Source organism: Actinoplanes sp. NPDC048796 (genome assembly GCF_040650035.1).
In the GTDB taxonomy this organism is placed as follows: domain Bacteria; phylum Actinomycetota; class Actinomycetes; order Mycobacteriales; family Micromonosporaceae; genus Actinoplanes.
Map to the genome: position 1 here is coordinate 1 of NZ_JBEZGO010000013.1, position 114347 is coordinate 114347.

Consider the following 114347-nt stretch of genomic DNA (forward strand, 5'->3'; position numbering starts at 1 on the left):
GAGCCAGGCCAGGCGGTGCAGGCCGTGACGGGTCAGCACAGCGTGCACCGTGGAGGCGGGCATGTTCAGCAGCGGGGCGAGCCGTCGTGGTCCGCATTTGAGCCGGGTCCGCAGGGCACAGATCTGCGCTTCGCGTTCCGCGCTGGTTTTGCCCGGCAGCCGGTGGGCGGTGCTGGGCCGGTCGATCAGGCCGGCGTCGCCCTCGGCACGCCAGCGAGCCAGCCACTTGTAACCGGTCGCCCGGGACACGCCGAGGTCTTTGACCACGTGCGCGACGGGGCGCCGGTCAGTGATGACACGCTGGATGAGCAGGCGTCGGCCATGCACGGTAAGCCGGGCATTACGGTGGGCCATGAAGACCTCCGGTCTAGGTGAAGCGTCGTAACTTCCACCTCGCCGGAGGTCTTCTCATTGATCAAGGCGCCACGCCGCGTCAACAACCCTCATGGTCACTACACCTAGAGCCGAGCGAGCTGTGAGGGCCGCGCCAAGCCCGAAGCCGAGTGAAGCCTGAAGCGGGTGTCAGCCCTCAGCGCCTTGCCACGCCCGGGTGCGGCAAGCCGGAGAGCCGCAAGCCCAAGGTGCGGCAAGCCGGAGGTGAGGCAAGCCCGCGGTCCGGCAACCCGCGGTCCGGCAACCCGCGCTCCGGCAAGCCGGCGGTACGGCAAGCCCGGGGTACGGCAAGCCCAAGGTGCGGTATGGCCGAAGGCGGGACGCGCGGAGGCGGCACGCGCGGAGGCGGCACGCGCGGAGGCGGTCAGGTGCTGGGGCCGGTCATGGTCCAGCCGGGGGTCAGCATTGTTCTTGTGAGGTCGGCTGGGGTGGGGCGTTCGCCGCAGGTTGCGCAGACTGTGGCTGGGTGGAACTCGTGGTCGTGGTGGTGGTCGACGCGGACCGGGGGTTCGGTCACGGCCCAGCGGTCGCCCCAGGCCAGTAGCGACCAGATCACCGGGAACAGGTCGCGGCCGGCCTCGGTCAGGCGGTAGCCGTCGTCCTTCTGGACTATGCCGGCCTCGGTCAGGTCCTTCAGGCGGGCGGCCAGGCGGTCGCGCGGGGCTCCGGTGTTCCGGACGATCTGGTTGAAGCGATTGTTGCCGAACGAGATCTCGCGGACGGCCAGCAGCGCCCAGCGGTCGCCCACCAACTCCAGGGCGGCGGCGACGGAACATGGGCGCCCGGGCAGGGTGCTGGGGTCGCGGCGGAGATCGGTCACACCTCGAGCATTGCACGGTTTGATTTTCGAACCAAACCGGCTAGCGTGCTCGCCGTGGTTGGAAAATCAAACCGAGGCCTTGCCGTCGTCGTGGTGTCGCTCGCGGTCTTCATGACGAACCTGGACCTGTGGATCGTCAACGTGGCCCTGCCCGCCATGGGCGCCGACTTCCATGCGTCACTGAGCGATTTGAGCTGGGTGCTCAACGCGTACGCGATAACGCTCGCCGCTCTTCTGGTCGTCGCCGGGCGGCTCGGTGACCGGATCGGGCAACGGCCGGTCTTCCTCGCCGGCGTCGTCGTCTTCACCGTCGCCTCGGTTGCCTGCGCCGTCGCGCCGACCCTCGGCTGGCTGGTCGCGGCCCGGGTGCTCCAGGCGGTCGGCGCCGCCGCCCAGCTGCCCACTTCTCTCGGGTTGCTGCTGGCCGCCGTACCGGAAAATCGCCGGACCGCCGCGACCAGGTCCTGGGCCGCCGTGGGCGGACTCGCCGCCGCGGCCGGACCGGTGGCCGGAGGGCTGCTGGTCGAGCTGGACTGGCGCTGGATCTTCCTGGTGAACCTGCCGATCGGCGCCCTCACCCTGATCGCCGGCCTGGTCGTGCTGCCCCGCCCGGCCGCCCGCGAGACCGGCCCACTGCCCGACCTGCTCGGCGCCGTCCTGGTCACCGCGGCCGTGGCGTCGCTGTCCGGCGCCCTGGTCGAGGCCCCGGACTGGGGCTGGCTGTCGCCGGGAACACTCGCGCTGGCCGCGCTGGCCCTGGTCACCGGGGCGTGGTTCGGGATCCGGTCGGTACGCCATCACACTCCACTGCTGGAGCTGCACCTGCTCCGCCTGCCGCGCTTCGGCTCGTCCGGCCTGGGCACCATCACGTTCGGCGTGGCCTTCGCCATCATGCTGCTGTCCAACGTGCTGTGGTGCCAGGAGGTGTGGAACTGGAGCGCCCTGCGCACGGGCGTCGCCCTGGTCCCCGGCCCGGCCCTGGTTCCGATCGTGACCATCCTGACGGCCCGGGCCGTGCACCGCTTCGGCCACGGCCGCCTGGTGGTCCTGGGTGCGCTGCTCTTCGCGGGCGGCATGCTGTGGCGGGTCGCGCTCATCTCCACCGAGCCCGATTATGTACGGGACCTGCTGCCCAGCCTCGTACTGACCGGCACCGGCATCGGCCTGGCCCTGGGCACCCTGATCGCCGCCGGCGTCCAGTCCCTGCCGGCCGACCGCGCGGCGACGGGGTCCGCCCTGGTCAACGCCCTGCGCCAGATCTCCGCCTCGATCGGCGTGGCCCTGCTGGTCACCATCGTCGGCTCCAGCATCACCGCGGGCTCGGTCACCGACTTCCGCTGGGCGTGGTCCCTGGCCGCCGCACTGGCCGTCGTCACGGCCGCGATCGGCCTGACCCTGGGTCGTCCGGCGCCGGCCCTGTCCCCCGCCCCAGCCCGATAGAGCTCCCCCGTCCCCCCGAGCCGCCCATCCCCCGCGCGGCCCGGTAGAGCTCCCCGTCCCCGGGCCGCCCATCCTCCGCGCGGCCCGCTTGAGCTCCCGTCTTCCCGGCCGCCCATCCCCCCGCGCGGCCGGGGAGACGGGTCCCGGCATGATGTCGGTGTGGGGTCGGACTGGACATGGGAACTGCACTTGTCCGCCGCGACGGAATCCTCTCTTCGCGAGTTCTTCGCCCTGGCCGCCGAACGGAATCTGCACCCCCAGCGCCCCGACGGCCTGATCAACCTGTTCTCCGATCGGGACGGCGACCCGCCTACGGCCGGCGATCCGGCTGTCATGCTCCGAGCCCTGACGACCGGCGACGAGGACGGTCAGTTGTGGACCTGCGACGAGACGGACGTCCATCTGAGCTGGCGGAACGAAACGCTCACGTGGTCTTTGGACAGCGTCTTCTGCTACCGCCTCCCGAGTCCCGAGGCCGACGGCTTCCGCGACCTGCACGGGCGCCTGACCAGCCTGTGGCTGGATGTCGCCCAGCGCTTCAACGCCCGCTCCGGCCGCGTCCTCGACGAATGGTCGAGCGACCAGATCTGGCATCTGGGCCTCCATGACGCCGTCCACCCGGCTGGTCATTGGCCGGCGGAACTGGGCTGGTGGACGTACCTGGCGCCGTCCAGCGCCCGTCCGGCGCCGCCGCTACCGGACGTGGCAGACCGAACCCGGCTCCTCCCGAACCGCGCCCACCTGATCAATCTCCTCGACGACCCGGCCGCGGTCGACTGTGGCCGTTATCAAGACGTTCATGAGAGGTGGACAGCGGCCTTACCCTGATGGCATGCAGTGGTATCTGTTGATGGCCGGGGTGGGGCTCGTCGCGGTTACCGCGGCCCTGCTTCTCCGACGCGGGCGGCGTCGTCCACAGACCGCTGACGAGAAGGCGGCGGCCGCGCGGAACGCCATCCGTTCGATGCGCCGGAGTTCGCCGCGCTCCAGCAACGACGTCTTCACGCGAGGCTGGGGTGTCCCGGACCGGCACTCGGGCGCCGTCGCCGAGAACGCCACCTACGGTGACGCCGCCAACTTCGACTCGGGCGGCGGCGGTGCAGCGGGCTCGGACTGAGCCGAGCTCCGTGCGTAAGGTCGCTAAGCTCCTGCGGTATGACGGTGCGGGGTTCCGGCGATGTGACTCCGCCCCCGCTGGCCGAGTCTTTGGCCGTCAACGACGCGGCCAGCGCCGACGACCATCTGGGGTTCGCCCGGTTCGCGGTGCCCCTGGCCGAGTACATCGCCGGCATGCGTCCCAGTCAGACGCCGTGGACCGTCGGTGTCTACGGGGAATGGGGCAGCGGAAAGACGAGCTTCCTCAAACAGGTGAGCGCCGAGCTGACCGACCGCGGTATCGAGCCGGTGTGGTTCAACGCCTGGAAGTACGCCCGCGAGCAGGACCTGTGGAAGGCCCTGATCCAGACGGTTCTCGACCGCGTACGGGTGACCGGCCCGTGGCCGCGCCGCGTCTGGGTGAAATCGCGCATCTGGTTCCGTTCGCTCGATGTCCGCTCCGGTCTGCTCGACCTTTCCCGGAAGCTGCTGGTTCTGCTCTTCCGCGTCGGGCTCATCGCGCTGGGCATCTATATGGCGGCCAGCGTTTTCGGGCCGTCGACCAACCCCGCCGTCAGTAAAGCCTTGCAGGGTCTGCCCTGGCTGCAGGACATTCTCAGCGCGCCCTGGGCCCGGGCGGCCGTCGCGGTCGGCGCGACTTTGGCGGCGAAGCCGGAGTCGTTGTTCAAGCTGTTCGACATCCGTCTCGGCTTCGACCTGGCCGCCTTTCAGAAGCGCCGCAGCTACCGGGAGCAGGTGGCTTTCCTCGAGGAGTTCAGCGCCGACTTCCGCGACATCATCCGGATCGTCTGCCGCGATCGGCCCCTGGTGGTCGTCATCGACGACCTGGACCGGTGCCTGCCGGAGCAGACACTGCAGATCGTCGAGACGATGAAACTTTTTCTCGATGTCGAGGGCTGCGTCTTTCTGGTGGCGGTCGACCGGGACATCATCGAGAACGCGGTCTCCGTCAAATACAAGGACCTGGCCGCGTACGAGGGATTGCTGCGCCGGGTCTCGGAAACGTACTTCGAGAAGATCGTTCAGCTTCCTTTCTCCCTGCCGCCGGTGACGGCGCAGGCGCTGGACAACCTCGTGCGTGCCGTCTCGAACGACGAGGACGTGCACCGTTGCCTGCCTATTCTGCGGGGCAGCCCGCCGTACAACCCGCGGCGGATCAAGCGGGTGGTGCAGACCTTCACCCTGATCAAGAGCCTCGCCGCCGGCGTGTGGCGGGATTCCTCGCCGGTGCCGTCGCTGCTCGCCAAGATCGTGGTCATCCAGGCGCGGTACCGCGACGTCTACGGTGCGGTCGTCGACGACCCGGAGCTGCTGCCCACGTTGGAGCGGATCTACCGTGCGGCCGGTGACGCGGGCGCCGGGGCGCCGGCCGACGCGCGGCAGGCACTGGATCTCGAGCGGGCCCGGGTGTTCCAGACGAGATACCCGGACCTGCCCGCCCTGTTCCGGCAGGAGCTGACCGCCGACGACTCGTTCGCCGGTGTCTCGGCCGGTGACTACCTGTCGTTCGTCCGGGCGGTCGTCCCGGGCGACCCCGCGGCCGACACCCAGGCCGACAGCGGCGTGCCGAGCTTCGCGATCTGGCACGTGCGGGACGACATCGCCTGGGCCGAGTGGATCGCCCGGCAGCTCTCCGACGCGGGCTATCCCGCCCAGTTCGCCGGGCCGGGCCAGCCGCCGCCCAGCGCCGAACCCGCATACGTCATCGTGGTGTTGTCGCGGCTGGCCGCCGAGACCATCCCGGCCCAGGAGTGGGCGACCATCCGAGCCGGCGGCAGCCAGGTGATCGTGGCCAAGGTGGGGCCGCTGTCCGTACCGCAACTCCTGGCCGGCCAGCGGGTCGTGGCTGTCGAAGGCCTCGCGGAGCGGGAGGCGCGAGCCTTGCTGTTGAGCGCGCTCGAGCCGCGCCATCGCCGGCCGGCCGACCTGGCCGGCGGCGCCCGGGCCGACACCGGGGACTCGCCGTCCTACCCCGGCCACGGGCTGCGCCTCACCAACGTCTGGCAACCCGCTGTCGGCCGCCTCGTCGAGCGCGGGCAGGTGCACGCCGAGCTGGAGCACCGCCTGCTGGAGATGCGGCGGGAGGATGTGCCGACGGTGTGCGCGCTGATCGGCATGCCCGGGGCCGGCAAGACGGAGGTCGTCCGCGAGTACGCCCGGCGCCACGGCGACGAGTACCAGGTCGTGTGGTGGATCGACGGCACGTCGGCCGCCACCGTGGAGCAGGGCCTGCGCGATCTGGCGGCCGAGCTCGGCGCGCCGTCACGGACCGGCGCGGACACGGTGGCGCTGATCACCGACCACCTGTCGCGGTACCGCCGGTGGTTGCTGATCATCGACGACGCCACCGATCCGGACACGATCCGGCAGTACCTGCCGCTCTCCGGCCGCGGCGACGTGCTCGTCACCTCGCGGCGTCGTGGCTGGTCCGGGTCGGCCCCGTACGTCGGTGTCGAACCGCTCACCCCGGACGAGGCCGTGGAGTTCCTGGCGACCCGGCTGCCGTCCGAGCCGGCCGGCGAACTGGCCGGGCTGGCCGCCCTGCTCGGCCACCTGCCGTCGGCTCTCGACGCGGCGGTGGACTACCTGCGGTTCACCTCGGTGAGCGTCGGCGAGTTCCGGGCCCGGCTCGACTCCGACGAGCGGTGGTTCATCCAGCGCGGCGACCTGGCCCGCAACCTCACGCTGGACACCGCGGGAATCGGCGAGCTGGCTTTCGTGGCGCCGCGCCCCTTCCCCCGCTCGCTGGTCGCCCTGTCCGAGGAATCGCTCGGCACGCTGCAGGAGCACTCCCTCGCCGTCCTGCGGACCGGCACCGTCGAGGTGCACGCCCTGGTCCAATCGGCCGCCCGGTCCGGTCTTTCGCCCGAGCGGGCCCACGGCTTGGTCTCGGCCGCCCTGACCGCCGTCGCCGGCCGGCTGGAGGAGTTCGGCGTGGACCCGGACGAGGGCACCGTGACCGACCATCTGCACGCGCTGACCACGCACGCGGCCCGGCTGGGGACGCCCGGGGACGAGCTCCACGCCGTGCTCGTGGGCGCCGCCCGGCAGCTGGTCGCGCTGGGCAGCCCCGTGCACGCCGGCCGTGTCGCCCGGTCGGCCGCCGACCGGCCGGGCGCGTCCCCGGCGCAACGCCAGGAGGGCCGGGTCGTTCTCGCCGAGGCCCTGATGGAGCTGGGCCGGGCGGACGCGGCCATACCGCTGCTGGACAACCTCGACCTCGACCGGGATCTGCTGGTTCGCGCGTACATCTCGGTCGGCAACCTCAAGGCGGCGCGGACTCTGCAGAATCGCCCGGGCGGCCGTACGGATCTGGCCGGCATGGTGAATGTGGCCGGCATCAACCGCGTCGGATCGCCCCGGGTGGCCCGGCAGGTGCTCGCGCCGACACTCGCGCAGTACCGGGCCGGCCACCCGGACGACGCGCTGGTGGGCCGGGCTCTCGGCACGCTGGCCGGGGTGGCGCTTCAACTGGACGACCGGGACGAGGCACGCCGGCTGTACGAGGAGGCGCTCGCCGTCCAGCGCCTGGTGCTGCGGCCGGGGCACCCCGACATCGCCGAGACACTGCGGGCGTACGCCGCGGTGCTCGCCTCGCTGAGCGAGCTGGAACCGGCCCGGGACAGCCTGCGCGAGGCGGCCGACATCTGGCGCTCCATCGTGGGACCGCACGATCTGCTGGTGACCTCGGTGCGGAATCAGCTGGCCGGCGTGCTCAGCGAGCTCGGCGAGGATCACCAACAAATACCACACCAGTACGTGAACGACACGGGAGTCACATCGGTGTCGCCAGTGGATCGGCTGATCGTCACAAGTCAGCCTTAAGTTGACGTGGTTGCCACGACAGGCGCGGCGGCGCGGACTAGGGTGTGGCCGATGCACGCTACGGATTTGGTCGCCAGCGCGGCCTCGACCTGGGTGAACGGCCGGTTCCCGCATGTGTCCGGGGCCGACCGGTCCCGCCTGCGCGAGCTGTACCGCGCGGACCTGTCCGCTCCGGACTACGACGACGTGCACGCCGCGTTCGCGACGGAATTCCTTCTCGTCAACTTCTTCAAGTGCGCGGCCGTGCTGGATGACGCCCGCCCCGCGGTGTCACCGGTCGTGGTCGACATCGGATGCGGCAGCGGCGCGGCCGCCGCGGCGGCCCTGGCCTACCTGTTCGACGCCGGGGTGCCGGAGGTCGAGGTCCACCTGCTCGACCGTTCGAAGCCGCAGCTCGGCCTGGCGGAGGAGTTCCTGCGCGCGGTGGCGGACCGCCTCGGCGGCGAGCGCCCCTTTCAGGTGAAGATCTCTCCGACCCACGGCGAGTGGCCGACCGACCGGCTACCCTCGATCGTCTCGCCCGCCATGGTGCTGGCCAGCCATGTCCTCACCGAGAACCAGATGCACACGGCGGACTTCCTCGACCGGGCCGTCGACCTGGCCGGCCCTTCGGGGACGGTGACCGTGGTGGAGCGCGCCACCGACCAGCTGTGGTCCATGCTGGACGGCCATCTGGCCGAGAGTGTCCTGGTGCGCCGGACCGGCCGGCGCGACGTCCCGGCGGAAACGGCCAACGGCGATCAGCGGAGCTGGGCCACCCGATGGCTCACCCTGGAACGCAGCGCCCATCCGCAATGCGAGGGCGCCGTACGCGGTTACCTGACGGCCTGGCGCAAGCAGGATCCCGACCGTCTGGCGGCCATCTTCACCGAGGACGCGCTCTACTGGGACAAGCCCTTCCAACCGGCGATTGAAGGTTTGACCGGGATTCGGGAATACTGGCGGACGGAGGTCACCTCCCGGCGGGCCGTGACCGTGGCCGTCGAGTCCGTCGCCTATCGGCTCGACGGGGCACACCTGGAGTGGCGGGCGGTGCTCGATCACGGGAGCGACACCAGCAAGGTGGTGTACGGCTTCATGGTGCTCGAGGTCGATCAGGCCGGAATGATCCGGGAACTTCGCGAGTGTTACCGCTCGCGGGAGGAGTCGCGTGACCCAGCTAGAACTCGACCGGGAGATCGCTGAGAGCCTCGACCGCATTCTGGCCGCGGGGCGCGCTCTTCTCACCTTCTACGAGCCGGCCCGGAAGGCGTTCATCCGCGACACGGTCGCCGTCGACGGTGACGACGCTCCGGTCCTCGGTAAGACGTCCACCTGCCGCGCCTTCATCGCCCTCGTCGAGCTGAACCGTCTGCTGGCCGAGGAGGAGCGGCCGACGCCGCACGGGGTCGGCGCCACGGCGGCCCTGCGTGACGAGATCGGCCCGGTGATCCGGTCGCTCGCCGACGACCACTTCGGGGCCCTGGCCGGCAACCCGTCCCGGGTCCGCGAGTCGCAGAGCAACGGCTACAACATGTTCACCGACGCCCAGGTGCTGCTGTCCACCGTTCTGATCGGGAACGCGCGGCCCCCGGTCCACACCAGCGCCGACCTGCGGGAGCCGATGCTGGAGATCTGGCGGGAGACCGAGGAACGCCTCCGGGAGTGGGAAGGCGGCAAGATCACCGGGCGGGACCCGACGCACGACTTCATCACCCTGCACGCGGTCCGCGCGGGTGACGCGGTCGGACTGGCCCGCGACGCGCCGCAGCAGTGGTGGCCGGAGCTGAGCACCCGGGTCCGCCGATCCATCCTGGTCCAGCTGGGCCGCCACTCCGCGGGCATCACCTCCCAGTTCGACCCGGCCGAGCTCGCCTTCAGCGTGGCGCTCCTGCACCGCTTCGAGTCACCCGACTACCGGCCGATCGTGGACCGGAGCCTGGCGGTGATCGCCGGGCAGCAGACCGAGGACGGTTCCTGGCCGTCGTCGCGCATGATCTCCGCCGGGGGCGGCCCGCAACTGCTGTTCGTGGCCAGCTTCGAGGTCGCGCTCACCCTGGCCGAGTTGCTGATCGGCAAACTCGACCGGGGCGACCTCGGCGGGATCGACGTGCTGTTGTCAGTGCTGCGCAAAGCGTTGCAGCTGGTGGAGAACACGTTCATGCGGTCGGGGTCCCGGTCCGGCTGGTGCAACGATCGGGCGCGCTCGCCGGGACGGCTCGAGTCGTGGGCGACGGCGGTCGTACTCCAATTCCTGATCCGCTACCGCGACGCCCTTGTCCGGCTGCGCCAGGAACGCGTCCTGTCCCGATACAACGTCGCGTTCGGTCACCACACCGATTTCCCGTGGCCCGATCTGGCCTTGACGCTCGGTGTGCTGACCCGTCCCGACGAGCAGATCCTGGAACGCGTCTCCGACCCGACCGACGCCGGCAACCTGGCCCGGTCGCTGCGGCGGCACTTCATCGAACCGGTCAACGCCAACCCGGTGCAACGTCCGGCGGCCACGTCGCTGCTCCTGCCCGGGCCACCCGGCACGCGCAAGACCAGCCTGGTCCAGCTCGTCGCCCGCACCCTGGACTGGCCGCTGCTGACCCTCACGCCGGCCGACTTCCTCCGGCAGTCCCAGCGCGACCTCGACGTGCTGGCCACCGACTCGCTCTTCAGCGATCTGATGCGGCTGCGCCGCGTCGTCGTGCACATCGCCCAATGTGAGGACGCCCTGCGCCGGCCGTCCGGACCCGAATCGCTCAGCCGGCGCAGCCTCGGCAACGGGCTGTTCAACCGCCTGCATCAACTGCGGCAGAACCGGTGGGTGCTGGTCTTCACGAGCCCCAACGAGCTGCGCGAGAAGCTCGATCCCCGGGTGGCCAATTCCAACCACTTCGACTTCGTGCAGGAGATGCACAACCCGCCGCTCGTCGCCCAGCGCCGGTACTACAAGTCGCGTACGCCCGATCCGGCCGTGCAGACCGCGCTCGAGCGGGCGTTGTCCGATTACGCGGGCCGCGGCCGGAACAACAACGAGCCGGACCGGACCGAAGTGACCTTCGCGCTGCTCGACGACCTCATGGGCCGGATCAAGGAGGACTCCCGCCTGCGCGACAGCCGGGTCCTGCTGCGGCTGATCCAGCAACTAGCCGTCTCGGGACCGCCCGACCTGCCGCTGGACGAATGAGCCGCGGTCTGGTCGCCGACGTGCCGGGCACCGTCACCGTCGGCTGCGGGCTCGAAGTGCCGCCGGCGTCCACCTCGGCCTGGCCGAGCCGATCGAGCGGCTCGGCGGCATGCCGGGCAGCGTGGTGACGCCGGACAAGGTGGCCGCGGCGGCCTCGCCGCACCGGGACTGGCCGCGCGCCACGTCGATTGATTGCCATCGATTGGGTTAGCTATTACGGTATTCGCACAGGCGCGGTGCCGACGGCACTGAGTGGGCGCGCTCTTCCCTTCCGAGGTAGGTCATGAAGAGACTCGCCGCCGCGCTGGTGGCTGCCGCCGTGTCCGTGCTGTTCTTCGTCGCTCCCGCGTACGCCGCGGCCGGCCTGCACATCGTGGGCCGCGACATCGTCGAGGCCAACGGGCAGACGTTCGTCATGCGGGGCGTCAACCACGCGCACGCCTGGTACGCCAACCGCACGAACTCCATCGCCGACATCAAGGCCGCCGGCGCCAACACCGTACGGGTGGTGCTCAGCGGCGGCCGGTGGACCGCCAACACGGCCGCCGACGTCGCCGGCGTCATCGCGCTGTGCAAGGCGAACAAGCTGATCTGTGTGCTCGAGGACCACGACACCACCGGGTACGGGGAGGACGCCGCCGCGTACACCCTGGACCAGGCCGTCGACTACTGGATCAGCCTGAAGAGCGTCCTGCAGGGTCAGGAGGACTACGTCGTCATCAACATCGGCAACGAGCCGATCGGCAACACCAACCCGGGCCAGTGGACGGCCGCCACCGTGGCCGCGGTGCAGAAGATGCGCAGCAACGGCTTCCAGCATCTGCTCATGGTGGACGCGCCCAACTGGGGTCAGGACTGGCAGTACGTCATGCGGGACAACGCCCAGACCGTCCTCAACGCCGACACGCAGAAGAACACCGTGCTGTCGATCCACATGTACGCGGTCTTCAACCAGCCCTCGTCCATCACGAGCTACCTCGACCTGTTCGAAAGCAAGGGCTGGCCGCTGGTGATCGGCGAGTTCGGCTGGCAGTTCGCCGGCGGCGAGGTCAGCGACGAGACCGTGCTGGCCGAGGCGGTCAAGCGCAACCTGGGCTATCTGGGCTGGTCGTGGTCGGGCAACACCGATCCGATCCTCGACATGACGACGAACTTCGACGCGAACCAGCTCACCACCTGGGGCCAGCGCATCGTGAACGGCCCGAACGGGCTCAAGGCCACCGCGAAGCAGGCCACCATCTTCGGCGGCACGACGCCGACCACACCGCCGACCACACCGCCGACCACACCGCCGACCACACCGCCGACCACTCCCCCCACGACGCCGCCGGCCTCTGTGGGCTGCTCGGCCGCGTACTCGATAACCGGTCAATGGCAGAACGGCTTCCAAGGTGAGGTCAAGGTGACGGCGGGCAGCGCCGCCGTGAAGAGCTGGACCGTCACCTGGACGTACGGCAACGGCCAGACCGTCACCCAGGCCTGGAACGCCACCGTCTCCAGCAGCGGCCCGACCGTGACCGCCCGCAACGTCAGCTACAACGGCGCTCTCCCCGCCGGCGGCAGCGCGACGTTCGGCTTCCTCGGCTCCTGGTCGAGCTCCAACACCGTACCCACGCCGACCTGCTCCGCCACCTGACGCGTCGACCCGGGGACGGGCGCCGCGCCCGTCCCCGCGGGTCAGCGACCGGACCACCCGCGGTGACACCGTCGCCGGCGGCGCTCAGGTCGCCGGCGACGGCTCGCCCGGCTGTACGGGGTCGTCGGGCAGCTCGGGCTCGGGTTCGGGTTCCGTGGACGGCGTGGGTGGATGGTCGCTCAGCTGTTCGCGGATGTACGCCCAGACGACCGCGATCACCGCCGCCACCGGCACCGCCAGCAGGCTGCCGACGATGCCGGCCAGGCTGCCGCCCAGGGTCACGACCAGCAGGATCACCGCCGCGTGCAGGCCCAGGCCCCGGCTCTGCACGATCGGCTGGAAGACGTTGCCCTCCAGCTGCTGCACGGCCAGGATGATGGCGAGCACGATCAGCGCGTCGGTCAGCCCGTTCGACACCAGCGCGATCAGCACCGCGACGAAGCCCGCGAAGACGGCGCCGACGATCGGCACGAACGCCGACACGAATGTCAGCACGGCCAGCGGCAGCACCAGCGGCACGCCGACCGCCCACAGGCCGAGGCCGATGAAGACGGCGTCGAGCAGGCCCACGAACGCCTGCGACCGGACGAAGGCGCCGAGCGTGTCCCATCCGCGCTGGGCGACCACCGGGACGTCCACCGACAGGCGGCCCGGCAGCTGACGCGACAGCCACGGCAGGAACTTCGGGCCGTCCTTGAGGAAGAAGAACATCAGGAACAGCGCCAGCACCGTGGTGACCACGCCGTTGACGACAGTGGTGACCGTGCCCAGGGTGACGTTGACGATGCTGCCGGCCCGGCTCTGGATCTGCGCGATGGCCGCGTCGAAGGCCTGGGTGATGTCGTCGTCGCCGATGTTCAGCGGCGGGCCCGAGGCCCAGTCGCGCAGCCGCTGGATGCCGTCGACCACGCCGTCGGCCAGCTGACCGGACTGGCTGGCCACCGGCACCGCGATCAGCACGATGATCCCGGCCGCGACGGCCAGGAACAGCACCGTGACCACGGCCGCGGCCAGCGCCGGCGGGAAGCGGAGGCGGTTGCGCAGCAGACGGGTGACGGGCCAGGTCAGTGTGGTCAGCAGCAGCGCCACGACGATCGGCCAGATCACCGACCAGGCCTTGCCGAGCAGCCACAGGGCGACGTACGACGCCGCCAGCACGAGCAACGTCTGCGCCGACAGCAGCGCGCTCGTCCGCAGCGCGGACCGGGCTTTGTCGGCATTCAGCTTGGCAGGCATGCCGATCACCTTAGAGACACCCGGTCCCCGCCGCCCGCCGCCCGGGCGAATGTCGCCCGGGCACGGCGGCCCGGATCGTTCAGTCCAGGTCGCGGCCCGCGCCGTTGGAGACGCTGTCGAGCTCCTGGAGCTGCTGCTGGACGTGCTGGCCGAGGGCCTGCTGGTAGGTGCGGGCCAGCTGGCCCAGCCGGTCGATCTCGTCGAGCAGGGCGTCGCGCTTCTCGTCGATGCTGGCCAGGGCGTCGCTGTGGTTGCGCCGGGCGTCGGCCTCGATGTTGTCGGCGGCCAGCAGGGCGTCGCCGGTGATCTGCTCGGACTGGGTGCGGGCGTTGCCGAGCAGCGAGTCCGCCTCCTGCTGGGCGTCGCGCATGTGGTCGTCGGCGGTGCGCTGGGCCATCATCAGCACGGCCGAGAGCCGGTCGTCCTTTTCGGCCGGCGGCGGGGTGGCCGGGCGCTCGGTGCGGGCGCGCTCGAGCTGCGACTGCACGCTGCGCGCGTTCTGCTCGGCGCGGGCCCGGGCCTCCTGCATGCGGCCGAGCTGGGTGGTCAGGGCCTGAAGCTCCGCTTCCAGGGCGCGGTTGCCGGCCGGCGGGCCGGACGGGCCGGGGCCGAGGCCGCCGCCGTTGCGCTGCACCTGGTCCGACAGGGCGCGGTTCTCCTCGATGAGGCGGATGAGCTCCTGCTCGACCTCGTCGAGGAACGCGTCGACGTCCTCCTCGTCGTACCCCCGCTTGCCGATCGCAGGCTTCTTGAACGCCATGTTGTGAATGTCGGCTGGAGTGAGTGGCATCGTTTCCCTCGGATCCCTGCGGCAAGACCGTGCGGGGACGAATCCTACGCATGAACTTTGGGAGACTGTCGGCGGTGGCACGTTGTTGTGTCATCTCGGAGGAGAAAGGAATCCCCGTCGTGGCGACCGCCGACGATATCCGCCGCCTGGCGCTCTCCCTGCCGCACGTCGTCGAGATCGACAGCGACGGCTTCGACTTCCGCGTGGCGAACAGGGGCTTCGTCTGGTCGTACCCGGAGCGGGAACCGGGAAAGTCACGCGTGATCCGCACGGATGTGGCAGTCCTCTACGTGGGTGACGAGGCCGAGAAACAGGCCCTGCTGCTGGGTGAGCCCGACCTGTTCTTCACGACCCCGGGCTACGACGGCCTTCCATTGGTGATGCTCCGGTTACCGATTGTTGATGTGGCGCGGCTCACTGAACTCGTCACCGACGCTTGGCGGATGCGCGCGCCGTCCGAGATCGAATCCGAGCTGGGTTAGGCCCGGGCGTGCAGGGCCGTCACGGCGGCCCGGGCCGACACGAAGGCGCCGTGTTGCCACGCGACCGTCTGGCTGAGCCAGTCCCCCGCGAAGTGCACTCGGCCAGCGGGCTCGCGCAGCAGGGCGAAGGCCGGGCTGCCGTACGGCGGCGCGGCCCAGGCGCCCTCCAGGTGGGGGACGCGGCTCCAGCTCACCGAGAAAGACGACATCGCTTCCGTACGGTACTTGGCGCCGTGAATCCGCTCACCGAGCGACAGCGCCCGTTCGGTGCGGTCGTGCGGGGCCAGTCGGGCGTACGCCTCCGCGTCCGTCCCGAAGTTGTAGTAGCCGACCAGGACGCCGCGCGCGGCGTGGAAGCCGGACGACGGGTACCAGATCTGCCGCAGGTCGAGATCGGTGTCGGTGGCGCCGCCGTAGACGCCCAGATCGGACTCCCACCAGCGGCTGCGGTACTCCAGCCCGATCTTGCCGGCGGGGAACGGGGTGAACGCCCTCAGCGCCGTGGTCACGTCGTCGCCGAGGTTGTGCGGCAGCCGGGCCATGAGGTGCGGCGGCATCGTGGCCACGCAGTAGTCAGCGGTGATCATCCGCTCGCGGCCGTCCTGCCGGTAGCGGACCTCGACCCCGCCGGGCCGGTCGGCGACCGAGGTGACCACGGCGCCGAGCCGGATCCGGTCCGCGCCGACCGCCCGGGCGAGCGCCATCGGGATCCGGTCCATGCCGCCGACCGGCTGGAACATCGGCATGGCCTGGTCAAAAGCGAGATCGAAGCCGAGGTACGCCCCGACGCCGCTCCGCAGGACGTCGGACAGCGACGCCGGCCCGTCGAGCGGGACCCCGCCGTCCACGCCCGGATAGGTGGCGAAGCCGCGGTCGGGTCCGCCCTGGTACTCGCCGTCGTCGGTGAGCCGCCCGAAGTCGCGGAGGAACTCCAGCAGCTCGTCGCGCCCGCCGCCGGCCAGCTCGGCGTCGAGACCGCCGGAACGCGTGACCCGGGTGAGCAGCTGCGAGACGTACCCGAAAAGATCGGCCCGGGCCGTGCGGAAGCGGACTCCGGGGCCGCCGGCGCCGGTGTGGATGAAGGCGTCCGCGTTGGAGTTGACGAAGACCTCGATGGGCACGCCCAGCTCACGGCAGTAGTCGAGGGTGACCATCCAGGGCGCGATGCGCGCCGCGCCGGCGTTGAAGTACGTGCCGTACGCGAAAGAAGCTCGTTGGGTGTGCCCGTCGAGATCGGTCTCGGTGTCGCCGCCGCGGATGGTCAGCACCCGTCCGCCGGGTTTGTGCCGAGCCTCCAGCACGGTGCAGTGGTAGCCGGCTTTGCCCAGCTCGTAGGCGCTGGTGAGCCCGGCCACGCCACCACCGAGGACGACCACCGACCGGCCGGCGCCGGTCCGCGACGGCGGCGTGAAGGCGGCGCCCTCCGAGGCGGCCAGCGCGGCCAGCAGCGCGCCGCCCGCGCCGGCCTGGAGGAGACGGCGTCTGGTCAGTCCGTCCACCCGGCCAGTGTGTCGGGCCCTCGCCACCGGCTCAAGCGCCGGCCAGGGACTCCTGGAGGCGGCGCCACTCCCGCTCCCGGCCGATGTCGGCGCGGTGGCCACTATTCCGGCTGTAGGACTCGATCGCCCTTCCGAGGAACGCGGCGTCGACCCCGGTGACCGGAATGCTGTGCGCGCCGAGGGGCCACAGCCCACGCCGGCGTACCAGCTCGGGCCGGCCGAAGGTGAGAGTGAGCCGGCTGCGCCGCACCTCGGCCAGGGCGGGCAGCGCGTCCCACGGCACGACGAGGCTCCCGAACGGCCGGCGGGCCTCGATCCCGCCGGGCCGCAGCCGGACCATCGGCGACCGCCAGGCCACCACCGCCAACAGCAGCAGTGCGAGCACCCCGAACGACCAGGCCCCGGCATGCGCGTGGACCTCACCTCCGACCCAGGCGCTGCCCAGAGCGATCAAGCCGGGCAGCAGGACGACGGCGGAGACGTCGGCACCGGTCTCGAAAGCCGGCACCCCCGGGCGCGTCAGCAGCACTCGCGGCTGCGGCGAGGCATAGGCGACGACGCTGACCACGACCGACACCAGTAACACGGCGAGAATCACGGGGAAAACCGCAAATACGAAATCGTCCCCGAAACTCACCAAGCCACAGCCGACGGCGACGGTGGCCCCCATGAACAGACGTCGCCGGCGGTCGAACAGCAGCATGATCCTGAGCAGCACCCGGGCAGGCTACACGCCACCGGCTTCAGCGCATTTCCACAGCGTAGGCCGCCTCCCGCACCTCCGGAGACGGGTGGCCGCGGAGTGTGAACAGCACCTGCTGCCACGGCTCGGTCCAGCGGCGAACCCGGTCGCGCACCAACGCCACCGCGAACAGCCCGGCGGCCAGGTCGGCCCGGCCGGCCAGGTGCCCGGCCGCCGCGCGAACCACCTCGGGATCGGGAGCGGCCAGTCCCCGCTCGTTGAGCACCTCGGCCACGGCGACGGCCGCCACCGGCCGGGCGGCGCACCGATCGGCGAGCTCGTCCAGCTCGGTCCAGGGCAGCAGGGCGGCCAGCAGGGTGAGACCGACGGTGGCGAAGCCCGGCTGGGCGGTCAGCCACCGGGCCACCCCGGCCAGCGGCACACGGTCCGCTCCGGCGGGCGCGTTCCGCGACCATCCCGCAGCCGCCTGGGCCAGCATTTGCACGCGGCGGCGGGCGGGCCGGTCCGCGCCCGGCCGGCCCGGGTGCTGGTCGTCCGCGTCCTGGCCGATCAGGTTCACCAGAACCGCACGGGCCGCCCGCTCATCAAGCAACGGCAACAACCCGGAGGCGTCCGTGACGGCGACCCGCTGCCCAAGGTCGCCGAGACGGTCCATGACCAGGTCCCGTACGCCGTCGGCCCACCGAGCCCACGAGGGCAGCGCGAGAAACGCCTCCCGCTCGCCGCCCCGGCACATGGCAACGATCAGTTCTGCGTAGCGACGCCGATACCGCTCGGCAACCGTCGCCGGATCCGCCGCCAGCACGGCCCGGCGCTCCTCCCGGCTCCCGCCGCCCGCCAGAGCTCCCACACGGCCGGAGACCTCGGTCGAGACCCCGCCCCCGGCGGCAGCAGCCCCGACTCCCGCAACGCTGGATTCGGCAACCCCAGGTTCCGCAGTCCTAGGTTCCGCGGCTCCAAGCTCGTCCGTCCCAGGTTCAGCGAACCTGGGTTCGGCAGTTCCGGCGGCGGTGGCAGAGGTGGGCGTCGCGGAACCGGTGGCGGTAGCAGAGGTGGCGGAACCGGTGGCGGTGGCGGTGGCGGTGGCGGTGGCGGTGGCGGTGGCGGTGGCGGTGGCGGTGGTGAGGATCGTCCAGCTCTCGGGGGCTTCCAGGCGCTGGCGGGCGGCGGCCACGATGGCTGCCCGCACGTCGCGGTGGGTGCCGGGGTGGGTGTAGGTGTCCAGAAGCGCCGCCATCACGCTCGGCGGGCCGTACCGGGCGAGGACCCGGGCCGCCTCCTTGCGGCTGGTGACCCTGGTCTCGGCTGTCAGCACGCCGCCGAGCAGGGCCGGTAACCGGGACGGCTCGACGGTGGCGGCGGCCCGCGCGACGGCGTACATGGCCACCCGGGCCCGATCGCCGTTCGCGTGCTCCAGCAGCTCCGACAATGCCTCATCGGGGCGGTCGGTCCAGATGAGAGCGCCCAGCGCCGCCTCCGCGACCACCACCTCGGACGCGCCTGTGTGCCGGCGCACCAGGTCGCGGCCGGGGCCGGGGACCCGGGCGGCGACCCGCACGGCGTACGCGCGGGTCTGCACGTTCTCGGCGCCGTCGTCGATGACGGCTTCCAGGAGCTCGGTGAAGCGGGCGCGCTGACGGGGCAGCCACCGGTCGGCGTGCCGGGGCGGCGCGGGCACCCAATGCCGCCCGGCCTCGATCAGGCGGCCTTGAACGGGAGCGCGCAGCGCACGGTCGATCAGGTCGGTGCGGGAGGTGGCGATGACGTCCCACACGACGGGCACCGCGACCATCGAAGGGTCGGCGTCGAGCACCGCCGGCACCCGGGCGGCGCGGTGCCTGGGGTCGGCCAGCCACGATGAGGCGGCCTGTCGCGCGACCCACTCCGAGGTGCCGGGGGCTGTCGCCCGGAACAGCAGCTCCTGCAGCCCTGGAACGTTTCGGGCGCGCCGGCCGAGGGCGGCGGTGAGCCCGAACAGCGGCCCGAAGTCGCCGCGGTCCATGGACGTGACGACCCAGTTCCGGAGGCGGTCGAAGACCATCGTCTCCTGACCACGCCGCAGCGCCTGGTCGAAGCGCCGCAGCACCGGCACGGGCGACACCCGGCCGGCCTGGTCGATGGCGTGCAGGGCCCAGTCGCGCAGTTCCGGTACGCCGACGTGGTGCTGGAGGACGTCCGCGGCGAGTGAGGCGAGCGCGCTCGTCGTCTCCCGGGAAGCGTCGCGCGCCTCGACCGCGTCGGTGGTCAGCCGGGTCAGTCCGGCCGCGGTGGCGGGGGTGAGCAGCCGGGCCACGCCGGCCAGGGCGCTCAGTGCGGCCGCCCGCACCGGGTCCTGCTCGTTGCGGAGACGCCCGAGCCGGTGGACGAGCTCGGCCACCACCCGCGGGTCCCGCGTGCGGCGCGCGGCCGAGACGAGCAGGTGGTACGCCCGGGCCCGCTCGGCGGCCAGCCCGGAGCGCAGACCCGCCTCCAGGGCCGCCGACGCCTCCGGCCAGTTCAGGTAGGCGCTCCAGGTGAGCACGTGGGTCTCGTTGTCACGGATCTTGGGCAGGCTCAGCACCCGGACCGCCTCGCGGACCCGGGGACCGGCCGGCAGCACCGCCATGATCGAGTGGGCGACCAGGCCCCCGGATCCGGCCCCGGACCGCTCGAAGAGGCCGCCGCGCCGGGCCGGGGGAAGCGCGCGAAGCAGCGCGGCGAAACCTCGCGGGTTGTCGCGCATGGCCACTGCCACGGGCAGGAGGTCGTCGTCGGGCAGGACGGCCAGCGCGCGGAACAGCCGGGGGGTCAGCTGCTGCCCGGCCCGAGCCGAGAGCCGGCCGGGCGTGGCCAGCAGCCGGGCGACACGCGCGGGATCGTGCACGGCGAGCGCGCCCGAGCCCGGCGTCCAGGACGCCGGCGCGTACCGCTCGGCCAGATCGAGGAACGCCGCCGGGTCGCACCGGCTCTCGAGCGCCGCGACCTCGTGGTTCCACAGGTCGTCCCGGTGCTCGGGCGCGGCCGCCGCGAGCCGCTGTCCCGCGCGGTCCAGAGCCGGCCCGGGGTGCCGCCGGGCCAGGGCGGCCAGGGTGATCGTGTGTTCCACTTCGGGCAGCAGATCGCGGACCACCGACGCACTGCACGCGGGCAGGATCGCCGCTACCTCCCGGTCGCCCCAGTAGGGGCGCACCTCGGCGATCAGCGCGTCAGCGGTGGCGCTCAGGCGCCGCTGCCGGAGTGTGCGGTAGACCCGCCGCCGCTCGACCGCCGGCAGGTCCACCACGCTGTCGAGGCGCCCTGCCCGCAGCGCCGCGTCGATCGCCTCGGACCGGATCGACGGCCGCGGGTCGCGCGTCGCGGCCACGATGGCGTCGTCGTCCCGTACGACCATGGCCGCGACCAGCGCGAGACGCCGCTCGTAGTCGTCGCCGCCGCGCAGCTCGGCGCCGACCGCGGCCCGGTCCGGAGCGGACTGGGCCCAGGCGGCCAGGCGCTTCATCCGTACCCCGTACGGCAAAGGTTCGAGCGACGTCAGCAGTTCCCGGGTGGCGGCCAGCATGTCGATCATTGTGCCCGCCCGGCCATCACATGACGTTATGTGGCAAGTGAGGGGTGACACAGGCGTCCGGGGCGCACGTACATTACTTCGACAGCCGTCTATCGATGGAAGGAGTCCGGCGTGCGCATCCGCATCGTCGTCGCTTCGCTTGCCACCGCCCTCACCGGTGCCCTGGCCGTTCCGTCCGCCGCCGCCGCCGCGGCCGAGGATCCCTCCACCAACATCATCGGCGGCGGGACGGTCTCGTCCGCGCCGTGGGCCGCCGCCGTGCTCAGCAACGGCAGCTTCACCTGCTCCGGCACGATCATCTCGGCCAACTACGTACTCACCGCGCGGCACTGCATCAGCGGCACGATGTCGGTGCGGGTCGGCAGCGTCAACCGGACCTCCGGCGGCACCACCCGGGCCGTGACCAGCACGGCCACCCGGTACGACCTGGCCCTGATGCGGCTGGCCAGCCCGATCACGACGTCGTACATGCCGCTGTCCGGCGCGTACCCGCCGGTCGGCTCGACGAACAACATCTACGGCTGGGGCATGACCTGCTACAGCGGGTGCAGCGCGTCGACCACGCTCAAGACGGCGACGGTCCAGGTCACCTCGACCAACCAGACCGACGCGTACGGCGGTCGCGCCATCGCAAGCACGCGGATCAACGGCAACGCCTGGCGCGGCGACTCGGGCGGCCCGCAGGTCTACAACGGCGCCCAGGTCGGCGTGGCCTCCACCGCCGACGGCACGAGCCGCCAGTACTACGGCAGCGTGGCGTACAACCGCGCCTGGATCCAGTCCACGGCCGGCGTCTGATCAGAACGCCGTCGGGCGAGCCCCGGGTGGGGCTCGCCCGTTCCGATCGCTCGCTCTGCGCCCTGGCCAGACTACGAATCGTCGATATTATGAATCCGAAAGTCGTCGCGGAATCACGCGGCGTCATTCGGCTTGACTAACGGTTCGGGACCATATATCTGTTCTGACGGCGATCAGCGCGGCCTCACGGAGGCTATAGCCAAACAGTGAGGAGCTCGGCGTCCATGGCGGCAAAGGCCACGTTGGGGGAACGCGGGCAGGGTCCGAAAAAGACGCCGAAACGCCGCAAGTTGCCGTTATGGACCAAACTGCTCACCGCGTTCGGTGCGGTTCTCCTGGTCGTCGGCGCCGGCGGTCTGATCTCGGTGAAGTACTTTCTCAACCAGCTCACCAGTAACATCCAGACGACGTCGACCGTGCTGGGCTCGGCCGGCCTGAGCAACCAGGCCGTCGCGGCGGGCAAGATGCCCGAGGGCGCGATGAACATCCTCATGCTGGGCCTGGACACGCGGACCGGCTGGGAGGAGAAGGGCGAGCTGTCCCGCTCCGACACGATGATCATCCTGCACGTGACGAAGAATCACGACCAGGCGTACATGATCTCGATCCCGCGCGACGCGGTCGTCGACATCCCGGCCGACAGCGAGCTCGGCTTCCGCGGTTCGACCGAGAGGATCAACAGCGCCTACGCGTACGGGTCCAGGGACGGCAAGGGCTGGCAGGGCGGCGCGAAACTCGCCACCAAGACGGTCAACAAGCTGACCGGCATCGAGTTCGACGGGATCGTCGTCATCGACTTCGGCGGCTTCAAGGGCATCCTCGAGGCCATGGGCGGCGTGCACATGTGCGTCGACAAGCGGATGTGGTCCAGCCACTACATCGTCGTCGACGGCAAGGTGAAGTACGCCGAGGGCGCAGACCCCAAGAGCCCGCCGAGGAACGCGCTGTGGTTCGAGAAGGGCTGCCGCAACATGCAGCCGTGGGAGGCGCTGGAGTTCTCCCGCCTGCGGCACTCGACGAACGGTGACTACGACCGTCAGCGTCACCAGCAGCAACTGCTGCGGGCCATGATGAAGAAGGCGACCAGCGGCGGCATCATCAGCAACCCGAACAAGGTCTCCAAGATCCTGGCCGCGGCCGGCACCTCGCTGCGGATGGACACCCACGGCGTACCGGTCACCGACTTCATCTTCGGCATGAAGGGCCTGGCCGCCGGCGACCTGATTCCGATCAAGACCAACGGCGGCACGTTCGCCCCGGCGACCTCCAGCGGCGGCGAGGGCATCAGCCAGGCCACCAAGGACCTGTTCAAGGCGACCGCCGACGACAAGCTCCCGGCCTTCCTGGGCCGCCACCCCGAGATGCTGATCAACGATCCAGCCACGTCCTGAGAAAAAAGAGGGCCCGGCGTGAACGCCGGGCCCTCTTCCTATGTCCAGACGGGTTTCCGGGGCGCGGGCAGGCCCGTCTCCTCCTCGCAGCGGGCCAGGATCTCGTCGAGCGGCGGCCCCATGTCGAAGACCGGCAGCTCACCCCGGTCCGCCTGCCGCAGCTTCGCCGTCTCGGCGGCCACCACCCGCCCGGCCTCGTCGACCACGACGCCGTAGCGGCGGGCGCCCTCGCGGGTGACCAGGCCGCGCCGCACCTCCTTGGCCACCAGCTCCGGGTCGCGGGCCAGCGGGTCGCCCCAGCCGCCGCCACCCCACGTGACGAAGTGCAGCACGTCGCCCGGGGACACCGGCACGTCGTGGCACTTGCTGGGCAGCACCTCGCGGCCGCCGGCGGCCCGATCGATCCACTTGCGGCCGCGGGCGCCCGGCTCACCACCGTTGACACCCCACGGATAGGTCAGCCACCGGTCGTCGTGGATCGCGATCGTCCCCGGCTCGAGGAAGCGGTAGGCGACGTCGACGCCGTTGCCGCCGCGGTGCAGTCCGGCACCGCCGGTGTCGGCCACCGTCTCCCATTTCTCGATGCGCAGCGGATAGTACGACTCGAGGAACTCGCACGGAATGTTGACGAAACTCGGCCACAGCGAATGCCCGTCCGGCCCGTCGCCCAGCGGCCGGCCCGGAATGCCGCCGAACCCGATCGAATAGAGCTGGAACCACTCGCCTTTACGGTCGCCCCCGGAATAGTTACCGGAATACATGAAATGCGGCGACGAGGAGAATCCGGCCGCGTTCAACAGGGCCGGATTGGTCTGCCCCAGCAGGCCACCGAACAGGTCGAACACCCGCCCGATGCCGTGGTTGCGGGCGTTCAGGGCGGCCGGGTGCTTCGGTTTCCAGTACGACCCGTCGGGAATCGTCACGTCGACCAAGGGGTAGAAGCCGTCGTTCCACAGGATCTGCGGATCGGCCACCGTGATCATGTAGATGCCGAAGAACATCCGAGCCAGATTCTCGTTCAGGTAATAGTTCACCGGGCCGATCGCCTGCGGTGACGACCCCCGGAAATCGAGGTGCACCCGGTCGCCGGTGCGAGTCAGGGACAATGTCAGCTCGTACGGGCCGAAGCCCACCCCGTCGTCGCAGATGTAGTCGGTGAACGAGAGGGTCCGGCCCTCCTCGAACACGACGTGCAGCAGCGTCTTCATGGCGTCGTAGTTGCGCTGGAGCAGGGCGTCCAGGGCCGAGAGGTACGTGGCCACGCCGAACCGGGCACACATCTCGCTCACCCGCCGCGCCGCCGTCCGGCAGGCCGCGACCAGCCCGTTGAGGTCGGCCCGGTTCCAGTCCGGCACCCGGACCTGGTTGAGGATGATGCGCAGCGCGTCCTCGTTGAGCCGGCCGCCGTCGTACAGCTTGAAGGGCGGAATGACCACGCCCTCCTCGTAGATCGTCCGGGCGTCGGTCGGCATCGAGGACGGCGTCTTGCCGCCGACGTCGGACATGTGCCCGAACATCGACGCCCAGCCGACGACCCGGCCCTCGACGTAGATCGGCAGGACGACGAGCCAGTCGTTGGCGTGGCTGATCGCCGCCCCGCACGCGTACGGGTCGGACGTGAGCAGGACGTCGCCCTCGCGGATGTCACCGGCGAAGCCGGCCAGGAAGTCGGGGATGGAGAGCCCGAACTGGCCGACCACCATCCGCCCGGCCGGGTCGGCGATCAGCGGGAACTCGTCGTGCTGCTCCCGGATGCCGGGCGAGAGCGCCGTACGGAAAAGGACCTCGTCCATCTCGTAGCGGGCGTTGCGCAGCCCGTTCTCGACCAGGTCGAGGGTGACCGGGTCGACGTCGGTGGTTGCGAGGGGCCCGGTGGAGGTCTCGACGATGCGTGCCATTCAGCCCTCCGGGCTCTCGGTGGGACGGATCAGCAGGCTGCCGCTGGGGTCGGTGACCGCGGCGTGGCCGGGAAGAATCAGGGTGGTCGAGTCCATCTCGGTGACGATCGCCGGTCCCGGTACGACGTCGCCGGCCTTGAGCTTGAGACGGTCGTAGAGGGCGGCGTCGACGAAGTGGCCGTCGACGTAGATCCGGGTCTCGCCGGTCCGCGCACCGGCCGGGTCGCCGTCGCCCTTCTCCAGGTGGATCGGCGTCACGCGCGGGCGCTCACCGGTGACCGTCGCCCGGGCGTTCACCAGCTCGTGGCCGACGTCGAGGGTGAAGGAGAACAGCCGCTCGTGCTCGGCGTCGAAGCGCGCGGCCAGCCCGGCCGGTCCCTCGCCGAGCTCCACGGTCACCGGCAGCTCGTTGCCCTGGCCGACGAACCGGACGTCGGCCGAATAGGTCACCCGGGTCGTCGTGATGCGCCGGGAAGCCGCTTGAGCCAGCTCCTCGAAGATCCCGGCGAATTCCGAAGGGGTCAGGTCGCCGAGGCGGCGCAGGACGGTCCGGGCGGCCTCGTCGCGGGCCGAGGTGGTGGCGTCGCCCAGCGCGCAGAGCACGCCCGGCGAGGGCGGCACGATCACCGGCCAGGCCCCGGTGAGCCGGCCGATCGCGTTGGCGTGCAGTGGCCCGGCGCCGCCGAAGGCGACCAGCGCGAAGTCCCGCGGGTCGTAGCCCTGCTGCACGCTGACCAGGCGCAGGCCGCCGAGCATGTTCTCGTTGACGATGTCGACGATGCCGGCCGCGGCCGCCTCCACGCTGGGCAGGCCCATGGCGTCGGCGATCGATTGCACAGCCGTGCGGGCCGCCTCGCGGTCGAGCGTGATCTCGCCGCCGGCCAGTGCCGTCGGCAGGTAGCCGAGCACCACGTTGGCGTCGGTCACGGTGGGTGCGTTTCCGCCCTTGCCGTACGCGGCGGGGCCCGGCTCCGCCCCGGCCGACTGCGGTCCGACCCGCAGCGCGCGGGTCAGCTCGGGCACGTGGGCGATCGAGCCGCCACCGGCGCCGACCGTACGGACGTCGACCGCCGACGCCCGTACCGTCAGGTCCCCGACCTTCGTCTCCCGCCCGATCCGCGCCTGGCCCTCGCGGACCAGGGCCACGTCCGTCGAGGTGCCGCCCATGTCGAAGGTCAGCAGCTCCTTGTGGCCGGACTGCTCGGCCACCCACACCGCTCCGGTGACGCCGCCGGCCGGGCCCGAGAGCAACATCGTCACCGGCGCCGCCGTGGCCGCCTCGGCCGCGGTGAGACCGCCGTCGCTGCGCAGGATGGACAGATCGGTGTTGATCTTGGATGAGAGGTTCGCGACATATCGGGCCACCTGCGGCTGGACGTAGCCGTTGGCGACAGTGGTCAGCGCCCGTTCGTACTCGCGCATTTCGGGCAGAACGACGCTGGAGAGCGAAACTTGGACGCCGGGGATCTCCTCAGCCGCCAATGCGGCGAGCCGGCGCTCGTGCGTGTCGTTGGCGAAGGCGTTGATCAGCGCGATCGCCAGAGCCTCGATGCCCTGATCCTTCAGCTTTCGGAGGGCGATTCGGGCCTTCTGCTCGTCCAGTTCGGTGACGACGGTGCCATCGCTGGCGATGCGGCCCGGGACCTCGACCGTGTTCTCCAGCTCCGCGAGGGGCTCGGGCTTGGGCCAGATGATCCAGCCGGCCAGTCCGCCCGGCACGAACGAGCGGGCGATCTGCAGAACCTGACGGAAGCCCTCGGTGGTGACCAGCCCGACGGTGGCGCCCTTGCGCTCCAGGATCGCGTTGGTGGCCACCGTCGTGCCGTGCAGGACGTGCCGGATGACCGCCCGGTCCACGCCCGCCTCGGCGCAGACCTTGGCGATGCCGTTCAGCACGCCCGCTGATTGATCGCTCGGCGTCGAAGCGGTCTTCGCCCGCCACGTCGAACCTGATTCCTCGTCGACCAGCAGCACATCGGTGAAGGTGCCGCCCACATCTACGCCGAGCCGATAGGACATGGTCCTCCTTAAATGATCTTTTCTTGGCGCAGGTTCGCGCGCTCCGTTTCCTCGAGGCCGAGAAGGCCGCCGTAGATCTCGTCGTTGTGCTCGCCGAGCGCCGGGCCGGCCGAGCGCACCCGGCCCGGCGTCTCGGACAGGCGCGGGGTGGCGTTCTGCATCGGCAGCTCGCCGAAGTCGGGGTGGGGCACGGTCACGATCGCCTCGCGCGCGGCGAAGTGCGGGTCGGCGAACATGTCCTTGGCCCGGAAGATGCGCCCGGCCGGCACCCCGGCCGCGTGCAGGGCGGTCAGCAGCTCCTCGGCCTTGCGGGTGGAGGTCCACTCGGCGATGAGCGTGTCGAGCTCGGCCATCGCGGCGCCCCGGGCCCCGTGGGTCGCGTAGCGCGGATCGGTGGCCAGGCCGGGTTGCTCCATGACGGTGACCAGCCGGCCGAACACGCTGTCCTGGTTGGCCGCGATCAGGATGAGGTCGCCGTCGCCGGTCGGGTAGACGTTGCTGGGCGACACATTGGGCAGGGTGGCGCCGGTGCGCTCGCGCTGATAGCCGGCGATCGCCCACTCCGGCAGCAGCGACTCCATCATGGCCAGCACGGCCTCGTAGATGGCGGAGTCGACGACCTGGCCGCGCCCGGTCCTCGTGCGGTGGTGGATCGCGGTCAGGGTCCCGAGGCAGGCGTACGTGGCGGCGAGCGAGTCGCCGAGCGAGATGCCGGCCCGCACGGGCGGGCGCTCGGGCTCACCCATGACGTACCGGATGCCGCCCATGGCCTCGCCGATCGAGCCGAAACCGGCCCGGCCGGCGTAGGGGCCGGTCTGGCCGTAGCCGGTGACCCGGGTGACGACCAGGCCCGGGTTGGTCTTCCAGAGCGTGTCGGGGGCGAGGCCCCAGCGCTCCAGGGTGCCGGGCCGGAAGTTCTCGACCACGATGTCGGCGGTGTCGATCAGCCGCCTGATCAGGGCCTGCCCCTCGGGCCGGCGCAGGTCGCAGGTCACCGACTTCTTGTTGCGGGCCACCACCGGCCACCACAGCGACTTGCCGTGCGGCTTCTCCCGGCCCCACTCGCGCATCGGATCGCCCTTGGCCGGGTCCTCCACCTTGATCACTTCGGCCCCGAAGTCGCCGAGCAACTGACCGCAGAACGGACCGGCGAGCAACTGACCGAACTCGACGACGCGCAGATCGTCCAGCGGCAACGTCATCGCACACCCACCATGGTCGCCCGGGCGTTGTACAGGTGGGACCGCATCACGGCCTCGGCCCAGTCGCCGTCGCCGGCGCGGGCGGCGGCCACCATCTCGACGTGGTGGTGCAGGCTGCGGTGCAGCGCCTCGGGCGTGTAGTTGTGGAAGTTCTGGTGGACGACCGGCGCGTGGGTGACGCCGCGCAGCGCGTCGGCCAGCGGGCGGGAACCGGCGGCCTCGATGAAGATGCTGTGGAAGCGGCGGTTCAGCTCGACCAGCGCGTCCCGGTCGCCGGCCTCGATCATCTCGGTGGCGAGCGCGTCGAGTTCGTCGAGCTGCTCGGGGCTGAGCGCCGGGACGGCCTGCTGGACGGCGTACGGCTCAAGCCGCAGTCGAAGTTCGAAGATCTCGCGCAGCTCCTCGTCGGAGCGGCTCACGACGCGGGCGCCGCGGTGGGGCTGGATCTCGACGAGGCCCTCGGCCGCCAGCCGGGTCAGCGCCTCACGGATCGGCGTGCGGCTCACCGACAAGCGGCCGGCGAGCTCCACCTCCCCCAGCCGCGCTCCGGACGGGATGGTCCCCGCCAGGATCTCCTGCCGCAACGTCTGTGCCGCCTGCTCCGCCGCCGCCCGCACCGAACCCCCCTCGCCGTGAATGTATGCAATCTTGGCGAGGGGGGCGGGTGTTACGCAAGAGGCGGCCAGGGTTTGTATACAACTCAGCGGAGCGCGGGCAACACCTTGCTGCCGAAGGCATCGATGAACGGCGTCAGGTTCTGCCCGACGTGGTGCAGGTAGATCCGGTCGAAGCCGAGCTCGGCGTACCGGCGCAGCAGCTCGGTGTGCTCCTCCAGGTCGGCCGAGATGTTGACGACCTTCGCGACCTGCTCGACCGTGACGTTCGCGGAGATGACGTCGAAATGCTCCACGGTCTCGGCGTCCCAGCAGACCGGCGGCGGGAAGATGTTGCTGCGCCACTGGTCGTAGGCGATCTGCTCGGCCTCCTCCCGGGTGGGCGCCCAGCTCAGGTGCACCTGAAGGCAGACCGGCCCGGTGCCGCCGGCGCCCCGGTAGGCGTCGATCATCGCGCGCAGCTGCTCCTCGGGCGCGTTGACGGTGACCAGCCCGTCGGCCCACTTGGCACACCACGCGGCCGTCTTGGTGCTGACCGCGGCCCCGATCAGCGGCGGCGCCTGCTCCGGCCGCGTCCACAGCCGCGCCCGGTCCACGGTGATGATCCCGTCGCGGGTGACCTCCTTGCCGGCCAGCAGGTCACGGATGACGTCGACGCAGGCCAGCAGCCGCGCCTCCCGCACATCCTTGCGGGGCCACTCGCCACCGACGACGTGCTCGTTGCTGTATTCACCGCTGCCGAGGGCCGCCCAGAACCGCCCCGGGTACATCGAGGCGAGCGTCCCCATGGCCTGCGCGATGATCGCCGGGTGGTAGCGCTGCCCCGGCGCGTTCACCACACCGAACGACAGGTTGGTCGCCTGCAGCGCCGCCCCGAGCCACGACCAGGCGAACCCGGACTGACCCTGCCGCGCGCTCCACGGCGAGAAGTGATCAGAACACATGGCTGCCTCGAACCCCGCTTGCTCCGCAGCGACCACGGCGGCCAGCAGCTCGGCGGGCGGGATCTGCTCATGAGAGGCATGGATTCCGTAGACCGTCATGCCCCTCGAGTACCCAGTGTCCCTGGATAAGAATCGGTCAAGACTCGGGCGATCCGGTGGTGATCGTGGGGCGGCGGCGGAAATCATCGGAGCATGACTGACTTTCTGCTCACGCGGCGCCGGCTGCTCGTCAGTGCGGGCGCGGGAGTGCTCGGTCTGACGATTGTGAACACGGTGACCGGATGTTCGGACGCTGAGACGCCGGCCGCCGCCACCGCGTCCAGCGCCGCCGCCGGCACCACCTCCGCCGGCGGCTCCTCGTTCGGCGGCTGGGAGCGGGTCAATCTGTCGTACGTGTCGGCCTACCTGCTGATCCGCGGTGACGAGGCGGCGGTGGTCGACCTCGGCACGCCCGGGTCCGGGGACGCGATCGGGTCGGCGCTGACCGCCGCCGGGAGCGGGTGGAACCAGGTCCGGCACGTCATCCTGACCCACCAGCACCAGGACCACGTGGGCGGGGTGCCGGACGTGGAACCGCGTACGAAGGCGGTCTTCTACGCCGGCCTGAACGATGTCGGCTCGATCGTCAACGCGCAGCGGACGCTGAAGCCCCTGGGCGACGGCGACGAGGTCTTCGGCCTCCAGATCGTCGACACACCGGGCCACACGCTCGGCCACATCTCGGTCTTCGACCCGTCCACGGGCACCCTGGTGGCGGGCGACGCCCTCCGTACGACCGAAGGTCTCGCCGGCTCCGACCCCAAGTACACCGCCGACCTCGACAAGGCCGCCGCCTCGGTGAAGAAGCTGGCCGCCCTCGACGTCAAGACCATCCTTCCCGGCCACGGCGAACCCCTCACCGACGGCGCCGCCGACGCGCTCCGCAAGCTCGCCGGCTCCTGACGCACGGATATTCGTCCCTTCTGGCCGGTCCCTAAGCGGGCGGAGATCGGGTACCGTTCGCCCGGCGCAAGTGCGCCCCCGAACTCTCCTGGAGCGGACCCATGCGCCGGATCCTCGCCGCCGCCGTTGTCGTTCTGATGCTGGGCGCCGCCGCCTGCTCGGCGGACGACAAGGGTGACACCGGCGGTGGCACCAAGGTCACCGTCGGCGTCGTGCCCATCGTCGACGTGGCGCCGATCTATCTGGGCAAGGCCAAGGGGTTCTTCGCCAGCCGCGGCATCGACCTGACGCTCGTGCCCGAGCAGGGCGGTTCGGCCATCGTGAAGAACGTGGTCGCCGGCAAGTACCCGTTCGGCTTCAGCAATGTGACCTCGCTGATGGCCGCGCAGGCGGGCGGGGCCCAGCTCAAGGGTGTGGCCGGCGGCGTCTCCTCGACCGGCCGGGCCGGGCGTGACTTCTCGGCCATCGTGGTCCACGACGGCAGCCCGATCCGTACGGCCAAGGACCTGACCGGCAAGACGATCGCGGTCAACACCTTGAAGAACCTGGGCGACACGACCGTACGGCAGTCGGTGCGCACCGCCGGCGGCGATCCGGCGAACCTGAAGTTCGAGGCCATGCCGTTCGGTGACATGCCGGCCGCCCTGCAGGGTGGCCGGGTCGACGCCGCCTGGGTCGTCGAGCCGCAACTGTCGCAGGTGCTGACGCAGGGCGGTCAGATCGTCGCCTCCAATTTCGTGGACACCGCGGCCGACCTGACCGTCGCGCTCTACTTCACCAGCGAGGCCGAGATCGCCCGGAGCCCTGATCTGGTCACCCAGTTCACCGGCGCGATCAAGGACTCGATGGCGTACGCCGCGACCCACCCGGACGAGGTTCGCGACATCGTCGGCACCTACACCACGATCAACGAGACGGTCCGGATCGCGATGATCCTGCCGAGCTGGCCGGGTGAGATCAACCGCCCGTCGATCGAGCGGATGGCCCAGCTGGGCCGCAGCGACGGGATACTGCCCAAGGCGCCCGCCCTGGATCAGCTGCTGCCCTGACGGCTTTCCGGCAGCAGCAGGTGGACGTCGCCGAACTCGTGCCATCGGTACCGTTCCCGCAGCGCCTCGTCGTAGGCCGTGCGCAGCGCGGGCAGGCCGGTCACGGCCGACAGCATCCGCAGGTGTGAGGCGCGCGGCTCGTGCAGCCCGGTGAGCAGCCCGTCCACCGACCGCACCGGGCGCTCGGGGCCGATGACCAGGTCGGTCCAGCCCGACGGCGGCCCGTCCCACGCCGTTTCGAGGGCCCGCACGACCGTCGTGCCGACCGCTATCACCCGCCCGCCCCGGCCCCGCACGTGCTTGATCAGGCCGGCCGTGGGGCCCGGCACCGCATACCACTCCGGGTACGGCGGTTCGTCCACCTCGGCCGACGCCACCCCCGTGTGCAGGGTGACCGGCGCGACCAGGATCCCCCGCCCGGCCAGCGCGGCCAGCACCGCGCCGGTCAGCGGCCGCCCGGCGCTCGGCATCTCGGCGCTGCCGGGCTCCGTCGCGTAGGCGTTCTGATAGGTCGCCAACGGCCAGTCCCGGTCGGTGTAGTCGTACCGGATCGGCCGCCCGTGCCGCGCCAGATAGTCGACCCTCGTTCCCGGCACGTCGGCTTTCGCGGTCCAGAGCCGGGCGGTGTACGGGTGGAGCAGGGTGACCGTCCCCTCGGGTACCTCCAGCCGCAGCCCCGCCCGCGCCGGCCCCGTGCCCGGCGCGAACGGGGCCGTGCTGCCTCCGGCCGGCCGGCGCAGCTCGACCAGCCACGACCCGTCGGCGTGCTCGGTCGAGACGTGCACGACCAGCCCGCCGCCGGTGTCGAGGGCGGCCGGCAGGGTGGCCGAGTTGTTCACCACCAGCAGGTCGCCGGCCCGCAGGATCGACGGCAGTTCCGGGAACCGGTGGTGGCTGACTTTCGCACCGCGGCTCACCAGCAGCCGCACGTCCGCACGCTGTCGTCCCCGGGTCTCGGCCGGCTCCCGCGCCTCGAGGCCGGCCGGCAGCTCGAAGTCGAGGGTGTCCGTGGTCATCGCGCCCCTTCGACGGCCGGCAGCTCGGCCGCCGCGTACCGCCCGGAGGCCGGGCGCGACCGCAGCAGGCCCAGCAGGTGCGGCACCACGGTCTCGGGCGGCGGCAGATGGGAGATGTCCTCGTCCGGGGCGGCCTGCTGGTAGAGCCGGGTGCGCATCTCGCCCGGGTCGACGCTCCACACCCGTACCGAGGGCTCCTCCAGCGCCAGCACCCGGCCCGCGTGGTCCAGGGCCGCCTTGGCGGCCCCATAGCCGCCCCATCCTTCGTACGCCTCGACGGCCGCGTCCGAGCTGATGTTGAGGATGGCGCCGCCCGCCGGGGACCGGCGCAGCTGCGGCAGCAGGAGCTGGGTGAGCGCGATCGGCGCGAGCGCGTTCACCTCGAAGGTCTCCAGCAGCGCGGGCAGCGGGAAGGCGGCCAGCGCCGGCAGCGGCGAGCCGCCCAGCACCGACGCGTTGTTGACGAGCAGGTCGGCCCCGCCGAGCTGCTCGGCCGCGACGGCCAGGACGGCCCGGTGGTCGTCGTCGACCACGTCGCCGGGCCGGGCGACGACTGTGGTGCGCTGGCCGAGCTCGGCCGCGACGGTCTGCAGATCCTCGGCCGTACGGGCGTCGAGCACGAGCCGCCACCCGGCCGCGGCCAGTCCGCGGGCCAGTGCCGCGCCCAGACCGCGGGAGGCGCCGGTGATGACGGCGACCGGTGTCGTGTTGTCGTTGGTCATGCCGTCGACCCTGCCGCCGATCGATCACCGCCGAATCGGGCCCGGGACGGCTTCCGTACGGGACCTTGGTCCTAGGACCATCGGCGCAGGTGCTCGGTCGATGGCCGCCGCTAGGGTGGCCGTATGAGCGACGAGCTGAGCGTCGCGCGGCGACTGTCGGCCGCGGTGCTGGCGGTCAGTGACCGGCTGACCGTTCCCGAGGTGCTGCAGACCATCGTCGACACGGCCCGCGAGCTGGCCGGCGCGCGCTACGCGGCGCTGGGCGTGCCCGACGACGCCGGCTCGTTCGCGCAGTTCGTGGTGTCCGGGGTCAGCGACGAGGTGCAGGCCGCGATCGGCCCGCTCCCCCGTCAGCACGGTTTCCTGGCCGTCATGCTGCACGACCCGGCGACTCAGCGGGTGGCCGACATCCGGGCCGACCCGCGCTTCCACTGGTGGCCGGACGCCCATCCGGTGCTCGAGGCGTTCCTCGGCGTCCCGATCATCAGCGGCGACGAGATCCTGGGCGCGCTCTACCTGGCCAACAAGCCCGGTGGCTTCACCGACGCCGACGAGGAGCTGGTCGGCGTCCTGGCCACCCATGCCGCCATCGCGCTGACCCACGCCCGGCTCTACGCGCGCAACCGTGAGCTCACCATCGCCGAGGAACGCGCCCGCATCGCGCACGACCTGCACGACGCGGTCGCCCAGCGGCTGTTCGGGCTGCGCCTGACCGCCCAGGCGGCCGATGTCCTGCTCGACCGGGACCCGGCCGCCGCCCGCCGGCATCTGGCCGAGGTGACCACGCTGGCCCGCGAGGCGGCCGAGGAGTTGCAGGCCGCGGTCCAGGAGCTGCGCCCGGCCGACCTGGCCACCGACGGCCTTCCGGCGGCCCTGCGCAAACAGGTCGGTGTCCTCGACCGCGCCTACAACGGCGCCCCGCACCTCACCTACGGCGACGACGACCCGCCCGAGCTGCCGATGCCGGTGCGCACAGTGGTCTTCCGCGTGGCCCAGGAGGCCCTGCACAACGCGGTCCGCCACGCCAAGGCGTCCACGGTCCGGGTTCGCCTGCGCACCCTCGGCCCCGATGCCGTACGCCTGGAGGTCGCCGACGACGGCCGGGGCTTCGACGTCGCGGCGACGCTGAAGGCCGGCCGCAGCCTGGGCCTGCGTTCCATGCGCGAGCGGGCCTGCGCCGTCCGGGCCACCCTGACCGTCGATTCGGCTCCGGGCGAGGGCACCACGGTCGGTCTGGAGGTCCGCCATGGCTGACATCCGCGTGCTGATAGTGGACGACCATCCGGCCGTACGGCGGGGATTGCGCACTTTTCTCGAACTCGCCGCCGATCTGGAAGTGGTCGGTGAGGCCGCCGACGGGCCGGCCGCGCTGGAGCTGATCGCCGAGACCGGGCCGGAGGTCGTGCTGCTCGACATGGTCCTGCCCGGCATGGACGGTGTCGAGGTGCTGCGCGAGCTGCGCCGGCGCGAGCTGACCGCCCGCGTCCTGGTCGTCACCAGCTTCACCGACCGGGCCCGCCTGATCCCCGCGGTCCGGGCCGGCGCCCGCGGCTATCTCTCCAAGGACGTCGACCCGAACGCCCTGGTCGCCGCCGTCCGCTCGGTCGCGGCCGGCCATCTGCTGCTCGAACCGGATGTCGCGGCCGGCCTGCTCGGCGCCCCGCCCGAGGAACCGGCCCTGACCGCCCGCGAACGCGACGTCCTGGCCCTGCTGGCCGAGGGCCGCTCCAACCGCGAGATCGCCCGGGCCCTGGTGGTGGCCGAGAAGACGGTGAAGACCCACGTCTCGAGCATCCTGCTCAAGCTCGGCCTGGCCGACCGCACCCAGGCCGCCCTGCACGCGGTGCGGACCGGACTGGCCCCGGGGGAACGATAGACACGCGTAGTTATAGTGACCGGCGATGCCCAGTTCCTCTGTAGACGACCCGGCGGCGGTGCGGACGGCCGACGACTTCGTGGCCGAGCTCCGCCAGCTCCGCGTGCGCGCCGGCAACCCGTCGCTGCGGCAGTTGAGCCGTCTCGCCGACCAGCGCATCGCGGCCGCCCAGGGCGACGCCCGGCCCGACCCGTTGCCGCCGAGCACGACCTCGGAGGTGCTGGCGGGCAAGCGGCTGCCGCGGCTGCCCCGGTACGAGTTCGTCGAGTCGTTCGTGACGGCCTGCCTGCGGGCGGGCGGCCAGGACGAGCCCGCCATCGCCGCCGAGCTGACCCGCTGGCGGGCCGCCTGGTGCGCGCTGTCCGAGCCGGAGACCCCGGCCGAGCCCGCTCCCCGGCCGCCGCGCCGTGGGCTGGCCCCGCCCTTGGTCGCCGTGGTCTTCCTGGCCGGCATCGGCGCCGGCGTGGCCGGCACCCTGGCCTGGCCCGACTGGCGGCGGCCCACCGTCACCCCGGTGGCCGAGTCGGCCGACGCCTGCCTGCCGTCCGGCCGGCCGGCTCCGGCCGGTTCCGACGTGCTGGGCCGCGCGGCCCCGAAGTGGTGGGTCAACAACGACACCGCCGCGCTGACCGAGCAGGGTCACCGCTTCCGCGCCGACGTGGCCGCCGGTACCAAGGCTCCCGGCGACGTCGTCATCGTGAAGAGCGACGTCGACCTGGTGCAGGGCCGCCCGTACACCCTGGCCTTCACCGCCATCACCGACCGGGCCACCACCATCCGGGTCCGGGTGCAGGACAGCCCGCCCACCTACCAGGAGTCGTACACCCGCGACCTGCCGTCCGACGCCACCGCCTGCCGCCACGAGTACCGTTTCGTGGCCGCCAAGACCAGCGCCCACTCCGAGTTGACCTTCCAGGTCGGCGGCCACCCCGAGGACTTCCACCTCGAGGTCGCCGACATCGCACTGGTCGAGACCGGCTAGCTTTCGGCGTCGTGCTTGGCCATCGTCTCCTGACGGTCGGGCTCCTCGCGCAGGATCGCCGCGTCGAGCCACGTGTCGGGCAGGCCGAAGCCGTCGACCAGGGTGCGCATGTGCGGTCGCAGCTCGCGCAGCAGGTCGTTGACGGCGCCGGTCACGGCCTTGGCGCGGGCCGGGGTCAGCCGCTGGTGTTCCAGGAACCAGCCGCGGTCGGCCTCGATGGTGGTCAGCGCGTACAGGTCGCAGACCTTGGACAGCAGCGCCTTCACGTCCGGGTCGCCGGTGCGCTCGATACCGGCCACGAACGCCTCCAGCACCACCCGGTCGATGTGGGCGGTGGCGGTCTGCAGCACGTGGTCCTGCACGTCGTTGAAGATGTCGAACGGCCGGTCCTTCTTGGTGGCCGCGCCCTTGCGCAGGCGGCGGATCACGCCCTCGAGCACGTGCTTCTCGCGGTCCTCGAGCATCTTGAGCTGCCAGCCCCGGTCGGTCAGCGCCACCTCGTCGCCGCGGCCGGGCACCGCGTCGACCAGCCGCTGGATGAGCGAGCGGGCCGCCGTGCGCTCCAGCATCATCTCGCGCACCTGGTCGGCCACGAACGCCGTACGCCCCCAGCCGTCGAGCGAGCCGAAGGCGTCCCGATATCCGGTGAGCAGGCCCTTCGCGACCAGCTGGAGCAGGACGGTGTTGTCGCCCTCGAAGGTGGTGAACACGTCGGTGTCGGCCTTGAGGCCGGGCAGCCGGTTCTCCGAGAGGTAGCCGGCGCCGCCACACGCCTCCCGGCACATCTGGATGGTGTGGGTGGCATGCCAGGTCTGCGCGGCCTTGAGCCCGGCCGCTCGCGACTCGAGTTCGCGCTGGTCGTGGTCGGCCGCGCCGGCCCCGGCCACCTGCACGGCGTGCATCCTGGTGACCAGCTCCTCCTGGCCGAAGTGCAGCGCGTACGACTTGGCCAGGGCGACCAGCAGCTTGCGCTGGTGGGCCAGGTAGTCGTTGAGGACGACCTCGCGCTCGTGGCCGGGCGCGCTGAACTGGCGGCGGACCTCGCCGTAGCGGACCGCGATGGTCAGCGCGACCTTGGTGGCGGCCGAGGAGGCGCCGCCGACGCTGACCCGGCCGCGGACGAGGGTGCCGAGCATGGTGAAGAAGCGCCGGGTGTCGTTCTCGATCGGGCTCGAGTACGTGCCGTCCTCGGCGACCTGGCCGTACCGGTCGAGGAGCATGTCGCGGGGCACGCTGACGTGATCGAAGCTGAGCCGGCCGTTGTCGACGCCGAGCAGGCCGGCCTTGTGCCGGTCGTCGCCGATGGTGACGCCGGGCATCGGCTCGCCGTTGCCGTCCCGGATCGGGACCAGGAACGCGTGCACGCCCTTCGACTCGCCCTGCGTGATCAGCTGGGCGAAGACGACGGCCATGCGGCCGTCGCGGGCGGCGTTGCCGATGTAGTCCTTACGGGCGGCCTCGTGCGGCGTGTGCAGGTCGAACGTTTGCGACGAGGGGTCATAGGTGCACGTGGTGCGCAACCGGTGGACGTCGGAGCCGTGCCCGGTCTCGGTCATCGCGAAGCAGCCCATGAGCTCGGCCGACATGATGTCGCGCACGTAGGCCTCGTGGTGGCGGTGGGTGCCGAGGGCCGAGACGGCCCCGCCGAACAGGCCCCACTGCACGCCCGCCTTGACCATCAGCGAGAGGTCGACGTGCCCGAGCATCTCGGCCGCGACCACGGCCGCGCCCGGATCGAAGCTGCCGCCGTACTCGGAAGGGAACGCGGCAGTCACCCCGAGGTCACCGGGCAGCTCGGAGAGCAGGCCGGTGATGCGCGACCGGGCCTGTTCGATGCTCTCGCCCGGCACCGGCGTGAACCGGCTGTCGTCGAGCCTCTCCCGGGCGGCCCGGCGGATGTGCGCCCAGCGCCCGTCGAGCACGTCACGCAGTGCGGCAGCCTCAACCATGTCCAACCCCCTTGGTACACCCTGTACCCGACCGTGGGTACAGACTGTACCAGTTAGGGTGTGGCCATGAGCTCAGCCGCCGTCAGGAAGGACACCGTCGCCGCGCGGCGAGCCGGCGGCGTCAACCACCGGGAGCGGATCGTCGCGGCGGCCGTCCAGGCCATCGAGGAACACGGCAGCGACCCCGGCCTGGCCGTCATCGCCGACCTCGCGGGCCTGCCCCGCCCGCACGTCTACCGGCACTTCACCGGCAAGGACGAGCTCGACCGGGCCGTGGCCCGGCAGGCGGCCAAGATGCTCGGCGCCTGGATCCGCCCATCCCTCACCGTCCGCGGCACCCCGCCACAGGTCATCGACGGCCTGGTCGCCCGCGTGCTGCAGTGGGCCGCCGTCCACCCCAATCTCTACCGCTTCCGGGTACGCCTGAGCCCCGGCGAGGCCGTACCGCAGCTGACCCGCGCCCTCGCCGCCTACGTCCGGACGGGCCCGCCGGAGCACGTCGTGGCCGGCATCATCGGCCTGGTCGACGCGGGCGTGCTGTGGTGGTTCGACCACCGCGACGAGATCGACCAGGACACCCTGAGCGCGTCCCTCGCGGCCCAGGTCTGGCTGCTGCTGGCCGCCGCCCTGACCACCCTCGACCCGAGCGCGCCGCTGACCCCGTCCTACCCGGAGGCGTGAGGTGCGCGCACGCCCCTCCCTCAGCCCCGAGCTGATCATCGACGCCGCCAGCCGCCTGGCCGCCACGTCCGGGGCCGAGGCGCTGACCGTGCGCCGCCTCGGCAAGGAGCTCGGCGCCGACCCGACGGCCGTCTACCGCCACTTCCGCGACCGCGACGAGATCGTGCTCGAGGTCGCCGACCGCCTGATCGGCCAGATCATCGAGGAGCTGCCGCCCGGCCTGCCCTGGCGCGCCCGCCTGGAATGGCTCGGCCGGCAGCTGGTGCGCACCTTCGTCGACCATCCGGCGATCGCCCCGACGGTGGCGGTGCGCACGACCCGGCGTCCCGGCGAGTTCCGCACGGTCGAGGTCATCCTGGGCGCGCTGCGCGAGGCCGGCCTGTCGGGCGAGCAGGCGGCGGTGCACCACCGGGTCTTCGCCGACACCCTGCTGTCGTACGCCGGCATGTGCGGCGGCTACGCCGCGCTGGAGGAGTCGAGCCGCCGCGGCGACGAGTCGGCATGGACCCGCGAATATCAGTCCCTGCCCGCGGCCGACTTCCCCAACATCGCCGCCGTCGCTCCGCACTTCGCCACGGTCGACGACGACACGGTCCTCACCGGCCTGCTGACGGCCCTGCTGGACAGCATCGAGCGGCGCGCCTAGCCGATTCGGGAGTTCGTGCCGTTCTTCGCAACTCGCCCGCAGCGTGGCCGTGACTCATCTGCCCGGCATGTCCGCCGAAGGTGGGTACATGACTCGCAGATGGCGTGAGGCCACCTATCGCCCGGGCCGCCGCTGGACGGCCGGGCGGCTGCCGGCCGTCGGGTACGTGGCGAGTGTCGGCGTGCTGGCGCTGGCCGGTACCGCCGCCGGCGTGGGCATCGGTGCCGTACTGACCGAAAGTACGTCGGTCGACTGCACCTATCAGACGCTGGCCGCCCTGTCGGATCTGCGCCGTCAGCTGGCTGACGCTCAGCGCGGGGAGCAGGCCTTCGTGCTCACCGCCGACGAGCACTACCTGGAGCCGTACACGACGGCGGCGGCTCAGGTTCCGCCGACTCTGGGTGAGCTGCGTGTGCTGATCGGCGCCGCACACCGGCGGACGATCGACGATCTGCAGGCCTCCCCGACGCCACCATCGAGTACTACGGCCAGGCGGTCACCCTGCTGCGCACGGACGGTTTCACCACCGCTCGTCCCGCCGCCTACGGCACCGTCGGCACCGAGACAGCGGCTCGCGCCCAGCAACTGATCAGCGACCTGCACCGGGACCAGACGGCACTTCTGCACGCTCAGCGCCAGCGGGTGGCCGACCGGGCGGCGCACGCGGTGTTCTTCGTTGTCGCCGCCGTCGTCGCCGCGGCCGCGCTGGTCACGCTGTCGGCCCGGCGGGCGCGGGCCGTGGCCGCCCCCGCGAGCTCCGAACGACCGGATGCCACCTGGCACGAGCCGCTGCGGGTGCTGCTGGCCGAGGACGACGAGGTCAACCAGCAGGTGGCTCAGTTCATGCTCGGCAAGCTCGGCCACCACGTCGACACCGTCGCCAACGGCCGGGACGCTGTTCAGGCGATGCGCGCGGCCGACTACGACGTCGTGCTCATGGACGTACGGATGCCGGTGCTCGACGGGCTCGAGGCCACCCGGCTGATCCGGTCGGAGTTGCCGCCCGGCCGGCAACCACACATCATCGCCATGACCGCCGGCGTCCTGGCCGAGGACCGTGCCGCCTGCCGCGCCGCCGGCATGAACGACTACCTGGCCAAGCCGGTCCGGCTGGCCGAGCTGACCAGCGCTCTGACGCCGCTGCTGCGTACCAGCCCGGGCGGGCCGGCCCGCGACGGCGCCGGCGACCGGGACGCGGCCGTCCGCGCCCGCATGGCCGAGATCAGCGACGGCGAGCCGCGCGGTCCGGAGCGGACCCTGATCGGCGCGATGCTGACCTCGTTCACCGCCCGTACCCCGGCCGGCCTCGACCGGCTAGCCCGGCTCATCACCGCGGGTGACGTCAGCGGCGTCAGGTCTCAGGCGCAAGCTCTCACCGGCTCGGCCACCGATGTCGGCGCCACCCGCCTGGCCCGGCTGCTCGCCGGGGTGGAGGCGGACGCCCGCACCGGTCGTCTGCCTCGGAGCCCGGCCACCATGGCGGCGATCCGCGCCGAGTACGACACGACGGCACCGGGCTTCGAACGCCTCGCCGGCGAGCTGACCGCGGTGTCCCGATGAACGAGGGCGCCGCCGCGGGATATGACCAGCCGGCCCGGATCATTCCGTCAGTAACCGAACTACACCTGGCCGGCGACCCGTCCGGTGAACCCGCGGTCGATAGCTTCGGTACATCCCGAGGTGAGAAGGTCACATGAAGCTTGTTTCCCCCACGGTCGCCGAGCACGACGCGCTGACCGACCTTGACCGGCTCGAAGCGGTGGCCGAACTGCTGCCCGGCGCGGCGGGCTCTCCGGCCGCCCTGCAACAGTTCATCGACCACGTCGCCCACGTGCTGCAAGCGCCCTGCGCCGGAATCTCGCTGATCCTCAACGACGCCGGCGTCCTGCTCGCCACCCACGGAGTCGGCGGATGGCTCGCCGAGGCCGGTGGCATGCCCGCCGAATGGGCGCCGTGCGCCCAGGTGGTACGCCACAACACGCCTCTGCTGATCGCCGACACGCACGACGATCCCGCGCACACCGCCAACCCACTCGTGATGGTCACCGGAGTGCGCAGCTACGCCGGAGTTCCGCTGCACTCCGACGGGCAGCCGGTCGGCTCGCTGTGTGTGCTGGCCGGTGAGCCCGGCGCGTTCACCGCGGCCCATCTGGACGCGCTGGCCGAGCTGGCCCCGCGGGCCGTTCAGCTGCTCCAGAACGTCGACGGCTGATCTCGAGTCAACGGCGTTGACAACGGGCCGGGAGTGACGAGGATGGTCGGATGACCACCGCCCTCGCGACGATGATCGCCGCCCAGCCGGACGTCATCTCCGCCCTCGCCGAGCCCGTCACCGCGGCCGACCGCCTGGCCGGCGCCCGGCGCGTCTGGCTGATCGGCACCGGCACCAGCCTGCATGCCGCCGAGCTCGGCGCGTCCGCCCTGGAGACGGCCGGGATCGACGCCCGCGCGATCGCCGCCAACCGCTTCACCGCAGCCCGCCCGGGCGACGCCGCCATCGTCATCACCCACACCGGCCAGACCGCTCACGCCCGGCGCGCCCGCCGGCTCGTGCTGGACGCCGGCCTCCCCCTCGTGTCGATCACCGGCCCGGACGTCGACTGGCCGGACGCCGTACGCACGCCCGTGGCCGAGAAGTCGGAGACCTACACGGTCAGCTACACCGCCGCGCTCACCGTCCTCGCCGGCATCGCCCACCACCTCGGCGCTCCCGGCCTCGACCCGCCGAAGATCCAGGACACGGCCGATGCCGTACAGCGGGTGCTGGCCGACCCGGGCGTCGACGCCGTCGGAATCCCCGCGCGGGCCATGGCCATCGTCGGCCCCGGCGACTGGTCGGTGACCGCCCGCGAGGGCGCCCTGAAGATCCGCGAAGGCGCCCGCCTGCTCTGCGAGGGCTTCGACCCCGACCGTCTCCTGCACGGCGCCGCCGTCCCCTACGGCCCCGCCGACACGCTGCTCGCCCTGGCCCCGTCCGACGACCTCACCGCCGCCCTGGCCCACGCCGCCCGCGTCACCGGCCTCGGCGTCCACCTGATGCCCGCCACCGGTGACGGGCTGCTGGCCCAGATCCCGACGACCGTGCGCCTGCAGTTGCTGGCCCTGCGCTTCGCCCGCCAGCGGGCCCAGAACGCCGACATCGCCATCACCGGCGCCTGGGCCGACCACACCCTCTGGGAGACCCTGTGACTCAGGCGGCTACATAGACCCACGCGCTTTCGCCCGTGGCCAGCGGCGCCGCCACGCGCTGGTAGTCGTCCACTTCGTAGTCGTCGGACCGTTGCAGCTCGGCCTCGGTCACCTCGAACACCGCACCGTCCACGCCGTCGGCCGGATCGCCGGTGGCCACCAGGATCGGGTGGTGGGTCTCGCCGCTGACCTTCAGGACATGCGGGTCGGTGATCTCGACCGACTCCAGGCGGAAGCCGGTGACGCGGGCGCCGCGGCCGTTCAGCTCGCGCCCGAACGTGGAGCGCTGCACGGCCGGGTCGCGCAGGGTCCCGTACGAGAAGAGAAGTGGCATCTAACCATGATCCTCGATGAGCCGGCCGCCGGCCAGGCGTAGCCGGCGGTTGACGCCGATCTCGGCCAGGAAACGCTCGTCGTGGCTGACGACCACGAAGGCGCCCTGGTACGCGGTCAGCGCGCTCTCGAGCTGGCCCACGCTGACCAGGTCGAGGTTGTTCGTCGGCTCGTCCAGGAGCAGCAGCCGCGGCGCCGGCTCGGCGAACAGGACGCAGGCCAGGGTGGCGCGCAGGCGTTCGCCGCCGGAGAGCACGCCGACCGGCAGGTGGGCCCGGGCGCCGCGGAAGAGGAACCGGGCCAGCAGGTTCATCCGCTCGGCGTCGGTCAGCGCGGGAGCGAACCGGCCCAGGTTCTCGGCGACCGTGCCGTTCTCGTCGAGCAGGTCGAGCCGCTGGGAGAGATAGGCCGTGGTCACCGCCGCGTGCTGCCGGATCTCGCGCATCAGCGTCGACTTGCCGGCGCCGTTGTCGCCGGTCAGCGCGATCCGCTCGGGCCCCCGGATCGTGAGGTCGGCACCGTCGAAAATCACCTTGTCGCCGTACCCGGCCCGCATGCCGTCCGCCTCGAAGACCGTCTTACCGGCCGGGACGTTGGTGCCGGGCAGTTCCAGGGCGATCCGATCCTCCTGCCGGGCGGCCCGGCTGGCCTGGTCGAGCCGGGCCTGCGCGTCACCGACCCGGCTGGCGTGCGTCTCGGCCTGCTTGGCCGCCGAGACCTGCGCGTCCCGTTTCAGGTTGCCGGCCACGATCCGGGCCAGGCCGGCGTCGGCCAGGTTGCGGCTGGCGTTCGAGGCCCGGCGCTGGGCCCGCTCGCGCGCCTGCTGCATCTCGCGTTTCTGCCGTTTGAGGTCGGCCTCGGCGTTGCGGACCTGCCGCTCGGCGACCTCGCGCTCGTTGCGTACGGCCTGTTCGTACTCGGTGAAGGTACCGCCGTACCAGCGGATCTCGCCGTGCGGTTCGAGCGCGGCGATGCGGTCCATCTCGTCGAGCAGTTCCCGGTCGTGGCTGACCACGAGCAGGCACCCGGACCAGGAGCGCAGCACCTCGATGAGGCGGTCCCGGCCGGTCCGGTCGAGGTTGTTGGTCGGCTCGTCGAGAAGCAGCACGTCGGGGCGTTTCAGCAGCTGGGCGGCGAGCCCGAGGGAGATGACCTGGCCGCCGCTGAGCGTGGCCAGGCTCCGGTCGAGCGTGACGTCGCCGAGTCCGAGCCGGTCGAGCTCGGCGCGGGTGCGCTCCTCGACGTCCCAGTCGTTGCCGACGACGGCGAAGTTCTCCTCGTCGGCGTCGCCGCTCTCGATGGCCAGCAGCGCCGCGATGATCCGGTCGACACCGAGCGCCTGCCCGACGGTCTGCTCCCGCGCGAACGGCAGGTCCTGGGGCAGGTAGCCCAGCACGCCGTCGACGTGCACGCCGCCGCCGGCCGGTTTCAGATCTCCGGCGATGAGCTTGAGCAGCGTCGACTTGCCGGCGCCGTTGGAGGCGACGAGTCCGGTGCGCCCGCCCGGCACCGAGAAGGAGAGGTCGTCGAAGACGGGGGTGTCATCCGGCCAGGAAAAGGACAGCGACGAACAAACGATGTATCCATCGGACATTTGCGAATCCCAAAGATCGCGGGCTCTCGTACGGAGTCCCGGAGGCGAACAAAGGCACGACAACAGAGGCCGCGGCGACGGCGCGTGGTGTCACGCGCGCCTGCGGCCCGCCGGGGAACTCACCCGGAGATGTCGTCCTCGCCTGCCATGCCAACTCCCGATCTCAGGCAACTCGCTTCAGGCAACGCGACGAGCTTAGCGCGCGCCGCCGTCCGCGCGCCGTTGCAAAACACACATGAACCGGGCCAGGATCGAGCGCCGTGGAACTCTTCGAGGCGAGCCGCTACCGCTACGTCCACCCGCCGGACGGCGACGGCTACTTCTGCGTCGGCAACGCCGGGGAATGCGACGGCGAGGCCCGCATTCCGTGGAACGGCGCGCCCACCGACCCGGCGAAAGTGCGGGCGCTCGACGTCGCGCCCAGCGCCGCCCAATTGCGGCGACCCAGGCTGCCCGGGTTCCTCGGCGATCTGCCGCATCTGGAATCGCTGACCGTTCCGGCCGCTCTGGCCGGGCTGCTCGGCGACCGCGTGCCGCGGACGCTGGTCATTCACGGCGAGGGAGAGACGCCGGTCGACGTGCTCGCCGACATCCGGTCACCCCTCGAAGTGCTCGAGATCGCCGGCACCGGGCGCCGTTTCCCGATGACCGGCCTTCCCACCGGCCTGCGGGCGCTGCGCCTCAACGGCGTCCGGGCCGAAATCGACTGCGCGCTCCTGGCCGGGCTCCAGGAACTCGACGTGCTCAACAGCCGCACGTTCGTCAACCTCGACGCGATCCTCGACATCCCGCGGGTGCGCTTCGTCAACTGCGGCAACCCGTTCCGGGTGCGGCCCGAGTTCGCCGCCCGGGGATTCGACGTCGCCTACGCCTGAACCCGTTCGTACTGGTGGAAGTTGACCGGTCGCCGCACGCTGAAGCCCAGCTTCTCGTACAGCCGGATCGCCGTGGCGTTGCCGATCGCGGCGTGCAGGAACGGCGTCTCGCCGCGAGCGACGATGCCGGCGGTGACGGCGCCGACCAGGCGGCCGGCGAAGCCGTGGCCCCGGTACGCGGGATCGGTGCAGACGGCGCTGACCTCGGTGAAACCGGTGAGGTGCATGCGCTCGCCGGCCATCGCGACCAGCTTGCCGTCACGGCGCAGGCCCAGGTAGCGGCCGAGCTCGACGGTGCGCGGCCCGAACGGCCCGGGCCGGGTGCGCTCCACCAGGTCGAGCATCTCCGGCACGTCGTCGCCGGTCAGCAGTGTCGCCTCCGGGTCCTCCACAGGCCGTACGGCGAATCCCACCAGCTGCACACCCCGGTTGATCGACGTGACCGCCCAGCCCGCCGGCGGATCGTCCGGGCCGGCCGGAACGAGGACCGGGCCGGCCGGCTTCAGCGCGGCGAGATCGTCCCAGACGGCCGGATCGGCGGCGTCGGCCAGCCCGTGAAAAGGCGAAATGCCCGCCGCGAACCGCGCCGCGCGGCCGTGCACCTCCGCGAAACCGGCCTGCGCGCCCGACAGCGCGCCCCACACCGGATTGTCCAGCGGCGTCACGTCCAAGATCGTCATGCGTTCTGGATTAGCACAACCCCGGCCACAAACAGAAAGTGAGGTCGGACACGACCGGCCGGTGAGCAGTCAGTCGACCGATGCCAGGAGTTGCCTGCCGCGCGCATTCTCGAATCGGCAACCGGCCGTGCGCACAGGTGGGGGCACCGATGTCGTACATCCCTGAGTTCGACGACGACTCCGACAAGTCCGACCTGGACATTTTGGCGGAGGCGATTCTCGACGCCCTTCGCTCAGGGGTGCTCAGCGACCACTCGCCGGGCATTCACCGGCCCGGATCCACCGTCGCGTTCGAACCCGGTCTGCCGCCCACGAAGTCACTCCTCAACTAGGTCGGTGTATGAAGCTCTCCAAGAACCTGGCCACCGGATTCGCTTTCGCCTCGCTGCTGGCGTCCGGCATCGCCGTCTCCCCCGCCACCGCGGCTTCCGCGGCGCCCGTCACGTCTCTTGACATAGTCCAGGTGGCGGCGGCCAAGAAGACGGTCGCGCTCACCTTCGACGACGGCCCGTCGAAGTACACGCCGCAGGTCCTCGACATTTTGAAGCGCAACAACGTCAAGGCGACGTTCTGCATGCTCGGCAACAACGTCGGCTCGTACGCGGCAACCGCCCGCCGCGTCGTCCGCGAAGGCCACCGCCTCTGCAACCACAGCCGCAACCACCCCAACTTCACGAAGTTGTCGGCTTCGGCCGCCCGCAGCCAGGTCGTCTGGACCCAGAACAAGATCTACACCGTGACGAAGGTCAAGCCCAAGGTCTTCCGATTCCCGTACGGCGCGAGCAACGCCCGCACCCGCACGGTGGTCCGCGACCAGCACCTGCGCATCCTCGGCTGGACCGTCGACACCCGCGACTGGTCCCGCCCCGGCACGGCCACCATCACGAGCCGCGCCGTGAAGGGCACCCGCCCCGGCGCCGTCATCCTCATGCACGACGGCGGCGGCAACCGCAGCCAGACGGTGGCCTCGCTGAACGCCACCATCAAGCAGCTCAAGGCCAAGGGCTACACGTTCGTCCTGGCCTGAGCCCCCGCAAGGGTGGCCGCCGACCCCAGCCCGGCCGGCGGCCACCCCCGGGATACTGTGCCCTGTGCGATTCGCCCGTTTTCTGGCCGCAACCCTCACCGCGCCGCTGCTCGTGACCGGGTGCACTTCGCGTTCCCCCTCTCCGCCCCCTCCGCCCTCCCCTTCCTCCTCCCCCACGCCCTCCTCCTCGCCTTCCGCCGATGGCCGCCCGACCGCCGCCGACTACGCCTGGTTCGAGCGGAACGACGAGCTCACCGTGGCGTTCTGCTTCATCTGGGTGGAGTCGCTCTCCCCGGCCGAGGTGCTCAAGCGCCTGGCCGCCCGCCCCATCGGCAAGTCCGGCTGGCGAAACGACGACTACTGGTCCGATTCCCCCGGCCTCCGCGACCGGGAGGTGGTCACCGCCGTCACCAAGGTCGGCAACTGGTCCCTGATCGTGGAGGACAACGGCACCACAGCGATCGAGGACGACAGCCTGAAGCGCCTCTCCCGGGCCACCCGGGTCATCGCCAACTACCGCAACGTGGAGGGGGACGGCCGCTTCGCCCTGGTCGAGAACGGCACCATCCAGGTCGACTTCGACCCCCAGGACCCCACCGACCGCCAGGGCGCCACCCCCGACCGCCTGCTCCCCGACATGGCCCCCGCCGGCCTGGACATGAGCGAGTCCCCGGGCCTGGACCCAGCCGACCCGGCCTACGTGGACGTCCCGTACACGGAGGCGGCGTTCGCCTTGACCGAACGCCAAACCCACATCCCGTTCACTCCCACCCTGCTGCACTCCGCCACATACCATCTGGGCGCCTTACCAGACCCCCTCACCGGCAACGACGTCATCGACGAGGTAGACCCGCCGGCCCCCAGCTAGAGCACGTCTGTGAACGTGCGCGGCCGCCCGTGTCCCCGATACCTAGGACAGCCCTTCTTCGGTATCGACCCCTGTCTTCGTCGAACTCCCGGAATCGCGCCGCAGCGCCAGTGTGCGTTCGCCGCCCTCGGCGCAATCGCTGATGGCCCCTGAGAGGCCAGGTCGCATCTGTTCGGGCTTTAGGCTGCCGTTGCGTGGACGTGCACGGCCCGGAGTATCAGGAACCTGACGTAGCGGCAGATCTGTCGATGTGGTCGGGCCAGGGTGCGGAGCGCGGACAACTCCTCGCCGCTCGACTGGGCATGTCCGGCGGGTGGCTATCTGGTCATCACTTGACCAGCCGGAATCCCGGTGCGGCCGCCCACGCCCGGAGGAACACGGCCGTCCCGAAAGCGCTTGCGCCCCATGGTTGCGGCGCCACGGACACGACTCCGGGGAGCACCTGCACCGTCTCGATCTGCTCCCGGTGAAGCTCGGCGTTGACCAGTCCGCCAACAAGCTCCTGAATCCTCGCGGTCAGTTCCGCGAGCATCAGATGCTCGGGCCGACCGTTTGTCATGGCGAGCACCGCGACCTCGTGGGTCGGGATGAAGCCAATCAAGTCACACCAGTCCGGCCCATCGGCATGCTCAGCTTCGAAAGTGTCTTCATCGCCGAAGCCCGGGCCGTTCACCCTGACCAAGATCGGCCGGTCTGCGCGGGCGTCAGTGTCGACGACTCCAAGCGACGCGGCATCAACATTCAAGTCGAATGCCCCACGTCGTTCCTGGCGGAAGCGACTGGAAATCCCCGCAAGCATCCCGCCAAGCAGTGCGAGCGCCTGATCCGGCACTGGACCAAGAAGCTCGATACTCAACACCGGACCCGCCACATCGGAACCATACGGGTGGCGCCCCTGAACCCCGATGACGCCCAGTCGAAGACAACGTTCACGATACGACGACGCAGGTCACCCACAGACTTCGAAGCTCGGAGCCGAGATGACGGCTCGTGGAACGGGCAGACTTCTGGCGCATCGTCGAAGGTGCTCGCGCCGTCTTCGTACGCGCCCTGACGCACGGCGGCCGCCGCGCCGTTGCGGGTCTCAGGTCAGCCGGCGCAGCCCGTCGGTGATGGCGGCACGCAGTTGCTCGCCGTACGGCTCGGCCGGCAATGCGCCGTCATGCTCGGCTGCCCGTTGGAAAGCGGCGCGCGCGGCGACGATGTCGCCCACCCGCTCGTGAGCCATGGCCACGCTCACGAGCAGCGACGGATACAAGGCCGCCACCCTCTCGTCGCCGACCGCCTCGGCATGCCGTAGCGACTCCTGGTTCCACCGGAGAACGTCAGCGGGATCGTCCTGCCGCCGGGCGAGGTAGTGCGCCGCGACGCAGGCGTCGTAGTGGTCGGTCCGCGCCGCCCACGCCCGCTCGAACAACGCCCGAGCGTCCGGCAGCCGTCCCTCCGCCTCGGCCAGCATGCCTTCCTGGCACAGCTTCAGCACCGGATTGTCCAGATCCATCGTCGCTCCTCGTCACCGGTTGGCCGATGGCATGAGCCTGGGGCCTCAACCTGGTCGAGGGTCAAGCGGCGAACGGCCGGACCCCGCGTGGCGGGGCCCGGCCGGCGAGCTACCAGCGCAGGAAGTTGTTCTGCGTCTGGGCGTTGAACTCCTTGGTGCGGAAGAGCTTCGCGATGTTCGTCCGCGGGTCCTTCAGGTCGAGCACGTCGATGCCCTTGGCGATGTCGTTCGAGTAGATGTAGCCGTTGTACCAGTACGCGGACCACGAGCCGCCGCCGACCGGGGTGGTCAGCGAGATCGGGCCGCGCTCCCAGTAGGCGATCTCCTTGGGCCGGCGCGAGTCGGTGAAGTCCCAGACCGAGATGCCGCCCTGGTACCAGGCCTGGACCATGATGTCGCGGCCGGGGACCGGGATCAGCGAGCCGTTGTGGGCCACGCAGTTCTCGGTGTCGGCGTTCGTCCGGGGAATCTTGAAGTAGCTGCGGAAGACCAGCTTGCGCTTGCCCACGATGTCGTAGACGGCGTCGGCGCCGAGCTTCGGGCCGAAGCGCTCGTTGCAGGTGGCCAGTCCGCCGCCGCCGAGCTCGTCGGTGAAGACGATCTTGGTGCCGTTGTTGTTGAACGTGGCCGAGTGCCAGAAGGAGAAGTTGACGGTGTCGCGGACCGTCGTGATCACCTTCGGGGCCGTGCGCTTCGCGATGTCGAACAGGACGCCGTCGCCCATGCAGGCGCCGGCCGCGATGTCCTTGTCGGCGTAGACCGTGATGTCGTGGCAACCGGTCGTGGCGCTCTTGTTCTCGCCGTCACCCTCGTAGCCGCCGTCCGGGAAGAGGACCGGCGTGGCGACGACCGCGGCCGCCGCCGGGTTGCGCTTGGGCACCTTGATGATGGAGATCTTGTCGTGCGGCAGGGCGCAGTTCGGCAGGTCCACCGTCGACAGGTTGTACGAGGAGATGTAGAGGTAGACGTTGGGGTCGCCCTTCTTGCCGGGCACCAGCGTCTGGGTGTGCGAGCCGCAGTCCGTCTTGACCGACTTGAGGTAGACCGGCGTCAGCGGGTTGCTGATGTCGAAGACCTTGATGCCCTCCCAGCGGGCGCCCGGGTTGTCCGTTGTGGAGCCGGTGCTGGTGCAGGAGTCGTCGGTACGCTGCGAGTCGGTACCCAGGAACAGCAGGTTGCCGCTGACCGACACGTCGTTCTGCGAACCCGGGCAGACCACCTGGGTCGCCTCGAACGGCGCCTTCGGGTTGCTGATGTCGTACACGGTGAAGCCGTTGTAGTTGCCGCTGTAGGCGTACTTGCCCTGGAAAGCCCAGTCGGAGTTCGTCGAGTTCGCGAACGGGCCGATCTTGTCCCGGTGCGCGACCTGCTTGAGGTTCGGGCTGCTGACGATCTCGTCCACGCCCGGAATGGTGTTCGGTTCGGCGGCCTGTGCCGCGCCGCTCACGGGTGCCGTGAGCAGGGCGGCCGCGAGCGCCACCGCGCCGATCGCGGCCCGGCGCCCTCGTGGGTGCGTCATGGAGCTCCTTCCGGATGACGGCCGGGCGAGGCAGGATGGAGCCCCACCGACCGTATTCAACTCTGTCGCTACAGTAGTGGCCGGGGCGCACCTCGGAAACATTTTTGGGCATCGATGAAGGGATTTGATGAGCCGTTCACGGACGTCAATGCTGATAGCGCTGGTCATCGTGCTCGCGGCGGTCGGGATCGCTCTGGCCGCCCGCGCCGGCTCCGGCCAGCAGGCGGCCGCGCCGAAGCCCAGCGGGAGCGCCGCCCCGCCGGTTCGCGTCGTGGTGCCCGGAAAACCCGGCGAATCGTCCACAGTGACCGACTCCGACACGGTGCGCGCCCCCGACGGCGTCACCTACAACGGGGCCGACGTCGCGTTCGTCCAGATGATGATCGCCCACCACGGCCAGGCCGTCGAGATGGCGAAACTCGTGCCCGGGCGCGGTCAGAACGGTCAGCTGCTCGCTCTCAGCCGGCGCATGCTCGCCGTACAGGAACCGGAGATCGGATGGCTGCGCAACTGGCTCACCCAGCGCAAGCTGCCCGAGAGCGACCCCTCGCACGATCACGCGACCATGCCCGGCATGCAGACCGCCGCCGACCTGACCGCGCTGGCCGGCCTCAAGGGCGCCGCCTTCGACGAGCGGTTCATCGCCATGATGAGCGCGCATCACCGCGGCGCCATGCGGATGGCCGGTGACGTCATGAAGAGCGGCGAGGACGAGCGCCTGCGCGAGACCGCCGGCGAGATGGCCGTCGAGCAGGGCAGTGAGATCAGGAGAATGAAAGACCTTTAAACTTCGGTGTGAGTACGCATCCGAACGAGCCCCACGACGCCGCGCTGTCCGGACGGCTCAATTGGCTGCGCGCCGGGGTGCTCGGCGCCAACGACGGCATCGTCTCCACGGCCGGCCTGGTCGTCGGCGTGGCCGGCGCCACCACCTCGACCGCGCCCCTGCTCACGGCCGGAGTCGCCGGTCTGGCCGCCGGCGCCGTCTCGATGGCACTCGGCGAGTACGTCTCGGTCAGCAGCCAGCGCGACACCGAGCGGGCCCTGCTGGCCAAGGAACGGGCGGAACTGGCCGACTTCCCCGAGCAGGAGTTCGAGGAACTGGCCGCCCTCTACGAGGCCAAGGGTCTCAGCCCGGCCACCGCCCGGCAGGTGGCGCTCGAGCTGACCGAGAACGACGCCTTCGCCGCCCACGCCGACGTCGAACTGCACCTCGACCCGGACGAGCTCACCAACCCGTGGCAGGCCGCGGGCGCCTCCGCGATCGCCTTCACCACCGGTTCGCTGCTGCCGCTGGCCGCGATCCTGCTGCCACCACCGGCCGCGCGCGTCCCCGTCACGGTCGCCGTGGTCATCGTCGCCCTCGCCCTGACCGGCTGGCTCAGCGCCCGGCTCGGCGGCGCCCGGGCCGGCCGGGCGGTCCTGCGGCTGGTCGCGGGCGGCGCGCTGGCGATGGCCGTGACGTACGGCATCGGTAGCCTGGTCGGTTGAGATGACCCTGAGACTCTGCTCCGACCTGACCGCCGCCGACTGGATCGCCACCAGCGACGTCGACTGGCACCACCTGCTCACCTTCGGCCCGGGCGGCTTCGCGGCGTACGCGAGGTTGCGGTTCATCCCCGACCCTGTGCGCCCCGGCCAGCAGGAGGCCGACTACGAGGGTCCCGCCGGCGACCTGACCGACACGGAGAAGATGGGGTTCGCCCTCGAGACCCTGGCCCGCCACACGACCACACCGGAGGATTGCTACTTCGCGTTGTGGGACGGCTGGGGCGACGCTTTCCCGGCCCCGAAGGTCCTCCTCCCGGAGCGCGAGTTCTTCCTGTTCCGGGGCCCTTTGACGAGCTACGGCGATGATGGCGTACGCGATGACCTGCAGCCCCCGGCGTTCGTCTGGCCCGCCGACCACGCCTGGTGCCTCACCGCCGACGTCGACCCTCACTGGGCGGGCGTCGGCGCCTCCGCCGCCGCCGTCGCCGACCTGCTCACCGACACCCGCGTCGACGTCGTCCGGGCCGACCCGGCGGCCGTCCAGCCCTTCTACTACTAGATTCGCCGTGTGACTGATCCGTGGAATGACGAGTTCGCCCCGGCCGCCGGCACCCTCAACACCCTGCGATGGGCGTACGCGTCGGGCGCGTCGACCCTGGGCGAGGCGTACGACATGCTCGAACAGCTCGAGCTCAGCAACGACGTCCCCGAGGTGCTGGGCGAGGACGACACCATCGAGGCCGTACGCGAGGACCTCGAACACGGTCTCGACACCGCCGGCCCGGACACCCCGCTGACGACCCTGCTGTAGCCAAGCGGGGCCTGTGACGGGACGGGCGCCAGGGCTTTCCGGGCTCGTCCCGTTCGATGCTTTCGCCCGGGGCCAGGTCGAGCACGCCGATCAGGGTCCGGTCCTCGTCGACGGCGTGGTGCAGGTGGCCGAGCTTGCCGGTCTCCGGGTTCGCGCCCGAGGCGCCGACGAGCTGCCACATGCCGTCGTCTTCACCGTCGGCGGCACGGGCTGAAGTTCCATGCCTTTCAGGTAACCGCCCGGAGGACTCCCGAGGGAGGCCCTGACAGAACACCCTTACGCCGGCTGTTCCAGATCGAGCAGGTACCCGGACGTACAGCAGCCGTCACCGTAGCGGAGATCGCCGAAGCCCATGACCGCGACATCGACGCGGTGGCTTCGAGGCGGCTGTTGCCCGGCATCCAGGCGGACGATCCGGCGGCCGAGCACAGACGGGCCTGTGGGCCGAGCGAGAAGGTCACGCTGCCGGGTCCCCGACCGAGAGCTGCTGAGATTTCTGGCGGTCGAACATGTCCATCACCATCCGGAACCTTTCGTCCTGCAATATCGGACTGTCATCGACGACGGCGACGTGGTAAGTCCGGCCGAACCAATGAACTCCCTCGAAGTGCCCGGCGCGGCCGAGGGGAGACGCGAAGGCGTCCCCCTGGGCCGTGCGGCCCAGCCATCGGAACTCGACGTTGGTTCGGTCAGGAAGCCCGCCGGTGCCGGGTAGATGCCACACGCACTGATCGAACGAGTCGATCCGGTGAGGAATCTCCGGACCGGTGATCCCGAGACGCGCGAATTCGCGAGGATGCACGTCGACATGAACCCGGACCGAGGAGAAGAAACTCTCTTTCGGCATCTGAAATCTGACCTGCAAGTGCAACTCGGAGATGGTGAGCGCCGACGGGCCATTGGCGACGATCAGACTCCACCCGCCTCCGTCGGCGCCCCCGCGCCGCCGGAATCTGACTTCGTGGATGCGCCCGACCCGCTCGGCCGTTCGTCGCGTGAGGCGGTAATTGGCCACGAAGGTCGTGATGGAGGTGGCGAGGGCGAATATGGAGATGACGATGGGAATCCACTGCGCGAGCGTCAGTCCACTTCAAGACATCACGACAGTCTATCCCGCCTGGACAACCAGGTGTATCGGGCCGACGCTCCGCCTCTTGCCAACGTGCATCACCATGCGGGCATGGAGGCTCAGAACTTACTTGCCGGGCTCGCAGTCGCCATCTCTCTGGCGGCGCTCGCCGTATCCTCGATCATTTCCTGGAGGCAACTCAGATCAATGCGAAGCGCAAACCACGTGCCCGTGGCAATCGAGTTGTTGACCCGCGATTACGGGAGGCCCGAATTCCAGCGAAATGAGAGATACATGCTCGCCGAGCTGCCCCGGACCGACCCCAGTGGCGGGGTTTCGGGCTTACCCGATCCGCTCCTGTCGGCGACGCTGCAAGTCATCGCATTCTACGACTCGATGGGCATACTCGTCGCCTTCGGATCCGTCGAGGAACGGCTCATTCTGGCATCCATAAACTTCCGAATTCGGCGGATCTGGATGGTGATGGAGCCATTCGTGCGCTCGGAGCGGCAACTACGGCAAGGACCGTACCTGGATTTTCTCGAAGACTTGGCGTTCAGAGCGCATCGATACGACCCGCAGCAGCTGCACAATGCGCTTCGTCTTCACGAGATGCCGAGGACATCAAGCAATCCCGGCGGCGAATAAGAAGGACCGCTGTGCGGACCGACTGGACCGCGCAGCGGAGCAGGGCTAGGGTCACGCCATGATGACGCTCGATGGGATGAGCCGTCGGCCGGTAATGAACTATCCAGTACGTTCCTCCGGGAAGCGGCTGGCTATCGCCACGCACTGTCTGTCGGGGACGTTGGAGGACAAGCTGGCGGCGGCCGCGGCGGCGCGGTTCCATGGGGTTGAGCTGGCCGAGAGTGACCTGGTCAGCTCGTCGTGGGGGCCCCGGCGGATCCGGGACGAGTGTGCGCGCCGAGGGCTCGCGGTCGACGCCTACCAGGCCTTCGCCGACTTCGAGGCGGTGCCGCCGGACGTTCTTCGTGCCAACCTCAGGCGGGCCGAGCGGATCTTCGCCGTGCTCGAGGAGATCGGCGTGCGGACCGTGGTCGTCAGCTCCTCGATGTCGGCCGATGCCGTGGATGACGACGAACTTGCCGCGGAGCACCTGCGGGCGCTGGCCGAGGTGGCCGCGCGCGGCGGGCTTCGGCTGGCCTACGAGGCGCCGGCGTGGGGACGTTTCGTGAGCACGGCCGCGCACGCCTGGCGGATCGTGCGCATGGCGGACCATCCGGCGCTCGGGCTGTGCCTGGACAGCTTCCATGTGCTGATCAAGGACCCGGAGGCTCGCAGCGTCCGGGTCATCCCGGGCGACAAGATCTTCCACGTGCAGCTCGCGGACGCGCCGCGGGCCACCATGGACGTCGTCGAGCAGAGCCGCCACCACCGGCTCCTGCCCGGGCTCGGTGAGCTCGACGTCGCCGCCTTCGCCCGGCACGTCGACGGCACCGGGTACGACGGGCCCCTGTCGCTCGAGGTGTCGAACGACGTCTACCGGCAGGCCGATCCGCGGCACGCCGCCATCAACGGGATGCGCTCGGTTCTCGACCTCAAGGGGGCCGGGGAGCCGCCCGAGCTGACCGGGATCGTCTTCACCGAGCTGGCCGTCGACGACATCTCCGGGCCGGAGGTGTCCGGCGCGCTCGCCGCCCTGGGCTTCGTCCACGCCGGCCGGCACCGGTCCAAGCCGGTGGAGCTGTGGCAGCAGGGCACCGCGCGGATCCTGCTCAACTTCGCCGCCCAGCGGACCGTCGCGCCGGGCACCGCCACGGTGTGCGCGCTGGCCGTCGGAACCGCCGATCCGGCCCGCGCGACCGAACGGGCCGAACGGCTGCTGGCCCCGGTGCTCCCCCGGCTGCGCCGGCCCGAGGAGGCCGACCTCGCGTCGATCGCAGCTCCGGACGGCACCTCGATTTTCCTGGTACGCGACGACGGCTGGCTCCAGGACTTCGAGACGGTCGGCATCCCGGCCGGCAACTGCATCGACGGCATCGACCATCTGTCGCTCACCGACTCGGTGGACGACTTCGACGAGTCCACGCTCTTCTACCGGGCCGTGCTCGGCCTGCACGCCGAGCGGACCACCGAGATCGCGGCCCCGTTCGGGCCGATCCTGAGCCGGGCCGCCGCCGATGAGGCCCGCCGGGTGCGGATCGCGTTGCACACCGCGCCGATGCGCCGCGGCGATTGGGCCCCGGTGATTCCGAACCCGCAGCATGTCGCCTTCCGCACCGGCGACGCGATCGCCGCCGCCCGGGCCCTGGGCGCGCACGTGCTGAGGATCCCCGGCAACTACTACGCCGACCTCGACGCCCGTTTCGAGCTGGAGCCCGGGTTCCTGGCCGAGCTGCGCGCGCACTCGATCCTCTACGACCGCGACGAGCACGGAGCCTACCTGCACTTCTCCACCGAGATGCTCGGCCATCGGGTCTTCTTCGCCGTGGTTCAGCGCCTCGGCGGCTACGACGGCTACGGCCCGGCCGGCGCGCCCGTCCGGATGGCCGCCCACCGCGAGCGCCGGCTGCTCAAGCTCCGGGAACGCAAGGAACCGGACCAGCGCCACGATTTCTCGCTGGCCCATCTGACCGCGCTCAGCCTGTCGCCGCCCGAGCTGGTCGACGCGGCGGCCGAGGCCGGCTACCGCTATGTGGGCCTGCGCCTGACCCGGGTCACCCCGCAGGAGCCGCACTATCCGCTCGCCACCGATCCCGCCCTCATGCGCACCACGAAGGTGCGGCTGGCCGCCACCGGCATCGAGGTGCTCGACATCGAGCTGGCCCGGATCGGCCCCGGCGAGAATCCGGCCGACTTCCAGCGTTTCCTGGAGGCGGGCGCCGAGCTGGGCGCGCGGCACGTCATCTGCCAGCTGCCCGACCCGGACCGGGCGCGCAAGACGGACCGCTTCGCGCTGCTGTGCGAGATGGCCCGTCCGCTCGGGCTCACTGTCGACCTCGAGTTTCCCTCGTGGACGGAAACCCCCGACCTCGATTCGGCCGTACGGGTTCTGCGCGGCGCCGCCCAGCGCAACGCCGGCATCCTCGTCGACCTGCTGCACTTCGCCCGTTCCGGGTCGAGCGTGGCCGACCTGCGGCAGCTGCCGGCCGAGTGGTTCCACTTCGTGCACGTCTGCGACGCGCCCCCGGCGGTGCCGCCGACCAACGAGGGCCTGATTCACACCGCCCGCTTCGAGCGCCTGTTCCCCGGCGAGGGCGGCATCGACATCCCCGGCATCCTCGGCGCACTGCCACCCGGTCTCCCGTACGCCCTGGAGATCCCCCGCGCCACCCTGGTCGCCCAGGTCGGCGGCAAGGAGCACGCCCGGCTCGCCCTCAGCAAGGCCCGCGACCATCTCGAACCCCGGAAGGACGCCCGATGGACCGACGCACCCTCCTAGGCGGCAGCGCCGCCCTCGCCCTGGCCGCCACGCTGTCCCCCACTCCAGCGTCGGCGGCCGAAGCCGTACGTTCCCTCGACGGGCGCCCGTTTCCGGACTACGACTACTCCCGGGCCAACAAGCTGCCCCGCGAGATGACCGGTTGGTGGACGAAGTCGTTCGGTACACGAACGGCGAGGATCTACATCTCCCCCGAGACCCCGATCCGCTCGTACTTCACCGTCATCGCCGTTCCGGAGAAGTCGGACGCCGTCCTTCGCGAGTGGCGACGGATCGCCGACGAGCGGGAGGAGGGCCTGTTCGTTCTCGAACCCGGCCCGGGCGGCTGGGGAACGCCGGAGGAGGAGGCCGCGTACGTCGAAGCCGCCCTGGCCTTCTTCCAGAGCAACCGTTACTTCTCCATCTTCGGCCTGCACTACCTGGTCGGATACGGCGCCGGCGGCCCGGCGCTCGAGGCGTGGGCCGTCGCTCATCCTCTGCGGGTCATCGCCCAGGCGTACGTCGGATCGTCCGGCCTGAGCAAGGAATTCCTCGACGGGTACGCGCCGCGGACGTTCGATGGGGAGACCGATGGTTACACGCCGGTCGTCTTCCCGCCCGGCTTCGACCTGATTCGGTACGACGAAACGGTTCTGCCCACGCTGTACGCCGATCCCGACCGCCGTACGGCCGGCCCGAGTCTCGCCTATTGGCGGAAGGCCAACAGCGGCGAGCGCTGGATGACGTCGCATGCCGGCCCGATCGCCAAGACCGTCGTCCGGCACGGGCACGTGAGCACCCGGCAGATCGTGGCCTTCCTGACGTACTACACCCGGTACGAGAACTTCTTCGCGTACGGCAATCAGCTCTACGAGCGCGCGGACTACGACCGGCTGGGCATCGAGGTCCACACCATGACCGTGAACGGCTACGTCCGTGAGTATCTGGTCCACCGTCCCCGGTCGGCCCGCCGGAACGCGCCGGTCCTGTTCGTCTGGCCCGGCAACAGCCAGACCGACAAAGTGTTCCTCGACGCCACCCAGTGGTGGAAGGTCGCCCAGCGCGAGGGCTTCGTCCTGGTCGTCGTCGGCGAGCAGTACGGCGTCAACTCGGTATCGGTCAGCCACCGCGACTCGCTGCAGTTCTTCCGTCAGCTGCGGGAGACCGTCATCGCCCGGTACGACGTCGACCCCACCCGGTTCTACTCGACCGGCCAGTCAGCGGGCAGCTCGGTCACCCAGAACCTGGCCATCGCGTTCCCGGAGTACTTCGCCGCCGTCGCCTCCACCTCGTTCACCGCTGCCCCGGACGCGGCCGGGAACGTCACCCTCGACGGCGTCTCCCATCCCGCGAGCAACCGCCCGATCCCCACCTACCAGATCTACGGGTACGGCGACCTGGCCTTCCTCGAGGGAACGCTGTGGGACAGCCTCGACAACCAGCTGGACAGCTGGGCCCGGTACCACCTGCGGGTCAACCAACTGACCCTGGCCGACGTCGTTCAGGAAGGCCGTAGCGGTTATCGCCGGCGCTTCCAGACGTGGGTGGGGAAGCGGCGCGGCATCCCGGTCGTCAAGCTGACGAAGAACCTCTACCGCTCGCACAACACCATGGCCGAGGAGTGCCCGCTGCTCTGGGACTTCCTCAAGCACTACCGGTGTGTGCCGGCGCCGGACGGCTCGGTGACGCGCTACCACGGCCACCGGCGCCTCTGAAGATTCCCCAGCCGACCAGGACCGCGGCGGCCACGGTGAGGGTGAGGCCGGCCGCGGTGACGGCGCCGTGGAACTCGGCGGTCTGGCCGGGGGTCCAGGGTGTGGCGGTGAGCGGGCCGGTGACCATCGCGGCCACGATGGTGCCGGCCGCGGCCAGGCCGGCGCCGCTGCTCACCTGGCTGGCGGTGTCGGTCAGGGCCACACCGATCGAGGTGCGGCTCTCCGGCAGCCCGCGCAGCACGTTGGTGCCGGCGACGACGCCGACGACGCGCAGGCCGGCCGCCATGAGCACCAGCGCCACCGCGACCCAGAAGTAGCCGAGGTCGCCGAGCAGCGCGTAGACGGCGAGGCCGGCCACGACCGCGGCCGCGCTGAGCCATCCGGCCCGGTCCAGGCCGACGCGCTTGACGAGGGGGTTGAGCAGCGCGCCGCCGGCGACCAGGACGATCACCTGCGGGAGCATGCCGAGTGAGGCCAGGCCGGGCGACCAGCCCCAGTCGAGTTGCATCTGCAGCGTGATGAGGTAGCCCACTCCGGCGAGGGCCAGCCCGGTCGCGGCCTTGAAGGCGAGGCCGCTGGCGACCAGCGGGTGGGCGACCAGCTTGAGGTCGACGATCGGGTGCCGGGCCGACCGCTCGCGGAGCACGAAGAGCACCGCCGCGAGGACGGCCGCGGCCGTGACGGCCCAGGGCGCCCACGACCCGGCGCCCGAGTCGACGAACAGCGTGGGCGCGATCAGCGCGGCCACGATGGCGGCCGTGCCCAGGGCCGCTCCGGCGACGTCGACCGGGTCGCGGTTCAGGCCGTCGGCCGTGTCCGGGGCGATGCCGGACCACACGCCGGCCATGGCGAGCACGGCGATCGGCACGTTCACCAGCAGCAGCACCTGCCAGGGGGCGATCGCGAGGGCGAAGCCGCCGGCCGTCGGGCCGATGGCCAGCCCGACGATGCCCACCGTGGTGATGACGTTGAAGGCGCGGACGCGCAGGCCGTCCTCGTCGAACAGGCGGAACGCCAGCGCGGCCGATCCGGGGGTGGTCATGGCTGCCGCGACGCCCATCGCCACCCGTACGGCAATCAGCTCTTCCGCCGTGGTGACGAAGGCGGTGGCCAGGCTGGACGCGGCGAGCAGGGCGAGCCCGATCAGCATGACGCGGCGCCGGCCGTAGCGGTCGGCGACCGCGCCGAAGGCCAGCATCAGCCCGCCGAACACGACCGCGTAGGCGCCGGTGACCCACTGCAGGCCGGTCGCCGACGCGTGCAGGTCGCGCCCGATGGTGGGCAGGGCGACGGTGAGGATGGAGTTGTCGAGCATCTCGAACAGGAACACCGCGGACAGCCCGGCCAGGGCCACCCACGCCTCCCGCAGGGATCGCGGTGATGTGCGCATACGATGACAGTGAATCAGAACGGTGTTCGGGTCAATACGAACGCTGTTCTTAGTGAAACAGAACACTGTTCGTCAGGTCGGCTAGGATGCTGCTATGTCACCGACTCCGGAGCAGCGGCGCGCGGCGCGGCACCAGTTCGGCGCGGTCCCGTCCGGCGCCGGCCCGCGCCGCGGACCGTCCCGCGGCACGAAGAAGCCCATCACCGTCGACCTCATCCTCGACACGGCGTTCGACATCGTGGCCCGGGAGGGCTTCGAGGCGCTGACGATGCGGCGGGTGGCCACCGCGCTGGAGACCGGGCCGTCGTCGCTCTACGCCCACGTGGTCAACAAGGAGGACCTGGACGAGCTGCTCATCGGCCGGCTGTGCTCCGAGATCGAGCTGCCCGAGCCGGACCCGGCCGCCTGGCGGGAGCAGATCATCAGCGTCTGCACCCAGCTGCGCGAGCAGTATCAGCGCTTCCCCGGCATCTCGCGGGCGGCTCTCGCGTCCGCCCCGGCCAACACGGACACGCTGCGAGTCGGCGAGGGGATGTTCGCGATCCTGCTCGCTAGCGGCGCCGAGCCGCAGACGGCGGCCTGGACCGTGGACGCGCTGAACCTGTACGTCACCGCGCACAGCCTCGAGGTCTCCCTGATCCGCGGTGACAAGGCCTGGGTGGCCGGCCGCGACGAGCTGATGGCCCGCCTGACGGGCCTGCCCGATTCCTTCCCGAACACCAGGCGTTACGCGGCCGAGCTGACCTCCGGCTCGACCGCGGACCGCTTCACGTTCACCCTCAACCTGATGCTGGACGGCCTCAACAGTCAGGGGTGACCGGAGGTCAGAACCGGCGCTGTGCGTCCTCGACGACGGCGGTGACCGACTGGCCGGCCGCGGCGAGGTCGGCGCGGGTGAACACCTCCGGCTCGCCCGCGCGCCGGCGGATCGCCCTGGCGGCCAGGTCGGCGTACGCGGGAAAGAGCTTGGCCAGGTAGTCGCCGGCGGCGGACTTCGAAATGATGTCGCCGTAGGCCAGGGTGTAGTGCAGCCGGGCCGGGCCGAGCACGTGAAAGGTCACGACATCGGGGTCGATGACCTCGTCGGTGATCGCGGGCAGGGCCTCGGCGATCCGCGCGGCCTGGGTCAGCCAGTATCCGCCCAGGTTGTCGAGCAGGTAGCGGCGCAGGTTGCCGTGGTCGACGCGGACGTCCGGGGCCGGGCCGCGGACCGCGACGCCGTACTTGCGCAGGATCAGCCACACGACGGGCGTGAGCTCGCCGCACGGCCGGTCGGTGACGAGGGCGCCGCCGACCGCGAACGGGGCCACGCGGCGGTCGTCGGGCCACGTCGACGCCAGTTCCGGTGACAGGTAGACGCCGTCGAAGTGGGGCTCGCCCACCTCGGTGTGGATCGCGGCCATCACGGCCAGGTCCTCGGTGGACGCCGGGCGCGAGGTCAGGATGACGGCGTCGACGTCGCTCACGCCCGGCTGCCAGGCGCCGATCGCGGCCGACCCGACGAGGTGCAGACCGGTGACGAAGCCGGGCAGCCGGTCGTCGGCCAGCGCGAGATACCGGTGCGCGACGTCTGGGGCGAGCATGCGCGGGACCGTACCAACGGCCCGCCACTACTGTTCGTCGGCGCGTTCCCGGCGCAGGTGGGCGGTCGCGCGGCGGGACAGGTCGGTGTTCTCGGCGGCCAGGGCGGCGTACATCTGGTCAATTTTCTCTTGGGGTTGCAGGGGCGGCAGCAGCGGGATCGCCGGGTCGACGACCGCGTGGATGAGGGTGGGGCGATCGGCGGCGAGGGCCGTCGGCCAGGCGGCCGTCATGGCCTCGGGGGTGCTGACCTCGATGCCGCGCAGGCCCAGCAGTTCGGCGTAACGGGCGTACGGGACGCGGGGCAGGTCCTGGGAGGCGGCGAAGCGGGGCTCGCCCTCCATCTCGCGCTGCTCCCAGCTGACCTCGGCCAGGTCGCCGTTGTCGAGCACGCACACCACGAAACGCGGGTCGGCCCAGTCGCGCCAGCGGGCGGCCACAGTGGCCAGTTCGGCCAGGCCGAGCATCTGGAAGCCGCCGTCGCCGGAGAGGACCACGACCGGCCGGCCGGGGGCTTCGAGCTTGGCCGCCAGGCCGTACGGGATGCCGCAGCCCATCGAGGCGAGGGTGCTCGACAGATGGGCGGGCACGCCGGCCGGCAGGCGCAGGTGGCGGGCGTACCAGTAGACGACCGAGCCGACGTCGACCGCGACCCGGGCGCCGGACGGCAGGTGGCCGGAGAGGGAGCGGACGACGTGCTGCGGGTTCAGCGGTTCGGCGGCCGCCGCGGCGCGGGATTCGGCGATCTCGTGCCAGCGCCGGGTCCAGCCTTCGACCCGGTCGCGCCATTCACGGTTTTCCGCCGGTTCCACCAGCGGCAGCAGCTCGCGCAGGGTCGCGGTGGCGTCGCCCAGCAGCGGGACCTCGACCGGGTAGCGCACCCCGAGGCGACGGCCGTCGATGTCGATCTGCACGGCCCGGGCCTGGCCGGGCGCCGGATAGAACTCGGTCCACGGATCGTTCGTGCCGATCAGCAGCAGGGTGTCGCAGGCGCGCATCAGTTCGGTGCTGGCCGTGGTGCCGAGGTGGCCCATCACGCCGGTGTGGAACGGCAGCCCCTCGTCCAGCACGGGCTTGCCGAGCAGCGACGCCGTGACGCCCGCGCCCAGCCGGTCCGCCAGTTCGGCGATCTCGTCCGCCGCCCCGTACGCGCCCTGACCGACCAGAATCGCGACGCGCTCCCCCGAGCTCAGCAGCTCGGCCGCCTCGCGAAGGTCCTCCTCCCGCGGCAGCAGCCGCGCCGGGCGCAGGCCCGGGCTGGTCACCAGGACGCCGTGTTCGTGCTCGGTGGGGTCGGGCGCGGGCTCCGACTGCACGTCGTGGGGCAGGATGACGCAGGTGGGGCCGCGGGTGGCCAGCGCCGCCCGGAACGCCCGGTCGATCAGCATCGGCACCTGCTCGGCCGTGAAGGCGGTCTGCACGAACTGGGCGCAGACGTCGCCGAAGAGCCTCTGAAGATCAATTTCTTGCTGGTACGCACTACCGAGCACCGTGGCGGCCTGCTGCCCGACGATCGCCACGACCGGCTGGCTGTCGAGCTTCGCGTCGTAGAGCCCGTTGAGCAGGTGCACCGCGCCCGGCCCCTGCGTGGACAGGCAGACGCCGGCGCCACCGGTGTACTTGGCGTGGGCGACCGCCATGAACGCCGCCGCCTCCTCGTGGCGGGCCTGCACGAATTCGGGCTTACCGGCCCGCCGCAGGGCGCCCAGCACGCCGTCGATGCCGTCGCCGGAGTAGCCGAACACCCGCTCGACACCCCACGCCGTCAGGCGCTCCACCAGAAGATCGGAAACCGTAGCCTCACCCATGCCTCCCGACTACCCCGCTCGGCGCCGCTCAACCGGCCGCGCTCAGCCGGGCAGCTCCCCGGTGTCGAGCAGGTGCCGGGCCACCTCGGCCACCTTGCGCCGCTGGTTGCGGGCGGCACTGCGGAGCAGGTCGAAGGCCTGCTCGGGGCCGGTTTCGCGGCGGGCCATCAGGTAGCCGACGGCGCGCTCGATGACGATGCGGTAGTCCAGCGCGTACTGCAACTGGCCCGCGAGCTCGCCCGCCCGCTGCGCGGCCAGCGCCGTGCTCAGCGTGGCCTGGAGCAGGTCGGTGTAGCGCTCCAGGGCCGCCGCCTCGGTGTCGTCCCAGTCGTGCGGCCGGTCGAGGTAGACGTCGAGGGTGCCGACGGGCACCCCGCCCAGCCGGACCGGCGCGCCCAGCACCGCCACGACACCGTGCTCGACGAACGGGCCGCGGACGCGCGGCCAGCGCGCGTCCTCGTGCAGGTTGTCGGTGTGCACGACCCGGTTGAGCACGAAGGCCGACACGCAGGGACCCTCGCCGGCGTGACTCTGCACCTGCTCCATGATCTTGCTCGGGGCGTTGCTGGCCGCGACGTAGTGCAGGCTGTTCTCCTCGTCGGCGATCATCAGGCCGCTGCCGGTCACCTGGAACAGGTCGACCGCCGCGTGCACGACGTCGGCCACCGCGCCCGGAACGTCACCCGTGCCCAGCTTCTCGAGCCGGCGCAGACTGCCCGCCAGGACTTCCGGATCGATGTTCGGCATCGAACTTCCTCATTCGTGTGCGGTGGCGCCGAGACGAAGCAGGACCGAGATGAGTTCGGCGTACGCCACGACGGCGCGCACGCTTTCCTCGTCCCACTCCCGCGGCTGCGAGCGGAGAGCGTTCAAGGTGCCGGCCACGTAGCCCGCGACGAGCACCGGGACGGACACTACCGCCCGCACCGGTGCCGCATCATCCTTGAGTTCGGCCCACACCGCGGCATAGTCCTCGCTCGCGGCCAGATCGCCGACCGTGACGGTCTCGTTGCCGCGGACACAGTCGACGCCGGGCCCGCAGTCGAGGCGCAGCTGGGCCCGCTCCAGCGCCATCCCGGCCGGTATCGTCGCGCCGGCCAGGCGCAACGCGCCGGTGTCGTCGAGCAGCATCAGGCCGACCCCGTCGACCTGGATCATGTCGCGGGCGGCGGTCATCACCCGGCCGAGGTTCTCCTCCAGGGCGCGGTGGTCGCTGGACAGGCCCGCCGCGCTCAGCTGTTCCAGGCTGGAGGCGAGGGCGTTCTGGTCGACTGGCATGGCGCCCAGGCTTCCCGGCATCACCCGGAAGAAACCCTTGATGTTTAGGCGGCCCGCCCCCGGGCACCAAGGCGTCTGCTGGTTCAACTCTCCGCCCTGTGTCCGCGGACAACACCGGAGGTACAGCCATGTCCGCGTACGCCACGCTGGAAGACCTCGACGAGGTCGCCGAGAGCTATGCCGCCGACCGCGACGCCTCGCCCGACGAGCGGGCCGCCCGCCGGCTGCGCGACGCCACGATCCAGCGGATGCTCCCGATGGCGGACCGGCTCGCCCGCCGCTACCGCTCCGGCTCCGAGCCGGCCGACGACATCACCCAGGTCGCCCGCCTCGGCCTGGTCAAGGCGGTGGAACGCTACGACCCCGAGCGGGGCTCGTTCACCGCGTACGCCGTCTCGGTGATCACCGGCGAGATCAAGCGCCACTTCCGCGACACCGGCTGGAACGTGCACGTGCCGCGCCGGCTCCAGGAGCTCGCGCTGGCCGTCGGCCGGGCCAGGCAGGACCTCACCGGCGAGCTGGGCCGGGGCCCGACCGAGGCCGAGCTGGCCGACCGGTGCGGCGTCGGCCGCGAGGACGTGCGGGCCGCCCTGGTCAGCGGGGCCGGATACCGCGCGCTCTCGCTCAGCCAGCCGACCCACGACGGCACGGGCGAGCTGGGTGACCTGTTCGGGTCGGACGACCACAACCTGGACCTGGTGCCCGACCGGGTCAGCCTGGCCGACCTGCTCGACCGGCTGCCGCAGCGTGAGCGGCGCATCTTGACCATGCGCTTCCAGGGCAACCACACCCAGCAGGAGATCGGCGACGAGCTGGGCATCTCCCAGATGCACGTGTCGCGGCTGCTGAGCCGGGCGCTGAGCTGGCTACGCGAGGCGCTGCTGACCGACGCGGTGCCGCCGTGGCCGGGCGAGGACGAGGAGCCCGGGCAGCTCCGGGTGATCCCGGAGCTGGGCGGCCGGGTACGGGTGATCGGCGAGATCGACCGGGACAACACGGCCCGGCTCCGCGCCGGCGTCCAGCCGCTGCTGGCCCGCACGCCGGCGGGCGCCGTCCTCACGCTGGACCTGTCCCAGGTGCCTCTGGTGGACGCGGCCGGCATCGGCACCCTGGTCACGCTGCGGCGGGCGGCGGCCGGGCGCGGGGCCCGGCTGGAGCTCACCGGCATGCAGCCGTTCGTACGCCGGGTGGCCTCCGCGCTGTCGTTCAGGTGAGCCCTCTCCGGTCTGATCAGGTCGGCGTCTCCTTCAGGGCGGCCAGGGGGCCGTCCCAGTCGCGGGCGAGGGCGGCCAGGAACTGCTGGGCCACCTTCATCGGCGCGGAACGGACGCGGTAGCGCACGCGACGGCGCTCCCCCGGCTCGGCGATCACGAGTTCCGCCTCGGCCAGCAGGGTCTGGTGTTTCGCGATGGCCTGACGGGTGATCGGCAGGCGGGCGGCCAGGTCGGTCGCGGTGGCCGGCCCGCCCGCGGCCAGCGCCGCCAGGATCTCGCGGCGGGAGGGGTCGGCCAGGGCGGCGAAGACCTCCTGCGCGACCGCCTCCCGGTCAGAGTCGGCCATCGAGGTACGCGACCAAGCGCAGGTCGACCTCGGCGCTGTTGCCGAACCAGGTGCCGAGGCCGTCGGCGGTGGTCAGCGCGGCCTTCGGCCGGATCGAGGTCCGCGGGGTGCACGACGCGCAGCGGGGCGTCCCCGTCGACGATCGCGGTCGTGTCGTGCACGTCGGCGAAACTGCCGTCCTCGGCGATCCGCAGGCGCCGGCCGGTCTCGCCCCAGAGCAGCCGGCGCATGAGGGGACCGAGGATCGGATGCGCCGTCGTCACCTCGGCGGCCGGTCGGGGCCGGCGCGCGAGCATGTCGCGTTCCAGGCGAGCGGTCTGCGCCGAGACGGTGAGGCGGAGCTCCTTCCTGAGCCGTACGAAATCCTGATAGCTCCCGGGCTTGGTGTCCTTGACGCCCGGCTTGCGCGGGCGCGCGAGGCGGCGGCCGTCGGCGCCCACGACATGCGGGGTGAGGTGATCGTCGACGGCCACGGCGAACTCGCGCGGCCCGTAGTCGAGGACGATCCCGCGCTCGAGCCCATGCGTGACGGCGAGACGATCCGCCAGCTGGGTGACCGACAGCCCGCGGCGCGCGGCGGCCTGGGCGAGGTAGACGAGGGCGCGGTCGTTGGTCGGCCCGCCGGACATGCCCTCCTCGATCGCCAGCAGATGGCGCAGGGAGACATCCGTACCGGCCGTGGCCAGCACGGCCAGCCCGTCGATGGCCCGCGCCCACCGGCTGCGGGCGGGCCACGACCGGACGAGAGGCGCGAGGCGGTCCATGGTGGAGTCATCCCCGACATGAGCCTGCGCGAGAACCACCCAGGCCTCGGACGCCGGCATGTCAGCGGTCAGCCACTGATCGAGCAGGGCCCGCCCGAACTCGGCCAGGCTCCCCCGGTCACAGCCCACCAAGACCGCCGGGTCGACCGGGCGCACCTCAGGCTGGGCCGCCGCCGACGACTCGACCACCAGAGGCAGCCCGCCGCCGGGCGCGGGATCACCGGGCGCGGGCTCCGGCGGATCCTCCAGCAGCGACCGGCTGAGCGCCTCGATCAGCGTGGTGACCTCGTCCTCGGCCAGCACCCCGCCGCCGGTTCGCCGCACCTCGGGCAGCCGTTCCGGCCGCGCCCACTCCGGCAGCTTCCCCGTCCGTACGGCCGTCTTTCCGGGAGCACCCTTCGCGCTTCCGCCCGCGGCGCCTCCTGCGCCCGCGGCGCCTCCTACGCCCGCTGCTCCTCCCACGCCCGCTCCGCCTCCTACGCCCGCTCCGCCTCCTACGCCTGCGACGGAGCCGAGCCGGTCGGCGACGCCGTAGCCGGCCGCCGCTTCCCGAACGGCCGGTTCGTGGCCCGTCGCGACGAGATGGCGTAGCGCGTCCTCGGCGTTCTGCCGGGCCCGGCCCGGCTTGCCCAGCGCGGCCGCCAGCAGCGCCCGCGCCGCCGCCGAAGGATGCCGGCCCAGCCAGAGCCGCGCCCACAACCGAGCCGACCCGAGATGCCGCAGCCACCCCGCCACCAGAGCCGCCGGCTCGGGCCCCCGAAACGGCAGCAGAAGCAGACCGAGACGATCCGCGCTCTCCCCCGCCTCACGCAGGACGAGCTTCAGCGCGTCCAGCTCGAACCTCGCGACAGCAACCCGTCCGATGTCCACCCGCTGCCGCTGCCGCAGCACCGCCGGCCCGGCCAGCAGCGCCCGCGCCGCCGCCTCGGGCCCGCGCCCGACCAGCCAGGACACCTGCATCGGGCGCAGGTCGGAGAGCCGGTCGGCGCTGTTCGCCTCCCGCGCCCACCCGTCCTCCTCCCGCCCGTGCTCGAGAGCCGCGCGCCGCGCCAGCCAGAGTTCCCGCTCGCCGACCGCCCAGGCCATGACGGTCGGATCCGTACAGACCAGCCCCTTGTCCGCCGCCATCCCCGGGCCTCCCACTCTTGCCGATTCGCCCGGAGATTATGGCCGGTGTCGGCCACATCGGATGATCGGCCCACCGCCGTCGCCACGGCCTCTGGACCTTCGATCGGCTGGCTCGCGGTGAACATCCTCCTGACCGTCGACCGCGACCCTCTCGATGGGCCGCAGAGAATCAGATCGTCGATCGCCGGCACGCTTCCGAGGAGTGCGACGAGCGCGCCCGACGGGTGGCGCAGATCATGAGGGTCGCCGACGGCCAACCTCCGCCGTCCGGCTCGCGGAGGCTGGTGTGCGGGCCCGGGTGGACGTCTAGGGTGGACTCATGTCGCGGGAGCGCGTGCTGCTTTTGGGCGGGGCCTGGGGCGCGGGTCTGTTCGTGGCGGTCTTTCTTGCCAACGACGCGGTCAAGCCGGGGTATGAACCGGCTCGGGATCTGGTGAGTGAGGCGGCGATCGGGGCCGGCGGGTGGGTGCAGGTCGTCAACTTCGTGGTGGCCGGTGGGCTGCTGGCGGGATCGTCGTTCGCGCTGTCGCGGGTGGTGGGGCGCTGGACCGGGATCCTTGTCCGCGTGGTCGGGGCCGGGCTGGTCGCGGCCGGGGTGTTCGTGTCGGATCCGGTGCCTCAGGAGCGGGTCAGCTGGCACGGTGTCATCCACAATGTCGTTTCGGTGGCCGTCTTCTCGGCTTTGAGCGCTGCCTGTTTCACCGCGGCGTGCTGGCGGGCAACCACCGCCTGGCGGTGGTACTGCCGGGTGGTCGGGATTGCCGTGCCCGTGCTGTTCGTGACGACCGGGGCGGTCACGAACAGCGGTGGGGTCTGGCAGCGGCTCACCATCGTCGCCGGGTGGTCGTGGCTTGTCGTGCTCAATCTGCGCGCGGCAAGGTGATGACGAACATCGAGCCGCCGCCGGGGGCCGGTTCGTAGTGCAGGTCGCCGTGGTTGGCGCGGGCCAGTTCGCGGACGATGTACAGGCCCAGGCCGGTGCCCTTGACGGTGCGGGCGGTGCATTCGGCGCGGGCGAAGCGGGTGAACAGGTTCGGCTGGAGTTCGGCCGGAACGCCCGGGCCCTCGTCGCGGACGACGACCCGGATCTCGGTGGGCGTGACCGAGGCGGTCAGGGCGGTGGCCCCTCCCCCGTACTTGGCCGCGTTGGAGATCAGGTTGGTCAGCATCTGGTCGAGGTGACCGGGCTGGACCGACGCCGTCAGGGTTTCCGGGCAGTCGATGCGGGCCTGGACGCGGCTCGACGAACCGAAACGGTCCAGGGCGCGTACGCCCGGGTCGGCCGAGGCGACGACGGCCTCGAGATGCGGCCGTACGGCAATCGTCTCCGGGCTTGCCGTCAGTTTGCCCGCGTCCAAGGTGACCATGGCCAGAACCTCGCGGACGATGCCGTTGAGCAGCTGGGCGTTGCGGTCGATCGCGTTCAGCATCGCCCGCTGGCGCTCGGCCGGCAGGACGTCCCACGTGTCCGCGATCGTCTCGGTGTAGCCGAGAATCGAGCACAGCGGGTTGCCGATCTCGTGGCCCAGCATGCCGATCAGGTCCTGCTTGAGCTGGTTGGCCTCCTCCAGCTCCCGGTTGCGCACGTTCAGGTCGGCGATCGCGGCGTCGCGGGCCTGCTCGGCCTCGCGGCTGGCCGTGACGTCCGTGTTGATGGACAGGATGGCGAACGGGTTGCCCTCGGAGTCGCACTGGACGGCCTTGCGGGACAGCACCCGCACGTGGCGGCCGTCGGCCCGCAGGTGGTCGATCTCGCCGGCCCACAGGCCGTCGCTCAGCAGGGCGTCGGTGACCGAACGGCGGTCGTCGCCGATGAACTCCGTGCCGAGCAGGTTGTCCAGGTCGTGGCCGATGACCAGGTCGGCCGGCCAGCCGTAGACGCGCTCGGCCGCCGGGTTCCAGTAGAGGACCCGCCCGCCCAGGTCGCGCAGGATCACCGCGTCCTGGGTGAGGTCGAGCAGCTGGGCGCGCTGGCGGAGCTGCTCGTCGATCTCACGGCGCGCCGTCACGTCCTGCACCTGGGTGACGAGGTAGTGCGGCTTGCCGTTCTCGTCCCGTACGACCGCGCCGTGGATCTGCACCCAGACGAGGTGGCCGTCGGCGTGCCGGTAACGCTTGGAGACGATCGCCGTGTCCACGTCGCCGGCGCACAGGGCGGCCAGGTGACCGTCGGTCTCGACGTGGTCGTACGGGTGGTGGAACTTGTGGACGGACTCGCCCACCAGATCGGCGATGGGGAAGCCGGTGATGGCGGCCATGGCCGCGTTCGCCTGCAGCACGATGCCGAGGTTGTCCGGCCGCAGGCTGGTCAGCGCCATGCCGAGCGGGCTGTTGTCGAACGCCGAGCGGAACCGGGCCTCGCTGTCCTGCAGCGCGGCCACCGCGTCGTTGGCCTGGCGGAGCAGGCGGGCCCGGTGCTCGGCCTCCTCGGCGTGGCGCAGGGCGCCCGACAGCGCGTCGGCCAGCAGGGTGAGCTGCTGCTCGTCGGCCTCGTCGAACGCGCCGGCCCGGCCGCTGGAGACCGTGAGGACGCCGACCGGCTCCCCGTCGACCAGCAGGGGCGCGATGATCAGCGAGCGGATGCCGAGCGCCTCACACATGGTGGGCTCGATCCGCGGGTCGTCGGCGGTGTCGTCGCAGCGCAGGGTGGTGCGGGTGCGTACGGCCAGCCCGGACATCGAGCTGCCGGTCGGCACCTCGAACATCTCCCGGTTGGCCAGCGAGCCGGCCTTGGCCGCGGCGCGCAGCACCGGGCCGTCGATCAGGCCGACCGCGGCGCCGTCGGCCGGAATGGCGGTCAGGGTCCGCTCGGCGATCAGCCGCAGGGCCTCGTTGAGGTCGGAGGCGGCCGCCGCCACCTCGCGCTGGATGCTGATGGTGGTGCGCAGCCGGTAGGTTTCGCGGGCGGCCAGCGCCTCGGCCTGGTCCTGGCTGCGGCGCTCCACGTCGATGTCGACCATCTGCATGAGGAAGTGCAGCGGGCGGTTCTCGTCGTCGCGCAGCAGCACCACCGAGACCATGCACCAGACGGGGGTGCCGTCACGGCGCATGTACCGCTTGTGCAGCCGCATGGTGTGCGCCTCGCCGGCGACCATGCGGGTGACCATGTCGAGGCTGGCCTCGAGGTCGGCCGGGTGGGTGAGCGACTGGAAGTTGCCGGCGAGCAGCTCGTCCAGGCTGTACCCGGTGATGGTGGCGATGGCGGCGTTCACGCGCAGGAACGAGCCGTCGAGCCCGACCAGGGCCACGCCGATCGGTGACGACTCGAACATCGAGCGGAAGCGGGCCTCGATGCCGTTCACGGTCACCGCTTTGGCGGTGTCGAGCTGGGCCTGGGCCCGGGCGGCGCGGGTACGGATCTCGGTCTCGGCCAGGCGGGCGGCCAGCTCCGACTCGGCGGCCGCGGCGAGATCATCGAGGGTGGACAGCTGTTCGGCGGTCCATTCCCGCGGCTCGACGTCGACGACGCAGAACGAGCCGAGGGTTTCGCCGCGGGGGGAGCGCAGCGGGAAGCCGGCGTAGGCGGCGACGCCGAGCGCGGTCAGTTCGGCCCGGTCGCGGACGCGGCCGTCGGCCCGGATGTCCCCGATGATCAGGGGCCCGTCCGTCTCGACCACGTGCCGGCAGGGCGAGTAGGCGAGCGCGGACGGCTCTCCGGCCGTGCTGAGGAACACCTGACGGTCGTCGCCGAGCAGCGACACCACGGCGACAGGGACGTTCAGCAGGCGCGACGCGAGCCGGGTGAGCCGGTCCAGCACGCCGCCGCCCTGTGCGTGACCGTCGACGAGACGGGCCGACAGGGCGGGCGACGCGTGGCCTGTGTGCCGGAGAACCATGCCGCATCCATCGGTCGGCCCCCCGGCAGACTTGAGGCAACCGTCAGGGGAGCTTCACGTCGCGGTTGCCCTCGTAGTCCTGCGGGTCGCCCTCGCCGCCCGCTTCCGGGTCACGGTGGCCGAGCGCGGTCTCACCCGGCAGCTCCTCGACCCGCTCCTTGGCGAGTTCCTCGAGTTCTTCGCGCTTCTCGGCGGCGTCGCTCATGACGTACCTCCAGGGTTTCTCAGATCTTGATCTTGACCGGTACGGGATTGCTTGTACCCGCACGGACCGGCGCTGATGCGTACGCGAGACGGGCGTCACGCCCACTCAGGGACAGCGATCAAGGTCGATGCCATGGAACGATGCCCCGGGGAGGAACGATGACCAAACTCAAGATCGCCACCGTGCTCGCCGTCATGTCCGCCTTCATCGCCGTGCCGCAGGCCGCGCAGGCCGCTCCCGCGCTCGCCTGGACCGCCTGCGCCGAGGAAGAACTCGCCGGCTACCAGTGCGCCACCAAGGAAGTGCCGCTCGACCACGACCGGCCCCGCGGCACCACCACCACGATCGCGCTGGCCCGCCGCCCGGCCGGCGATCCGGCCCACCGCATCGGCACCATCTTCGTGAACCCGGGCGGCCCCGGCGGCGCCGGCCGCGGCATGGTCACCATCGCCGGCCAGCTCGTCTCGGCCGACGTGCTGGCCCGATTCGACATCGTCGGCTTCGACCCGCGCGGCATCGGGGCCAGCGACCCGCTCCAGTGCTTCGCCACCGACGCCGAGGCCGAGGCGCTGCTGGCGCGGATGAAACTGGTGCCGCTGACCAGGGAAGACATCGCGATCACGCTGCGCGCCAACTACACGTACACGGAAGCCTGCAAACGCGACGCCGGCCCGCTGCTCACCCACATGAGCACGCTGAACGTGGCCAAGGACCTGGACCTGTTGCGGCAGGCGGTCGGCGACGCCAAGCTGAACTACATCGGTTACTCGTACGGGACACACCTCGGCGCCACCTACGTCAACCTGTTCCCGGGCAAGGTCCGCGCGGTCGTGCTGGACGGCAACGTCGACCCCGACCAGCGCACGAACCACCGCCTGGCCAACAAGTTCGACCGCGCCGGCGGCTTCGAGATCGCCCTCGACGGCTTCCTGCGCGCGTGCGACGCGGCGGGCCCGGCCTGCGCGCTGTCGGGGAACGCCCGGGCGAAATACGAGAAGGTCAGGGTCCGGTTCCGGCAGGGCCCGCTGACGCTTCCGGGGTACGGGGAACTCACGATCGACGACTTCACCGGATACATCTCTTCCAGCATGTACGACGTAGCCTCGTTCCCGGAGACGGCGGAGATCCTGCGCCTCGCCTACGACACGATCACCGGAGCGCCGTCGACCCTTCGCCGTCCGCCCGCCGAGATCACTGCCCCGCCGGCCCGCGGCGGCCTGCCGGACGCCTACTCGTACAGCGGAAACGACGCCTTCTACGCGGTGAACTGCGCTGACGCGCCGCTGCCGCGCAACCCGGCCCGCTACCCGGGCTTCGCCAGGGTCTTCGAGGCGGCCCACCCGACATTCGGCCGCGCGGAGGCGTTCGGCGAGGTCGGCTGCGCGAACTGGCCGCTGACGAACGAGCGCTACAACGGCCCGTGGAACCGGAAGACGTCATCGACGGTCCTGCTGGTCAACCCGACGTACGACCCGGCGACCCGCTACGCCTTCGCCCAGCGCATGGAACGCGAGCTGGGCAACGCCCGCCTGCTCACAATGACCGGTTTCGGCCACACCAGCAGCTTCAGCACCTGCGTGACGGCTTGGTACACGCGCTACCTGATCGGAGGCGCCCTGCCCCCGAAGGGAACGGTCTGCAAGCAGGACCGGGCACCCTTCCCCACCGCGTAACCCAGATCCCGAACCCCGCCGGCGGGCCCACACCCCACCACCAGCAGCCCGCCGGCGCGTCCGAACCGGCTCGCCGGCTTCAGCCTCGCCACCCAAAGCCCACTCCCGCTGCCCGCTGCCTGCTTGGCCGCCGCCCACCGCCTGCCGCCCGCTTTGACCGCTGCCCGCTGCCTTCTTGGCCGCTGCCCGCTGCCCGCTCGGACCGCTGCCCGCTGCCCGCTGCCTGCTGCCTGCTTGGCCACTGCCTGCATGGCCGCTGCCCACTCCCCACTCCCGGCTTCCGGCTTCCGGCTCCCGGCTCCCGGCTCCCGGCTCCCGGCTCCCGGCTCCCGGCTCCCGGCTCCCGGCTGCATCGAAGTGCCGGCTGCGCCGCCCAGCTAGTCCTGACCCGTCCCCGGGCTGGCCGGAATCAGTGAACGCACGCCGATACGCCCGTTGCTCACCCAGTTGCACCATCTCGGCTCTCCTAGAACTGCGACATCTTTGGCGGCGTCGACGCCCTGGATGTATCTGACGATCCGCGCTGCGCTAACGCGCTCGACCTGGTCGAGGGACGGCAAGCGGGCGCGGCGAGGCGCGGCGAGGCGCGGCGGGGCGAGGCGCGGCGCGGCGCGGCGGGGCGCGGCGCGGCGGGGCGCGGCGCGGCGGGGCGCGGCGCGGCGCGGCGAGGCGCGGCTCGACCCATCGCCCACCGCCTCGGCCTCGGCCTCGGTGCGGTGGGCTGAGGCATGGCGCGAAAGGCATCGCGAGAAAGACGCGACGCGGACAACAGGCGCGACGCGGAGAACAGGCACGACAGGGCAATAGGCACGGACAACAGGCGCGACGCGGAGAACAGGCACGACGCGCTGAGCAGGCACGACGGGCTGGGTTGAGCTACGAGGTGAATGAGCGCCGCGCGGGAAGGCAAAGGCTAGATGGCGCGTATGAGCTTGCCTCCCGCAACGGTCGACCCGGTGGTGTGAGTGAGGGCCACGAATCCGTTAAACGCTGGTGCACACCGTTCCGTTGAGGGTGAAGGCGGCTGGGAGGACGTTCGGGCCGCTGTAGGCGCCGACGAAACCGGCCGTTGTGGTTGCGCCGGCCGGCAAAGCGCCGTCGCTTGTCACGCGGACCGTGCGGGACGTCTGCTCCCACGTGGCGCTCCAGCCGCTGCTCACCGACTGCCACGTGGTGGGCCACGTGAAGGTCAGCGTCCAGCCGTTCACCGGGGCCGTGCCGTTGTTCGTGATGTCGATCGAGCCGACGTAGCCGTTGCCCCAGTCGTTCGTGTCGCGGAACTTCACCGTGCACGCTGCCGCCGGCGGCGTTCCTGTGGTGAACGTGACCGGCGGTGAGCTCGCCGACTGCCGTCCCGCTCCGTCACGGGACAGCACGTTCACCGTGTAACGGCGGCCCGGCGAAAGGTTACGCACGGTCAGCGATGTCGCCGTCGTTTCGCCCAGTTGCTCGCTGATGCCGCCGTTCTGGCGGAACACTTCGTACTTCACGCCGGCACCGGCCGACGGCCAGGAGATCGTCGCCGTGCTGTCGGTCGCGGTCGCGGTGGGCTGGCCCGGCGCCTTCGGGGCGGCCACCGGCGGGGCCGCCGGGTGCAGGGTCACCAGCTTGATTTCGTACGGGGCAAGTGTCTGACCGTCCGCCGTCGTGGAGATGGCGGTGTCGCCGTTGCCGAACGACAGGACCGACGGCGCGCCCGTGGCCGGGGTGAAGCCGTGGTAGTTCAGCGTCACCGTTCGCTCCGACGACGGGTCCTTGTTGATCAGCAGGACCGCCAGGTCGCCGTTGGCGCGGCGTACCGCGTGGGCGCTGACCAGTTCGTCGTTCGTGCCCGCGCCGATGAACTGGTCGCCGCTGCGGGCGAATTCCCCCATCAGCGACAGCGCGTAGTAGGGGGCGAACGGCGTGTTCAGCGGCGGCTGGCACACCGTGTTGCCGGCCGTGCAGTTGCCGCTGGAGAGCAGGCCGTAGTCGCCGTAGTCGGTGTGTCCCGCCACCGTCGAGACCGTGCCGAGGCCGTTGTGCACGTTCCACCAGTGCACCGTGAAGACGCCCTGTTCGAGCAGGCCACTGTAGACGTCGGCCAGGTACAGCGCGCCGGGCTGGGTGTTGCGCCCGACGTCGACGTTCGTCTCGGTCATGCTGATCTTTATCCGTCCGGCGCCCGCACCGGCGTACCTCTCAATTTGCTGCCTTAGAAGATAAACCGCGTCCTTGATGTGCGCGGTCTTCGTCAGCGCCTCGGCCGGCGTGCTGCCGCCCGGGTACCAGTGCACGTCGACGAAGTCGATGGCCGCGCCGGCCCGGGTCAGGACCTCCTCGTTCCAGCTGCCCTGGTCCCCCGCCGCCACGATGCCGTCGGGCCAGTTGCCCGGCATGGTCAGAACGGCGCCGATCTTGATCGTCGGATCAACTGCTTTCATGGCTTGCGCGTACGCCGTGACCTGCGCCGCGTACTCCTTCGGGCTCTTGTCGGCGTGGTCGTCGGCTTCCCAGGCCGAGCCGTAGTGCCCGTTGCCGTAGTTCTCGTTGCCGATGGTCCAGTACCGGGCCCCGTACCCCTTGGTGACGTTGGCGTACCGCACCCAGTCGGCCGCCTCCTGGGCCGTACCCGTCCCGTAGTTGGCGATGATCATCGGCTCGGCGCCGGTCCGGCGCGCTCCCGCCATGAAGGTGTCGAAGTCGGTGTCCGGCGCGACGTAGCCACCGGGCGCCGTGTGATCTTTCCAGTGGTAGATGTCCGCGTACGACCCGCCCGGGTAGCGCACTATCCGCACACCCGCGTCGCCGAGCAGGTCGGCGACGGCCGGCGTCCCGAGCTGGGAGTCCCAGATCGCGTGGTTGACCCCGAGCGCCACATCGCCGACCGTCGCCAGCCCGGCCCGCGCGTCGACGTCGACCCGGACGGCGCTTCCGGCGGCCGTACTCGCCCGCGAGGCGGCCCCACTCGCCCCCGACGGCACGCCACCCACCGCCGCCGCCGCGACTACGAGAACCGTGCCGGTCGCGACACGCCGGAACAATGAAGAGCGCACGACGGCCTCCATCTCTCTGGGAGCGCTCCCAATGGTCGGCGTTGAAGTGATGGATGTCAATCGGCTAGGGTTCTCTCGACCGCGACACCGCCCGAGGAGGTGAGACCCATGAACGCTGTAACGCTGTGGGCGCTCCCCCTTGCCGTCTCGGTCGGGCGATTGACATAGACGTCGCCGGGAGCGCGTTTCTCGCCCTCCCGAAAGGCTTCATTGATGTACGACGTGATCATCGCCGGCGCCGGTCCGGCCGGTGCCATGCTGGCCGCCGAGCTTCGCCTGCACGACGTACGGGTCCTCATTCTCGAGAAAGAGACCGGGCCCCTTTCGTACGACCGCATCGTCGGCCTGCACATCCGCAGCATCGAACTGATGGCGATGCGCGGCCTGCTGGACCGGATGCGCGAACACGGCCGCCGGCGCCCGGCCGGCGCGTACTTCGCCGCCATCGACAAACCAGCGCCGGCGGGACTGGATTCGCCGTACGCCTATCTGCTCGGCATCGCGCAACCGGTCGTCGTCGAGCTTTTGTCGGAGCACGCGACCGCGCTGGGTGCGCGCATTCGGCGCGGCTGTCCGGTCACCGGCTTCACCCAGGACGACGACGCGGTGACCGTGGAACTGGCCGACGGCGAACGGCTCCGTACGCGCTATCTGGTCGGCTGCGACGGCGCGCACAGCACCGTCCGCAAACTGCTCGGCGTCGGCTTTCCCGGCGAGCCGGCCCGCAACTACACCCTGATGGGCGACCTGGAACTGGCGGTGCCGCCCGGGCCGATCGCGGACCGCAGGGTGCACATCCGGCCGGCCGGTGCCGGGGTCTACCGGATCATCGTCCCGGCCGGCGCCGGCGAACACACGGAACCGCCCACGCTCGAGGACTTCCAGCGCCAGTTGCACGCCGTCGCGGGAACCGATTTCGGCGCGCGTTCCCCGCGCTGGATGTCGCGTTTCGGCGACGCGACCCGCCTGGCCGACCACTACCGGATAGGGCGGGTGCTGCTGGCCGGCGACGCCGCCCACATCCACCCGCCGCTGGGCGGGCAGGGCCTCAACCTGGGCCTGCAGGACGCGTTCAACCTCGGCTGGAAACTCGCCGCGCGGATCCGGGGCTGGGCGCCGGACAACCTGCTCGACACCTATGCGGCCGAACGCCGCCCGGTCGCCGCCGACGTGCTGGACAACACCCGCGCCCAGACGGCGCTGGTCGCCGACGACCCGGGCGCGCGGGCGGCCCGCCGCCTGCTCACCAAGCTGATGGACTTCGACGAGGTCAACCGCTACCTGCTCGAGCAGATCACCGCGATCGGCGTCCGCTACGACTTCGGCGACGGACCGGACCTGCTCGGCCGCCGCCTGCCCGACGTCGGCCACGTCTACGAGCGGCTGCACCGGGGCCGCGGCCTGCTGCTCGACCGCACCGGGCGGCTCACCGCCGGCGGCTGGTCGGATCGGGTCGACTACGTCGGCGACCCGGCCGCCGACCTCGACGTTCCGTGCGTGCTGGCGCGTCCCGACGGCCACGTCGCCTGGATCGGCGACGACCAGCGGGACCTGGACCGCCACCTCGCCCGCTGGTTCGGATACCCGGCCGGGTGACGCCCCTCGCCCCGCGCCGGCCTTCGGGCCACCCGCGGGAGGCGCGGGCCGGGACCCGGTGGCGTCCGCCCTCACGACCGCAGCACCGTCATGACCGGCACATCGTCCCATGTGACCGCGATCGGCTGCGGAACCTCTCGGGAATCGCCGGTATACAGCAATTCACCAGGCGCGATGCTGCGGTCGCAAGGCCGGGCGCCGAGACTGGCGAGGGTGCGGCATGATCGCCGGACATCGAATGCGCATTGGCGGACGAGGCTTCCCATGAGACCAGATTCCCGTGATCTTCAGCGATCGGCCGCCGAACAGGCGGCGTTGCGGCGGGTGGCGACTCTGGTCGCTTGCGGGGCCCCGCAGCCGGAGATCTTCGAAGCGACGGTGACGGAGGTGGGCCGCCTGATCCCGGGAACCGACGCGGTCCTGCTGCGGTTCCACCGGGACGAGACAGTCACAGTGATCGGCCGCTGGAACCGGGCGCTCGGATATCAGCGCGCCGGGATCCAGCGACCGGTCGGCACCGGAACTCTGGCCCGGCTGATCTGGGACTCCCGGCGTCCGAGCCGGATCCCGTCCTACGAGACCGTGTCCGGTTCGCTGGCCGACGTGGTGCGTGGCTGGGGCTGGCGAACCGCGGTCGGCGCCCCGGTCATGGTCGACGCGGAGGTGTGGGGCCTGACCGCCGTCGGCTCGACCACCGGTGAGACGCTTCCCCCCGGTACCGAGGAGCAGCTGGCCGAGTTCACCGAGCTGCTGGCCGGGGCGATCGCCCACGGGCAGATCCGGGAAGAGCTCGAGCAGCTGGCCGCTGCCCTGCAGCGAGTGGCCAAGCTGGTGGCGCACGACGCCACACCCGGCGAGGTGTTCGAGGCGGTCGTCGCTGAGGCGGCCGGGCTGGTCGGCGTGGGTTTCACGACGATGCTTCGCTTCGAGCCCGACGGAGCGACGGAGGTCGTCGCGACTCACGATCCGCCGGACGGCGTCGTGGTGGGGATGCGGGCCGTGGCCGAGGGCGACGGCGCCACCCAGCGCGTCTGGCGAACCGGGCGGCCGGCTCGAGTGGACCGGCTGCCCGGCACTTCGGGCACCTGGCCGCAGTTGGCGGCGGCTCACGGTTTCTCGTCCAGCGCCGCCGCACCGATCATGGTCGGGGATCGCCTGTGGGGCGTTCTCGTCGCGGCCGGCCGGGGCATCCTGCCGGCGCACATCGAGGGGAAACTCGGGCGCTTCGCGGAGCTGACCGGTACGGCGATCGCCAGCTCGCAGGCCCGGGCCGAGGTCCGGTCGCTGAACGAGGAACAAGCGGCTCTGCTGCGCGTCGCGGAGCTGGTGGCCGCCGGCGGACCCGCCGATGCGGTGTTCACTGCTGTCGCCGCGGAGGCGCAGCGTCTTCTGCACGGGCAGCCGGTCACCCTCGTACGTTTCGAGGAGGACGAGGCGCTGAGCGTGATCAGCCGAAGCGGTGGGCCGGCGCCGCCGGGAACTCGTATCGCCTATGCGCCCGATACGCTGCCGGAACGAGTCCGGCTGACAGCGGCCGCCGTGCGGGTGGACGACTACAGCGCGCAACCCGATGCCGGCCTCGCCCGCTCCTTCGACATGCGCGCCGCGGTCGCCGCGCCCATCGCGGTGGAGAGCAAGGTGTGGGGAATGCTGACTGTCACTTCGGCGGACGGACCGCTGGCGTCCGGCATCGAGGACCGGCTCCAGCGATTCGCCAACCTGGTCGGTACCGCTGTGAGCAACGCGGCGAGCCGCGATCAGCTCATCGCCTCACGGGCACGTGTCCTGTCGGCGGCCGACGAGAGCCGACGCCGGCTTCAACGTGACGTTCACGACGGCGCCCAGCAGCGGCTCGTCCACACGGTCATCGCTCTCAAACTGGCCCGGCACGCGCTCGCGGCCGACGACGTACGGACCGGCATCGATCATGTTCAGGAGGCTCTCCAGCACGCCCAGCGGGCCACCGACGAACTGCGTGACATTGTCGGCGGCATCCTTCCCGCGGCGCTGACACGCAGCGGCCTGCCCGGCGGCGTGGAGTCGCTGCTGGCCGGTCTGCGGTTGCCGGTCGAGGCCCACGTCGACATGCCGCGGCTGGCCGTGGAGCTCGAGACCACCGCGTATTTCGTCGTCGCCGAGGCGCTCACGAATGTCGTGAAGCACGCCAAGGCCGGGCGGGCCTGGGTGCGGGCCGATGTCGGCGCCGGCGTCGTCCGCGTCGAGGTGGGCGACGACGGTGTGGGCGGCGCCCATGTCGGAGCGGGTTCGGGGCTGACCGGGCTGTTCGACCGCGTCGAGGCCTGCGGGGGCCAACTGATGGTCAGCAGCCCTCCGGGGCACGGTACGACGATCAGAGCGATTCTGCCGGTCGGCACCGAGTGACTAATCCGATCGGGCGCCCGACAGCGGCAGGACGACCCGCACCACCGTCCCCCGGCCGTTACCGCTGGTCAAGGCCATGGTGCCGTCCAGGGCATCGACCCGGTCGAACAGGCCGGTCAGGCCCGAACCACCACGAGGATCGGCGACACCGGCACCGTCGTCGCTGACCTCGACCACCAGGCGATCCCCCTCGCCGGCCACGACCACCCGCGCCCGCGTCGCGTGCGCGTGCTTCACGACGTTCGTCAGCGCCTCGGCCACCACGAAGTACGCCGTCACCTCGACATCGTTCGGCAACCGGCCGGGGAGCCGAGCGCTCAGATCGAGCTCGACCGGTATGGCGGACGCGGCGACCAGCGAGTCGATACCGGCCCGCAAGCCGCCCCGGGCCAGGGCGACCGGGAGGATTCCGTGCACGATGTCCCGCAGTTCCACAGTGGCGCGTTCGGCGTTGTCGAGGGCTTCGCGCATCAGACCGGCGGGGTCCTCGCCACGACTCACCGCGTCCAGTCCGAGCTTGAGGGACAGCACGGTCTGCACGAGCCGCTGCTGGGCGCCGTCGTGGACGTCGCGCTGCAACCGCTGGCGTACCTCGTTGGCCGTCGCCACCACCCTGGCCCGCGACGCCCGCAGCTTCTCCTTGTTCTCCGAGTTCGCGATCGCGGCCGCCGCCAGCTCGGCGAATTCGGCCAGCCGGTCCTCGGCGTCCTCCGGTGGCGGCGTCCCCCGCGTGGTCGTGGCCAGCCCGCCCCACAGCCGCCCCTCCACGAAGACGGGCACCGCCACCAGCGCTCCCACGCCGAACTCGCGGGCCTGGCCGGCGGAATCGGTTCCGTCCAGGGTGGCGAACCGGCACGGTCGTCGCGCCCGCATCACCCGCGCGCCGGCCGAGTCGCCGTCGGCGCGGCTCCGGAATCCCACCGGGACGGGGCTGCGGCAGGTGGCGACGACTGTGCAGTGGGTACCGTCGTACTGGAACAGGTCCGCAGCCGATTCGCCCAGGATGTTCGAGGCCTCGGTCGCGACGGCGTTGAACACCTCGGCCAGCGCGGCGCCGCGGGCGACCAGTTCGGCGACCCGTCGCAGGGCGGCCTGCCGGGCGCCGAAGTTCCTCAGCTCCACCTGCGCCTCGACGTTGGCCAGGGCCGACGCGACCAGTTGGGCGAACTTGCCGAGGCGTTCCTCGGTGCCGGTCGGCAGACGGCGGCCCTCGTTCAGCGTGCCCAAGGCCCCCCAGAGCCGGCCGTTGACGATGATGGGCACCGACACACTCGAGCCGACGCCGAAGTCCCGGCTGGAGTAGGTGCGGTCGGCGAACAGGTCGTAACGGTCCAGCCGGGCCGGCTTCAACGTCCGCATCATCTCGTCCAGAGTGCCGGCGTCACCGACCGGAACGGTGACCCTGGTCCCGACCGCGGCCGGGCCGTGGTGGGTGGCGAGCACGGTGAACGTGCGCTCACCCTCGTAACGGACCAGGGTGGTCGGCTCGTCGTCGATAAGCGTGGCCGCCTGCCGGGTGACGGCCTCGAAGATCTCGGTCTCGCTCGCGCGGTGAGCGACCAGGGCCGCCACCTGAAGCAGCGCCGTCTGCTCGGCGGCCAGGGCGAGGAGCGCCTCACGGGCGGCCGCACTCACCACGGCCGCCGCGACGATCTCGGCGAACTGAGCCAGACGGTCCTCGGTGCCGGCCGGCAGCGGGCCGATACGTGAGCTGACGCTCAGCGCGCCCCAGAGGCTTCCGTCCACGGTCACCGGAACCGCGACGACGGCCCGTATGCCGAGCTCCGTGGCCACCGCCGGTCCGGCTGCGCCGGTGTAGTCGTCGATCCGCTCAGGGCGGCCCGACCTCCACATCCGGGCGGCGATGCCGTTGCCGGCGGCGAGATGGAGCCGCGCGCCGACGGGTACGTGACCGCCCGTCTGGGCCACGACGACGGAGTCGGTACCGGCCGCGGTGCCCTCGAACTTCGTCAGGGCGATGAGCGTGTCGCCGAGCAGCGCGGAAGCCTCGGCGGTGACCGCCTGGAACACTTTCCGTGGCGGTTCGCCGGCGGCCACCGTCGCGGTGACCCGTCGCAGTGCCGCCTGGTTCGCCACGAGGTCGCGTACGTCGGGCGTCTCCGGCCGCTTCATCGCCGGCGATCGCCCGCGCGCAGGTAGGTCAGGACGGCTTGAACACGGCGGTGCTCGCTGTCGACGGGAGCGATGCGCAGTTTGCGGAAGATCGCCGTGACGTGCTTCTCGACGGAGGCGTGGCTGATGAGCAGACTCTCCGCCACGCCGGAGTTGGACAACCCCTCGGCCATGGCCGCCAGCACCGCCGACTCGCGGGGCGTCAGCAGTCGCAGGGGCCCGTCCTTGGTGCGGCGGCCGAGCATGCGGACGACCACCTCGGGATCCAGTGCGCTACCGCCGGCCGCGACCCGGTTGACGGCGTCGACGAACGCCTCGACGTCCCCGACGCGTTCCTTGAGCAGATATCCGATGCCCTCGGGCCGGTCGCCGACCAGGTCCATCACGTACGCGGGCTCGCAGAACTGCGACAGGATCAGCACGCCGATCCGCGGCGAGCGGCGGCGGATCTCCATGGCGGCACGCAGGCCGTCGTCCTCGTGGCCGGGCGGCATCTGGACGTCGGCGATGACGACGTCGGGACGGTAGGCTAGCGTGCGCTGCAGGAGGTCGTCGGCATCACCGGACCGGGCCACGACGTCGAGCCCGGCATCGGTCAGGATCCGGGCCAGACCTTCGCGAAGCAGTACGTCGTCCTCTCCGATCGCGATCCGCAGGGGGCGGCCGGCGTCATCGTGGGTCATCGTCGCGTTCCTCGAGGAGTCGTCGCAGGGCCGGGCTCAACAGCTCGTCCTTGGGAAAGAAGCCGATCGCTCCGGCCCGGACGGCGGCCGCGTTGTTCGCCGGGTCGGCATCCGAGGAGAAGATGACCACGCGCATCGTCCACGGCTTCGACCGCAGCCGCCGGGTGAGGGAGAAACCGTCCCCGTCCGGCAGGCCGACGTCGACCAGGGCGATGCGGGGGCGGCAGGCATCGGCGCGTTCCAGGGCCTCGGCGACCGAGCCGGCTTCGAGGATCATCGTGTGGCCCCAGGTCCGCAGGATACGCACGAGCAGTCCGCGGACGGACGCGTCGTCGTCGACGACCAGGATCGGGCTCGGCATCCGCTCATCGTCTCAGCGCGGCGTCCTCAGCGGTGGTAGGGCTGACCGGAAATATCGGCACCGGCCGGGCCGGTCTCCCCGTGGAACCGCAGAGCCAGCGCGGCGACGGCGAGCGCCAGGCCGGCGCACACGAGCCAGACGGTCATGTAGCCGGCCTCGGTCGTGACCGGTTTGCCGATGCCGGGCAGCCGGACCGCCATGGCTGCCATGACGGCCGCGAAGACAGCACCCGACACCGCGCCCCCGACGGTTCGGGCGGTGTTGAGCAGTCCGGCGCTGATTCCGACGGAGTCAGCCGGAGCCCGGGTCACCACATAGCTCGACAGCGCCGCCAGGACCAGGCCGTTGCCGAGTCCGACCAGGACCTGCCAGCTGACGAACAGGCCCACCGAGTCGTGGGCCAGGGCGGTCAGCACGTACCCGGCGACGCTCAGCATGGCTCCGGTGACCAGGGTGGCCCGGCTGCCGGCCCACTCGGTGAGCCGGGGCGCCAGCGAAGTGCCGCCGAACGCGGCCAGGCCGAACACCACGAGCACGAGTCCGAGCTGCCCGGCGGACAGTCCCAGCCCGATCCCGGTGCTGGCCGGCAGGCCGAGGAACAGCGCACCGGCCGCCTGGCTGCCGAAGAGTTCGGCCCCGGCGAAGAACCCGGCCAGAACCGGCGGTCCCAGCCGCCCACCCAGCACCAGGGACACGTCGACGAACGGCTGCGCGACGCGCTGCTCGACGATGATCCAGAGCACGAGCACGGCGAGGCCGCCCACGATCCCGCCGACCGTACGGCCGCTCGCCCACCCCCAGCTGCCGCCGTTGCCGACCGCGGCGAGCACGAGCACCAGCCCGGCGCTCAGCAGGGCGGCCCCGGCCCAGTCGACGCGACCCGGTATGCGGGCCGACGTCTCCGGAACGAGCAACGCCGCGACCGGCACCATGGCGATCATCAGGACGGCCGGGATCCACAACGTCGTGGACAGGCTCAGGTGCTGACGCGCCTGACCCGCGAGCAGCAGGCCGACGCTGCCGCCGAGGGCCAGCGAACCGACCAGCAGCCCGACCGCCCGGCCGGTCCGCCGGCCGGCGCGCTCCCGCACGATAGCGAACTCGAGCGACAGGAAGGCCAGCAGCGGCCCCTGGACGGCCCGCCCCACCAGCAGGATTCCGAAGGTCGGGGCCACGGCCACCAGTACCGACCCGACGGCGACCAGGGCGGCGGCGATGGTCAGCAACCGGCGGTGCCCGAAGATGTCGCCGAGTTTGGACATCAGTGGCACGCACACCGCTGACGACAGGAGGAACACCGCGTTCACCCAGTTCAGGTTGGCGGCGGTGGTGTCGTAGCGCTGCAAGAGGCTGGGCAACAGGGGCGAGAGCCAGCCCTGAGTCAGCCCGGAGGCGAACTCGAGAAGCAGGAGGAACCCGACGATCGCCGACGTGCCGCTCCGGCCGCCGCCCGCGCCGGCGGAATCCACCTCGACCTCGCCGAGTTGCCCCGTGTTCCGCGTGATACGCATGGTTGTCACCTTTCCCGGCGATGCCGCGTCATCGGCATCCTCCGCCGGGGACGCCGCCCGTGGCCTTCCGGTTGGCCGGAAACAAGAGGTGGCCAGCCAGATGTCACCTCGCCCCTCAGCCGCCGGCGACCGGCATGTCGGTGCCGGCAGCCAGTCGCCGGACGGTGGGCACCGCGAGCGCGAGCGTGTGATGGCCGAAGGCCGCGCTGCCGCCCGCTCCGATCAGGCCACCCAGACGGCCGCCGTGACGGTCCACAGTGTGTCGGCGGTGCACCGGATTCCCGTACCGGGGCAGCCCGCCTTTTCTTCCGGTCAGCACCCCCCGGTCCTCGGGCCAACCGTCCTGGTCAGAGCCTCGGGCTTTTGGGAGGTTGAGGACCAGAGGCGACAACCGAGGAGCAGAAAGGCAAAGCACATGCCGACAGTCACGACACCCGACGGCACCGAGATCTTCTTCAAGGACTGGGGCAGCGGGCAACCCGTCGTCTTCAGCCACGGCTGGCCGCTCACCGCGGACGCCTGGGACGGCTCCGCGAACTTCGTCGCCAGTCACGGGTTCCGGGCGATCGCCCACGACCGTCGCGGCGGTGGACGCTCGAGCCAGCCGTGGGACGGAAACGACCTCGACCACTACGCCGACGACCTGGCCGCCGTCATCGAGCACCTCGACCTGCACGACATCGTCCTGGTCGGGCACTCCACCGGCGGAGGCGAGGTCACCCGCTACGTCGGACGTCACGGAACCTCCCGGGTCGCCAAGATGGTTCTGCTCGGCGCCATCCCGCCGCTGATGCTCAAGACCCCCGCCAACCCGGAAGGGACGCCGATCGAGCCGTTCAACGAGATCCGCGAGGCGGTACTCGCCGATCGGTCGCAGTACTACCGTGATCTGGCCTTTCCGTTCTACGGAGCCAATCGGCCGGGGTCGACCGTGAGTCAGGGTGCCCACGACGCGTTCTGGCTGATGTCCATGTCGGTCGGCATCAAGAGCGCCTACGACTGCGTCAAGGCCTTCTCCGAGACGGACCTCACGGAAGACCTCAAGAAGATCGACGTGCCGACGCTGATCCTGCACGGTGACGACGACCAGATCGTGCCGATCCAAGCGGCGGCGCTGAAGTCCTCCAAGATCGTCGCCAACTCGATCCTCAAGATCTACCCCGGCGCCCCGCACGGCCTCACCGGCGCCCACGAGCAGGAGTTCAACAAGGACCTCCTCGACTTCCTCACCAGCTGACATGCCGTCCGACTCCGACGAGCTCGCGACAAAGCTCAAGCGCACCGAAACCCTGCACCGAACCTCGTCCATCCCCGGCCGGGACATCATTCAGGTCCGTACGGAGATTCCCGCTGGAGTGCAGTCCGCCTCGGCCCCGGGCTGATGCTCTCGACCTCCATCGCCCAGTCCGGCAAGCCGGTGGCGACGTTCGTGCGCTGACCCGTGATGGTGCGGACGTCCGGGAACACGCCCGCACCATCACGCCGTCCACGACCCCCGCACGCAGGAGCTCCTCATGACTTCGGTACGGCTACCACCGGAAATGACATCGGCCGACATAACCCGCAACCTGCTTCTCCTGCGCGCCAGCGAGACGTTGTCGACCACGGTCACCACCTCGGACGTGCTGCAGGCGGTCCGTCATCTTCGAGGAACCGGGCTCGGCGCGAGCCATCTCCAGGTCGTCCCCATGGACGCCACGCCGGATCCCCTGGCCGCGCGGGCCATCCTGGAGCGACGGGCGTTCTACTTCGCCGACGCGGCCGAACTCGCCGCCGCGTTCCCGGCCGTGAGCGCCCTGGGCCGGCAGGCCGCGGCCTGCGTGCCGGTTGTCGGCACGGTCGGCGTCCTCGGGGCGCTGCACCTGCGGTGGGACATGCCGCGGACGTTCTACGTCGCCGAACGAGCGGTGATCGCGACCCTGGCCTCCTACATCGCGGGAGCGCTGGAACGAGCCCAGCGGCTCGACGCCCGCAGCGGGGTCGCCGACATCCTGCAGGAGGCGATCCTCTCCCGTCTGCCGGCCGTCGACCGCTACGAACTCGCCGCGCACTATCTGCCCGCGAACCGGCAGGAGAAGGTCGGCGGCGACTGGTACGACGTGGTCGCGGGACGCGCGAACCAGCTGATCATGGTCATCGGTGACGTGGTCGGCCACGACATGGCCGCGGCGGCCCGGATGGGGACCTTGCGCAGCATGCTCCGCGCCTACATCGTCGACCGCCACGACTCCCCAGCGGCACTGCTGCGCCGGCTCGACGCGGCCAACCACGCACTGGGCGAACCGATCATGGCGACCGCCATCGTCGCCGTCATCGACGCCCTCGACGGCGGCGGCTACCGCCTGCGCTGGTCGAACGCGGGCCACCCGCCCCCGGTGGTGGTCCACCCGGACGGGACCGTACGGTCCTTGACCGGCAACGACCTGCTGCTGGGCGCCCGTCGGCTCGCCCGCCGGCGCACCTGGACGACGCCTTTGCCCGGCGGATCCACCGTTCTCCTGCACACCGACGGGCTGGTCGGCCGCGAGACCGACGACTCCCTGCATCGACGGCTCAGAACATGGCGTAGCGTCCGCTTGCAGGACCTGCTGGACGACGCGGTCGCCGACATCGGGACCGACCGGGACGACGACATCGCCATCCTGGCCGCGCGGCTGCCGGCCGGCCGGTGAGGCCGGCCGGATGGACATCGCCCCGTCAGTGCTGGGTGCCGTTCCCGCGATGGCGGCCAGGGCGATGAGGTAGCGGTCGGAGAGGGACACCTTGGTGATGTGGCGGAGCCGGTAGCCGAGCGGCCGCTTGCGCCATGTCGCGTCGGGACTCGGCCGCCCTGCTACTCGGTGAACTCCGTCACGGACAGGGCCCTGTCCCAGCGGCCGGCGGCCAGGTCGTCGTAGTGGATGACGAAACTGGCGGTGTAATAGGTGCCGGGCAGCGGAAAACGCGCGAGGGACAGCCACTCGCCGGCCAGGCGGTGCTTTTCCCTCTCCACGTGCGAATACCACTTTGCCACCGGGATCACGATCTCGCCGGCCTTCTCCCGGCCGGCGAGGGTCTGCTCCGCGATGCTCGTCATCACCTCGTCGTCGACGTAGCCGCCGAGGTAAGCGCGGGCGAGACCCTGGGACGGCGGCCAGAGGTCGACGGCGAGAGCGCGTAACTCGTCCAGGTGCGGGAAGTCGCGCTCGAGATCGTGGGCCAGCTGCTCCTGGAAAGGCGTGAAGTCGTCGTCCTCGTCTTCGTCGTCCGTCAGGAGCCAGTCGGGGAGCTCGGCCAGCAGCGTCGCCTCATACAGTCCTGAACCCTCGGGGACATGGGTGACTCGCGCGTACTTCCGCTCGCCTTCGGCCGCGGCCAGGTGGTCCTTCTCGTGGTCCAGGAAGAACAGCAGCGACCCGCCGGCCGGCAGGGGGAAGCCGTCGATCCTCGGCAGGGCGGCGCAGTCGACGGACAGGACGAGCGGCAGTGAACTGTCATCGGCAGCCGGGGGTTCGGCACCGCGCGTGCCCGCGCTCAGCCTGATCGACAAGCGCAGGTGGTCGGTGAACCGGCCGACCTCGTCGTCCGGGATGCCCGACTCGAGCGCCGCGCGGCGCAACCGTCCCTGATGATCCATGGCCCAGCATGATGCCACGGGCCGGCCATCAGATCGCGCGGACCTCCAGGCCGAGGGCCGACGCGATGGTCACCGCCTGGTCGGGGGTGATGACGGCGTCGCGGAGGGAGACCGTGGCCGGGTCGAGCGCGGTGAGGTCGCTGCCGCGCAGGTCGGCCCGGGTCAGGTCGGCCTGGTGGAACTGGGCGCCCGACAGGTCCAGGCCGGTCAGGGTGGCGCCCTGGCCCCGGGCTCCGGTCAGGTCGGCCTCGCGCATCCGTAAACCGGTCAGGGTGGCGGTGGACAGGTCGGCCGCGCGCAGCGAGGTGAAGGACTAGTCGCCGCCGTCCGCGGTCAGCAGGTCGAAGGAGCAGCGGTCGAAGGAGCTGCCGACCAGCTTGCAGTTCGTCAGCGAGGCGTCGAAGAAGTTGCAGGCCACGAAGGTGCAGTTGAGGAAGGCCACGTCGGTCAGCTCGGCGCAGTTGAAGCGGGCGTTGCGGAACGTGCACTTGTCGAACTCGACGCCCTCGAGGGTGGTCTCACACAGGTCGAGGTCGATGAACTCGTCGCCGTCGTGGCGGGTGCGGGCGCCCACGCCGGCATCCCAGTCGTCGGTGCGCAGCGTTGTCATGGGACGACAATAGGGCGAGGCGGCCCGGGCCGCCTCACCCCGTGCTCAACGGACGCGGAACGACGTACGCGCCTTGGTGCCGGACGAACCGCCGACGCTCAGCCCGTAGACGCCGCGGGCGGTGACCCACGACGAGCGCTTCGAGTCCCAGTACTGCAGCAGGTGCGGGCCGGACAGGTCGGAACGGCTCAGGCTGATCTCCACGGTCCTCTGCTGACCCGGGGCCAGGGTGACCCGTTCCCAGCCGATCAGGCGGGACGGCGGCTCGCCCGTCGCGGCGGGCAGGCTGACGTACGCCTGGGCCACCTCCGTACCCGTACGCCGGCCGGTGTTCTTGACCGTGAACTTGATCTTCACTTCATGCGAGACGGTCACCTCCGGCGTGGAATAGGCGAACGACGTGTAGGACAGGCCGTGGCCGAACGGGAACAGCGGCCGGTTGCCCTCGCTCTAATACCAGCGGTAGCCGACCTTGAGTCCCTCGCTGTAGTCGACCTGCCGGATGCCGTCGGCGCCGGCGACGCCCGGGTATCGCGCCGCGTCACCGGCCGTCGGGATGTCCGCGAGGGCCTTGGGGAACGTCATCGGCAGCTTGCCGGACGGGCTGGTGTCGCCGAAGAGCAGCGACGCGATCGCCGGGCCCATCTGCTCGCCGCCGTACCAGTTCTCCAGCACCGCCGGCACCTGCGCGATCCACGGCATCTCGACCGCGCTGCCGGTCTGCAGGACCACGACGGTACGGGGGTTGGCCGCCCGGTCCCGAATGGCGGTTTCCGGCGACACCAGGTCCTCGCATTGCAGGGTGGCCGGATTGCCGAACCGCCACGGCAGCGAGCAGACCGAACTCGCGCTGACCCCGTCGGTTGATGGACGACCGCACGACCCGGAAAGCGGCGGCGTCGACCTGCCGCTGGGTGATCTCCCCCGCCGCCAGCGCCGCGTCGAGCCGGGCCGGCGTGAACCAGATCGGCCGGTTGAGCTCCTGGTCCATTCCGTTCACGAGCGAGGCCGCGGTCGAGTGCACCGACCCGAAGTCGCTCATCACATAGCCGTCGAACCCACCATCTCGCTTGAGTACGGAGTTCAGGCGCGGATTCTCGCAGGCATAGGTTCCATTGATCTGGTTGTACGAGCACATCACGCTCGACGGCGCGCCCCGGTCGACGGCGATCTCGAACGGCAGGTCGTAGATCTCGCGCAACGTCCGGGCGCCAGGAGCACGTTCTTCCGCTTGCCGAACGCCTCGGCCGCCTGCGCTTTCCCCTTCGCCTAGGCCAGCGATTCGTTCCAGGTCGCCGCCTGCGCGATCGTCGCCGGGAAGGCGGTCACTCCGGGGGTGAACCGTACGCCGTCCGGCCCGTCCGCATAGACCACGGTCGGCGTGCACGGCACCTGAACCGGATAGACGACCCCGTCCTGCCATTCCGTCTGGGCCGGGCTGTTCGCCGGTTGTTCCACCAGCCATCGGTATTTCTGGTGCTGGGTGCTGGCGGCGAGCAGGGCCGCGGCCCGTTGCTCGGCCGTCTTCCTCGTGTTCATCCAGGGAACAGCCGAACAGTCCACGGCGGCCCGCGCCGCCACCGGCGAGAAGAACGGCGCGCATAGCGCCAGCACCGCCGCGCCGGCAGTTCTGATACGTTTCATATCTGCTCCTGTCGATGGCTCTGCGCGCCTGGATAGGGGAAAAGATGTTTCGGCGGTGTTTCCGCTCCGCGTCACATCCTGTGTCGTCGGCCGGAACGGGCGTTAGGACTTGATGCACGCGGTGCAGCACAGAATGCACCTGCCGTAGTCGCTCATCGAATCGCGGATCGGGTCGATAGGAATCCGTGAGGGGGGCGGTGCGCTGATGGCTGAGCTGCGTGCGGGCATGACGCTGCGCGCTTCTCTGCTGCGCACGCTCGTCTTCACCGTGCTCTACGCGGCCGCCACCTATGTCGGCCGCAAGACGGTCATGGACGAGACCAACCTGAGCATGGTCTGGCCGGCCGCCGGCGTCTCCGCGATCTGGTTCCTGGCCCAGTGGCATTCGCGCTGGCGGTGGATCGACGGGCTCGCCATCGCCGCCGTCACCATGGGCGTGAACATCTCCACCGGCGCGCCGGCCTCGCTGGCTGTGTGGTTCGTGGTGGCCAACCTGGCCCAGGCGTGCACCTTCGTCACCCTCTTCCGGCGGTGGCTGCCCGGGCTGTGGGGCGGCGGCGGGGAACGCCCGCTCGCCCGGCCGCAGGAGCTGTGGCGCCTGGTCGCGGCGTCGTTCGTGGCCACCGCGGTCGGCGCGCTGATCGGCCCGACCGGGGTGTGGGCGGTCAACGGCTCCTACTCCGGCCCCGCCACCGCGGTCTGGCTCACCCGCAACACGGTCAGCATCCTGCTCATCGGCGCGGCCGGGCTGCGCCTCGGCCATCTCGTCCACCGGCGGAGCGTGCCGTCGCTGCGCGGGATCTGGGCCGGCCTGCCAACGCGCAAACAGCTCGAGTACATCCTGGTGATCGTGGTGTCGATCGCCGCGTACACGGCCGTGTTCGGCACCGACAACCGGCTGCCGCTGGCCTTCTCGCTGATCGCCATGACGGTCTGGGCCGGCACCCGCCTGCACACCGGCTTCGTCATCCTGCACGATCTGGCCTTCGGCGCCGTCGCCGTGCTCTACACGCTGGGCGGCACCGGGCCGTTCGCGCTCATCGAGTCGCATCCGGCCCGGGCCCTGGTGGCACAGGCGTACGTGGGAATGATCGCCGTTGTGGGTCTGGCCCTGGCTCTGGGCCGCGACGAGCGCACCGCGATCCTGCGGGAACTGCGCGGCGCCCAGGAGGCGGCGGCCTCGCAGGCGCAGCTGATGACCACGATCGTCGACTCGATGAGCGAGGGCCTGACCGTCATGGACGAGCAGGGCCGCATCCTGCTGCGCAACCCGGCCGTCCGGCGCCTGGTCGGCGGCCAGGTCAGCCCGTCCGACCTGATGCGGCACCCGGACTTCTACGGGCTGTTCCACCCGGACGGGACCCCGCTGCAGCCCGACGAGATGCCGTACCGGCAGGCCCTGTCCGGCACCGACGTGCGCGGCATGGACCTGCTGATCCGCAACGCCGCCCTGCCCGACGGGCGGATCCTCAGCGTCAACTCGACGCCGATCGCGGCCGGCGCGAACGGCGCCCGGTACGCCGTGACCGTCTTCCACGACGTCACCTCCGAGCGCCGGCACCGCACCGAGCTCGCGAACTTCGCCGGCGTCGTCGCCCACGACCTACTGAACCCGCTGGCCACGATCGACGGCTGGAGCGAGGCGCTGGCCGAGGCGTTCGCCGACTTCCCCGACCACCCGGCCACCCCCGAGGCCGAGGACGGGATCCGCCGCATCCGCCGGGCGTCGGCGCGCATGCGCGACATGATCAACGACCTGCTGGCCTACACGACGGCCCGCGACGCCACGATCGCGCCGTCGGTCGTCGACCTGGGGGCCGTGGTGAACGACATCGCGATGGCCCGGATCGACCAGGCTCAGAGCACCGGCGCCCCGCAGCCGGCCTTCCACATCGGCGAGCTGGGCGCCGCGTACGCGGACCCGGTCCTGACCCGGCAGTTGCTCGAGAACCTGATCAGCAACTCGATCAAGTACACCGCGCCCGGCGTCGTCCCGGAGATCACCCTCGCCTCGTCGCGGCAGGACCACATGGTCACCGTGACCCTCGACGACAACGGCATCGGCATCCCGGCCGACCAGCAGGACAGCGTCTTCGAGAACTTCCACCGGGCCCACCGCGGCTCCGGCTACAGCGGCACCGGCCTCGGCCTGGGCATCTGCCTCAAGATCGTCGAGCGGCACGGCGGCACCATCAGGGCCTCGGACAATCCGGCCGGCCGCGGCTCCCGGATCACCTTCACGCTTCCCGTGGACGCCACGACCGCACCGAAGCCGGACCAGGAGCCGCCGCCCAAGGTCACCACCGAGCGGCGGGCGATACCCACCGCGGCCCCCGCGCTGCCGCCGGCCGGCACGTTCGCCCGGGCCGCGCGCCTCGTGCTCGACTATCTGCACGAGAACATGCCGCTGGCCTTCTGGTCGGTCACCCGCGTCGAGAACGGCCGCCAGACCTACCTCTACCTTGACGCCGACAACGGCTACGGCCTCCGGCAGGGCGAGAGCCACCCGTGGGAGCAGAGTTTCTGCGTCCACATGGCGGCCCAGCACACGCCGGCCGTCGCCCTCGAGGCACAGACCATTCCCGAGTACGCGGCGGCCGGCGTCAACGACCTCATCGAGATCAACACGTACGCGGGCGCGGTGATCACCGAGCCCGACGGCTCCGTCTTCGGCGCGATCTGCGGCCTCGACCCGAGCAGCCACGCCGGCGACCCCCGGATGGCCGCCGCCGAACCGCTGATGGCCCTGCTCGGCCAGCTGCTCACCGCCGCCCTGTCGGCCGACCGGGCCCAGGACCGCTCGGCCGGGGCGCTGCTGCGCGAGCAGGTCAGCGCCGACACCGACGCGCTGACCACCCTGCCCAACCGCCGCGCGTGGCAGCGGCTGCTCGACCGGGCCGAGAAACTGTACGAGCGGCTGGCCGACCCGACCGTGATCGCCATGGTCGACCTCGACCGACTGAAGGTCATCAACGACACGCAGGGTCACGCGGCCGGCGACGCGTACATCCGGGCCGCCGCCACCGCCCTGGCCGGCGCCGTCCGCGAGACCGACGTGGTCGCCCGCCTCGGCGGCGACGAGTTCGGCGTGCTGCTGCCCCAGTGCACCGAGGCCGACGCCGAGACGGTCATGGCCCGGATCCACCTCGGCATGGAGGTGGCCGGTGTCGCCGGCTCGGTCGGCTGGGCCGCGGTCACTCCGAAGGACGGCTTCGCGGCGGCCCTGGAACAGGCGGACGCCGCCATGTACGCCGAGAAGCGCCGCCGCCGCAGCGAGTTCCATCGCGCGCACGACGCCTCGTCCCGTTAGGTTGAAGCCGTGAGTCTCGAAAAGGTGATCTTCGGCTTCTTCGTGCTCCTCGCTGCGACGCTCAACTTCGGATTCTTCATCGGCGACATCTCCGATCCGGCGTTGCACAACGAGTACGAGCTCTTCGCCGCCGTCGTGGTCAACCTGATCGCGACCGTCCTCAAGTTCGGCGACCGCACTCAGATCGGCGCGGTCCACCTGGCCACCAGCCTGGTCGCCGATCTGCAGCTCATCGCGGCCACGCTGGCCTGGGTGTACGCCACGCAGATCTCCGGCGCCGGGATGACCGGCGAGGCGACGGCGAGCGTCGTGTCGCTCTCCGGCGGCGCGCTGCTGGCCAACCTGGTCTCGGTCGCGCTCCTGGTGATCGAGACCGTGTCGTTCAACCGCCGCTGATGGTCGCCCGACAGCACCCCCAGGGCCGCACGACGGTCGCCCGCCCCACCGAACCGTCGTCGACGATCTTCCTGATCCTGCGCCGGATGCGGGCGCCGCTCATCGTCCTGATCGTCATCTTCGCGGTCAGCGTGCTCGGCCTGACCCTGATGCCCGGCCAGGACCCGTCCGGGCGCCCGACCCGGATGGGTTTCTTCGACGCGTTCTACTTCATGAGCTACACGGCCACGACCATCGGGTACGGCGAGATCCCGCACACCTTCACCGGCGCGCAACGGCTGTGGGTGATCGCGTCGATCTATCTGAGCGTCGTGGGCTGGGCCTACGCGATCGGTTCGCTGCTCACCCTCGTACGGGACCGGGCCTTTCGAGAGGCTTTGGCCCTTCGCCGCTTCACCCGGCAGGTCGTGCACATGCGGGAGCCGTTCCTGCTGATCGTCGGCTACGGGCAGACCGGGCAGCTGCTCGGGCACGCGCTGGACTCCCTCGGGCGCCGCCTGGTCGTGCTGGACGACACGCCCGAGCACGTGGACTCGCTCGACATCGACGCCTACTACGCGGACGTGCCCGGCCTGGTCGCCGACGGCGCCAACCCGCACATGCTGGGCGCGGCCGGCCTCGAACATCCCCAGTGCGAAGGGGTGGTCGCGCTGACCAACAACGACGAGGTCAACCTGACCGTGGCCATGACGGCCGCCCTGATCAGGCCGAGCCTGCCGGTGATCGCCCGCACGGTGTCGCCGGTGATCGAACACCGGATGCGCGCGTTCGGCTCGCCGACGGTGGTCAACCCGTTCGACCGGTTCGGCGACCACATCCGCCTGGCCCTGCACCAGCCCTCGTCCTTCCAGCTCCTGGCCTGGCTGATCAAGGGTGAGGGTGCGACCCGGCCGGAGCGGGGCCGTCCGCCGACGTCGGGCCGGTGGGTGGTCTGCGGGTACGGCCGGTTCGGGCACAAGCTGGTCGACGACCTCCGCGCCGACGGCCTCGAGGTGACGGTGATCGACCTCGGTTCCGCCGAGGACGGCGTCATCGTCGGCGACGCGTCCGAGCCGTCGGTCATGGCCCGGGCCTCACTGTCCACGGCGGTCGGGTTCGTGGCGGGCACCCACAACGACGCGACGAACCTGTCGCTGGTGGCGGCGGCCCGCAAGGAGAACCCGGCCCTGTTCATCGGGGCGAGGCAGAACCGCCCGCGCAACGCGCCGCTGTTCGCCACGATGGACGTCGACTGGCTGCTGGTGCCGGCCGAGATGGCCGCGCGGGAGATCTACGCCCAGCTGAGCACGCCCCTGACCTGGCGTTTCCTGCAGGAGATGCCGGCGCGGGGCGACGAGTGGGCGGCCGAGACGATCGCCCTGCTGGGCGCGCACTGCGGCTCCCAGCTGGACGGCCTGTGGAAGGTCACGCTCACGGCGCGGGAGGCGCCGGCCCTGATGGCCTGGCTCGACTCGGACGCGGTCACCCCTCGCCTGGGCGATCTCATGCACTGCCCGCACGACCGGGACCAGCGGATAGCCGCCGTCCCGCTGCTCCTGCTCCGCGGCGACGAGTCCACCTTGGGCCCGGCCGACGACGTGGTCCTGCGCCCCGGCGATCAGCTGCTGTTCGCGGGCCGCCGGATCGCCCGGCGCGATCTGCTGGACACCATGACCAATCATGTGGTGAGCGAGTACGTCCTGTACGGCCGCACGGTCCCCGCAGGCTGGCTGTGGCAGCGGGTCACGGGACGGAAGCCGAGCACGCTCCGCTGATCACTAACGTGGTCAACCGATTTAGCAGATCACCGGCGGCCGACCCGGCATGGATGGCGTGTAAGGCGGTACGGGGCTACCCAAACGGACAAACTTCCGTCGGGCGATTGCATATGCACGTGCAGATGCGCTTGGCGCGCGCCTGTCCGGGGTCCATGATGAGTCTCAGCTCCTATCAGGCGCGCTCGTCACCAGCGGCGCTCGTCAGCCGCGGCGCTCGTCAGCCCGATGTTCGTTGTCCCGACGCTCCTGTCGCCGACGCACATCGCCCCGACGGTCGCCGCGCCGGCCTCGCCGCCCGCGACGGTCCCCGCGCCGACGTTCGCCGCCCCGGCGTTCGCCGCCCGACGTGATGAGGTGAGATGACCACCCACGACCCGTCCACCGGCCGGATCTGGACCTTCGCCGAGGCCGACTACCGTTTCGGCAGCGGCCCGTTGCGCATCCGGATCGACCGCGTGCTGGCCTCCACCCCCCTCCAGCAGGACGGCGAGACGTGGTACGAGGTGGAGGGCATCGAGGTGAACGACCAGGGCCAGGTCATCGGCCCTCGCCGAGCCACCATCCGCGCCAGCCGCCTACCCGCCGTACGCCGCAACCCCGGCCTCTGACGGTTCTCCGCTCCCCGCGGCCGTGCCCCGCCGGCCGTGCGCCGCTGATCTACTGTGCTCGCCATGGCCCGTACGAAGCTGTACCTGGTCCGCCACGGCGAGCAGGATCCCGCCTCCCCCGACGGCGCGCTGTCACCGCGCGGGCGTGAGCAGGCGGAACGCCTGGGCCGCCGCCTCGACGAGGTCCCCTTCGCGGCGATCCACCACAGCCCGCTGCCCCGCGCGGCCCAGACCGCCGAGATCGTCGCCGCCGCCCTGCCCCCGGTCCCCCGGCACGCCTGCGACCACATGACCGACCGGACGCCGGTCCCCTCCCCCGCCCAGCGCGACCGTTACCCGTCACGCTGGCACGACTGGCTGGACAGCGTCCCGCCCGAGGAACGCGACGAGGACGCCACCGCCTTACGCGCCGCCGTAGCGCATTTCGGCGTCACCGGCGACCACGACCGCAACGAGCTGCTGATCACCCACAATTTCGTGATCGGCTGGTTCGTCCGCCACGCCCTGGACGCTCCCGACTGGCGCTGGATCGGCCTGAACGCGACCAACTGCGCCCTCACCATCGTCCAATGGGATTCCGGCCGCCCACCGACGCTGACCAGCTTCAACGATACGGGCCACCTCTGACACCCAAGCGCCCAGCCACCCCGAAGCCGAAAGCCGACCCACCCACGCGTCCGCAAGCCCGCGCGGCGTGTGCCGGTGGAGGTCCCCGTGCGCGCCGCCGTCATCGGTCGCCCTGACGAGCCGTTGAACTTTCCTCGGCTCGGGGCCGCTGCGCCGATGGAATGCTCGTGGAGTCCGCTGTCCCGCCTCGCCCGAAGGCCGTACGGTTCTTGCCGGAAACGGGCGTTTCCGCCCGGTGGTGGCTCGCCGCCTGGGCGGGGTACCTGATCTACGTCGACTCCACGGCGGATCCGGTGCCCCCGTGCGATGGTTCGGAATGCCCCAGCTCACGCGACTGGGAGTTGGCCACAGCGATCTTTCTCGGCGCCCCGCTCACATTGGCGGGCGTCGCGCTCAGCGCCGGCGTCATCGGACTCGTCGTGGCCACCGCCAACCGGCGGCGGTGGCCGACGGGCCTGGCCGGCACCGCCGTCACCGGGACAGCCTGGTTGGTACTCGCGGGAATGATCGCGCTCCGCGCACTCGGCTGACCCAACCGCATGCGCGGCGTCGCTGAGGAAGTGGCTGAACGGCTCGCCAACCACTGAAGAGTGAGCGTTGTGGTGGCCTCCGTTCACAGCGCTTGAGGTTGGCCGGTGTGCGGCCGGCCGGAGCCGTTACCGGTCAATCGTTCGTGAACAGGCAGAACGGATGACCGGCGGGGTCCAGCATGACCCGCACATCGCTCTGCGGTTGATGCTCCGCCTGTACTGCCCCGTGCTGCTCGGCCCACGCCACCGCGGCCGCCAGATCGTCGACTTCGATGTCGAGGTGCGTCATGATCTGCTGCTGGCCGGGCTTACTCGGCCACGTCGGGCGCACGTAGTCATGTTCGACCTCGAAGTCGAGCCTGGACAGTCCGTCGCCGCCGGGTGACCTGATCTGGGCCCAGTTCTTCTCGATCTCGCTCGGCCAGCCGAGCAATGCGCTGTAGAACTTCGCCAGCTCGCCCGGATCGGGGGCACCGATGGTTGCCCCGCTGATGCGCATGGCGGGACGCGTCATGTGTTCCTCCCTGAGGTGGCTTCGCCGGCGAGCATCTGGGCGAACTCGGCCGGGTCGATGATGGGGATGCCGAGCTTGGCGGCCTTGGTGGCCTTGGCCGTGGTGGTCTCGGAGGTGACCAGGGCGGTCGTGGTCGCCGAGACGCTGCCGCTCGCCCGGCCGCCCAGCTGTTCGATGCGCTCGCTGACGGTGGTGCGGGTGTAGCCCGGGACGCTGCCACTGACCACGTACGTCCGGCCCTCGAAAGGTTTTTCGCCCTCGGTCTCGGGGACGCTCATGGTCACGCCGGCGGCGGCCAGGCGATCGATGACCGGGGCCATGGCGGTCAGCCCGTCGACGACGTGCTGAGCCTTGATCAGGCCCATCTTGTCGATCTCGGCGATCTCCTCGACGGTGGCGGCGCGCAGCGCGTCCATGGTCTTGAAGCGGGCGGCGAGCCAGCGGCCGACACTGCGGCCGGTCATCCGGATGCCGAGGCCGGTGATGACCCGGTTGAACGGCTGGGACTTGCTGTGCTCGAGCGACGCGACGACCTTGGCCGCGTTGAGCTTGCCGAGCAGCACGACACCGCCCGCCTTGGTGTTGCCGACGGGCAGCTCGGCCAGTTGCTCCTCGGTGAGCGTGTAGAGATCGGCGACGTCGGTCGCGAGGCCGCTGTTGACCAGGGCGACGCACAGCGCCTCGCCCGCGCCCTCGACATCCATGGCCTCGCGGCTGCACCAGTACTCGAGCGCGTTGGTGGCGCTGCACGAGGCGGTGTGGCATCGCCAGAGCAGGCTGGACTTGTCCCACGGCTCACCGCACTGCGGGCAGGTCTCGGGTGGGGTCCAGGGGGTGAGGCCGTGCGGCTGCTCGCCGATGGGCGCGGTGACCCGCGGGATGACGTCGCCGGCCCGCCACACGGCGACGGTCTGGCCGATCGCGAGGCCCTGCTCCTCGACGAACTTCGGGTTGTGCAGCGTCGCGTACGTGATCGTGGTGCCGTCGACGAAGACCGGGTCGAGCACGGCCCGCAGCGAGATACGCCCGGTGCGCCCGACCCGTACCTCGATGTCGCGCAGCACGGTGGAGCCGGTGTCGGCCGGATATTTGAAGGCGGCCGCCCAGTACGGCGTACGGCTGCCGGAACCGAGCCGCCGCCGCGTCGACTCGAGATCGGCCGTCAGCACCGCCCCGTCGATCGGGAACTCGAGGTCGCGGCGCAGCTCACCGATGCGCGCGACGGCGGCCAGGGCCGTGTCGGCGTCGCCGGCGACCTGGACGTCGCCGGTGGCCAGCCGCCCCGCCACCGGGAAACCCAGCTCGGCGGCGAACGCCATGCGCTCGGAGTGGGAGGCGAAATCACCGGAGACGTCGTACGCCGCGAAGGTCATCGGGGCCTCGTACGTACGGTCGGCGGCCCGGATCGACCCGGCGACCGCCCCCCGCGAGTTGATGAAGGCCTTGCCGCCGGCGGCGACCCGGTTGGCGCTGGCCGCCTCGAAATCCCCGACGGTCATGTAGACCTCGCCGCGCACCTCACCCGTCCACGGATCGGCCAGCCGCGCGGGCAGCCCGGCGATGCCCCGCAGCACCTGCCCGGTGACGTTCTCGCCCGTGCTGCCGTCGCCGCGCAGCGCGGCCAGAACGAGCCGCCCCGACTCGTAGGCGACCCGGATGGCGAGCCCGTCCAGCTTCACCTCGACCAGGCAGGGGTCACCGCCGAGGCTCGCGACGAACGCGCGTACCTCATCCTCACCGGTGACCTTGCCGAGCGACATCATCGGCTCCGGATGGCGCACGTCGCCACCACCGGACACCCCGGCCGCGACCCGGGTGGTGACCCCGCGGTCGTCCCACTCGGGATGTTCGCTCTTGGCCGCCGCGATCCGATCGATCAGCACGTCGTAGTCGGCATCGGTCATCAGCACGTCGCCGGTGTCGTAATACGACTTGGCCGCCGTCTGCGCCTGCTCGACAGCGGCGGCGAAGTCGGTTTCGGTGAGGGCGGTCTCGCTCATGCCGACAACCTACGTCCCCGGTACGACATTTCCGCCGCCCCGGGTTTCGACGGCCCGACGAGGCAACGGCAGTTGGTGCAGGCGCATGTCACCGAAGGCCGCGTCGAGCGCGGCCGGGTCCAGGGCGGCCGACCGCAGCACCTCGGTGGCGTCCTCGTCCGCGGCCAGTCCGGGGGCAAGCGCGGCGCACACGCGTACCCCAAGCTCGGGATCGGTGAGCCATTTTCGCGTCGACCCGCCCAGCTCGCCCAGCCCGAGCAGCATCGACGCGCGGTGGAGCGGCGATCCGTGGCGAGCCTCGTCCGCGTGGTAGGTGACGATCTCCGCTCGGTGACGGCGCAGGCCGGGATGAGCGACCAGCGCCGCCGCGGCGCTCGCGGCGGCCGCCCGCAACCGTTCCGGCCGCTGGGGCGTGAGCAGCGCCGGCAGCGGCGCGAAACACGAGGGCAGCAGGTCGCGGCAGTCCGCTCGGGCCGCGGCGAGCACCGCCTGTCCCGGCGCGTCGCGGTCATCCCAGTCGAAGATCGACCGATCGTGCCGCAGGTATTCGTCGAGCCACGCGTTCACCGCCGGTTCGTCGCGCCGGGGCTCGGCGCCGGTCAGAGCGGCGCGGGCCACGTCGCGGATCCACCACACGGCGGCCTCGCGCAGGGTCGGGTCCGGGCCGCCGAAGTCGTCGGTCCCGACGGTCTCCGCGAGGTACCGCAGGCCCAGGGCCGTCGCCGGGGTCAGATGCCCGTCGCAGTACAGCGCCGACCACAGGAACCAATACGGGCGCCACGACTCGTCGCCGCGCCGGAGCGCTTCCATCATCTCGCCGCCGTCGCGGGCCGGGCCGTACGCGTGGAAGGCTCGGTCCCAGGTGCTCACCACGGAAGGTTACCGGCGGCACAGCCGGGTATCCGCGCCTCATGGATGATCGGATCTCGAACCCATGGGGTGAGCGGACGCCTTACGGGCCGGGGCGTGAGTGGCCCGTTCGGGTGGATGAGCACGTCACGGCCGAGGGCGTCGAGCGGTGGGTGCCGTCGGCGTCGATTCTGCACTCGAACGGCGACGCCATGGACATCGCCGTCAAGGACGGGCGGATCGTCGGGGTTCGCGGGCGGGCGAACGACCGGGTCAACCGGGGGCGGCTCGACCCGAAGGACCTGTACGGATGGCAGGCCAACAACAGCGCCGACCGGCTCACCCGGCCCCTCGTGCGGGACGGAGGCCGGCTCGTCGAGACGGACTGGGAGACGGCCATGGGCCGGGTCGTCGCACGGTCGAAGGAACTGGTCCGCGGGCCCGGCGGGTGGGGGCATTTCGGGTTCTACACGAGCGGGCAGCTGTTCCTGGAGGAGTACTACGCGCTCGGCGTGATCGGCAAGGCCGGTCTGGGCACACCGCACATGGACGGCAACACCCGGCTCTGTACGGCTACCGCGGCCGCCGCCTTGAAGGCCAGCTTCGGTACGGACGGGCAGCCTGCCTCCTACGGCGATGTGGACCACTGCGACGCGATCGCCCTGTGGGGGCACAACGTGGCCGAGACGCAGACCGTGTTGTGGATGCGGATGCTGGACCGGCGGCGCGGGCCGAACCCGCCGCGCATGATGGTCGCCGATCCGCGGAGGACGCCGGTCGCCCAGGAGGCCGACATTCATCTCGCCGTCCGGCCCGGCACCAATGTCGCCCTGATCAACGGCCTGATTCGGCAGGTCATTCACCACGGGTGGTACGACCGTGCGTACACCCGGGACCACACGATCGGTTTCGAGGAGCTCGCCAAGACCGTCGACGCCTATACGCCGAGCCAGGTGTCCGAGATCTGCGGCATCGACGTACGGGACATCGAGCGGGCCGCCGAACTTCTGGGCACCTCGGAGCGACTGCTGTCCACCGTGCTGCAGGGGTTCTACCAATCGAATCAGGCCACCGCGGCCGCGTGCGGGGTGAACAATCTGCATCTGATCCGGGGAATGATCGGGCGGCCGGGCGCCGGGGTGCTGCAGATGAACGGCCAGCCGACGGCCGAGAACACCCGCGAGGCCGGCGGCGACGGCGACCTGCCCGGTTTCCGCAACTGGGACAACCCCGAGCACATCCGCCAGCTGGCCGAGCTGTGGAACGTCGACGAGATGACCATTCCGCACTGGTCGCCGCCGACGCACGCCATGCAGATCTGGCGGTACGCGGAGCAGGGGTCGATCAAACTGCTCTGGATCAGCGCCACCAATCCGGCCGTGACGCTGCCCGACCTCGCCCGGATCCGGCGCATCCTGGCGAAACCGGAGCTGTTCGTCGTCGTCCAGGATCTGTTCCTGACCGAGACCGCGGAATTCGCCGACGTGGTCCTGCCGGCCGCGACCTGGGGCGAGAAGACCGGCACCTTCACCAACGCCGACCGGACCGTGCATCTGTCGGAGAAGGCGGTCGACCCGCCCGGCGAGGCCCGTTCCGACCTCGACATCTTCCTCGACTACGCCCGCCGGATGGATTTCCGCGACCGCGACGGCGAACCGCTGCTCTCGTGGACGTCGCCGGAGGAGGTTTTCGAGGCGTGGAAGGAATGCTCGAAGGGGCGGCCGTGCGACTACACCGGCATCACCTACGAGGCGCTGCGCGAAGGCGGCATCCAGTGGCCGGTGGGCCGGGAGCGCCTTTACAGCGACGGCGCCTTCAACACCGATCCGGACTATTGCGAGACGTACGGGCATGACCTCGACACGGGCGCCGAGTTCACCGCCGGCGATTACCGGGCCAAGCAGCCCGGCGATCGGGCGTTCCTGCACGCGGTCGCCTATCAGCCCTCCCCCGAGACGCCCGGCGACGACTATCCGCTGAATCTCACGACCGGAAGAACCGTCTATCACTTCCACACCCGCACGAAGACCGCCCGCGCCCCCGAACTCGACGCCGCCGCCCCCGGGCCCTGGGTCGAGCTGCATCCGGCCGACGCCGGGCATTTGGGCATCGCGGAGGGCGATGAGGTCGCCGTCACGTCGCCCCGGGGCACGATCGTCGTTCCGGTGCGGCTCACCGGCGTACGCGAGGGAACCGTTTTTGTGCCTTTTCACTACGGTTCTCAGGCCGCCAACGAGCTCACGATGACCGCGTGGGATCCCGTTTCGAAACAGCCGCTGTTCAAGGTGGCGGCCGTCCGCGTCGAGCCGAGGAGATGACCGCCATGCATCTCGCCCACTATCTCGGGTTGCTGCACCGCTCGCAGACCAACCTGGCGAGCGCCTTCCGGGAGGTCGCCGCCGCGCACGGCGGCGAACCGGACATCGAGCACCTGTGCACCCGGCAGGCCACGATCTGCGAGACCCAGGCGGAACGCTTGCGGCCCTTCGCCGAGCGGTACGCCGAACAGGCCCCCGAGGAGCCCGACCGCCTGCACTCGACGCTGTTCACGGGCACCCGCGAGGGCGGTCTGGGCCTGCTACGCGACCTGCAGGACCTCTACCTGATGGCGTCCGAGTGTGACATCTGCTGGACGGTGATCGGTCAGGCCGCGTACGGAACCCGCGACCGTGAGCTGCTGAACGTCGTCCGTGACAGTGAGAACGAGACGGCGGTCCAGCTCGCCTGGCTGCGGACGAGAATGAAGCAGGCCGCCCCGCAGGCGCTGGTAGTAGCCGACTGAGAGCCGGCGCACCAGGCGCCCGGCGAACGGGACCACGCCCAGGCAGGTGGCGCCGACCGCGGTCAGGATCAGGCCGAGGCCGCCGGTGGCGTCGGCGCCGGCGGTGAGCGCGCCCACCCCCGCGAACGCGCCCACCCACAGCGTGGTCCCGATCGCCGACCAGAGCAGGAAGCGCCGGAACGGCATGCCCACGACCCCGGCCACGATCGGCACCACGGCGTGGATGACGGCCACGAACCGCACCGCCACCAGCGCCGGGGCGCCCTTGTCACGCAGGTAGGCCTCGGCCCGGTCGAACCGCTCGGCGCCGATCCGCCGGCCGAGGCGCGTGGCCCGCAGCCGGGGACCGAAGACGCGGCCCACCGCGTACCCCAGGGACTGCCCGGCCAGCGCGCCCAGCGTGCCCACGACGAGCACGGCGGCGAAGCCGGCGGGCCCCTGCGGCAGCGAACCGGCCAGCATGACCACCGACTCGCCCGGCACGAGCAGCCCGGCCAGGAAGGTCATCTCGACCCCCGAGGACAGGAACGTGAAAACCAGAACCGTCCACTGGTCGAGAGTGGACAGCCAGTCGACGAAGGCGGCGGCGGCGTTCATGAGATCGGCGAGCACAGCTTCAGCCTGCCGTCCGGGCCGCCCCGGAGCCTCCGGGCGTTACCCCGAGATAACCCCTAGGGCGCCTCGCCCCGAATTCCTACCTGTCAGGTCTAACATGCGGGAAGAATTTTGGCCGTGAAGATCATCGGGCGTACCGTTCCGGTGCTGTATACGACTGTATTCAACCTGGTGGAGACCCGATAACCATGCAGAATCCGATCACCCGCCGCCGCGCGCTCTCACTGTTCGGTGCCGCCTCCGTCGCGCTCGCGGCAGCCGCCTGCGGAGCCAAGGACGACGAGCCGGGGGCCTCGGTGAGCGGCAAAGCGCTGCAGAAGGTGAAGGTCTCCCTCGACTGGACCCCGAACACCAACCACACCGGCCTCTACGTGGCCCAGTCGAAGGGCTACTTCGCCGCCAACGGCCTGGACGTCGAGATCGTGCAGCCCGGCGACACCGACCCGTCGGCGCTGGTCGCCGCGGGCAAGCTCGAGTTCGCGATCAGCGCCCAGGAGGCCCTGACCCAGGCCCGGGCCGAGGACGCGCCGATCGTCTCGATCGCGGCGATCATCCAGCACAACACCTCCGGCTTCGGCTCGCCCAAGAACCGCAACCTCACCCGCCCGGCCCAGTACGCCGGCAAGACGTACGGCGGCTACGGCGGCCCGGTCGAGGAGCCGCTGCTCAAGACGATCGTCAAGGCCGACGGTGGCGACCCGTCCACGATCAAGGTCGTCAACGTGGGCGAGGCCGACTTCTTCGCGGCCACCAAGAAGGGGATCGACCTCGAGTGGATCTTCTACGGCTGGACGGGCATCGAGGCCGAGCTGCGCGGCGAGCCGGTGAACATCCAGTACGTCAAGGACTACGCCCCGGTCCTCGACTTCTACACCCCGATCCTGATCACCAGCGAGAAGCAGATCTCGTCGAAGCCCGACGTGGTCAAGGCGTTCCTGGCCGCCACCTCCCAGGGTTACGGCTACGCCGCCGAGAACCCGGCCGACGCCGCCGCCATCCTGCTCAAGGCCGCGCCCGACCTGGACAAGGAGCTGGTCACCAAGAGCCAGGAGTGGCTCAGCCCCAAGTACCAGGACGACGCCGCCCGCTGGGGTGAGCAGAAGCCGGCCGTCTGGACCGACTTCGCCCAGTGGCTGTACGACCAGAAGGTGCTCACCAAGCAGGTGGACGCCACCAAGGCCTTCACGAACGACTTCCTGCCCTCAGCATGAGGCGCTGGCTCCCTCCCACACTCACGGTCGCCGGGCTGCTCGTCCTCTGGCAGGTCTACACGACCGTCTCGGGGATCGAGTCCTGGCTGCTGCCCAGCCCCAAGGACATCGGGGACGCCTTCGTCGACCAGCGCGACGTCCTGGCCACCCACACCCTGGCCACGACGAAGCTGACCCTGCTCGGCTTCGCCGCCGGCGTGGCCACCGGCCTGCTCGTCGCCGTCCTGCTTCATCTGATTCCGGGGGTACGGGCGGCCGTCTACCCGCTCCTGGTGATCAGCCAGAACGTGCCGACCATCGCCATCGCCCCGCTGCTGGTGGTCTGGCTCGGCTTCGGCATCGCGCCCAAGCTCGTCGTGATCGTGCTCGTCTGCTTCTTCCCGGTCGCGGTGGCCACGCTCGACGGGCTCGGCCGCAGCGACGCCGCCATCAGCGACTACATGCTGATGAGCGGGGCCAACCGCCGGCAGCTGTTCACCAAGCTCCAGTGGCCGGCCGCGCTGCCGGCCATGTTCTCCGGCCTGAAGATCGCCGCCACCTACAGCGTGCTCGGCGCGATCATCGCCGAGTGGCTGGGCAGCGAGGAGGGCATCGGCCGCTACATGATCGCGCAGAAATCCGCGTTCCGGGCCGACCGGCTCTTCGTCGCCATCGCGATCATCGTGGTGCTCGCCCTCGCCGTCTTCGGCCTGGTGCGCCTGGCCGAGAAGCTCACGATCAAAGGGAGGGCGAATGGCCGCTCTTGAGGTGGCGAGTCTGTCCCACAGCTTCGGCGACCTGTCCGTTTTAAGCGACATTTCCCTCGAAGTCGCGCGGGGCGAGTTCGTGTCCATCGTCGGCCCCTCCGGCAGTGGCAAAAGCACGCTGTTCCACCTCGTCGGCGGCCTTCTCCAGCCCACCGCCGGCAAGATCTCGATCGGTGGCGAGGACGCCGTCGGCCGTCGCGGCCTGATCGGCTACATGCCGCAGGCACCGGCGCTCATGCCCTGGCGCACCATCGAGGACAACGTCGTGCTCGCGCGCGAGCTCGGCGGCGTACGCAAGAAAGAAGCTCGTGGCCTGGCCCGGGAATGGCTGGGCAAGGTCGGCCTGGACGGGTTCGCCAAGTCCTATCCGCACCAGCTGTCGGGCGGCATGCAGCAGCGCGTCGCCTTCCTGCGGGCGTTGCTGGCCGACAAGGAGCTGATCTGCCTGGACGAGCCGTTCAGCGCGCTCGACGCCATGCTGCGGGCCGAGATGCACCGCTGGCTGCTCGACATCTGGGAGCAGAACCGCCGCTCGATCCTGTTCGTGACGCACAGCATCGAGGAGGCCCTGCTGCTCTCCGACAGCGTGTACGTCTTCAGCCGCCGCCCGGCGACAGTCCTGGAACGCGTCGAGGTGCCGTTCGACCGCCCGCGCCGCGACGAGGTCGTCGACGATCCCGCCTTCATCCGCCTGCGCCGCCGGCTGACCGACCTGTTGACTGCGAGTTCCCGATGACCCATCTGCGTGTGATGCTCGAGTACTTCCACCCCTGGACCAACGCCGCCGGTTTCTACGTGGCGAGCCGCGAGGGCTGGTACGCCGACGCCGGCCTGGACGTGGAGCTGACCGTCTTCGACGCCCTGCGCGGCGACACCCTCGAGCACCTGGCCCGCGGCGAAGTTCACTTCGGGGTCTTCCCGACGAACCGGCTTCTCGTACGCCGTGCCGCCGGCCAGCCGCTGCACGGCGTGGCGTCGATCAACCACCGCGCCATGGAGACCATCCAGACGGTCAAGGGCCGGGGCATCACCCGCCCCCGGGACCTGGAAGGAAGGCGCCTGGCCCTCAACCCGACCCCACGCGGCGTGGCCATGGTGAACCACCTGGTGGCGGCCGACGGCGGCGACCCGGCGAGGGTGACCCTGGTCGACAGCGGTCACCGCGAGCTGAGCGTCGACGACATCGCCGCCGGCGAGGTGGACGCGACGTTCGGCGGCTACTGGGCGTGGGACGCCCTGATGGCCCAACTGCCCGCGGACCAGCGCGTCATCTGGCCGGTCGACGAGATCGGCGCACCCCCGTACCACAGCTACCTGCTCGGCACGGGCCCCGCCCTGGACGGCCGAGAGGACCTGACCGCGACGTTCCTGGAGGTCACCGAGCGCGGCTACCGGGCCGCGACGGACAACCAGGCGGAGACGTTGCGCATCCTCGACCACGTCATCCCGTACTTCCCCCGCGCCCTGCTGGCCCGCTCCCTCGACCTGATCACCCCGACGTGGTGGCACGAGGGCCGCTGGGGCGAGATCCGCCCCGAGCTGATGGACCCGTACACCGACTGGCTGGCCGCCGCCGGCATCCTCCCACCCACCTTCGACTGGCATTCCGCGATCACGGAGATCCCCCGGGCGGTGCCGCGGTGACAGCCCCGCTCATCACACCCGAGGAATTGGCGGTACGGGCCGGCACCCTCCTCATCCTCGACGCCACGGTCGACCTCCCCTCCCCCACCTTCGACGGCGACCACCGGGCAACATCGGGCCTTGCCGGCTGGCAGGCCGCCCACATCCCCGGCTCCCACCACGCCGACCTGCTGACCACGTTCAGCGACCCCACGGCCCCGTACCACTTCGCCCGCCCCACTCCCGAAGCCTTGACCGAGGCGTTGTCCGCCCTGGGCTTGACCGACGGCACCCCGGTGGTCGTCTACGACCGAGCCGGCGGCATCTGGGCCGCCCGCCTCTGGTACCTCCTCGACTGGCTGGGCCTCCCCACCGCGGTCCTGAACGGCGGCCTACCCGCCTGGCGCGCCGCCGGCCTACCCATCGAGTCAGCGCCCTCCCCCTCGACCTCCCCCACCGCCGAACACCCCGGCCCGGACGCCACGCACCCCAGCCCCTCCGCCGCGCCCCTCAGCCCGGACGCCACGTATCCCGGCCGCGCAATCGCGAAGCCCCACCCCGGCGCGGCGCACCCCGACGCCGCCGAAACGGTCTCTGCGGCCCCGCGCGGGCTGACTCCGCGGCCGAAGGACGGGCGCTGGATCACCCGCGACGATCTGGCGAGCTGGCTGGCCGGCGACGCGGAAGCCTCGGTGCAGTGCGCGCTCAGCCCCGAGGCGTTCCGCGGCGACGTCCCCACGCGCTACTCGCGGCGCGGCCACCTCCCCGGCAGCGGCAACCTCCCCGCCCGCCGGCTGAACGCCCCCGACGGCCGCTTCCTCACACCCGACCAGCTCCGGCCCGTCCTCGCCGAGCTGCTGAACGACCCCCGCCCTCTCTGGCTGTACTGCGGCGGCGGCATCTCCGCGGCCGCCCTGGCGCTGGCCCTCGCGGCGGCCGGCCGAACCGATGTGGCCCTCTACGACGGCTCCCTGGAGGAGTGGTCCGCCGACCCGTCCCTGCCTCTGACCATCGGCCCCGACCCGAACCACGGCGGCACCGGCCCGACGAACGACAATCCGACGGGCGGCGGCGCCGCGGGTCCGACGGGCGGCGGCGACAATCCGACGGGCGGCGCCGCGGATCCGGCGGACAGCGGCGAGGGTCCGGCGGGCAGCGCCGCGGATCCGGCCGACGGCGGCGAGGGTCCGGCCGACGGCGCTCCGACGGACGGCGCTCCGACCGGCGACGCTGATCCGGCGAGCGGTGGCCCGGCGCGCGACGATCCGACCGGCAGCGCCGATTCGGCGAGCAGCGGCCCGGCCGGCAAGGCTGGTCAGGCTGGCAAGTCAGGTCAGGCAGGTCAGGCAGGTCAGGCAGGTCAGGCAGGTCAGGCAGGTCAGGCAGGTCAGGCTGGTTCGGCGAGCGGCGGTTCGGTGAGCGGCGGTTCGGCGGGCGGCGCTCGTTCAGCCCGCGATATCGGTCCGGCGGGCGGCGGTGCACCAGGCCGGTCAAGGCGGCCCGCTGGAGCTGAGGCCGGCGCCGGCGTGCGCCTGAGTGCGGCCGTGCGGGAGCTTGTCGACCGGCCCGAGTTCGCGGTGTTGGCGACGGCCGAACCGGACGGGTCGTCGCAGCTCAGTGTCATGTGGCTGGGGCGGGACGGCGACGATCTGGTGATGGCGACCAAGGGCGGCCGCCGTAAGGTTCGCAACATCCGCCGCGACGCTCGGGTCACCGTGCTGGTCCACGACCGGCGGACGCCGACCCGGTACGTCGAGATTCGCGGGCGGGCCGCGGTCGTCGACGAGGACGCCGTTGCTCTGGTGCACGAGCTGGCTCGCCGCTACACCGGCCGCGATCACGTCATGGGCGACCCCGCCGAGGAAGCCGACCGCGTGGTTCTGCGGATCACGCCCGACCGTGTCGTCGACCAGCTATGACGAGCTCCGGTCCGGGAAGGGGCGCGGCCCCGGCCGACGGCAACCCGGTCACTGACGCACCCGGTGGCGGGCCTGCGCGAGGAACGAGTGGCGCTGTGGACCGGCGGGCGGCCCGGGTGGCCGCGGTGGTGGAGTGGGCTCGTGGGCTGGCCGCGCGGGTGAGCGGCACGCGAGTGGTGGCGGTCGAGGGACGGTCCGGCGCGGGCAAGACCGAGCTGGCGCGGGAGCTGGCGGTGGCGTTCGGGGCGCCGCTGATCCGGATGGACGACCTCTATCCCGGGTGGGACGGGCTGCGCGGCGGCGTCACGGCGCTGCACGACTGGGTTCTCCGGCCGCTGGCCGCCGGTGAGCCGGTGCGATGGCTGAGCTGGGACTGGGCCGCGGACCGGTACGCCGACGCGTGGCATGAGGTGCCGCGTACCGGCAGCCTCGTGGTGGAGGGTGTCGGCTGCGGCGCGCGGGTGCTCGCCCCGTACGTCAGTGGCCTGGTCTGGATCGAGGTGCCGGACGCGCTGCGCCGGGAGCGGGCCCTCGCGCGCGACGGCGCCACCTACGAGCCGCACTGGGAGCGCTGGGCGCGCCAGGAGGACGAGTTCTACGGCACCGACGACGTACGCGGGCGGGCCGACCTGATCATCGACGGTAGTGCGGACAGCTAGCCTCCGCTTCGCTTACCCCGACCTCTCAGTCCGCCGCGACGACCGCGGCAGGCGCGAGAGCAACCGAGGGGGCGTCGGCGGGCGAGGCGTCGGCCGGCTGCTCGGACGGGATCGAGGCGATGCCGGCCAGGATCAGGACGCCGCCGAGCAGCTGGAGCGGGCTCAGCGACTCGCCCAGGACCAGCCAGGCGAACAGCGACGCGAAGACCACCTCGAGCAGCCCCACGAACGAGGCCAGCCGGGAGCCCAGCCGGGCCGAGCCGGCGATGCCGGTGGCGTACGCGATGGCCGTGCCCACGATCGCCACCACCAGCAGCGGCAGCCACCAGGGCGCCGTCGAGTTCACCACGGTGACGTCGGTGGTGACCGTCGTGAACGGCACCAGGCCCACCGCCGAGGCCGCGGCCAGGGTGAGACCGCCCAGGATCAGCCCGGACGAGGCGAGCGCGACCGGCGGCAGCCCGTCGTTGGGCCGGGCCGCCACCACGAAGTAGACCGCGCAGCCGATCGCCGCCGCGAAGGCCAGGACCAGCCCCCACACGTCGACGGCCCGCAACGCCCCGGGCCCGATCACCAGCACCAGGCCGCCGATCGCCAGGACCGAGCCGAGCAGGACCATCGGGCGGGGGGTACGCCGGGTGGTCGCCCACGTGAACAGCACCAGCAGCAGCGGCGCCAGATATTCGATCAGCAGCGCCGTCGAGACCGGGATCCGGGAGATCGCCGCGAAGTACGCGAGCTGGGTGAACGCCACCGCGATCACGCCCATGCCGAGCACCCGCCATCGGCCACGCCACAGCGCCGACCAGCGCCCCCGCAGCGAGATGACCAGCAACGGGAGCAGCACCACGCCGCCGGTGAGGGCCCGCACGGTGACCGCCGCCGCTGGTGACCAGCCCGCCTCGAGCAGCGGTTTGATGAACGCGCCGGACGTTCCGAACGAGACCGCTGAGGTCACGGCGATGACCAGACCCACGGACTTGGCCGAGAACTTCATGGCACCCTCACCTAGGTAGCTGTCATGAGCTAAGTTGCTTATGACCCTGACGCTAAGCCCGTACCAGTGAGGAGTCAAATTGCTTTTTGCCCCTGACACGGAGGAGGCCCTGGAGTTCATCGTCGACCTGACCGACACCGATCCGGGCGCCACCCGCAGCGGCGAGGACGAGCTGGCCACGGTGGACCAGCTGGGCGCCCTGCTGGCCCGCTGGCGCTACTCGGGACGCGTCGACCACGACGAGGCCGAGCTGCGTGAGGTGCGCGCGGTCCGCGACGAGCTGCGCCGGGTCTGGTTCCTCGACCGCGACGACATGGTGCCCGCCGTCAACGAGATGCTGCGCAAGGCGAAGGCCCTGCCCTATCTCACCCGCCACGACGGGTCGGACTGGCACATGCACGCCACCGATCCCGGCGCCCCGCTGGCCGAGCGGATGCGCGTCGAGGCCGCGCTCGCCCTCATCGACGTGATCCGGATGAACGAGGTGGGCCGCCTGCGGGTGTGCGGGGCCGACGACTGCACCGGACTGCTGCTCGACCTGTCCCGCAACGGCTCCAAGCGCTTCTGCGGCGTGCGCTGCGGCAACCGGATGAACATGGCCGCGTTCCGCGAGCGGAAGGCGGCCGGAGGCGCGTGACCGGTCCGGGGAAGTGCTGAGGCGGTCTCAGGAGGCGAGCTCCTCGAGGGTGGGACGGCGCTTGATCGTACGGACCATGCCGTCCGACACGCCCAGCACGGCCGCTCCGCCCACCGAGGGCGAGTCCGCGTAGTGGTATCCGCCGGTGCCGGCGATGGCCACGAGGTCGCCCGGCTCGATGTCCTCGGGCAGCTCGGCCGCCGTCCGGGTCTGTCCCAGCGTCTCGACCACCGTCGCCGGGCGCAGGGCCGCCCGCGACTCGCGGCCCACCAGGACCATCGAGTGCCGGCCGGAGCAGGGCGCCGCCCCGCAGCCGGGCACGCCCTCGTCGAGGGACACGGTCAGC

104 protein-coding genes and 2 pseudogenes (1 of these 106 running past the window's edge) are annotated in these 114347 nt (G+C 71.2%); 56 read left to right on the top strand and 50 right to left on the bottom strand.

Annotated features, from left to right (window positions below):
* Both AB0C26_RS36605 and AB0C26_RS36610 read right to left on the bottom strand, forming a co-directional pair.
* Positions 1-354: leucine zipper domain-containing protein (locus AB0C26_RS36605; protein WP_360257152.1), on the bottom strand; the 354-nt coding region annotated here is incomplete at its 3' end.
* Positions 355-757: 403 nt separating this feature from the next.
* Positions 758-1213: a helix-turn-helix domain-containing protein gene (locus AB0C26_RS36610; RefSeq protein ID WP_360257155.1), complete on the bottom strand. Its 456-nt coding sequence runs from the start codon at positions 1211-1213 to the stop codon at positions 758-760.
* 54 nt (positions 1214-1267) lie between these two features.
* Between AB0C26_RS36610 and AB0C26_RS36615 the strand changes: the two genes are divergently transcribed.
* From AB0C26_RS36615 to AB0C26_RS36645, 7 genes are all read left to right on the top strand, one after another.
* Complete coding sequence (locus AB0C26_RS36615; protein WP_360257157.1) at positions 1268-2653, top strand: MFS transporter; 1386 nt, start codon at positions 1268-1270, stop codon at positions 2651-2653.
* A 159-nt stretch (positions 2654-2812) separates the two neighbouring features.
* Positions 2813-3481: a hypothetical protein gene (locus AB0C26_RS36620; protein ID WP_360257159.1), complete on the top strand. Its 669-nt coding sequence runs from the start codon at positions 2813-2815 to the stop codon at positions 3479-3481.
* Between the two features lie 4 nt (positions 3482-3485).
* Positions 3486-3770 (top strand): hypothetical protein, encoded by a 285-nt coding sequence (locus AB0C26_RS36625; RefSeq protein WP_360257161.1) that lies wholly within the window; start codon positions 3486-3488, stop codon positions 3768-3770.
* 38 nt (positions 3771-3808) lie between these two features.
* Positions 3809-7594 (top strand): P-loop NTPase fold protein, encoded by a 3786-nt coding sequence (locus AB0C26_RS36630; protein WP_360257163.1) that lies wholly within the window; start codon positions 3809-3811, stop codon positions 7592-7594.
* Between the two features lie 51 nt (positions 7595-7645).
* Complete coding sequence (locus AB0C26_RS36635) at positions 7646-8779, top strand: nuclear transport factor 2 family protein (protein WP_360257166.1); 1134 nt, start codon at positions 7646-7648, stop codon at positions 8777-8779.
* On the top strand, positions 8745-10751 hold the full coding sequence (locus AB0C26_RS36640; protein WP_360257168.1) for an AAA family ATPase: 2007 nt from the start codon (positions 8745-8747) through the stop codon (positions 10749-10751). Before AB0C26_RS36635 ends, AB0C26_RS36640 begins: the two co-directional genes overlap by 35 nt.
* A gap of 283 nt (positions 10752-11034) precedes the next feature.
* On the top strand, positions 11035-12387 hold the full coding sequence (locus AB0C26_RS36645) for a cellulase family glycosylhydrolase (RefSeq protein WP_360257171.1): 1353 nt from the start codon (positions 11035-11037) through the stop codon (positions 12385-12387).
* Positions 12388-12471: 84 nt separating this feature from the next.
* On the opposite strand, the gene AB0C26_RS36650 is transcribed toward AB0C26_RS36645, so the two are convergent.
* Positions 12472-13623, bottom strand: coding sequence for an AI-2E family transporter (locus AB0C26_RS36650; protein ID WP_360257173.1), 1152 nt, complete (start codon positions 13621-13623; stop codon positions 12472-12474).
* A gap of 79 nt (positions 13624-13702) precedes the next feature.
* Positions 13703-14413 carry a DivIVA domain-containing protein gene (locus tag AB0C26_RS36655; protein ID WP_360257175.1) on the bottom strand — a complete coding sequence of 237 codons (711 nt, stop codon included), beginning with the start codon at positions 14411-14413 and terminating at the stop codon, positions 13703-13705.
* A 119-nt stretch (positions 14414-14532) separates the two neighbouring features.
* On the opposite strand from AB0C26_RS36655, the gene AB0C26_RS36660 reads away from it, so the two are divergent.
* Entirely contained in the window at positions 14533-14895 is a 363-nt protein-coding gene (locus AB0C26_RS36660; protein WP_360257177.1) for a hypothetical protein, read from the top strand.
* Here the strand turns inward: AB0C26_RS36660 and AB0C26_RS36665 are convergent.
* Genes AB0C26_RS36665 through AB0C26_RS36675 form a run of 3 tightly spaced genes read right to left on the bottom strand, consistent with a single transcriptional unit; the run spans position 14892 to position 20635 of the window.
* The gene (locus AB0C26_RS36665) at positions 14892-16394 is read right to left on the bottom strand and encodes an FAD-dependent oxidoreductase (protein WP_360257179.1); all 1503 of its coding nucleotides are present in this window, start codon (positions 16392-16394) and stop codon (positions 14892-14894) included. The two genes, AB0C26_RS36660 and AB0C26_RS36665, sit on opposite strands and share 4 nt — an antisense overlap.
* A gap of 31 nt (positions 16395-16425) precedes the next feature.
* Positions 16426-17112: a hypothetical protein gene (locus AB0C26_RS36670; RefSeq protein ID WP_360257181.1), complete on the bottom strand. Its 687-nt coding sequence runs from the start codon at positions 17110-17112 to the stop codon at positions 16426-16428.
* A 25-nt stretch (positions 17113-17137) separates the two neighbouring features.
* Entirely contained in the window at positions 17138-20635 is a 3498-nt protein-coding gene (locus AB0C26_RS36675; RefSeq protein ID WP_360257184.1) for a hypothetical protein, read from the bottom strand.
* Between the two features lie 120 nt (positions 20636-20755).
* Between AB0C26_RS36675 and AB0C26_RS36680 the strand changes: the two genes are divergently transcribed.
* A complete protein-coding gene (locus AB0C26_RS36680; RefSeq protein WP_360257186.1) occupies positions 20756-21442 on the top strand; it encodes a trypsin-like serine protease in 687 nt (228 codons plus the stop codon).
* A gap of 224 nt (positions 21443-21666) precedes the next feature.
* The gene (locus AB0C26_RS36685) at positions 21667-22833 is read left to right on the top strand and encodes an LCP family protein (RefSeq protein WP_360257188.1); all 1167 of its coding nucleotides are present in this window, start codon (positions 21667-21669) and stop codon (positions 22831-22833) included.
* A gap of 38 nt (positions 22834-22871) precedes the next feature.
* On the opposite strand, the gene AB0C26_RS36690 is transcribed toward AB0C26_RS36685, so the two are convergent.
* From AB0C26_RS36690 to AB0C26_RS36710, 5 genes are all read right to left on the bottom strand, one after another.
* The gene (locus tag AB0C26_RS36690; protein ID WP_360257191.1) at positions 22872-24731 is read right to left on the bottom strand and encodes a hydantoinase B/oxoprolinase family protein; all 1860 of its coding nucleotides are present in this window, start codon (positions 24729-24731) and stop codon (positions 22872-22874) included.
* Positions 24732-26750, bottom strand: coding sequence for a hydantoinase/oxoprolinase family protein (locus AB0C26_RS36695; RefSeq protein WP_360257193.1), 2019 nt, complete (start codon positions 26748-26750; stop codon positions 24732-24734).
* Positions 26751-26758: 8 nt separating this feature from the next.
* Positions 26759-27952, bottom strand: coding sequence for a CoA transferase (locus AB0C26_RS36700; RefSeq protein WP_360257195.1), 1194 nt, complete (start codon positions 27950-27952; stop codon positions 26759-26761).
* Positions 27949-28569 carry a GntR family transcriptional regulator gene (locus AB0C26_RS36705; protein WP_360257197.1) on the bottom strand — a complete coding sequence of 207 codons (621 nt, stop codon included), beginning with the start codon at positions 28567-28569 and terminating at the stop codon, positions 27949-27951. The genes AB0C26_RS36700 and AB0C26_RS36705 overlap by 4 nt, the downstream gene beginning before the upstream one ends.
* A gap of 83 nt (positions 28570-28652) precedes the next feature.
* Positions 28653-29609, bottom strand: a complete 957-nt coding sequence (locus AB0C26_RS36710; RefSeq protein WP_360257200.1) for a TIGR03885 family FMN-dependent LLM class oxidoreductase — start codon at positions 29607-29609, stop codon at positions 28653-28655.
* A 93-nt stretch (positions 29610-29702) separates the two neighbouring features.
* Here AB0C26_RS36710 and AB0C26_RS36715 point away from each other — a divergent pair, with 93 nt between their 5' ends.
* A complete protein-coding gene (locus AB0C26_RS36715; protein WP_360257203.1) occupies positions 29703-30452 on the top strand; it encodes an MBL fold metallo-hydrolase in 750 nt (249 codons plus the stop codon).
* A gap of 101 nt (positions 30453-30553) precedes the next feature.
* Positions 30554-31501, top strand: a complete 948-nt coding sequence (locus AB0C26_RS36720; protein ID WP_360257206.1) for an ABC transporter substrate-binding protein — start codon at positions 30554-30556, stop codon at positions 31499-31501.
* On the opposite strand, the gene AB0C26_RS36725 is transcribed toward AB0C26_RS36720, so the two are convergent.
* Positions 31486-32517, bottom strand: coding sequence for an S-adenosylmethionine:tRNA ribosyltransferase-isomerase (locus AB0C26_RS36725; protein ID WP_360257209.1), 1032 nt, complete (start codon positions 32515-32517; stop codon positions 31486-31488). The genes AB0C26_RS36720 and AB0C26_RS36725 overlap by 16 nt on opposite strands.
* Entirely contained in the window at positions 32514-33239 is a 726-nt protein-coding gene (locus AB0C26_RS36730) for an SDR family NAD(P)-dependent oxidoreductase (protein ID WP_360257212.1), read from the bottom strand. The genes AB0C26_RS36725 and AB0C26_RS36730 overlap by 4 nt, the downstream gene beginning before the upstream one ends.
* Before the next feature lie 123 nt (positions 33240-33362).
* Between AB0C26_RS36730 and AB0C26_RS36735 the strand changes: the two genes are divergently transcribed.
* From AB0C26_RS36735 to AB0C26_RS36745, 3 genes are read left to right on the top strand one after another with little or no spacing between them, the layout of a single operon-like run.
* Positions 33363-34493: a GAF domain-containing sensor histidine kinase gene (locus AB0C26_RS36735; RefSeq protein ID WP_360257214.1), complete on the top strand. Its 1131-nt coding sequence runs from the start codon at positions 33363-33365 to the stop codon at positions 34491-34493.
* Positions 34486-35115: a response regulator transcription factor gene (locus tag AB0C26_RS36740; RefSeq protein WP_360257216.1), complete on the top strand. Its 630-nt coding sequence runs from the start codon at positions 34486-34488 to the stop codon at positions 35113-35115. The genes AB0C26_RS36735 and AB0C26_RS36740 overlap by 8 nt, the downstream gene beginning before the upstream one ends.
* Positions 35116-35140: 25 nt before the next feature.
* On the top strand, positions 35141-36097 hold the full coding sequence (locus AB0C26_RS36745) for a hypothetical protein (RefSeq protein WP_360257218.1): 957 nt from the start codon (positions 35141-35143) through the stop codon (positions 36095-36097).
* Here AB0C26_RS36745 and AB0C26_RS36750 read toward each other — a convergent pair.
* Positions 36094-38046, bottom strand: a complete 1953-nt coding sequence (locus AB0C26_RS36750) for an acyl-CoA dehydrogenase (RefSeq protein ID WP_360257221.1) — start codon at positions 38044-38046, stop codon at positions 36094-36096. The two genes, AB0C26_RS36745 and AB0C26_RS36750, sit on opposite strands and share 4 nt — an antisense overlap.
* A gap of 66 nt (positions 38047-38112) precedes the next feature.
* On the opposite strand from AB0C26_RS36750, the gene AB0C26_RS36755 reads away from it, so the two are divergent.
* The 6 genes from AB0C26_RS36755 (at position 38113) to AB0C26_RS36780 (ending at position 42562) form a co-directional block, all read left to right on the top strand.
* Positions 38113-38727 (top strand): TetR/AcrR family transcriptional regulator, encoded by a 615-nt coding sequence (locus AB0C26_RS36755; protein WP_360257223.1) that lies wholly within the window; start codon positions 38113-38115, stop codon positions 38725-38727.
* Between the two features lies 1 nt (position 38728).
* Entirely contained in the window at positions 38729-39373 is a 645-nt protein-coding gene (locus AB0C26_RS36760) for a TetR/AcrR family transcriptional regulator (RefSeq protein ID WP_360257225.1), read from the top strand.
* Positions 39374-39461: 88 nt separating this feature from the next.
* On the top strand, positions 39462-39962 hold the full coding sequence (locus tag AB0C26_RS36765; RefSeq protein WP_360257227.1) for a CHASE3 domain-containing protein: 501 nt from the start codon (positions 39462-39464) through the stop codon (positions 39960-39962).
* 53 nt (positions 39963-40015) lie between these two features.
* The gene (locus AB0C26_RS36770; protein ID WP_360257230.1) at positions 40016-40933 is read left to right on the top strand and encodes a response regulator; all 918 of its coding nucleotides are present in this window, start codon (positions 40016-40018) and stop codon (positions 40931-40933) included.
* A 133-nt stretch (positions 40934-41066) separates the two neighbouring features.
* Positions 41067-41585, top strand: coding sequence for a GAF domain-containing protein (locus tag AB0C26_RS36775; RefSeq protein ID WP_360257232.1), 519 nt, complete (start codon positions 41067-41069; stop codon positions 41583-41585).
* Between the two features lie 50 nt (positions 41586-41635).
* The gene (locus tag AB0C26_RS36780; RefSeq protein WP_360257235.1) at positions 41636-42562 is read left to right on the top strand and encodes an SIS domain-containing protein; all 927 of its coding nucleotides are present in this window, start codon (positions 41636-41638) and stop codon (positions 42560-42562) included.
* A gap of 1 nt (position 42563) precedes the next feature.
* On the opposite strand, the gene AB0C26_RS36785 is transcribed toward AB0C26_RS36780, so the two are convergent.
* Together AB0C26_RS36785 and AB0C26_RS36790 are read right to left on the bottom strand one after the other, a co-directional pair.
* Entirely contained in the window at positions 42564-42896 is a 333-nt protein-coding gene (locus AB0C26_RS36785) for a gamma-glutamylcyclotransferase family protein (protein WP_360257237.1), read from the bottom strand.
* Entirely contained in the window at positions 42897-44489 is a 1593-nt protein-coding gene (locus AB0C26_RS36790; RefSeq protein ID WP_360257240.1) for an ABC-F family ATP-binding cassette domain-containing protein, read from the bottom strand.
* 260 nt (positions 44490-44749) lie between these two features.
* On the opposite strand from AB0C26_RS36790, the gene AB0C26_RS36795 reads away from it, so the two are divergent.
* Entirely contained in the window at positions 44750-45364 is a 615-nt protein-coding gene (locus AB0C26_RS36795; protein WP_360257242.1) for a hypothetical protein, read from the top strand.
* Here AB0C26_RS36795 and AB0C26_RS36800 read toward each other — a convergent pair.
* Positions 45355-46044, bottom strand: coding sequence for a GNAT family N-acetyltransferase (locus AB0C26_RS36800; protein ID WP_360257244.1), 690 nt, complete (start codon positions 46042-46044; stop codon positions 45355-45357). The two genes, AB0C26_RS36795 and AB0C26_RS36800, sit on opposite strands and share 10 nt — an antisense overlap.
* A 149-nt stretch (positions 46045-46193) precedes the next feature.
* On the opposite strand from AB0C26_RS36800, the gene AB0C26_RS36805 reads away from it, so the two are divergent.
* The 3 genes from AB0C26_RS36805 to AB0C26_RS36815 all read left to right on the top strand — a co-directional run bounded on the left by AB0C26_RS36805 (position 46194) and on the right by AB0C26_RS36815 (position 47939).
* Positions 46194-46376 (top strand): hypothetical protein, encoded by a 183-nt coding sequence (locus tag AB0C26_RS36805; protein WP_360257246.1) that lies wholly within the window; start codon positions 46194-46196, stop codon positions 46374-46376.
* Between the two features lie 8 nt (positions 46377-46384).
* A complete protein-coding gene (locus tag AB0C26_RS36810) occupies positions 46385-47071 on the top strand; it encodes a polysaccharide deacetylase family protein (protein WP_360257248.1) in 687 nt (228 codons plus the stop codon).
* Positions 47072-47135: 64 nt separating this feature from the next.
* Positions 47136-47939: a DUF6461 domain-containing protein gene (locus tag AB0C26_RS36815; RefSeq protein WP_360257250.1), complete on the top strand. Its 804-nt coding sequence runs from the start codon at positions 47136-47138 to the stop codon at positions 47937-47939.
* A gap of 328 nt (positions 47940-48267) precedes the next feature.
* On the opposite strand, the gene AB0C26_RS36820 is transcribed toward AB0C26_RS36815, so the two are convergent.
* The 3 genes from AB0C26_RS36820 to AB0C26_RS36830 all read right to left on the bottom strand — a co-directional run bounded on the left by AB0C26_RS36820 (position 48268) and on the right by AB0C26_RS36830 (position 50959).
* Complete coding sequence (locus AB0C26_RS36820; protein ID WP_360257253.1) at positions 48268-48810, bottom strand: DUF6368 family protein; 543 nt, start codon at positions 48808-48810, stop codon at positions 48268-48270.
* 213 nt (positions 48811-49023) lie between these two features.
* On the bottom strand, positions 49024-49440 hold the full coding sequence (locus AB0C26_RS36825) for a hypothetical protein (RefSeq protein ID WP_360257255.1): 417 nt from the start codon (positions 49438-49440) through the stop codon (positions 49024-49026).
* A 109-nt stretch (positions 49441-49549) separates the two neighbouring features.
* Positions 49550-50959 carry a hypothetical protein gene (locus tag AB0C26_RS36830; RefSeq protein WP_360257257.1) on the bottom strand — a complete coding sequence of 470 codons (1410 nt, stop codon included), beginning with the start codon at positions 50957-50959 and terminating at the stop codon, positions 49550-49552.
* 127 nt (positions 50960-51086) lie between these two features.
* Here AB0C26_RS36830 and AB0C26_RS36835 point away from each other — a divergent pair, with 127 nt between their 5' ends.
* The 5 genes from AB0C26_RS36835 to AB0C26_RS36855 are packed head-to-tail and all read left to right on the top strand — an operon-like array spanning position 51087 to position 53475.
* Complete coding sequence (locus AB0C26_RS36835; protein WP_360257259.1) at positions 51087-51746, top strand: DUF305 domain-containing protein; 660 nt, start codon at positions 51087-51089, stop codon at positions 51744-51746.
* Between the two features lie 8 nt (positions 51747-51754).
* Entirely contained in the window at positions 51755-52450 is a 696-nt protein-coding gene (locus tag AB0C26_RS36840) for a VIT family protein (protein ID WP_360257262.1), read from the top strand.
* Between the two features lies 1 nt (position 52451).
* Positions 52452-53009, top strand: coding sequence for a hypothetical protein (locus AB0C26_RS36845; RefSeq protein WP_360257265.1), 558 nt, complete (start codon positions 52452-52454; stop codon positions 53007-53009).
* A gap of 9 nt (positions 53010-53018) precedes the next feature.
* Entirely contained in the window at positions 53019-53261 is a 243-nt protein-coding gene (locus AB0C26_RS36850) for a hypothetical protein (protein WP_360257267.1), read from the top strand.
* A 13-nt stretch (positions 53262-53274) separates the two neighbouring features.
* A complete protein-coding gene (locus AB0C26_RS36855; protein WP_360257270.1) occupies positions 53275-53475 on the top strand; it encodes a hypothetical protein in 201 nt (66 codons plus the stop codon).
* A gap of 243 nt (positions 53476-53718) precedes the next feature.
* Here the strand turns inward: AB0C26_RS36855 and AB0C26_RS36860 are convergent, their stop codons facing one another.
* Entirely contained in the window at positions 53719-54276 is a 558-nt protein-coding gene (locus tag AB0C26_RS36860) for a hypothetical protein (RefSeq protein WP_360257272.1), read from the bottom strand.
* Positions 54277-54441: 165 nt separating this feature from the next.
* Between AB0C26_RS36860 and AB0C26_RS36865 the strand changes: the two genes are divergently transcribed.
* The 3 genes from AB0C26_RS36865 to AB0C26_RS36875 all read left to right on the top strand — a co-directional run bounded on the left by AB0C26_RS36865 (position 54442) and on the right by AB0C26_RS36875 (position 59427).
* On the top strand, positions 54442-54978 hold the full coding sequence (locus AB0C26_RS36865; protein WP_360257275.1) for a hypothetical protein: 537 nt from the start codon (positions 54442-54444) through the stop codon (positions 54976-54978).
* A gap of 160 nt (positions 54979-55138) precedes the next feature.
* On the top strand, positions 55139-57733 hold the full coding sequence (locus AB0C26_RS36870; RefSeq protein WP_360257278.1) for a TIM barrel protein: 2595 nt from the start codon (positions 55139-55141) through the stop codon (positions 57731-57733).
* Positions 57712-59427 carry a PHB depolymerase family esterase gene (locus tag AB0C26_RS36875; protein WP_360257280.1) on the top strand — a complete coding sequence of 572 codons (1716 nt, stop codon included), beginning with the start codon at positions 57712-57714 and terminating at the stop codon, positions 59425-59427. The genes AB0C26_RS36870 and AB0C26_RS36875 overlap by 22 nt, the downstream gene beginning before the upstream one ends.
* Here AB0C26_RS36875 and AB0C26_RS36880 read toward each other — a convergent pair.
* A complete protein-coding gene (locus tag AB0C26_RS36880; RefSeq protein ID WP_360257282.1) occupies positions 59357-60817 on the bottom strand; it encodes an MFS transporter in 1461 nt (486 codons plus the stop codon). The two genes, AB0C26_RS36875 and AB0C26_RS36880, sit on opposite strands and share 71 nt — an antisense overlap.
* A 94-nt stretch (positions 60818-60911) precedes the next feature.
* Here AB0C26_RS36880 and AB0C26_RS36885 point away from each other — a divergent pair, with 94 nt between their 5' ends.
* Positions 60912-61634 (top strand): TetR/AcrR family transcriptional regulator, encoded by a 723-nt coding sequence (locus tag AB0C26_RS36885; protein ID WP_360257284.1) that lies wholly within the window; start codon positions 60912-60914, stop codon positions 61632-61634.
* Positions 61635-61641: 7 nt separating this feature from the next.
* On the opposite strand, the gene AB0C26_RS36890 is transcribed toward AB0C26_RS36885, so the two are convergent.
* The 4 genes from AB0C26_RS36890 to AB0C26_RS36905 are packed head-to-tail and all read right to left on the bottom strand — an operon-like array spanning position 61642 to position 65484.
* Entirely contained in the window at positions 61642-62400 is a 759-nt protein-coding gene (locus AB0C26_RS36890; RefSeq protein ID WP_360257287.1) for a nucleotidyltransferase domain-containing protein, read from the bottom strand.
* Positions 62401-62427: 27 nt separating this feature from the next.
* Positions 62428-64206: a thiamine pyrophosphate-requiring protein gene (locus tag AB0C26_RS36895; RefSeq protein ID WP_360257289.1), complete on the bottom strand. Its 1779-nt coding sequence runs from the start codon at positions 64204-64206 to the stop codon at positions 62428-62430.
* A 42-nt stretch (positions 64207-64248) separates the two neighbouring features.
* Positions 64249-64953 carry a GAF and ANTAR domain-containing protein gene (locus AB0C26_RS36900; RefSeq protein WP_360257291.1) on the bottom strand — a complete coding sequence of 235 codons (705 nt, stop codon included), beginning with the start codon at positions 64951-64953 and terminating at the stop codon, positions 64249-64251.
* A gap of 9 nt (positions 64954-64962) precedes the next feature.
* The gene (locus tag AB0C26_RS36905) at positions 64963-65484 is read right to left on the bottom strand and encodes a GAF domain-containing protein (protein ID WP_360257293.1); all 522 of its coding nucleotides are present in this window, start codon (positions 65482-65484) and stop codon (positions 64963-64965) included.
* A gap of 128 nt (positions 65485-65612) precedes the next feature.
* On the opposite strand from AB0C26_RS36905, the gene AB0C26_RS36910 reads away from it, so the two are divergent.
* Positions 65613-66698 carry a SigB/SigF/SigG family RNA polymerase sigma factor gene (locus AB0C26_RS36910; RefSeq protein WP_360257295.1) on the top strand — a complete coding sequence of 362 codons (1086 nt, stop codon included), beginning with the start codon at positions 65613-65615 and terminating at the stop codon, positions 66696-66698.
* Positions 66699-66714: 16 nt separating this feature from the next.
* Here the strand turns inward: AB0C26_RS36910 and AB0C26_RS36915 are convergent, their stop codons facing one another.
* A complete protein-coding gene (locus AB0C26_RS36915) occupies positions 66715-66969 on the bottom strand; it encodes a helix-turn-helix domain-containing protein (protein WP_360257649.1) in 255 nt (84 codons plus the stop codon).
* On the bottom strand, positions 66852-68936 hold the full coding sequence (locus tag AB0C26_RS36920) for a DUF4132 domain-containing protein (protein WP_360257297.1): 2085 nt from the start codon (positions 68934-68936) through the stop codon (positions 66852-66854). Before AB0C26_RS36920 ends, AB0C26_RS36915 begins: the two co-directional genes overlap by 118 nt.
* Positions 68937-69255: 319 nt before the next feature.
* Between AB0C26_RS36920 and AB0C26_RS36925 the strand changes: the two genes are divergently transcribed.
* Complete coding sequence (locus AB0C26_RS36925; RefSeq protein WP_360257299.1) at positions 69256-69819, top strand: DUF998 domain-containing protein; 564 nt, start codon at positions 69256-69258, stop codon at positions 69817-69819.
* On the opposite strand, the gene AB0C26_RS36930 is transcribed toward AB0C26_RS36925, so the two are convergent.
* Both AB0C26_RS36930 and AB0C26_RS36935 read right to left on the bottom strand, forming a co-directional pair.
* Positions 69797-72772 (bottom strand): PAS domain S-box protein, encoded by a 2976-nt coding sequence (locus tag AB0C26_RS36930; RefSeq protein ID WP_360257301.1) that lies wholly within the window; start codon positions 72770-72772, stop codon positions 69797-69799. The genes AB0C26_RS36925 and AB0C26_RS36930 overlap by 23 nt on opposite strands.
* Before the next feature lie 43 nt (positions 72773-72815).
* The gene (locus AB0C26_RS36935; RefSeq protein WP_360257304.1) at positions 72816-72977 is read right to left on the bottom strand and encodes a hypothetical protein; all 162 of its coding nucleotides are present in this window, start codon (positions 72975-72977) and stop codon (positions 72816-72818) included.
* A 158-nt stretch (positions 72978-73135) separates the two neighbouring features.
* Between AB0C26_RS36935 and AB0C26_RS36940 the strand changes: the two genes are divergently transcribed.
* Positions 73136-74650, top strand: a complete 1515-nt coding sequence (locus AB0C26_RS36940; protein ID WP_360257306.1) for an alpha/beta fold hydrolase — start codon at positions 73136-73138, stop codon at positions 74648-74650.
* A gap of 983 nt (positions 74651-75633) precedes the next feature.
* Here AB0C26_RS36940 and AB0C26_RS36945 read toward each other — a convergent pair.
* Positions 75634-77613 (bottom strand): cellulose binding domain-containing protein, encoded by a 1980-nt coding sequence (locus tag AB0C26_RS36945; RefSeq protein WP_360257652.1) that lies wholly within the window; start codon positions 77611-77613, stop codon positions 75634-75636.
* Between the two features lie 285 nt (positions 77614-77898).
* On the opposite strand from AB0C26_RS36945, the gene AB0C26_RS36950 reads away from it, so the two are divergent.
* Positions 77899-79281, top strand: a complete 1383-nt coding sequence (locus AB0C26_RS36950) for an FAD-dependent oxidoreductase (protein WP_360257308.1) — start codon at positions 77899-77901, stop codon at positions 79279-79281.
* A gap of 264 nt (positions 79282-79545) precedes the next feature.
* Positions 79546-81663: a GAF domain-containing protein gene (locus AB0C26_RS36955; RefSeq protein WP_360257310.1), complete on the top strand. Its 2118-nt coding sequence runs from the start codon at positions 79546-79548 to the stop codon at positions 81661-81663.
* Here the strand turns inward: AB0C26_RS36955 and AB0C26_RS36960 are convergent, their stop codons facing one another.
* The 5 genes from AB0C26_RS36960 to AB0C26_RS36980 form a co-directional block, all read right to left on the bottom strand.
* Positions 81664-83796, bottom strand: a complete 2133-nt coding sequence (locus AB0C26_RS36960) for a GAF domain-containing protein (RefSeq protein WP_360257312.1) — start codon at positions 83794-83796, stop codon at positions 81664-81666. It abuts the gene before it with no gap.
* Positions 83793-84452, bottom strand: coding sequence for a response regulator transcription factor (locus tag AB0C26_RS36965; RefSeq protein WP_360257655.1), 660 nt, complete (start codon positions 84450-84452; stop codon positions 83793-83795). Before AB0C26_RS36965 ends, AB0C26_RS36960 begins: the two co-directional genes overlap by 4 nt.
* Positions 84453-84465: 13 nt before the next feature.
* Positions 84466-84840 (bottom strand): response regulator transcription factor, encoded by a 375-nt coding sequence (locus AB0C26_RS36970; RefSeq protein WP_360257315.1) that lies wholly within the window; start codon positions 84838-84840, stop codon positions 84466-84468.
* A 26-nt stretch (positions 84841-84866) separates the two neighbouring features.
* Entirely contained in the window at positions 84867-86351 is a 1485-nt protein-coding gene (locus AB0C26_RS36975; RefSeq protein WP_360257318.1) for an MFS transporter, read from the bottom strand.
* Between the two features lie 115 nt (positions 86352-86466).
* Complete coding sequence (locus AB0C26_RS36980; RefSeq protein ID WP_360257320.1) at positions 86467-86670, bottom strand: hypothetical protein; 204 nt, start codon at positions 86668-86670, stop codon at positions 86467-86469.
* A 96-nt stretch (positions 86671-86766) separates the two neighbouring features.
* Between AB0C26_RS36980 and AB0C26_RS36985 the strand changes: the two genes are divergently transcribed.
* The 3 genes from AB0C26_RS36985 to AB0C26_RS36995 all read left to right on the top strand — a co-directional run bounded on the left by AB0C26_RS36985 (position 86767) and on the right by AB0C26_RS36995 (position 89023).
* Positions 86767-87588 carry an alpha/beta hydrolase gene (locus AB0C26_RS36985; RefSeq protein WP_360257322.1) on the top strand — a complete coding sequence of 274 codons (822 nt, stop codon included), beginning with the start codon at positions 86767-86769 and terminating at the stop codon, positions 87586-87588.
* Between the two features lies 1 nt (position 87589).
* On the top strand, positions 87590-87733 hold the full coding sequence (locus AB0C26_RS36990) for a hypothetical protein (protein ID WP_360257324.1): 144 nt from the start codon (positions 87590-87592) through the stop codon (positions 87731-87733).
* Positions 87734-87865: 132 nt separating this feature from the next.
* Positions 87866-89023 (top strand): PP2C family protein-serine/threonine phosphatase, encoded by a 1158-nt coding sequence (locus AB0C26_RS36995; RefSeq protein WP_360257326.1) that lies wholly within the window; start codon positions 87866-87868, stop codon positions 89021-89023.
* 161 nt (positions 89024-89184) lie between these two features.
* Here AB0C26_RS36995 and AB0C26_RS37000 read toward each other — a convergent pair whose 3' ends face one another.
* The 7 genes and pseudogenes from AB0C26_RS37000 to AB0C26_RS37030 all read right to left on the bottom strand — a co-directional run bounded on the left by AB0C26_RS37000 (position 89185) and on the right by AB0C26_RS37030 (position 92221).
* Positions 89185-89967: a DUF1963 domain-containing protein gene (locus AB0C26_RS37000; RefSeq protein WP_360257328.1), complete on the bottom strand. Its 783-nt coding sequence runs from the start codon at positions 89965-89967 to the stop codon at positions 89185-89187.
* Between the two features lie 28 nt (positions 89968-89995).
* A complete protein-coding gene (locus AB0C26_RS37005; protein ID WP_360257657.1) occupies positions 89996-90223 on the bottom strand; it encodes a pentapeptide repeat-containing protein in 228 nt (75 codons plus the stop codon).
* Positions 90209-90577 (bottom strand): annotated as a pseudogene (locus AB0C26_RS37010) (pentapeptide repeat-containing protein); the annotation flags it as partial. The pseudogene AB0C26_RS37010 and the gene AB0C26_RS37005, both read right to left, overlap by 15 nt.
* A gap of 45 nt (positions 90578-90622) precedes the next feature.
* Positions 90623-90934 carry a fibronectin type III-like domain-contianing protein gene (locus AB0C26_RS37015; protein ID WP_360257330.1) on the bottom strand — a complete coding sequence of 104 codons (312 nt, stop codon included), beginning with the start codon at positions 90932-90934 and terminating at the stop codon, positions 90623-90625.
* A gap of 93 nt (positions 90935-91027) precedes the next feature.
* Positions 91028-91360 (bottom strand): glycoside hydrolase family 3 C-terminal domain-containing protein, encoded by a 333-nt coding sequence (locus AB0C26_RS37020; RefSeq protein WP_360257332.1) that lies wholly within the window; start codon positions 91358-91360, stop codon positions 91028-91030.
* 151 nt (positions 91361-91511) lie between these two features.
* Positions 91512-91964: pseudogene (locus AB0C26_RS37025) on the bottom strand (glycoside hydrolase family 3 N-terminal domain-containing protein); the annotation flags it as partial.
* Positions 91847-92221, bottom strand: a complete 375-nt coding sequence (locus AB0C26_RS37030; RefSeq protein WP_360257334.1) for a hypothetical protein — start codon at positions 92219-92221, stop codon at positions 91847-91849. The pseudogene AB0C26_RS37025 and the gene AB0C26_RS37030, both read right to left, overlap by 118 nt.
* Positions 92222-92426: 205 nt before the next feature.
* Between AB0C26_RS37030 and AB0C26_RS37035 the strand changes: the two genes are divergently transcribed.
* The 6 genes from AB0C26_RS37035 to AB0C26_RS37060 all read left to right on the top strand — a co-directional run bounded on the left by AB0C26_RS37035 (position 92427) and on the right by AB0C26_RS37060 (position 99449).
* The gene (locus AB0C26_RS37035; RefSeq protein WP_360257336.1) at positions 92427-95531 is read left to right on the top strand and encodes a diguanylate cyclase domain-containing protein; all 3105 of its coding nucleotides are present in this window, start codon (positions 92427-92429) and stop codon (positions 95529-95531) included.
* Positions 95532-95540: 9 nt separating this feature from the next.
* The gene (locus AB0C26_RS37040) at positions 95541-95927 is read left to right on the top strand and encodes a DUF6394 family protein (protein WP_097327907.1); all 387 of its coding nucleotides are present in this window, start codon (positions 95541-95543) and stop codon (positions 95925-95927) included.
* On the top strand, positions 95927-97681 hold the full coding sequence (locus tag AB0C26_RS37045) for an NAD-binding protein (protein ID WP_360257340.1): 1755 nt from the start codon (positions 95927-95929) through the stop codon (positions 97679-97681). The genes AB0C26_RS37040 and AB0C26_RS37045 overlap by 1 nt, the downstream gene beginning before the upstream one ends.
* A gap of 362 nt (positions 97682-98043) precedes the next feature.
* Positions 98044-98292 (top strand): hypothetical protein, encoded by a 249-nt coding sequence (locus AB0C26_RS37050; protein WP_360257342.1) that lies wholly within the window; start codon positions 98044-98046, stop codon positions 98290-98292.
* Positions 98293-98355: 63 nt separating this feature from the next.
* A complete protein-coding gene (locus AB0C26_RS37055) occupies positions 98356-98919 on the top strand; it encodes a histidine phosphatase family protein (protein WP_360257344.1) in 564 nt (187 codons plus the stop codon).
* Positions 98920-99086: 167 nt separating this feature from the next.
* Entirely contained in the window at positions 99087-99449 is a 363-nt protein-coding gene (locus tag AB0C26_RS37060; RefSeq protein WP_360257346.1) for a hypothetical protein, read from the top strand.
* Between the two features lie 133 nt (positions 99450-99582).
* Here AB0C26_RS37060 and AB0C26_RS37065 read toward each other — a convergent pair whose 3' ends face one another.
* The 3 genes from AB0C26_RS37065 to AB0C26_RS37075 are packed head-to-tail and all read right to left on the bottom strand — an operon-like array spanning position 99583 to position 102833.
* Positions 99583-99963 (bottom strand): VOC family protein, encoded by a 381-nt coding sequence (locus AB0C26_RS37065; RefSeq protein WP_360257348.1) that lies wholly within the window; start codon positions 99961-99963, stop codon positions 99583-99585.
* Positions 99960-101963: an NAD-dependent DNA ligase LigA gene (ligA, locus tag AB0C26_RS37070; RefSeq protein WP_360257350.1), complete on the bottom strand. Its 2004-nt coding sequence runs from the start codon at positions 101961-101963 to the stop codon at positions 99960-99962. Before ligA ends, AB0C26_RS37065 begins: the two co-directional genes overlap by 4 nt.
* Positions 101964-101972: 9 nt before the next feature.
* Entirely contained in the window at positions 101973-102833 is an 861-nt protein-coding gene (locus AB0C26_RS37075) for a hypothetical protein (protein ID WP_360257352.1), read from the bottom strand.
* Positions 102834-102946: 113 nt separating this feature from the next.
* Between AB0C26_RS37075 and AB0C26_RS37080 the strand changes: the two genes are divergently transcribed.
* The gene (locus tag AB0C26_RS37080; protein WP_360257355.1) at positions 102947-105130 is read left to right on the top strand and encodes a nitrate reductase; all 2184 of its coding nucleotides are present in this window, start codon (positions 102947-102949) and stop codon (positions 105128-105130) included.
* Between the two features lie 260 nt (positions 105131-105390).
* Here the strand turns inward: AB0C26_RS37080 and AB0C26_RS37085 are convergent, their stop codons facing one another.
* A complete protein-coding gene (locus AB0C26_RS37085) occupies positions 105391-106206 on the bottom strand; it encodes a DedA family protein (protein WP_360257357.1) in 816 nt (271 codons plus the stop codon).
* A gap of 191 nt (positions 106207-106397) precedes the next feature.
* Between AB0C26_RS37085 and AB0C26_RS37090 the strand changes: the two genes are divergently transcribed.
* From AB0C26_RS37090 to AB0C26_RS37115, 6 genes are all read left to right on the top strand, one after another.
* Positions 106398-107420, top strand: a complete 1023-nt coding sequence (locus AB0C26_RS37090; RefSeq protein WP_360257359.1) for an ABC transporter substrate-binding protein — start codon at positions 106398-106400, stop codon at positions 107418-107420.
* On the top strand, positions 107417-108166 hold the full coding sequence (locus AB0C26_RS37095) for an ABC transporter permease (RefSeq protein WP_360257361.1): 750 nt from the start codon (positions 107417-107419) through the stop codon (positions 108164-108166). Before AB0C26_RS37090 ends, AB0C26_RS37095 begins: the two co-directional genes overlap by 4 nt.
* Positions 108153-108902, top strand: coding sequence for an ABC transporter ATP-binding protein (locus AB0C26_RS37100; protein WP_360257363.1), 750 nt, complete (start codon positions 108153-108155; stop codon positions 108900-108902). Before AB0C26_RS37095 ends, AB0C26_RS37100 begins: the two co-directional genes overlap by 14 nt.
* Complete coding sequence (locus AB0C26_RS37105) at positions 108899-109810, top strand: ABC transporter substrate-binding protein (protein WP_360257365.1); 912 nt, start codon at positions 108899-108901, stop codon at positions 109808-109810. Before AB0C26_RS37100 ends, AB0C26_RS37105 begins: the two co-directional genes overlap by 4 nt.
* Positions 109807-111708, top strand: a complete 1902-nt coding sequence (locus tag AB0C26_RS37110; RefSeq protein WP_360257368.1) for a TIGR03618 family F420-dependent PPOX class oxidoreductase — start codon at positions 109807-109809, stop codon at positions 111706-111708. The genes AB0C26_RS37105 and AB0C26_RS37110 overlap by 4 nt, the downstream gene beginning before the upstream one ends.
* A gap of 95 nt (positions 111709-111803) precedes the next feature.
* The gene (locus AB0C26_RS37115) at positions 111804-112367 is read left to right on the top strand and encodes a dephospho-CoA kinase (protein ID WP_360257371.1); all 564 of its coding nucleotides are present in this window, start codon (positions 111804-111806) and stop codon (positions 112365-112367) included.
* Positions 112368-112392: 25 nt separating this feature from the next.
* Here AB0C26_RS37115 and AB0C26_RS37120 read toward each other — a convergent pair whose 3' ends face one another.
* Positions 112393-113364 carry a DMT family transporter gene (locus AB0C26_RS37120; protein ID WP_360257373.1) on the bottom strand — a complete coding sequence of 324 codons (972 nt, stop codon included), beginning with the start codon at positions 113362-113364 and terminating at the stop codon, positions 112393-112395.
* Positions 113365-113443: 79 nt separating this feature from the next.
* Here AB0C26_RS37120 and AB0C26_RS37125 point away from each other — a divergent pair, with 79 nt between their 5' ends.
* Positions 113444-114001 carry a CGNR zinc finger domain-containing protein gene (locus tag AB0C26_RS37125; RefSeq protein WP_360257375.1) on the top strand — a complete coding sequence of 186 codons (558 nt, stop codon included), beginning with the start codon at positions 113444-113446 and terminating at the stop codon, positions 113999-114001.
* A 27-nt stretch (positions 114002-114028) separates the two neighbouring features.
* On the opposite strand, the gene AB0C26_RS37130 is transcribed toward AB0C26_RS37125, so the two are convergent.
* On the bottom strand, positions 114029-114347 hold the 3' end of the coding sequence (locus AB0C26_RS37130; RefSeq protein WP_360257378.1) for a hypothetical protein. Its footprint extends 953 nt past the window's final position; the window shows 319 of its 1272 coding nt (coding positions 954-1272); its start codon lies off the right edge, out of view; its stop codon occupies positions 114029-114031.

What these genes read in the sequence shown, in the direction of transcription:
- AB0C26_RS37055 (WP_360257344.1), top strand. Translation starts at nt 98,356, where the DNA reads ATGGCCCGTACGAAGCTGTACCTGGTCCGCCACGGCGAGCAGGATCCC.
- AB0C26_RS36975 (WP_360257318.1), bottom strand. Translation starts at nt 86,351, where the DNA reads ATGCGTATCACGCGGAACACGGGGCAACTCGGCGAGGTCGAGGTGGAT.
- AB0C26_RS36930 (WP_360257301.1), bottom strand. Translation starts at nt 72,772, where the DNA reads ATGGTTCTCCGGCACACAGGCCACGCGTCGCCCGCCCTGTCGGCCCGT.
- AB0C26_RS36885 (WP_360257284.1), top strand. Translation starts at nt 60,912, where the DNA reads ATGTCACCGACTCCGGAGCAGCGGCGCGCGGCGCGGCACCAGTTCGGC.
- AB0C26_RS36880 (WP_360257282.1), bottom strand. Translation starts at nt 60,817, where the DNA reads ATGCGCACATCACCGCGATCCCTGCGGGAGGCGTGGGTGGCCCTGGCC.
- AB0C26_RS36750 (WP_360257221.1), bottom strand. Translation starts at nt 38,046, where the DNA reads ATGGTTGAGGCTGCCGCACTGCGTGACGTGCTCGACGGGCGCTGGGCG.
- AB0C26_RS36890 (WP_360257287.1), bottom strand. Translation starts at nt 62,400, where the DNA reads ATGCTCGCCCCAGACGTCGCGCACCGGTATCTCGCGCTGGCCGACGAC.
- AB0C26_RS36920 (WP_360257297.1), bottom strand. Translation starts at nt 68,936, where the DNA reads ATGGCGGCGGACAAGGGGCTGGTCTGTACGGATCCGACCGTCATGGCC.
- AB0C26_RS36695 (WP_360257193.1), bottom strand. Translation starts at nt 26,750, where the DNA reads ATGTCCTATCGGCTCGGCGTAGATGTGGGCGGCACCTTCACCGATGTG.
- AB0C26_RS36910 (WP_360257295.1), top strand. Translation starts at nt 65,613, where the DNA reads ATGTCCGCGTACGCCACGCTGGAAGACCTCGACGAGGTCGCCGAGAGC.
- AB0C26_RS36780 (WP_360257235.1), top strand. Translation starts at nt 41,636, where the DNA reads ATGACCACCGCCCTCGCGACGATGATCGCCGCCCAGCCGGACGTCATC.
- AB0C26_RS36955 (WP_360257310.1), top strand. Translation starts at nt 79,546, where the DNA reads ATGAGACCAGATTCCCGTGATCTTCAGCGATCGGCCGCCGAACAGGCG.
- AB0C26_RS36865 (WP_360257275.1), top strand. Translation starts at nt 54,442, where the DNA reads ATGGAGGCTCAGAACTTACTTGCCGGGCTCGCAGTCGCCATCTCTCTG.
- ligA (WP_360257350.1), bottom strand. Translation starts at nt 101,963, where the DNA reads ATGAGCGAGACCGCCCTCACCGAAACCGACTTCGCCGCCGCTGTCGAG.
- AB0C26_RS37000 (WP_360257328.1), bottom strand. Translation starts at nt 89,967, where the DNA reads ATGGATCATCAGGGACGGTTGCGCCGCGCGGCGCTCGAGTCGGGCATC.
- AB0C26_RS36810 (WP_360257248.1), top strand. Translation starts at nt 46,385, where the DNA reads ATGAAGCTCTCCAAGAACCTGGCCACCGGATTCGCTTTCGCCTCGCTG.
- AB0C26_RS36745 (WP_360257218.1), top strand. Translation starts at nt 35,141, where the DNA reads ATGCCCAGTTCCTCTGTAGACGACCCGGCGGCGGTGCGGACGGCCGAC.
- AB0C26_RS36905 (WP_360257293.1), bottom strand. Translation starts at nt 65,484, where the DNA reads ATGCCAGTCGACCAGAACGCCCTCGCCTCCAGCCTGGAACAGCTGAGC.
- AB0C26_RS36730 (WP_360257212.1), bottom strand. Translation starts at nt 33,239, where the DNA reads ATGACCAACGACAACACGACACCGGTCGCCGTCATCACCGGCGCCTCC.
- AB0C26_RS36645 (WP_360257171.1), top strand. Translation starts at nt 11,035, where the DNA reads ATGAAGAGACTCGCCGCCGCGCTGGTGGCTGCCGCCGTGTCCGTGCTG.
- AB0C26_RS37035 (WP_360257336.1), top strand. Translation starts at nt 92,427, where the DNA reads ATGGCTGAGCTGCGTGCGGGCATGACGCTGCGCGCTTCTCTGCTGCGC.
- AB0C26_RS37105 (WP_360257365.1), top strand. Translation starts at nt 108,899, where the DNA reads ATGACCCATCTGCGTGTGATGCTCGAGTACTTCCACCCCTGGACCAAC.
- AB0C26_RS36825 (WP_360257255.1), bottom strand. Translation starts at nt 49,440, where the DNA reads ATGGATCTGGACAATCCGGTGCTGAAGCTGTGCCAGGAAGGCATGCTG.
- AB0C26_RS36755 (WP_360257223.1), top strand. Translation starts at nt 38,113, where the DNA reads ATGAGCTCAGCCGCCGTCAGGAAGGACACCGTCGCCGCGCGGCGAGCC.
- AB0C26_RS36690 (WP_360257191.1), bottom strand. Translation starts at nt 24,731, where the DNA reads ATGGCACGCATCGTCGAGACCTCCACCGGGCCCCTCGCAACCACCGAC.
- AB0C26_RS36710 (WP_360257200.1), bottom strand. Translation starts at nt 29,609, where the DNA reads ATGACGGTCTACGGAATCCATGCCTCTCATGAGCAGATCCCGCCCGCC.
- AB0C26_RS36740 (WP_360257216.1), top strand. Translation starts at nt 34,486, where the DNA reads ATGGCTGACATCCGCGTGCTGATAGTGGACGACCATCCGGCCGTACGG.
- AB0C26_RS37100 (WP_360257363.1), top strand. Translation starts at nt 108,153, where the DNA reads ATGGCCGCTCTTGAGGTGGCGAGTCTGTCCCACAGCTTCGGCGACCTG.
- AB0C26_RS36935 (WP_360257304.1), bottom strand. Translation starts at nt 72,977, where the DNA reads ATGAGCGACGCCGCCGAGAAGCGCGAAGAACTCGAGGAACTCGCCAAG.
- AB0C26_RS36675 (WP_360257184.1), bottom strand. Translation starts at nt 20,635, where the DNA reads ATGCTGGCCGCCACCCGGGAACTGCTGACGTCGCTCGAACCTTTGCCG.
- AB0C26_RS36800 (WP_360257244.1), bottom strand. Translation starts at nt 46,044, where the DNA reads ATGACGATCTTGGACGTGACGCCGCTGGACAATCCGGTGTGGGGCGCG.
- AB0C26_RS36725 (WP_360257209.1), bottom strand. Translation starts at nt 32,517, where the DNA reads ATGACCACGGACACCCTCGACTTCGAGCTGCCGGCCGGCCTCGAGGCG.
- AB0C26_RS36805 (WP_360257246.1), top strand. Translation starts at nt 46,194, where the DNA reads ATGTCGTACATCCCTGAGTTCGACGACGACTCCGACAAGTCCGACCTG.
- AB0C26_RS36700 (WP_360257195.1), bottom strand. Translation starts at nt 27,952, where the DNA reads ATGACGTTGCCGCTGGACGATCTGCGCGTCGTCGAGTTCGGTCAGTTG.
- AB0C26_RS36925 (WP_360257299.1), top strand. Translation starts at nt 69,256, where the DNA reads ATGTCGCGGGAGCGCGTGCTGCTTTTGGGCGGGGCCTGGGGCGCGGGT.
- AB0C26_RS37045 (WP_360257340.1), top strand. Translation starts at nt 95,927, where the DNA reads ATGGTCGCCCGACAGCACCCCCAGGGCCGCACGACGGTCGCCCGCCCC.
- AB0C26_RS36895 (WP_360257289.1), bottom strand. Translation starts at nt 64,206, where the DNA reads ATGGGTGAGGCTACGGTTTCCGATCTTCTGGTGGAGCGCCTGACGGCG.
- AB0C26_RS36900 (WP_360257291.1), bottom strand. Translation starts at nt 64,953, where the DNA reads ATGCCGAACATCGATCCGGAAGTCCTGGCGGGCAGTCTGCGCCGGCTC.
- AB0C26_RS36650 (WP_360257173.1), bottom strand. Translation starts at nt 13,623, where the DNA reads ATGCCTGCCAAGCTGAATGCCGACAAAGCCCGGTCCGCGCTGCGGACG.
- AB0C26_RS36835 (WP_360257259.1), top strand. Translation starts at nt 51,087, where the DNA reads ATGAGCCGTTCACGGACGTCAATGCTGATAGCGCTGGTCATCGTGCTC.
- AB0C26_RS36625 (WP_360257161.1), top strand. Translation starts at nt 3,486, where the DNA reads ATGCAGTGGTATCTGTTGATGGCCGGGGTGGGGCTCGTCGCGGTTACC.
- AB0C26_RS36735 (WP_360257214.1), top strand. Translation starts at nt 33,363, where the DNA reads ATGAGCGACGAGCTGAGCGTCGCGCGGCGACTGTCGGCCGCGGTGCTG.
- AB0C26_RS36830 (WP_360257257.1), bottom strand. Translation starts at nt 50,959, where the DNA reads ATGACGCACCCACGAGGGCGCCGGGCCGCGATCGGCGCGGTGGCGCTC.
- AB0C26_RS37050 (WP_360257342.1), top strand. Translation starts at nt 98,044, where the DNA reads ATGACCACCCACGACCCGTCCACCGGCCGGATCTGGACCTTCGCCGAG.
- AB0C26_RS37090 (WP_360257359.1), top strand. Translation starts at nt 106,398, where the DNA reads ATGCAGAATCCGATCACCCGCCGCCGCGCGCTCTCACTGTTCGGTGCC.
- AB0C26_RS37120 (WP_360257373.1), bottom strand. Translation starts at nt 113,364, where the DNA reads ATGAAGTTCTCGGCCAAGTCCGTGGGTCTGGTCATCGCCGTGACCTCA.
- AB0C26_RS36940 (WP_360257306.1), top strand. Translation starts at nt 73,136, where the DNA reads ATGACCAAACTCAAGATCGCCACCGTGCTCGCCGTCATGTCCGCCTTC.
- AB0C26_RS36785 (WP_360257237.1), bottom strand. Translation starts at nt 42,896, where the DNA reads ATGCCACTTCTCTTCTCGTACGGGACCCTGCGCGACCCGGCCGTGCAG.
- AB0C26_RS36960 (WP_360257312.1), bottom strand. Translation starts at nt 83,796, where the DNA reads ATGAAGCGGCCGGAGACGCCCGACGTACGCGACCTCGTGGCGAACCAG.
- AB0C26_RS36775 (WP_360257232.1), top strand. Translation starts at nt 41,067, where the DNA reads ATGAAGCTTGTTTCCCCCACGGTCGCCGAGCACGACGCGCTGACCGAC.
- AB0C26_RS36790 (WP_360257240.1), bottom strand. Translation starts at nt 44,489, where the DNA reads ATGTCCGATGGATACATCGTTTGTTCGTCGCTGTCCTTTTCCTGGCCG.
- AB0C26_RS36985 (WP_360257322.1), top strand. Translation starts at nt 86,767, where the DNA reads ATGCCGACAGTCACGACACCCGACGGCACCGAGATCTTCTTCAAGGAC.
- AB0C26_RS36720 (WP_360257206.1), top strand. Translation starts at nt 30,554, where the DNA reads ATGCGCCGGATCCTCGCCGCCGCCGTTGTCGTTCTGATGCTGGGCGCC.
- AB0C26_RS36630 (WP_360257163.1), top strand. Translation starts at nt 3,809, where the DNA reads ATGACGGTGCGGGGTTCCGGCGATGTGACTCCGCCCCCGCTGGCCGAG.
- AB0C26_RS37095 (WP_360257361.1), top strand. Translation starts at nt 107,417, where the DNA reads ATGAGGCGCTGGCTCCCTCCCACACTCACGGTCGCCGGGCTGCTCGTC.
- AB0C26_RS37005 (WP_360257657.1), bottom strand. Translation starts at nt 90,223, where the DNA reads ATGCGCGAGGCCGACCTGACCGGAGCCCGGGGCCAGGGCGCCACCCTG.
- AB0C26_RS36715 (WP_360257203.1), top strand. Translation starts at nt 29,703, where the DNA reads ATGACTGACTTTCTGCTCACGCGGCGCCGGCTGCTCGTCAGTGCGGGC.
- AB0C26_RS36970 (WP_360257315.1), bottom strand. Translation starts at nt 84,840, where the DNA reads ATGCCGAGCCCGATCCTGGTCGTCGACGACGACGCGTCCGTCCGCGGA.
- AB0C26_RS36765 (WP_360257227.1), top strand. Translation starts at nt 39,462, where the DNA reads ATGACTCGCAGATGGCGTGAGGCCACCTATCGCCCGGGCCGCCGCTGG.
- AB0C26_RS36845 (WP_360257265.1), top strand. Translation starts at nt 52,452, where the DNA reads ATGACCCTGAGACTCTGCTCCGACCTGACCGCCGCCGACTGGATCGCC.
- AB0C26_RS36635 (WP_360257166.1), top strand. Translation starts at nt 7,646, where the DNA reads ATGCACGCTACGGATTTGGTCGCCAGCGCGGCCTCGACCTGGGTGAAC.
- AB0C26_RS37030 (WP_360257334.1), bottom strand. Translation starts at nt 92,221, where the DNA reads ATGAAACGTATCAGAACTGCCGGCGCGGCGGTGCTGGCGCTATGCGCG.
- AB0C26_RS36950 (WP_360257308.1), top strand. Translation starts at nt 77,899, where the DNA reads ATGTACGACGTGATCATCGCCGGCGCCGGTCCGGCCGGTGCCATGCTG.
- AB0C26_RS37065 (WP_360257348.1), bottom strand. Translation starts at nt 99,963, where the DNA reads ATGACGCGTCCCGCCATGCGCATCAGCGGGGCAACCATCGGTGCCCCC.
- AB0C26_RS36685 (WP_360257188.1), top strand. Translation starts at nt 21,667, where the DNA reads ATGGCGGCAAAGGCCACGTTGGGGGAACGCGGGCAGGGTCCGAAAAAG.
- AB0C26_RS36990 (WP_360257324.1), top strand. Translation starts at nt 87,590, where the DNA reads ATGCCGTCCGACTCCGACGAGCTCGCGACAAAGCTCAAGCGCACCGAA.
- AB0C26_RS36875 (WP_360257280.1), top strand. Translation starts at nt 57,712, where the DNA reads ATGGACCGACGCACCCTCCTAGGCGGCAGCGCCGCCCTCGCCCTGGCC.
- AB0C26_RS36995 (WP_360257326.1), top strand. Translation starts at nt 87,866, where the DNA reads ATGACTTCGGTACGGCTACCACCGGAAATGACATCGGCCGACATAACC.
- AB0C26_RS36655 (WP_360257175.1), bottom strand. Translation starts at nt 14,413, where the DNA reads ATGCCACTCACTCCAGCCGACATTCACAACATGGCGTTCAAGAAGCCT.